Annotated in this window: 104 protein-coding genes and 1 pseudogene (2 of these 105 only partly in view); 58 read left to right on the top strand and 47 right to left on the bottom strand. The window is 61.4% G+C overall.

Annotated features, from left to right (window positions below):
* Positions 1-895, top strand: partial view of a nucleoid-associated protein YejK gene (yejK, locus tag BUE92_RS13660; RefSeq protein WP_003171997.1) — the 3' portion only. Its footprint begins 110 nt before the window's first position; only the last 895 of its 1,005 coding nucleotides appear in the window; its start codon lies beyond the left edge, outside the window; the stop codon is at positions 893-895.
* Positions 895-1,245: a glutaredoxin family protein gene (locus BUE92_RS13655; RefSeq protein ID WP_073524258.1), complete on the top strand. Its 351-nt coding sequence runs from the start codon at positions 895-897 to the stop codon at positions 1,243-1,245. Before yejK ends, BUE92_RS13655 begins: the two co-directional genes overlap by 1 nt.
* A 129-nt stretch (positions 1,246-1,374) precedes the next feature.
* On the opposite strand, the gene BUE92_RS13650 is transcribed toward BUE92_RS13655, so the two are convergent.
* The 6 genes from BUE92_RS13650 to BUE92_RS13625 all read right to left on the bottom strand — a co-directional run bounded on the left by BUE92_RS13650 (position 1,375) and on the right by BUE92_RS13625 (position 7,532).
* Complete coding sequence (locus BUE92_RS13650; RefSeq protein WP_143169979.1) at positions 1,375-3,615, bottom strand: TonB-dependent receptor; 2,241 nt, start codon at positions 3,613-3,615, stop codon at positions 1,375-1,377.
* Between the two features lie 154 nt (positions 3,616-3,769).
* Positions 3,770-4,747, bottom strand: coding sequence for a FecR family protein (locus BUE92_RS13645; RefSeq protein ID WP_073524253.1), 978 nt, complete (start codon positions 4,745-4,747; stop codon positions 3,770-3,772).
* Positions 4,744-5,322 carry an RNA polymerase sigma factor gene (locus BUE92_RS13640; RefSeq protein WP_073524368.1) on the bottom strand — a complete coding sequence of 193 codons (579 nt, stop codon included), beginning with the start codon at positions 5,320-5,322 and terminating at the stop codon, positions 4,744-4,746. Before BUE92_RS13640 ends, BUE92_RS13645 begins: the two co-directional genes overlap by 4 nt.
* A gap of 10 nt (positions 5,323-5,332) precedes the next feature.
* A complete protein-coding gene (locus BUE92_RS13635) occupies positions 5,333-5,659 on the bottom strand; it encodes a DUF3325 domain-containing protein (RefSeq protein ID WP_073524250.1) in 327 nt (108 codons plus the stop codon).
* Positions 5,659-7,233, bottom strand: coding sequence for a PepSY-associated TM helix domain-containing protein (locus BUE92_RS13630; protein ID WP_073524247.1), 1,575 nt, complete (start codon positions 7,231-7,233; stop codon positions 5,659-5,661). The genes BUE92_RS13635 and BUE92_RS13630 overlap by 1 nt, the downstream gene beginning before the upstream one ends.
* Complete coding sequence (locus tag BUE92_RS13625) at positions 7,230-7,532, bottom strand: DUF3649 domain-containing protein (RefSeq protein ID WP_014717062.1); 303 nt, start codon at positions 7,530-7,532, stop codon at positions 7,230-7,232. Before BUE92_RS13625 ends, BUE92_RS13630 begins: the two co-directional genes overlap by 4 nt.
* Before the next feature lie 171 nt (positions 7,533-7,703).
* Between BUE92_RS13625 and BUE92_RS13620 the strand changes: the two genes are divergently transcribed.
* The 3 genes from BUE92_RS13620 (at position 7,704) to fecA (ending at position 11,558) form a co-directional block, all read left to right on the top strand.
* Entirely contained in the window at positions 7,704-8,192 is a 489-nt protein-coding gene (locus BUE92_RS13620) for a sigma-70 family RNA polymerase sigma factor (RefSeq protein WP_073524365.1), read from the top strand.
* Positions 8,189-9,130, top strand: a complete 942-nt coding sequence (locus BUE92_RS13615; RefSeq protein WP_073524245.1) for a FecR domain-containing protein — start codon at positions 8,189-8,191, stop codon at positions 9,128-9,130. The genes BUE92_RS13620 and BUE92_RS13615 overlap by 4 nt, the downstream gene beginning before the upstream one ends.
* A 91-nt stretch (positions 9,131-9,221) precedes the next feature.
* A complete protein-coding gene (fecA, locus tag BUE92_RS13610) occupies positions 9,222-11,558 on the top strand; it encodes a TonB-dependent Fe(3+) dicitrate receptor FecA (RefSeq protein WP_073524242.1) in 2,337 nt (778 codons plus the stop codon).
* Positions 11,559-11,679: 121 nt separating this feature from the next.
* Here fecA and BUE92_RS13605 read toward each other — a convergent pair whose 3' ends face one another.
* A complete protein-coding gene (locus BUE92_RS13605; protein ID WP_073524241.1) occupies positions 11,680-12,552 on the bottom strand; it encodes a LysR family transcriptional regulator in 873 nt (290 codons plus the stop codon).
* Positions 12,553-12,656: 104 nt separating this feature from the next.
* On the opposite strand from BUE92_RS13605, the gene BUE92_RS13600 reads away from it, so the two are divergent.
* Positions 12,657-14,168, top strand: a complete 1,512-nt coding sequence (locus BUE92_RS13600; protein WP_073524239.1) for an MFS transporter — start codon at positions 12,657-12,659, stop codon at positions 14,166-14,168.
* 56 nt (positions 14,169-14,224) lie between these two features.
* On the opposite strand, the gene BUE92_RS13595 is transcribed toward BUE92_RS13600, so the two are convergent.
* Complete coding sequence (locus tag BUE92_RS13595; protein ID WP_017526248.1) at positions 14,225-14,635, bottom strand: HPF/RaiA family ribosome-associated protein; 411 nt, start codon at positions 14,633-14,635, stop codon at positions 14,225-14,227.
* A gap of 214 nt (positions 14,636-14,849) precedes the next feature.
* The gene (locus BUE92_RS13590) at positions 14,850-15,797 is read right to left on the bottom strand and encodes a LysR substrate-binding domain-containing protein (RefSeq protein WP_032893426.1); all 948 of its coding nucleotides are present in this window, start codon (positions 15,795-15,797) and stop codon (positions 14,850-14,852) included.
* A gap of 137 nt (positions 15,798-15,934) precedes the next feature.
* Here BUE92_RS13590 and BUE92_RS13585 point away from each other — a divergent pair, with 137 nt between their 5' ends.
* The 3 genes from BUE92_RS13585 (at position 15,935) to BUE92_RS13575 (ending at position 19,258) form a co-directional block, all read left to right on the top strand.
* On the top strand, positions 15,935-17,311 hold the full coding sequence (locus BUE92_RS13585; protein ID WP_073524237.1) for an L-serine ammonia-lyase: 1,377 nt from the start codon (positions 15,935-15,937) through the stop codon (positions 17,309-17,311).
* 61 nt (positions 17,312-17,372) lie between these two features.
* Positions 17,373-18,662 carry a serine/threonine transporter gene (locus BUE92_RS13580; protein ID WP_073524235.1) on the top strand — a complete coding sequence of 430 codons (1,290 nt, stop codon included), beginning with the start codon at positions 17,373-17,375 and terminating at the stop codon, positions 18,660-18,662.
* Positions 18,663-18,940: 278 nt separating this feature from the next.
* The gene (locus tag BUE92_RS13575) at positions 18,941-19,258 is read left to right on the top strand and encodes a DUF3509 domain-containing protein (RefSeq protein WP_073524233.1); all 318 of its coding nucleotides are present in this window, start codon (positions 18,941-18,943) and stop codon (positions 19,256-19,258) included.
* Here BUE92_RS13575 and BUE92_RS13570 read toward each other — a convergent pair.
* Positions 19,255-19,743 (bottom strand): phosphate-starvation-inducible protein PsiE, encoded by a 489-nt coding sequence (locus BUE92_RS13570; RefSeq protein WP_003188808.1) that lies wholly within the window; start codon positions 19,741-19,743, stop codon positions 19,255-19,257. The two genes, BUE92_RS13575 and BUE92_RS13570, sit on opposite strands and share 4 nt — an antisense overlap.
* 286 nt (positions 19,744-20,029) lie before the next feature.
* On the opposite strand from BUE92_RS13570, the gene BUE92_RS13565 reads away from it, so the two are divergent.
* A complete protein-coding gene (locus tag BUE92_RS13565) occupies positions 20,030-20,290 on the top strand; it encodes a YebG family protein (RefSeq protein WP_073524231.1) in 261 nt (86 codons plus the stop codon).
* A 55-nt stretch (positions 20,291-20,345) separates the two neighbouring features.
* On the opposite strand, the gene BUE92_RS13560 is transcribed toward BUE92_RS13565, so the two are convergent.
* Positions 20,346-21,365, bottom strand: coding sequence for a Glu/Leu/Phe/Val dehydrogenase family protein (locus BUE92_RS13560; protein WP_034128675.1), 1,020 nt, complete (start codon positions 21,363-21,365; stop codon positions 20,346-20,348).
* A 187-nt stretch (positions 21,366-21,552) separates the two neighbouring features.
* Here BUE92_RS13560 and BUE92_RS13555 point away from each other — a divergent pair, with 187 nt between their 5' ends.
* A complete protein-coding gene (locus tag BUE92_RS13555; protein WP_073524229.1) occupies positions 21,553-22,356 on the top strand; it encodes a SirB1 family protein in 804 nt (267 codons plus the stop codon).
* A gap of 100 nt (positions 22,357-22,456) precedes the next feature.
* On the opposite strand, the gene BUE92_RS13550 is transcribed toward BUE92_RS13555, so the two are convergent.
* The 4 genes from BUE92_RS13550 to hmgA form a co-directional block, all read right to left on the bottom strand.
* Entirely contained in the window at positions 22,457-23,821 is a 1,365-nt protein-coding gene (locus BUE92_RS13550; protein ID WP_073524228.1) for an MFS transporter, read from the bottom strand.
* 191 nt (positions 23,822-24,012) lie between these two features.
* Complete coding sequence (maiA, locus tag BUE92_RS13545; RefSeq protein ID WP_073524226.1) at positions 24,013-24,648, bottom strand: maleylacetoacetate isomerase; 636 nt, start codon at positions 24,646-24,648, stop codon at positions 24,013-24,015.
* A gap of 12 nt (positions 24,649-24,660) precedes the next feature.
* On the bottom strand, positions 24,661-25,947 hold the full coding sequence (gene fahA / locus BUE92_RS13540) for a fumarylacetoacetase (protein WP_073524225.1): 1,287 nt from the start codon (positions 25,945-25,947) through the stop codon (positions 24,661-24,663).
* Positions 25,948-25,950: 3 nt separating this feature from the next.
* The gene (gene hmgA, locus BUE92_RS13535; RefSeq protein ID WP_073524223.1) at positions 25,951-27,234 is read right to left on the bottom strand and encodes a homogentisate 1,2-dioxygenase; all 1,284 of its coding nucleotides are present in this window, start codon (positions 27,232-27,234) and stop codon (positions 25,951-25,953) included.
* Positions 27,235-27,354: 120 nt separating this feature from the next.
* Between hmgA and BUE92_RS13530 the strand changes: the two genes are divergently transcribed.
* A complete protein-coding gene (locus tag BUE92_RS13530) occupies positions 27,355-28,134 on the top strand; it encodes an IclR family transcriptional regulator (protein WP_073524221.1) in 780 nt (259 codons plus the stop codon).
* A gap of 1 nt (position 28,135) precedes the next feature.
* On the opposite strand, the gene dacB is transcribed toward BUE92_RS13530, so the two are convergent.
* From dacB to BUE92_RS13490, 7 genes are all read right to left on the bottom strand, one after another.
* Positions 28,136-29,593 (bottom strand): D-alanyl-D-alanine carboxypeptidase/D-alanyl-D-alanine endopeptidase, encoded by a 1,458-nt coding sequence (gene dacB / locus BUE92_RS13525; RefSeq protein WP_073524218.1) that lies wholly within the window; start codon positions 29,591-29,593, stop codon positions 28,136-28,138.
* Positions 29,594-29,780: 187 nt separating this feature from the next.
* Positions 29,781-32,195: a TonB-dependent siderophore receptor gene (locus BUE92_RS13520; protein WP_073524216.1), complete on the bottom strand. Its 2,415-nt coding sequence runs from the start codon at positions 32,193-32,195 to the stop codon at positions 29,781-29,783.
* Between the two features lie 750 nt (positions 32,196-32,945).
* Positions 32,946-33,887, bottom strand: a complete 942-nt coding sequence (locus BUE92_RS13510) for a glutathione S-transferase family protein (RefSeq protein ID WP_073524215.1) — start codon at positions 33,885-33,887, stop codon at positions 32,946-32,948.
* A 75-nt stretch (positions 33,888-33,962) separates the two neighbouring features.
* Positions 33,963-34,235, bottom strand: coding sequence for a GIY-YIG nuclease family protein (locus BUE92_RS13505; protein WP_073524363.1), 273 nt, complete (start codon positions 34,233-34,235; stop codon positions 33,963-33,965).
* Between the two features lie 36 nt (positions 34,236-34,271).
* Complete coding sequence (locus tag BUE92_RS13500; RefSeq protein WP_073524214.1) at positions 34,272-34,742, bottom strand: nuclear transport factor 2 family protein; 471 nt, start codon at positions 34,740-34,742, stop codon at positions 34,272-34,274.
* 90 nt (positions 34,743-34,832) lie between these two features.
* Positions 34,833-35,468 carry a response regulator transcription factor gene (locus BUE92_RS13495; RefSeq protein WP_073524213.1) on the bottom strand — a complete coding sequence of 212 codons (636 nt, stop codon included), beginning with the start codon at positions 35,466-35,468 and terminating at the stop codon, positions 34,833-34,835.
* Positions 35,469-35,666: 198 nt separating this feature from the next.
* The gene (locus BUE92_RS13490; protein WP_073524212.1) at positions 35,667-36,485 is read right to left on the bottom strand and encodes a response regulator; all 819 of its coding nucleotides are present in this window, start codon (positions 36,483-36,485) and stop codon (positions 35,667-35,669) included.
* Between the two features lie 381 nt (positions 36,486-36,866).
* On the opposite strand from BUE92_RS13490, the gene BUE92_RS13485 reads away from it, so the two are divergent.
* The 8 genes from BUE92_RS13485 to BUE92_RS13450 all read left to right on the top strand — a co-directional run bounded on the left by BUE92_RS13485 (position 36,867) and on the right by BUE92_RS13450 (position 44,572).
* The gene (locus BUE92_RS13485) at positions 36,867-37,496 is read left to right on the top strand and encodes a DUF1120 domain-containing protein (RefSeq protein WP_073524211.1); all 630 of its coding nucleotides are present in this window, start codon (positions 36,867-36,869) and stop codon (positions 37,494-37,496) included.
* 28 nt (positions 37,497-37,524) lie between these two features.
* The gene (locus BUE92_RS13480; RefSeq protein ID WP_073524210.1) at positions 37,525-38,145 is read left to right on the top strand and encodes a DUF1120 domain-containing protein; all 621 of its coding nucleotides are present in this window, start codon (positions 37,525-37,527) and stop codon (positions 38,143-38,145) included.
* An 11-nt stretch (positions 38,146-38,156) separates the two neighbouring features.
* Positions 38,157-38,777, top strand: a complete 621-nt coding sequence (locus BUE92_RS13475; RefSeq protein WP_073524208.1) for a DUF1120 domain-containing protein — start codon at positions 38,157-38,159, stop codon at positions 38,775-38,777.
* 3 nt (positions 38,778-38,780) lie between these two features.
* Positions 38,781-39,464, top strand: a complete 684-nt coding sequence (locus tag BUE92_RS13470; protein WP_073524207.1) for a DUF1120 domain-containing protein — start codon at positions 38,781-38,783, stop codon at positions 39,462-39,464.
* A 31-nt stretch (positions 39,465-39,495) separates the two neighbouring features.
* Positions 39,496-40,200 (top strand): fimbria/pilus chaperone family protein, encoded by a 705-nt coding sequence (locus BUE92_RS13465; protein WP_073524206.1) that lies wholly within the window; start codon positions 39,496-39,498, stop codon positions 40,198-40,200.
* A gap of 117 nt (positions 40,201-40,317) precedes the next feature.
* Positions 40,318-42,753, top strand: coding sequence for a fimbria/pilus outer membrane usher protein (locus BUE92_RS13460; protein WP_178380709.1), 2,436 nt, complete (start codon positions 40,318-40,320; stop codon positions 42,751-42,753).
* An 11-nt stretch (positions 42,754-42,764) separates the two neighbouring features.
* On the top strand, positions 42,765-43,904 hold the full coding sequence (locus tag BUE92_RS13455) for a DUF1120 domain-containing protein (protein ID WP_073524204.1): 1,140 nt from the start codon (positions 42,765-42,767) through the stop codon (positions 43,902-43,904).
* A gap of 23 nt (positions 43,905-43,927) precedes the next feature.
* Positions 43,928-44,572 carry a DUF1120 domain-containing protein gene (locus tag BUE92_RS13450; RefSeq protein WP_073524203.1) on the top strand — a complete coding sequence of 215 codons (645 nt, stop codon included), beginning with the start codon at positions 43,928-43,930 and terminating at the stop codon, positions 44,570-44,572.
* Here BUE92_RS13450 and BUE92_RS13445 read toward each other — a convergent pair.
* Positions 44,569-45,834 (bottom strand): CynX/NimT family MFS transporter, encoded by a 1,266-nt coding sequence (locus tag BUE92_RS13445; protein WP_073524201.1) that lies wholly within the window; start codon positions 45,832-45,834, stop codon positions 44,569-44,571. The two genes, BUE92_RS13450 and BUE92_RS13445, sit on opposite strands and share 4 nt — an antisense overlap.
* A complete protein-coding gene (locus BUE92_RS13440) occupies positions 45,824-46,483 on the bottom strand; it encodes a FadR/GntR family transcriptional regulator (protein ID WP_073524200.1) in 660 nt (219 codons plus the stop codon). Before BUE92_RS13440 ends, BUE92_RS13445 begins: the two co-directional genes overlap by 11 nt.
* Before the next feature lie 159 nt (positions 46,484-46,642).
* Here BUE92_RS13440 and BUE92_RS13435 point away from each other — a divergent pair, with 159 nt between their 5' ends.
* Positions 46,643-46,954, top strand: coding sequence for a type II toxin-antitoxin system MqsR family toxin (locus BUE92_RS13435; protein WP_073524198.1), 312 nt, complete (start codon positions 46,643-46,645; stop codon positions 46,952-46,954).
* A complete protein-coding gene (locus tag BUE92_RS13430; protein WP_073524196.1) occupies positions 46,951-47,445 on the top strand; it encodes a type II toxin-antitoxin system MqsA family antitoxin in 495 nt (164 codons plus the stop codon). The genes BUE92_RS13435 and BUE92_RS13430 overlap by 4 nt, the downstream gene beginning before the upstream one ends.
* A 50-nt stretch (positions 47,446-47,495) precedes the next feature.
* Here BUE92_RS13430 and BUE92_RS13425 read toward each other — a convergent pair whose 3' ends face one another.
* The 4 genes from BUE92_RS13425 to BUE92_RS13410 all read right to left on the bottom strand — a co-directional run bounded on the left by BUE92_RS13425 (position 47,496) and on the right by BUE92_RS13410 (position 51,664).
* A complete protein-coding gene (locus BUE92_RS13425; RefSeq protein WP_003188759.1) occupies positions 47,496-48,260 on the bottom strand; it encodes an amino acid ABC transporter ATP-binding protein in 765 nt (254 codons plus the stop codon).
* Positions 48,261-48,270: 10 nt separating this feature from the next.
* Complete coding sequence (locus BUE92_RS13420; protein WP_014717022.1) at positions 48,271-49,368, bottom strand: amino acid ABC transporter permease; 1,098 nt, start codon at positions 49,366-49,368, stop codon at positions 48,271-48,273.
* A 10-nt stretch (positions 49,369-49,378) separates the two neighbouring features.
* Positions 49,379-50,560, bottom strand: coding sequence for an amino acid ABC transporter permease (locus tag BUE92_RS13415; RefSeq protein ID WP_073524195.1), 1,182 nt, complete (start codon positions 50,558-50,560; stop codon positions 49,379-49,381).
* Positions 50,561-50,632: 72 nt separating this feature from the next.
* Positions 50,633-51,664, bottom strand: coding sequence for an amino acid ABC transporter substrate-binding protein (locus BUE92_RS13410; protein ID WP_073524193.1), 1,032 nt, complete (start codon positions 51,662-51,664; stop codon positions 50,633-50,635).
* Positions 51,665-52,010: 346 nt separating this feature from the next.
* Here BUE92_RS13410 and BUE92_RS13405 point away from each other — a divergent pair, with 346 nt between their 5' ends.
* Positions 52,011-52,667, top strand: coding sequence for an alpha/beta hydrolase (locus BUE92_RS13405; RefSeq protein WP_073524190.1), 657 nt, complete (start codon positions 52,011-52,013; stop codon positions 52,665-52,667).
* A 95-nt stretch (positions 52,668-52,762) separates the two neighbouring features.
* Positions 52,763-54,229, top strand: a complete 1,467-nt coding sequence (gene rhlB / locus BUE92_RS13400) for an ATP-dependent RNA helicase RhlB (RefSeq protein WP_073524187.1) — start codon at positions 52,763-52,765, stop codon at positions 54,227-54,229.
* Positions 54,230-54,361: 132 nt separating this feature from the next.
* On the opposite strand, the gene moaE is transcribed toward rhlB, so the two are convergent.
* From moaE to BUE92_RS13375, 5 genes are all read right to left on the bottom strand, one after another.
* The gene (moaE, locus tag BUE92_RS13395; RefSeq protein ID WP_073524185.1) at positions 54,362-54,811 is read right to left on the bottom strand and encodes a molybdopterin synthase catalytic subunit MoaE; all 450 of its coding nucleotides are present in this window, start codon (positions 54,809-54,811) and stop codon (positions 54,362-54,364) included.
* A gap of 2 nt (positions 54,812-54,813) precedes the next feature.
* Positions 54,814-55,056, bottom strand: coding sequence for a molybdopterin converting factor subunit 1 (gene moaD, locus BUE92_RS13390; RefSeq protein WP_073524183.1), 243 nt, complete (start codon positions 55,054-55,056; stop codon positions 54,814-54,816).
* Positions 55,053-55,526: a cyclic pyranopterin monophosphate synthase MoaC gene (gene moaC / locus BUE92_RS13385; RefSeq protein ID WP_073524182.1), complete on the bottom strand. Its 474-nt coding sequence runs from the start codon at positions 55,524-55,526 to the stop codon at positions 55,053-55,055. The genes moaD and moaC overlap by 4 nt, the downstream gene beginning before the upstream one ends.
* 139 nt (positions 55,527-55,665) lie before the next feature.
* The gene (locus BUE92_RS13380) at positions 55,666-57,060 is read right to left on the bottom strand and encodes a PhoH family protein (RefSeq protein WP_005785025.1); all 1,395 of its coding nucleotides are present in this window, start codon (positions 57,058-57,060) and stop codon (positions 55,666-55,668) included.
* 340 nt (positions 57,061-57,400) lie between these two features.
* Positions 57,401-58,525 (bottom strand): polysaccharide deacetylase family protein, encoded by a 1,125-nt coding sequence (locus BUE92_RS13375; RefSeq protein ID WP_073524181.1) that lies wholly within the window; start codon positions 58,523-58,525, stop codon positions 57,401-57,403.
* A gap of 241 nt (positions 58,526-58,766) precedes the next feature.
* Between BUE92_RS13375 and yaaA the strand changes: the two genes are divergently transcribed.
* The 17 genes from yaaA (at position 58,767) to BUE92_RS13285 (ending at position 80,434) form a co-directional block, all read left to right on the top strand.
* A complete protein-coding gene (gene yaaA / locus BUE92_RS13370; protein WP_073524180.1) occupies positions 58,767-59,546 on the top strand; it encodes a peroxide stress protein YaaA in 780 nt (259 codons plus the stop codon).
* Positions 59,547-60,434: 888 nt separating this feature from the next.
* On the top strand, positions 60,435-61,751 hold the full coding sequence (locus tag BUE92_RS13365; RefSeq protein ID WP_073524179.1) for a nucleotide sugar dehydrogenase: 1,317 nt from the start codon (positions 60,435-60,437) through the stop codon (positions 61,749-61,751).
* 83 nt (positions 61,752-61,834) lie between these two features.
* Positions 61,835-63,316 (top strand): mannuronan synthase, encoded by a 1,482-nt coding sequence (gene alg8, locus BUE92_RS13360; RefSeq protein ID WP_178380708.1) that lies wholly within the window; start codon positions 61,835-61,837, stop codon positions 63,314-63,316.
* A gap of 37 nt (positions 63,317-63,353) precedes the next feature.
* Complete coding sequence (locus BUE92_RS13350; RefSeq protein ID WP_073524177.1) at positions 63,354-64,520, top strand: alginate biosynthesis protein Alg44; 1,167 nt, start codon at positions 63,354-63,356, stop codon at positions 64,518-64,520.
* Between the two features lie 89 nt (positions 64,521-64,609).
* Positions 64,610-66,049, top strand: a complete 1,440-nt coding sequence (algK, locus tag BUE92_RS13345; protein WP_073524176.1) for an alginate biosynthesis TPR repeat lipoprotein AlgK — start codon at positions 64,610-64,612, stop codon at positions 66,047-66,049.
* Complete coding sequence (locus BUE92_RS13340; protein ID WP_073524175.1) at positions 66,046-67,536, top strand: alginate export family protein; 1,491 nt, start codon at positions 66,046-66,048, stop codon at positions 67,534-67,536. The genes algK and BUE92_RS13340 overlap by 4 nt, the downstream gene beginning before the upstream one ends.
* The gene (algG, locus tag BUE92_RS13335) at positions 67,536-69,104 is read left to right on the top strand and encodes a mannuronan 5-epimerase AlgG (protein ID WP_073524174.1); all 1,569 of its coding nucleotides are present in this window, start codon (positions 67,536-67,538) and stop codon (positions 69,102-69,104) included. Before BUE92_RS13340 ends, algG begins: the two co-directional genes overlap by 1 nt.
* 11 nt (positions 69,105-69,115) lie before the next feature.
* The gene (locus BUE92_RS13330; RefSeq protein ID WP_073524362.1) at positions 69,116-70,564 is read left to right on the top strand and encodes an alginate O-acetyltransferase; all 1,449 of its coding nucleotides are present in this window, start codon (positions 69,116-69,118) and stop codon (positions 70,562-70,564) included.
* 8 nt (positions 70,565-70,572) lie between these two features.
* Positions 70,573-71,682 (top strand): mannuronate-specific alginate lyase, encoded by a 1,110-nt coding sequence (locus BUE92_RS13325; protein ID WP_073524172.1) that lies wholly within the window; start codon positions 70,573-70,575, stop codon positions 71,680-71,682.
* A 214-nt stretch (positions 71,683-71,896) separates the two neighbouring features.
* Complete coding sequence (locus BUE92_RS13320) at positions 71,897-73,429, top strand: MBOAT family O-acyltransferase (protein WP_073524169.1); 1,533 nt, start codon at positions 71,897-71,899, stop codon at positions 73,427-73,429.
* Positions 73,430-73,440: 11 nt separating this feature from the next.
* Positions 73,441-74,628, top strand: coding sequence for an alginate O-acetyltransferase (locus tag BUE92_RS13315; protein ID WP_073524168.1), 1,188 nt, complete (start codon positions 73,441-73,443; stop codon positions 74,626-74,628).
* Positions 74,629-74,645: 17 nt separating this feature from the next.
* Positions 74,646-75,302, top strand: coding sequence for an alginate O-acetyltransferase AlgF (locus BUE92_RS13310; protein WP_073524167.1), 657 nt, complete (start codon positions 74,646-74,648; stop codon positions 75,300-75,302).
* A gap of 151 nt (positions 75,303-75,453) precedes the next feature.
* Positions 75,454-76,905: a mannose-1-phosphate guanylyltransferase/mannose-6-phosphate isomerase gene (locus tag BUE92_RS13305; protein WP_073524166.1), complete on the top strand. Its 1,452-nt coding sequence runs from the start codon at positions 75,454-75,456 to the stop codon at positions 76,903-76,905.
* 192 nt (positions 76,906-77,097) lie between these two features.
* The gene (locus BUE92_RS13300; protein WP_034126362.1) at positions 77,098-77,562 is read left to right on the top strand and encodes a hypothetical protein; all 465 of its coding nucleotides are present in this window, start codon (positions 77,098-77,100) and stop codon (positions 77,560-77,562) included.
* A gap of 14 nt (positions 77,563-77,576) precedes the next feature.
* On the top strand, positions 77,577-78,389 hold the full coding sequence (locus BUE92_RS13295) for an SDR family oxidoreductase (RefSeq protein ID WP_073524165.1): 813 nt from the start codon (positions 77,577-77,579) through the stop codon (positions 78,387-78,389).
* A 91-nt stretch (positions 78,390-78,480) separates the two neighbouring features.
* Positions 78,481-79,812, top strand: coding sequence for an AAA family ATPase (locus BUE92_RS13290; protein WP_073524162.1), 1,332 nt, complete (start codon positions 78,481-78,483; stop codon positions 79,810-79,812).
* On the top strand, positions 79,805-80,434 hold the full coding sequence (locus BUE92_RS13285) for a retron system putative HNH endonuclease (protein WP_073524160.1): 630 nt from the start codon (positions 79,805-79,807) through the stop codon (positions 80,432-80,434). Before BUE92_RS13290 ends, BUE92_RS13285 begins: the two co-directional genes overlap by 8 nt.
* On the opposite strand, the gene BUE92_RS13280 is transcribed toward BUE92_RS13285, so the two are convergent.
* Positions 80,419-81,294, bottom strand: a complete 876-nt coding sequence (locus BUE92_RS13280) for a LysR family transcriptional regulator (RefSeq protein ID WP_073524159.1) — start codon at positions 81,292-81,294, stop codon at positions 80,419-80,421. The genes BUE92_RS13285 and BUE92_RS13280 overlap by 16 nt on opposite strands.
* A 111-nt stretch (positions 81,295-81,405) precedes the next feature.
* Between BUE92_RS13280 and BUE92_RS13275 the strand changes: the two genes are divergently transcribed.
* From BUE92_RS13275 to BUE92_RS13250, 6 genes are all read left to right on the top strand, one after another.
* Entirely contained in the window at positions 81,406-82,593 is a 1,188-nt protein-coding gene (locus BUE92_RS13275) for an MFS transporter (protein WP_073524158.1), read from the top strand.
* Entirely contained in the window at positions 82,586-82,987 is a 402-nt protein-coding gene (locus BUE92_RS13270; RefSeq protein WP_073524157.1) for a DUF4440 domain-containing protein, read from the top strand. The genes BUE92_RS13275 and BUE92_RS13270 overlap by 8 nt, the downstream gene beginning before the upstream one ends.
* A gap of 141 nt (positions 82,988-83,128) precedes the next feature.
* Entirely contained in the window at positions 83,129-84,481 is a 1,353-nt protein-coding gene (locus tag BUE92_RS13265; RefSeq protein WP_256673961.1) for a TolC family protein, read from the top strand.
* On the top strand, positions 84,481-85,611 hold the full coding sequence (locus BUE92_RS13260; RefSeq protein WP_073524155.1) for an ABC transporter permease: 1,131 nt from the start codon (positions 84,481-84,483) through the stop codon (positions 85,609-85,611). Before BUE92_RS13265 ends, BUE92_RS13260 begins: the two co-directional genes overlap by 1 nt.
* Before the next feature lie 7 nt (positions 85,612-85,618).
* Positions 85,619-86,371 (top strand): ABC transporter ATP-binding protein, encoded by a 753-nt coding sequence (locus BUE92_RS13255; protein WP_073524154.1) that lies wholly within the window; start codon positions 85,619-85,621, stop codon positions 86,369-86,371.
* On the top strand, positions 86,368-87,270 hold the full coding sequence (locus BUE92_RS13250) for an HlyD family secretion protein (protein ID WP_073524153.1): 903 nt from the start codon (positions 86,368-86,370) through the stop codon (positions 87,268-87,270). Before BUE92_RS13255 ends, BUE92_RS13250 begins: the two co-directional genes overlap by 4 nt.
* A gap of 6 nt (positions 87,271-87,276) precedes the next feature.
* On the opposite strand, the gene BUE92_RS13245 is transcribed toward BUE92_RS13250, so the two are convergent.
* From BUE92_RS13245 to BUE92_RS13230, 4 genes are read right to left on the bottom strand one after another with little or no spacing between them, the layout of a single operon-like run.
* Positions 87,277-88,137, bottom strand: a complete 861-nt coding sequence (locus BUE92_RS13245) for an efflux RND transporter periplasmic adaptor subunit (protein WP_073524152.1) — start codon at positions 88,135-88,137, stop codon at positions 87,277-87,279.
* 10 nt (positions 88,138-88,147) lie between these two features.
* Positions 88,148-88,348, bottom strand: a complete 201-nt coding sequence (locus tag BUE92_RS13240) for a DUF1656 domain-containing protein (RefSeq protein WP_005784982.1) — start codon at positions 88,346-88,348, stop codon at positions 88,148-88,150.
* Positions 88,338-90,515 carry an FUSC family protein gene (locus BUE92_RS13235; RefSeq protein WP_073524151.1) on the bottom strand — a complete coding sequence of 726 codons (2,178 nt, stop codon included), beginning with the start codon at positions 90,513-90,515 and terminating at the stop codon, positions 88,338-88,340. The genes BUE92_RS13240 and BUE92_RS13235 overlap by 11 nt, the downstream gene beginning before the upstream one ends.
* A gap of 10 nt (positions 90,516-90,525) precedes the next feature.
* A complete protein-coding gene (locus BUE92_RS13230) occupies positions 90,526-92,037 on the bottom strand; it encodes an efflux transporter outer membrane subunit (protein WP_073524150.1) in 1,512 nt (503 codons plus the stop codon).
* A 181-nt stretch (positions 92,038-92,218) separates the two neighbouring features.
* Between BUE92_RS13230 and BUE92_RS13225 the strand changes: the two genes are divergently transcribed.
* The 5 genes from BUE92_RS13225 (at position 92,219) to BUE92_RS13205 (ending at position 96,663) form a co-directional block, all read left to right on the top strand.
* Positions 92,219-93,187: a LysR family transcriptional regulator gene (locus BUE92_RS13225; RefSeq protein WP_073524149.1), complete on the top strand. Its 969-nt coding sequence runs from the start codon at positions 92,219-92,221 to the stop codon at positions 93,185-93,187.
* Positions 93,188-93,271: 84 nt separating this feature from the next.
* Positions 93,272-94,246: a 2-hydroxyacid dehydrogenase gene (locus tag BUE92_RS13220; protein ID WP_073524148.1), complete on the top strand. Its 975-nt coding sequence runs from the start codon at positions 93,272-93,274 to the stop codon at positions 94,244-94,246.
* Positions 94,247-94,422: 176 nt separating this feature from the next.
* Positions 94,423-95,325 (top strand): chemotaxis protein CheV, encoded by a 903-nt coding sequence (locus tag BUE92_RS13215; protein ID WP_073524147.1) that lies wholly within the window; start codon positions 94,423-94,425, stop codon positions 95,323-95,325.
* 3 nt (positions 95,326-95,328) lie between these two features.
* Entirely contained in the window at positions 95,329-95,811 is a 483-nt protein-coding gene (locus BUE92_RS13210; protein ID WP_073524146.1) for a GNAT family N-acetyltransferase, read from the top strand.
* Between the two features lie 108 nt (positions 95,812-95,919).
* Positions 95,920-96,663 (top strand): YkgJ family cysteine cluster protein, encoded by a 744-nt coding sequence (locus BUE92_RS13205; RefSeq protein ID WP_073524145.1) that lies wholly within the window; start codon positions 95,920-95,922, stop codon positions 96,661-96,663.
* Positions 96,664-96,725: 62 nt separating this feature from the next.
* Here the strand turns inward: BUE92_RS13205 and BUE92_RS13200 are convergent, their stop codons facing one another.
* Together BUE92_RS13200 and BUE92_RS13195 are read right to left on the bottom strand one after the other, a co-directional pair.
* Positions 96,726-97,508 carry a transporter substrate-binding domain-containing protein gene (locus BUE92_RS13200; RefSeq protein WP_073524143.1) on the bottom strand — a complete coding sequence of 261 codons (783 nt, stop codon included), beginning with the start codon at positions 97,506-97,508 and terminating at the stop codon, positions 96,726-96,728.
* A 162-nt stretch (positions 97,509-97,670) separates the two neighbouring features.
* A complete protein-coding gene (locus BUE92_RS13195) occupies positions 97,671-97,904 on the bottom strand; it encodes a hypothetical protein (protein WP_034126350.1) in 234 nt (77 codons plus the stop codon).
* Between the two features lie 214 nt (positions 97,905-98,118).
* Here BUE92_RS13195 and BUE92_RS13190 point away from each other — a divergent pair, with 214 nt between their 5' ends.
* From BUE92_RS13190 to BUE92_RS13165, 6 genes and pseudogenes are all read left to right on the top strand, one after another.
* On the top strand, positions 98,119-99,285 hold the full coding sequence (locus BUE92_RS13190; protein WP_073524142.1) for an efflux RND transporter periplasmic adaptor subunit: 1,167 nt from the start codon (positions 98,119-98,121) through the stop codon (positions 99,283-99,285).
* Positions 99,282-102,376, top strand: a pseudogene (locus tag BUE92_RS13185) (multidrug efflux RND transporter permease subunit). The gene BUE92_RS13190 and the pseudogene BUE92_RS13185 overlap by 4 nt, the downstream one beginning before the upstream one ends.
* A gap of 7 nt (positions 102,377-102,383) precedes the next feature.
* Complete coding sequence (locus BUE92_RS13180; RefSeq protein WP_054919280.1) at positions 102,384-103,076, top strand: heavy metal response regulator transcription factor; 693 nt, start codon at positions 102,384-102,386, stop codon at positions 103,074-103,076.
* A complete protein-coding gene (locus BUE92_RS13175) occupies positions 103,066-104,430 on the top strand; it encodes a heavy metal sensor histidine kinase (RefSeq protein WP_073524139.1) in 1,365 nt (454 codons plus the stop codon). Before BUE92_RS13180 ends, BUE92_RS13175 begins: the two co-directional genes overlap by 11 nt.
* A gap of 381 nt (positions 104,431-104,811) precedes the next feature.
* Positions 104,812-106,134 (top strand): OprD family porin, encoded by a 1,323-nt coding sequence (locus tag BUE92_RS13170; protein ID WP_073524136.1) that lies wholly within the window; start codon positions 104,812-104,814, stop codon positions 106,132-106,134.
* A 159-nt stretch (positions 106,135-106,293) separates the two neighbouring features.
* Positions 106,294-107,790 (top strand): sensor domain-containing diguanylate cyclase, encoded by a 1,497-nt coding sequence (locus BUE92_RS13165; protein ID WP_073524134.1) that lies wholly within the window; start codon positions 106,294-106,296, stop codon positions 107,788-107,790.
* 158 nt (positions 107,791-107,948) lie between these two features.
* On the opposite strand, the gene lpxC is transcribed toward BUE92_RS13165, so the two are convergent.
* The 7 genes from lpxC to murG form a co-directional block, all read right to left on the bottom strand.
* A complete protein-coding gene (lpxC, locus tag BUE92_RS13160; protein ID WP_003171886.1) occupies positions 107,949-108,860 on the bottom strand; it encodes a UDP-3-O-acyl-N-acetylglucosamine deacetylase in 912 nt (303 codons plus the stop codon).
* 112 nt (positions 108,861-108,972) lie between these two features.
* The gene (ftsZ, locus tag BUE92_RS13155; protein WP_003188685.1) at positions 108,973-110,169 is read right to left on the bottom strand and encodes a cell division protein FtsZ; all 1,197 of its coding nucleotides are present in this window, start codon (positions 110,167-110,169) and stop codon (positions 108,973-108,975) included.
* A 75-nt stretch (positions 110,170-110,244) separates the two neighbouring features.
* Complete coding sequence (gene ftsA / locus BUE92_RS13150) at positions 110,245-111,507, bottom strand: cell division protein FtsA (protein ID WP_073524132.1); 1,263 nt, start codon at positions 111,505-111,507, stop codon at positions 110,245-110,247.
* Between the two features lie 15 nt (positions 111,508-111,522).
* Positions 111,523-112,392 carry a cell division protein FtsQ/DivIB gene (locus tag BUE92_RS13145; protein WP_073524130.1) on the bottom strand — a complete coding sequence of 290 codons (870 nt, stop codon included), beginning with the start codon at positions 112,390-112,392 and terminating at the stop codon, positions 111,523-111,525.
* 4 nt (positions 112,393-112,396) lie between these two features.
* Positions 112,397-113,353 carry a D-alanine--D-alanine ligase gene (locus tag BUE92_RS13140; protein WP_073524128.1) on the bottom strand — a complete coding sequence of 319 codons (957 nt, stop codon included), beginning with the start codon at positions 113,351-113,353 and terminating at the stop codon, positions 112,397-112,399.
* Positions 113,350-114,795, bottom strand: coding sequence for a UDP-N-acetylmuramate--L-alanine ligase (gene murC, locus BUE92_RS13135; protein WP_020301253.1), 1,446 nt, complete (start codon positions 114,793-114,795; stop codon positions 113,350-113,352). The genes BUE92_RS13140 and murC overlap by 4 nt, the downstream gene beginning before the upstream one ends.
* Positions 114,788-115,343: the 3' portion of an undecaprenyldiphospho-muramoylpentapeptide beta-N-acetylglucosaminyltransferase gene (gene murG / locus BUE92_RS13130; protein ID WP_073524126.1), read on the bottom strand. It continues 515 nt past the right edge of the window; 556 of the gene's 1,071 nt are visible here — the last part of the coding sequence; the start codon falls outside the window, past its right edge — the gene reads right to left on this strand; the stop codon is at positions 114,788-114,790. Before murG ends, murC begins: the two co-directional genes overlap by 8 nt.

Raw genomic sequence — 115,343 nt, 5'->3', positions numbered from 1 at the left:
CATGCTTGCCGACCTCAACGAGAGCTACAACGCCAAACAAGGCAAGGCCTGGGGTTTCTTCCATGCCGAGTCCGGCGCGCACCCGTTCAGCGGTTGGTTGAAGGAATACTTTGACGGTGGCCAGGACTTCACCACCTTCAGCCGCACGGCGGTAGAGCACCTGCAAAAGCTGATGGAGGAATCCAACCTCTCCACCGGCGGCCATGTGCTGTTTGCCCACTACCAGCAAGGCATGACCGACTACCTGGCCATCGCCCTGCTGCACCACAGCGAAGGCGTGGCGGTGACCGATGAGCTGGACGTGACGCCCTCGCGCCACCTGGACCTGGGCCAGTTGCACCTGGCGGCGCGTATCAACGTCTCGGAATGGCAGAACAACAAGCAGTCCAAGCAGTACATCTCCTTCATCAAAGGCAAGAACGGCAAGAAGGTCTCGGAGTACTTCCGCGACTTTATCGGCTGCCAGGAAGGCGTCGACGGCCCGGGCGAAACCCGCACCCTGCTCAAGGCGTTCAGTGACTTCGTCGAAAGCGAAGACCTGCCCGACGAGTCCGCCCGCGAGAAAACCAAGACCCTGGTGGATTACGCCAGCAGCCAGGCCAAGCTCGGCGAACCCATGGGCCTGGAGGAGCTCTCCGGGCTGATCGATGAAGACCGGCCAAAAGCCTTCTACGACCATATCCGCAACAAGGACTACGGCCTGTCGCCGGAAATTCCGGCCGACAAACGCACCCTCAACCAGTTCCGCCGCTTCACCGGGCGCGCCGAGGGCCTGTCCATCAGCTTTGAAGCGCACCTGCTGGGCGACAAGATCGAGTACGACGAAGCCGCCGGCACCTTGATCATCAAGGGTTTGCCCACCCAACTGACCGACCAGCTCAAGCGTCGAAACTGATGCTGGGCGGGGTGCTCAAGAAAGTCCTGCTGGTATTGCTGGTGGTGGTTGCGATCCAGAACTGGGGCAAGGTGGAGCGGCTGTTCAACCCGTCCCAGGTGGCGCCCGAGCACGTACGTGCCTCTGCGCGGGTGGTGCTCTATGCCACCGAGTGGTGTGGGTACTGCAAACAGATCCGGCGTTTCCTGGACCAGAAGGGTATTCCATACCAGGCCTTCGATATCGAGAAGGATGCCCAGGCCCGCAAGGCGTATGAGGCACTGGGCGGTGGTGGAATTCCGTTTGTGGATGTGAACGGGACCTTGATTCGCGACTACAACCCCGAAGCAATCATGGCCGCCCTGAAGTAACAGGCACGGCACAACCACTGTGGGAGCGGGCTTGCTCGCGAATGCGGTGTATCAGTCGCCAGATGCTTAGACTGAACCACGGCATTCGCGAGCAAGCCCGCTCCCACAAAATCTCATTTCACATTGGGCTTAGAAGTTGGCCTCCAACGACACCATCGCCGTGCGCTCTTCACCCACATTGTAATACGCCGTGCTCGCCCCCAACCCGTTGACCGGGGCCGAGTTGAACGCCACGGTACGCGCCGAGCTCAAGTATTGCTTGTCGAACACGTTGAGCATCGAAAACCGCAGCGCGGCCGACTTGATGACCTTCTTGTCCACCGGCAAATAAATACCCGCGTTCAGGTCAAACACCGTACGGCCTTCGATCTTCTCCTTGTTGGTCAAATCGCCGTAGAAGCTGCCAACGTACTTGCCCGCGATATTCCCGTAGAATCGCGAATCGTCATACCCGAACACCAGGTTGAACATGTTTTCCGGCACGTTGGCCAATTGCTTGCCCGAGGTCGGCAACAGTACGTTCTTGCTGAGCAAATCATCCTTCTGCTCAGACTGGGTGTAGGTATAGGACGCGTAGTAATTGAAGTTGTGCGGCAACAGGCCGCTCCATTCCAACTCCAGGCCTTTGTTATCGACAGTGCCGACGTTGAGCACCATGTAGTCACCGCTGGCGTCGGTGGTCGAGACCTGGCGATCCTTGAAGCTGATGTAGAACAGGGTCGCGCTCAGGGCCATGTCATCTTCGGTGTAGCGCCAGCCCAGTTCCTGGTTCCAGCTCAGCTCGGATTTGAGGCTGACGGAATCGCCCTTGTTGTACAGCACGTAGTTGGGTGGCGTGCGCATGTTGCGGGTGACGTTGTAGAACGCCTGGTTACTGTCGTCGACCTGATACTTGGCGCTGAAGTTGGGCAGGAACTGGTGGTAACGGGTGTTACGTTTTTCCGGTGTGTCGTACAGGCTGCCGAGGTTGTTACCGTCACGCTCGACATACTGGTAGGCCAGGCCAGCGACGAAACTCAGGTCGGGTGTGGCTTGCCAGTTGTCCTGTATCCAGAGCTTCTGCGCCGGAGTAACGGTGTAGTAGTGGCGGCCCTGGACCGTAGCGCCGTTTTTGTCGACCACCTGGCCGCCGCTGTTGTAGTCACCCCACACATCGTCGGGGGCACCTTCGTTGTTAATGCCGATAAAGGGCTGGGTCTGGCGCTGACGTGCGCGTTCGTACCAGTAGCCGTAGTCCAGGCTGTGCTCTTGGTTGATGTCCCACTTCATTTTCGCCGTGAAGCCGGGGCGCCAGGTTTCGGTCCACGAAGGGCGGTAATAATTGGCCGATTGCAGGTTACTCAGGTCGTAGTTGCCAGCCTTGTCGGACCGGGGCCCCAGGTTGGAAGCCGTCTGGCCGCTGAAGCTGCCACCGTTGGCCCAGTAGTAGTACGGCGTGAGCGTCAGCGACAAATTGTTCTGCAGTTGCCAGCGCTGGGTCAGTGTGGCGTTGACGCTTTCGAACGGGTTGCGGTTGAGCTTGTAGGACGCAGACAGCAAACCTGCCTTGTACACCGGGCTTTGCGCGTAATCCTTGCGCCGCCCTTCGGTGTCGAACTGCGCTTTGCTCAGGCTGTTGTAATTGTAGTTTTCCTGCTTGTTGTACTTGATCGTGGCCAGTGTGGAGTTGCCGTTCTCCCCTTCAAACAGGCTGCTCCACTCGATTTTGTCGCTGCGCAGAGTGCCCTTGCCGCGCCACTTGTCACCTTCCAGGTGCGACGCCGACACCCAGGTTTTCAGGCCCCCCACATCACCGGTGTTCGCTCGCACGAAGGTCTTGCGCAGGGCGTTGGCACCGACGATCTGTTTGGCGAAAACCCCGGCGTCCTTGCTCGGCCGAATGGTGATCATGCCAATGTTGCCACCGCTGGACCCGATGTGCGGGCCGTCTGCCTCGGAGGAACCCTGGGTGGCGAACACCTCAGCCAGGTTTTCCGGGTCGCCCAGCTGGTTGGAGTACACGCTGTAGTTGCCCGAGTCGTTGATCGGTACGCCGTCCACCGACACGCCGACCTGGTCGGAACTCATGCCGCGCATGGTGAAGGTGGTGCCGCTGGTGCCGCTGGCGTCATCGCTGGAAACGTTGATGCCCGGCGTGTACTTGAGCTTGTCGATGGCGTTGGCGGTGGCCGACATTTCGTCCATGGCTTGCTTGGTCACCGTCGAGCGCGCCTTGGCACTTTCTTCGAGAATCATGTGGCCGCTGCCAAGGGTTTGCTTGCCGGCGATGTTCACCGAGCCTACATCCTGGGCATCATCGGCCAAAACCAGCGGCGCAAAGCCGCCCAGGCCCGACGCCAGAAGCAGGGCATAAAGAGTGTTGTGGTTCACGTGTAGATCCCTTACTGACATTGTTGTGTTGTATGGGGCAGATGCGAGCTTCCTGACCACTTGTTCAGGAACCAGGGATGATCCACGGCACGTGTAACCGTTTGGTGACAGGTTGTGGTGATTGCGATGAAGGTTCGATGAAGGCGCCGCGGGCCTAGCGCAGCACAATCATGCGGCCCAACAGACTGTGCTGTTCAAAACCCAGCACCGCTTGCAAGGCGTTCAAGACCGCTACAGGGTCCTGGTTCGGAAAGCTGCCGCTGACACGCTTGGCGGCCATGTCCTCGTTAAGCAGAAGAATTCGACCTGGGTAATAACGCCTCAGGTCCTCGACCACATCGGCCAGCGGTGCCTTGTAGTAGTTGAGCCAACCCTCGCGCCAGGCCAGGCGCGATGCGCTGTCGACCCCATGCAAGGGATCAGCGACGCCATGGGCGTAGGCCACTTGCTGGCCCGCCGTCAGCACCTGTTGCTGGCCCTGTTTGGAGGGCGTCACGCCCACCCGGCCGGACAACACGGTGACCTGGGCCCCGTCAGGCTGCAGACGCACTTCAAACTGCGTTCCCAGTACCCGCGTTTCACCGCCGCTCGCTTCCACCACAAAGGGTTGGCCGGTGTGGGTCACGCTGAAAAAACCTGCACCACGGCGCAGTTGGATGTGCCGTTCACCCTGGCTGAAATCCACGGCAATGGCGCTGTCGGCGTCGAGGGTGACCGTGGATTGATCAGCCAGGGTGAAGGTCTTCACCTCCCCCGGCGCCGTCACATAGTCGGCGCCCCACTCATCGACCCAGCGCGACGGCTGCCAACCGGCGCCCATCGACACCATCAACAGCAGGCAGGCGGCGACGGCCAAGGCACCGGACCAACGCGCCGCCCGGGAGCGTTTAGAGGCGTTGATCTTATTGAGGTAGCCCTGCAAAGCCAGCGCGTCTTCATCGGCCAGCGTACGCGCCGGTACTTCGCTTAACTCCCAGAGCACCTGGGCTTGGGAGTAGGCCTCGACGTGTGCGGGATCCGCGCGCAACCAGCGGCTGAACGTGGCCTGGTCGCCGCTGCTGGGCTGGTCATGCAGCAGGCTCAGCCAATCGAGCGCGGCCTGTTCCTGGGCGGGCGTGGGCGTGACGTTCACGGAGCTTTCCCTGGCATGCGTGGAGGCGATGGTTCGCGAAGGCTGGCCTTGCAGGCTTGGAGGGCGCGCATCATATGTTTTTCCACGGCGCTTTGGGACAGGTCCATGGCCTTGGCGATTTCTGCGTACTTGCGCCCGTGGATACGGTTAAGCAGGAAAATCTGGCGGGTGCGTTCGGGCAAGCTGCGCAAGGCGGCTTCGACATGGCGCAGATCATTGCCCGCCTCCAGCGCCGCCTGGGGTTCGCAGCCTTGGTTATCGGATTGTTCGGGGAGCCAGCCTTCGTTGCTGCGTGCCCGCGCGCCTTCGCTGCGCAGGTGATCGATAGCGATGTTGCCGGCGCAGCGCAGCAGGTAGGTGCTCAGCTCTTCGACCTGCACCAGCGGGCGACGCCAGAAGCGCAGGAACAGGTCCTGCACCAGGTCGGCTGCCGTGGCGCGGCAACCGACGCGGCGGCTGACTAACGCCTCCATCTGCGAACGCTGGGATAAAAACACCTGCAGGAAATGTGCGCGTCCACCGGCCGCCTCCGCGTGCGGACTGTCCTGGGGTTGCGGCGGTGGGTTGATCCTCATCATGGCCGGCTCAAGACAGGGCGAACGCCGCAACAGGGCTGGCCAATAGGCCGAGACCCGCGAGCATCAAGGCCAGCCTTGGCCGATACGGCAACAGCAACACCAGCAGCAAGGCGCTGAGCATCAACACCGCGCACCACTCAACCAGGCCCTGACCCCAACCAGCGCCAAGCACGGCCGGCCAGATCGACACGACGAGCAATAACCAGCCACCCACCCGCAGCCCCAGGCGCCGAGTGGGCGTGGGTTTGCTGTGCAGCAATTGGCCATAATGACGGTCGGTGGACAAGCACAGTGCCATGAACCCGGCGTAGCACATCAATAGCGCCAGGAGCATCAGTGGGCCTGCTGCTTGAGCGTCAACCCGCGGGCACGTTCAGCCTTGGGTTGTGGCGCGCTGCGGTGGTGCATCTTCCAGGCTGCCCAGGCGAGAAACATGCCGCAGGTCAGGCACGTCAGGTCGAAGCCGGCCATCGCCCAGTCGCCGCTCGGCACGGAGACACCCAAGTGGTGCGAGGTGGTGATGGCGTTAAGCAGTGGAATGGCGGCAAACAACAGCGCGCCGAGGCTCAGTTGCTCGACCCAGCCCTGGCGACCGCGCCGCAGCAAGGCGTGCAACAGGCTCAGGCCCCAGGCGATAAAGAACGCCTGCACTTCCCAGTCGGAACGCTCGGAGAAGCTCACCGGCAACAGGCGGTTAGCCCAGAAAAACGCCGCAATGGCGATCATCAATCCGGACATGCTGGCGATATTCAGCACCTCCACCAAGCGCAGTTCAAAGGGCATCACCGAAGCCTTGGCGTGTTTGAGCTGGCGTTTGCCCAGCCAGATAACCAAGCCTGTGCCGATCATCGCCGTGCCCGCCAGGCCGCAGATAAAGTACAGCCAGCGCAGCACCGGGCCGGCGAAATGGCCCATGTGCAAACCATAGAAACTGCCACCGATGGCCGTCGCCAATGACGGCTCGGCACTATGTCGCAACAGCTCGCCGGTGGTGCCGTTGAACGACAGGGTACTGCCGGAGGCATGCACCACGCTGTCGGAGCCGGCGCGAGACACATTGACCGAGGCATTGGCATCGCCGGGGTTGTTGACCGCCACACGCCCCACATGCCCGCCCGCCCACTGCTCCCGCGCCTGCTGGTACATCGGCATCAACGGCAGCAGTTTGCCCGGCTGGCCGAGGGCCGGCGCATTGTCAGTAGCGGGGAACAGCTCACTGAAAAACGCCCGGCTGTCGTCGCCATAGGACGCCACGATGGGCGCAGGCATGACCATGCTCATAAAAATCACCAGGCTGCTGTAGGTGATCATCAGGTGAAACGGCAGCACCAGCACACCCACCGCGTTGTGCCCGTCCAGCCAGGAGCGCTGACCTTTGCGTGGGCGGAAGGTGAAGAAATCCTTGAAGATTTTCTTGTGGGTGATGATGCCGGTGATCAGCGCAACAAACATCACCATGGCAGCGATGGTCGACAGCCAGCGGCCCCACGGGTAAGGCATTTGCAGCTGGAAGTGGAAACGATAGAAGAACTCGCCGCCCTTGCTGTCGCGGGCCTGCACCGGTTGGCCGGAGACCGGATCGAGGACTTTCTGGATGAAGGTACCGCGCTTGCCGGGCTCGACCTTGTCTTGCCACATCACCGACAAGCCGGGGTCGCGGTGGGTCGGCAAGGTAATGAACCAGCGCGCCGCGGTGGGCGCCTGCTGTTGCAGGTAGTTTTGCGCCACGGCGAGGCTGCGCCCATCGTCCAGGGGATGGGCCTGCACTTCAGGCTGCATCCAGTGGGTAATTTCATCTTTGAAATAGGCCAGGGTACCGGTCAGGAAAATCGCGAACAGCAGCCAGCCGAAAATCAAGCCTGCCCACGTGTGCAGCCAGGCCATGGCCTGGCGAAAGCCCTCTTTCATGTGCGAGCCATCCAAAAACCGATGCCGGCCAGGGTGGCCAACAGTGCGCTCGGCACCATCACCCCTGCCCAGGCACGCCATGCCGTGCGGCAGGCAAAACACCAGAGCACCGCCAGCAGGTAAAACACAAAGGAACTCATCATGCCGGTGACCACCGCATCGGCACGTGAGGTAGGCAGCCAGAGCGCCAGGCAAATAGCGGCCAGGGAGGCCATCAAATAACCGCCAATCACTGCCGCCAGCACGCGTGAGGTGACGGCAAGGCGGTAGGAAACGGGCAATGAGGTTTTGCTTTTCATGCGGCAGGCGCCTGGTTCATCAGCGCGCAATATTAATGATAAATATTCTCATAAGCAAAAGAGAACGGATGAATCGCCCGCCTTGGCCGATTGCCGAACCTTGTCATGCACCCTACAATGCGAACAATTCTTGTTCTCTAAAGCATATCGAATGCTTGCGGAGTGATCGCGTTGCAGCCGTCCAATCCCGTCGAAGTGTTGTACAACGACCATCACCACTGGCTTACCGTCTGGTTGCGACGCAAGCTCGGCTGCCCGGACAACGCCGCCGACCTGGCGCAAGACACCTTTATCCGCGTGCTCAGTGCCCGGGAATCGGCAACGCTGATCGAGCCGCGCGCCTTCCTCACCACCGTGGCCAAGCGCGTGTTGTTCAACTTCTACCGTCGCCAGGACCTGGAGCGCGCCTACCTTGAGGCCTTGGCGCAGACGCCCGAACACGTGGCGCCGTCGGAAGAAGACCGCGCAATCATCCTGCAGACCCTGCTGGAACTGGACCAACTGCTCGACGGCTTGCCCAAGCAGGTCAAACGCGCCTTCTTGCTGGCCCAACTCGATGGCCTGACCTACGCGCAAATCGGCGCGCAACTGGGCATCTCCATCGCCACCGTCAAACGCCACCTGACCAAAGCGGCCATGCGCTGCTACTTCGCCCTATGAACGTCTCCAGCCAAGTCGCCGAACAAGCCGTGCACTGGTTGCTGGAAATGCAGCAAGGCGCGCTCAACCCACGCCAGCAGGCGGCCTGGCAGCAATGGTTGAATGCCCACAGCGAGCACCAACGCGCCTGGGAGCAGATCCAGCGCGTCAACCAACGCCTGCGCGGCGTGCCCTCGCCCCTGGCCCATGCGGCGTTGAACGCCCCCACCTCCAGCAGCCGGCGTCAGGCGCTTAAATTGCTGTTGATTCTGGGTGCCGGTTCGGCCGCCGCCTGGAGCCTGCGCCAGCAACATATCCTGCCGCCGCTCACGGCTGACTATCGCAGCCCAGTGGGCCAGCGCCGCACGGTGCAATTGGCCGACGGCAGCCAGTTGCAGCTCAACACCGGCAGCGCGGTGGATGTGCATTTCGACGGCCAGCAGCGCCTGGTGCGCCTGCTTGAAGGCGAAATCCTGCTCACCGCCCGTGCAGGCCAGGCGCCCTTGCGCGTGCTGACCGGCCAGGGCCTGCTCAGCAGCCAGGCGGCGCGCTTGAATGTGCGCCAGTTCAACGACCACACCCAACTGGCGGTGCTGGCCGGCCAGGTCGAGGTGATGCCCAACCGCTACAACGGCCTGGCGCTGAGCGTCGATGCCGCGCACCAAGTCAATTTCACTCGCAAAGGCTGGGACTCCCCGCGCCCTACCGACGCCAACAGCGGCGCCTGGGCCGACGGCATGCTGGTGGCGGCACACATGCGCCTGGAAGACTTCCTCAATGAACTGGGACGCTACCGTCGCGGCCAGCTCCATTGCGATCCACAAGTCGCCAACCTGCTGCTGTCCGGCAGTTATCCACTGGATGACAGCGAACGCATCCTCGACCTGCTGGAAATCAGCCTGCCGGTGAAAGTGCGGCGCTTTACGCGTTATTGGGTGACCGTGCAGGCACGCGTCTGAATTTATTTTACTTTTGTGTGAGCCGTTTTCCGCACCTGGCGTGACAGAGAAGGAAAGCCCCCTTGATCCTTCCTTCTCAGGACCGCCCTTCATGCCCCAGCACCCGATGCTTCTCGCCCGTACCCTGCGCCAACTCCTGCTCGGTGCCAGCCTCAGCCTGACCGCACTGCCGGCGGTGATGGCGGCCGACGCCAAGGCTTACCACATTGCGCCGACCACCCTGGAAGCGGCCCTGAATCAATTCGGTCGCGAAGCCGGCGTGCTGGTGTCCTTCGGTTCCGCCGTGACGGCCGGGATGCAAAGCCCTGGATTGTCGGGCAGCTACAGCGCTGCCGAGGGCTTGCAAAAACTACTGGAAGGCACTGGCCTGCAAGCCCGCGCCGAGGGTGACAACGCCTACAGCCTGCAACCGGCTGGCGCCCCCGCTACCCTGGAGCTGCAGACCTCCAACGTGGTCGGCGACTGGCTCGGTGACGCGGCGCAAACCAACGTGTTCGAACACCCCGGTGCCCGTGATGTGATCCGCCGCGAAGAGTTCGAACGCCAGGGCGCCACCCAGGCCCGCGATGTGCTCAACCGCATCCCCGGCGTCAACGCCCCGGATAACAATGGCACCGGTAGCCACGACATGGCGCTGAACTTCGGCATTCGCGGGCTCAACCCGCGCCTGGCGTCGCGCTCCACGGTGCTGATGGATGGCATCCCGGTGCCCTTCGCGCCTTACGGCCAGCCGCAACTCTCCTTCGCGCCGATCAGCATGGGCAATATGGATGCGGTGGATGTGGTACGCGGCGGCGGTGCGGTGCGCTACGGCCCGCAAAACGTCGGTGGCATTGTCAACTTCGTCACCCGTGCCATCCCGGATGCGCCAACGGTCAAGGGTGGTTTACAGACCGAGACCAGCCCCTCCTCCAGCCACGACGGCTTCAAGACCACCGGCAATCTGCTGGCCGGCGGCACCGCCGACAATGGCCTGGGCGGCGCACTTCTGTACTCCGGCACCCGCGGTGGCGACTGGCGCGAAAACAGCAACACGCGTATCGATGACCTGATCCTCAAGGGCAAATACCAACTGGACGACGCCAACAGCTTCAACGCCATGGCGCAGTACTACGAAGGCCAGGCCGACATGCCGGGCGGTTTGAACGTCAAGGACTACAAGGCTGATCCGTACCAGTCCACCCGCCCCTATGACAAGTTCTGGGGCCGCCGCACCATGTTCAATGTGGGCTATCGCTACGAGCAGGACCGCCGCGAATTCACGGTCAACAGTTTCTTCACCAAAACCTTGCGCAGCGGTTATCTGGACCAGGGCAGTTTCCTGTCGCTGTCGCCACGGGAATATTGGGTACGCGGCCTGGAAACGCGCTTCGCCCAGGGCTTCGACCTCGGGCCTACCAGCCATGAAGTGGGTGTGGGTTACCGCTATATCAATGAAGCCGGCCACGAGCTGCGTTACCGCACACCAATTGCCGCCAACCAGCAGATCCCCACCACCAACAGCCGCAACGACCGCGACACGCGCGGCGGCACTGAAGCCAACGCGTTCTTCATCGACGACCGCATTGATATCGGCAAGTGGACCATCACCCCCGGTGTGCGCTACGAGATGATCGAGTCCCAGCAGACCAACAACCTGAGCAACGTCAAATACAAGGGCGACTACAACACCGCACTGCCAGCGCTGAACGTGCTCTACCACCTCACCGATGATTGGAACCTGTACGCCAACACCGAAGGCTCGTTCGGCAGCGTGCAATACAGCCAGATGCCCAACCGCGTGAACAGCGGCGAAGTGAAACCGGAAAAAGCCCGCACCTGGGAACTCGGCACGCGCTATGACAACGGCAACCTGCGTGCGGAAATCGGTGCGTTCCTGATCAACTTCGACAACCAGTACGACAGCAACCAAACCAACGACACCGTGATCGCCCGCGGTGAAACGCGTCACCAGGGCATCGAGTCGAGCATCAACTACGCCCTCGACGGCCTGAGCCCGGCGCTGGCGGGGTTTGATGTGTACGCCACCTACGCCTATGTGGATGCGACCATCCGCGAAGACGGCCCGAACAAAGGCAACCGTGTGCCCTTCTCCTCCAAGCACAAAGGCACCCTCGGCGTGGGTTACACCGAAGGCCCATGGAAGCTGAATGTCGACAGCAGCTACCAGAGCAGCCAGTTCGCCGACAACGCCAACACCCAGGCCGAAAGCGCCGACGGAGCCAATGGCCGCATCCCCGGCTACATGCTGTTCAGCAGCCGCGCAGCCTATGACTTCGGCCCGCAGTTGTCGGATTTGAACGTGGCGGTGGGGGTGAAAAACATCTTCAACAAGCAGTACTACACCCGCTCGTTCGACGACAACAACAAGGGCAAGTACGTGGGTGAACCGCGCACGGTGTATGTGCAAACTTCTATCGCGTTCTGACCGCATTTTGTAGGAGCGAGCTTGCTCGCGAAAAACTCACAGGCGCCGCGTTCATTCAGCAAGCACGCGTTATCGTTGAGGTTTTTCGCGAGCAAGCTCGCTCCTACAGATGATTTTCAGTCTAGCTACCCGCCAGGCAACTCGGGGTGGCCGCCACCAACGCGTCAATGGCACACCGCGTCTTGGCCGGCATATGCGCCGCGGTCGGCCAGATCACATGGATCGGCGCAGGTTGCTCACGGTAGCTGGGCAGCACGGCCTGCAACTGCCCGCGCAGCGCATAGTGGGCAATCAACCAACTCGGCAACCAGGCCAGGCCCACGCCCGCGATGGTGGCATCGGCTACGGCCTGGAGGTCATCCAAGATCAGGGGCGAAGCCAGCCGCGAGCGATGTGCTGTGTTGCTGCGATAGCCGATACCGCGATGGGTGGACAAGTCGTCGATACTGTCGATGCGCGCCGTGCGCTGCAAGTACGCCGGGGACGCCGCCAGGCCCATGACCTGCTGCCCCAGGCGCCGTGCACTCAGGCGGTCGGTGTCCGGCAACGGGCCGATGCGCACGGCCATATCGAAGCCTTCCTGCACCAAGTCGATCATGCGGTCGGAAAAACACATGTCGATTTCCAGTTCCGGATAACGATCCAGCAAGGCCCACAACGCCGGCGCGGCATAGTGATGACCAAACGCCAGGGGCACGCTCACTCGCAAACGCCCGCGAGGTTGCTGGCGGCCGCTTTCCAGCACGGACTCGGCGGCCTCCAGCTCCGCCAAGGCGCGCAGGCAATGCTCGTAGTACGCCTGCCCGTCCTCGGTTAACCGCTGGCGCCGGGTGGAACGCTGTAACAGGCAAGTGCCCAAGCGCGCTTCCAGCCGCGCCAAGCCCTTGCCCACCGCCGAACGCGTGAGGTTCAGGCGTTCGGCGGCTTCGGTGAGATTGCCGCTTTCGACAATCTGCAGAAAGAGTTCGACGCCATCAAAACGTGGGGTAGCCATGCTTAATTGTCGCCCTTTGTTCCCTTATTGATGGAAAAGTTGTCGCCAATAAAGAACCTGATTCCCGAGAGAATAGCCCCTCCCGCTCTCGAAAGGAATGTCGTATGCCACGCGCCGCCGCACTCTCGGCCCTCACTCCCCCGCGTACCGCCAGGAACGGCCTGGCCCTCACCGCCGTCTGCCTGGTGGCCCTGATGTTCGGCCTGGAAATCTCCAGCGTGCCGGTCATCCTGCCGACGCTGGAACAGGAACTGGGCACAGGCTTTCAAGACGCCCAATGGATCATGAATGCCTACACCCTGGCCTGCACCAGCGTGCTGATGGCGGCGGGCACCTTGGCGGACCGCTTCGGTCGTCGGCGTGTGCTGGTGTTGTGTCTGTGGGTGTTCGCCCTGGCCTCGCTGGCCTGTGGCTTGGCCAACGATGCGCCGACACTGATCGCGGCGCGTTTCGTCCAGGGCATTGGCGCCGGGGCCATGATGATTTGCCAATTTGCGATCTTGTCCCATCAGTTCCGCGAACCGGCAGCGCGGGCGCGAGCGTTCGCAATATGGGGCGTGATCGCTGGCGTGGGCCTGGGTTTCGGGCCGATGGTGGGGGCCTTGATCCTGGCCGTGGCGGACTGGCGCTGGGTGTTCCTGGCGCACGTACCGCTGACCCTGTTCACCTTGGCGTTGTTGCATATCAGCGTGCAGGAGTCCCGCGACCCGGCCAGCCATCGCCTCGACATTGCCGGCATGCTGACCATGACACTCACGGTGTTTGCGCTGGTCTATTTCATCACCCAGGGCAGCGAAATCGGCTTTGGCACACCGGCGATGCTCGGCTGGGCCGGCCTTTCAGTCTTCGGGCTGCTGCTGTTTATCTTGATTGAGCGGCGCAGCGCACACCCGATGTTCGACTTCTCGGTGTTCCGCATCCAGCGTTTCAATGGCGCGTTGATGGGCTCGATCGGCATGAACTTCAGCTTCTGGCCGTTCATGATTTACCTGCCGTTGTACTTCCAGGCGGGCCTGGGTTACGACACGCTGACCACCGGCGCCGCCTTGCTCGCCTACACCTTGCCCACTTTGCTGGTGCCGCCGCTGGCCGAACGCCTGGCCCTGCGTTTTGGCGCCGAACGCATCATTCCCCTGGGCCTGGGGGCAATGGGCGCAGGGTTCATGGGGATGGCCGCCGTTAATTACGCCGAACAACCCAGCACGGCGCTGGTGCTGCTCAGTTGCGTGATCGCCGGTATCGGTCTGGCGTTGACCAATTCGCCGACCACCAACACCACCACCGGCTCCGTCTCGAATGACCGCGCAGGTATGGCCTCGGGCATCGACTTCAGCGCGCGACTGATCACCCTGGCGCTCAATATCGCGCTGATGGGCCTGGTGCTGTTGTTGGGGATCAGCCACAACCTGGCCCATGTGTTGCCTGACAGCACGGCACTGGAGTGGGCAAGCCTCAGCCAGCATATTGCCGCCGGCAAGTTGGATGCGCCGGGGCTGACCCTTCTCGATGCGCAAACAGCGCTGCGCAGCGGCGCCGGTTGGGCCATGCTGTTTGCGGGCTTGGGCGCCTGCGGGCTGGCGCTGCTGAGCCGGCATTTCTTCCGGCGCGAACGCTGAACGAAAAACGGGCCTGCATGTGCAGGCCCGTCTTCAGTGGGGGAATGAAAAAACAATCAGCCGTTAATGACAGCGTTTTCGTTTTCCAGGAATTCCTCTTCCAGCGCGTCTTCATTCACTTTGTTGATTGGCTGGTTTTTACCGGCAGCGCGCGGCTTGCCTTGCAGTTTGCCAAACAGATGTTCCAGTGCGTGGTCGAGCTTGGTGGCCGCGCCATCGATCGCTTGTTCCAGCGTATCGGCTTTGTGCAATACCGAAATCGCTTGATGGCCTTTTGGACGGGCTTCCAGACGGCAACTTAAATCGTGGGGGCCGGGCTTGTCGCCGTTCTCGTCCCGCAGGTAGACCTCTACACGGGTCAGGTCTTCTTCATAACGTTCGAGCGTGCTCTCAATGGTAGTACGTACCCACTCCTCCAGTCGGATGCTGCTTTCAATATGGTTATCGCTATTGACTTGGATTTGCATAGTTCTTCCCTTATTTCAGCTAGCTCGCCAGAGGTCACAAACTGCAACACCGGGGGTGGTGAAACCATGACCTCTTGATTACACAATTGAGCACCTGCTGAAACAATTCAAGTCCTTTGCAAAGATAAATCCTACATTACAAATTAACCCTGACGACGAGCAAAAACGCTGTTAGGGTGGGGAGTTAGTTACATCTTCTTACGCCCTGCGAAACTCACAATTGCCCCTCTCCCAACGGGTGCAACCCGCGAAAAATCCCCGCTTCCTCCACCAGCCAGTCATGCACCGCACGCACGCCCGGATGGTTCAACGCCCCCGGCGCATACAGCAGCACGTAGCGTTTATGGTTGGGCACCGCCAGGCCGAACGGCACGATCAAGGTGCCGCGCTCCAGTTCATCATTCAGCAAGGTGCGCCGCGCAATCGCCACGCCCATGCCGGCGATGGCGGCTTCAATGGTCAGGTGGTTGCGGTTGAAGGTGTGCCCGCGCCGTACGTCGGCCCCGTGGTAGCCGATGGCATTGAGGTAAAACTCCCATTCGGCATATTCATAGCTCCCACGCCAGGCCGTGATGTCGTGCAGCAGCGGGAAATGGGCCAGGTCCGCCGGGCCATGCAAGGGTGGGCGGCCACGCAACAGGCTGGGGGCGCACACCGGGAATATCTGTTCGTCCAACAGGGCTGTGGATAACAACCCTGGGTAGCTGCCGTCGTTGAGGTCGATGGCCAGGTCGAAGTCGCCTTCATGCAGGGCGATGCTGCTGTCTTCGGCGACCATGCGTAGTTGAATGTCCGGAAAACGCTGCTGAAAGCGCGGCAGACGCGGGGTCAGCCACTTGCCCAGAAACGAGGGAATCGAACGCAGGCGCAAGGTGCCGCTGATCATCCCGGCGTCCAGACGCTGCAATTCGGCATCAATGCTGCCATAGGCCTCACCCACCACGGCCGCAAGGCGCTGCCCCTCGGCGCTGAGTTCAACTCCTCGCGCACGCCGATGAAACAGCCGAAAGCCCAGGCGCTCCTCCAACTGGCGAATCTGCTGGCTCACCGCTCCCGGCGTGATGTGCAGTTCCTCGGCGCAGCGGGTGAACGACAGATGCCGTGCAGCGCAGGAAAACACATGCAACCAGACATAGGTCTGGCCGTGGAGGGGGCGGGTCATAGCGTTTAGTCCTGCTAAAGGGTGTCTTAGGATAATTCGTTGGTCAGTGCCGAGCCAGAGGCTCAGTATCGCGCCAATTCCGCCTGCTCTACAAAACATGGCAGCGATTTCTACTCCATTGCTTGTAAGGCTTTAGCATGGCTATCAGTGTTTTCGATCTATTCAAGGTGGGCATCGGCCCTTCCAGTTCCCACACCGTCGGCCCGATGCGCGCTGCCGCGACGTTCGCCCAAGCCCTGACCGACCAGCATTTGCTCAGCCAAACCCGTCGCGTCGAAGTGCGCCTGTATGGCTCGCTGTCCGCTACCGGCGTCGGCCATGCCACCGACCGCGCCTGTGTGATGGGCTTGATGGGCGAATGGCCAGACCGCGTCGACCCCACCTCGATCAATGCGCGTATCCAGCAATTGCGCGAGTCCGGCCGGCTGTTGCTGGCCTGCCAACAGGAGATTGCCTTCAACTGGCACACCGACCTGTTGCTGCTGGACGAAAGCCTGCCTTACCACCCCAACGCCATGTCCCTGCATGCCTACGGCGACAGCGGCCTGCTGAGCGAACAAACCTATTACTCGGTGGGCGGTGGTTTCATCATCGAAGCCGCCGAAGCCGCATCAGGCATTGCGCCGACCAGCGACGTGCAACTGCCCTACGACTTTTCCAGCGCCGTAGAACTGCTGGCCTTGTGCAACAAGCACGGCTTGCGGGTATCCGAACTGATGATGGCCAACGAACGGGCGTGGCGCAGCGACGAAGAGATCCGCAGCGGCCTGCTGCATATCTGGTCGGTGATGCGCGAGTGCGTGGAGCAGGGCCTGCGCGATGAAGGCATCCTGCCCGGTGGCCTGGACGTGCCACGTCGCGCAGCGAAGTTGCACCGCTGCCTATTGGAAATCGGCAAGCCCAACGTGATCACCTCGACCTTGTCGGCGATGGAATGGGTCAACCTGTTCGCCCTCGCCGTCAACGAAGAAAACGCCGCCGGCGGGCGCATGGTCACCGCGCCGACCAATGGCGCGGCCGGGATCATCCCCGCCGTGCTGCACTATTACATGAAGTTCAACGCCGACGCGTCTGACGACGATGTGGTCAACTTCTTCCTGGCCGCCGCCGCCGTCGGCATCCTCTGCAAGAAAAACGCCTCTATCTCCGGCGCCGAAGTCGGCTGCCAGGGCGAAGTGGGCTCGGCCTGCGCCATGGCCGCTGCTGGCCTGGCCGATATCCTCGGCGCCACCCCGGAGCAACTGGAAAACGCCGCAGAAATCGGCCTGGAACACAACCTCGGCCTGACCTGCGACCCCGTCGGTGGTCTGGTGCAGGTGCCCTGCATCGAGCGTAATGCCATTGCGGCAGTCAAGGCGATCAACGCCACGCAGATGGCCCTGCGCGGCGACGGCAAACACTTCATCTCCCTCGACCGGGTGATCCGCACCATGCGCGATACCGGCGCCGATATGCATGACAAATACAAAGAAACTTCACGGGGCGGCCTGGCGGTCAGCTGGGTGGAGTGCTGATCGGAGCACTGCTACCCGCCCCAACGTGAGCCCGCGCAAAAATAATAACGAGGCAATACCGATGACTGATGTACGTACACCTGCTGCCGAAAATCCCGATGTCAGAGAAAACACAGTAACCACCGGCTGGACCAAACACGACACCACCTGGATGCTCGGCCTCTACGGCACCGCCATCGGCGCGGGCACCCTGTTCCTGCCGATCAATGCCGGCGTCGGCGGTTTCTGGCCGCTGATCGTGCTGGCACTGCTGGCCTTCCCGATGACCTTCTTCGCCCACCGTGGGCTGACGCGCTTTGTGCTGTCGGGCAAATCCGGCGACATCACCGAAGTGGTCGAGGAACACTTTGGTGTCGGCGCCGGCAAGTTGATCACCTTGCTGTACTTCTTTGCGATTTTCCCGATTCTGCTGGTGTACAGCGTGGCGCTGACCAACACCCTGGGCAGTTTCATGGAGCACCAATTGCACATGGCGCCGCCGCCCCGGGCGATTCTGTCGCTGGTGCTGATCCTCGGCCTGATGGCCATTGTGCGTTGCGGCCAGGGCGTGATCGTCAAGGCCATGAGCGTGCTGGTGTACCCCTTCGTTGCCGCCCTGTTACTGCTGGCGTTCAGCCTGATTCCCAACTGGAACGGCGCGTTCTTCGCCTCCGCCAGCGAGGGCATGCCCCTGCCGCTGTTCTTCAAGACGTTGTGGCTGGCGATCCCGGTGATGGTGTTCTCGTTCAACCATTCGCCGATCATCTCCGCCTTTGCCGTGGACCAGAAACGCGTCTACGGCGCCCAGGCCGAGCGCAAAAGCAGCGGCATCCTGGCCACCGCCCACGGCATGATGGTGCTGACGGTAATGTTCTTCTGCTTCAGCTGCGTGCTGGCACTGTCACCGGCTGACCTGGCCGCTGCCAAGGCGCAGAACATCTCGATCCTGTCGTACCTGGCCAACCACTTCCAGACGCCGGTGATTGCCTACGCCGCACCGTTGATCGCGCTGGTGGCGATCACCAAATCCTTCCTGGGCCACTACATCGGCGCCAGCGAAGGCTTCCAGGGCTTGATCGTCAAATCCCTGCGCGGGCGCAATCGCTCGATGTCGTCCAAATGGCTGGAGCGTTGCACCGCGTTGTTCATGGTGCTCACCTGCTGGGCCGTGGCCACTTTCAACCCGAGCATCCTGGGCATGATCGAAACCATGGGCGGGCCGATCATCGCGTGCCTGCTGTTCCTGATGCCGATGTACGCCATCCGCCGCGTGCCATCTTTGCGCCAGTATTCAGGCCAGCTGTCGAATGCATTTGTGGTGGTCATCGGGCTGGTTGCGCTGTCTGCGATCGTTTTTTCTGTGATGCCCTGAATTAGCTCACTGATCTCCAAAAACAGCACAAAAAAATGTGGGAGCGGGCTTGCTCGCGAATGCGGTGTATCAGCCAACAAATACTTGGCTGAAGGACCGCATTCGCGAGCAAGCCCGCTCCCACAATTGGATCTCTGTGCCGGGTAAATCACTGTACGGCACGGCCCTTGCTGTAGAGCTTTTGAGGAAAACGGAATTTGGCCGGTGGTCAGGCAATGCGAACTAATCCCGACACCGGCCGTCAATGACTGCATGTTCTTATCAGGCGGTAACCCACCATGGACAATCCTTTTCAGATCATCACCGACACGTTCAGCCCCCAGTACCGCGTCAACCTGAGCATCCAACGGCTGGACGGCAGCATCATGCTCACCCTCTCGGACGAGACCGGCGTGGTGGCCAAGCGCATGATCAGCGCCGAACAGCGCAACGACCCGCAACGCCTCAGGCGCCTGGTGCAAAGCATCCAGTTCGGCATCGCCATCGAACAGGGCCACAGCGCCGTGGAAATCCTGGAGCTGATGACGGATGGCGACAGCCACAAACTCCTGCAGCAACCGCCCGCCCGTACCCTGCCCTTCAGCGTGGGGCTTTAAAGCTCGCCCTTCTCGGTCTCCAGGCTCGCCTCGCCCTTGCGACGCGGGCTTTCGACCTTCACCGAAGGGAAGGCCGACGAGGCGTAGCGCACCACCAGGATCGCAAACGCCAACAGCAAAATGCCGCCGCACAGGTAGATGATGCCCACATCCGGCGGGTTGTGATGGGACACGTTGGAGATCAGCAAACGCGTGAGCGCGGTGATCGCCACGTAAATCAGGAAGCGCACCGGCATGTGGTTGGTCTTGAAGTAAATCCCGACCATGGCGCCCAATTCCAGGTAGATGAACAACAGCAAGATGTCATCGATCTTGATGTGCCCGTTCTCCAGCATCCCCAAAAATTCCATCACCGCCGCCCAGGCGGTCACCGCACCAATGGCGAACAGCGCCAGGTAATGGAACGACTCGACAAACAGATTACCCAGTGACTCGGCCAGCCCGTGTACTTGCTGACGCAGCCTTTCGGCCCAATTGATTTTCACGATGATGCTTCCTTAGGTCGGCTCGACCGGATAATGCGGGGTGGACGTGACGGTTGTTCTGCATGCAGAAAAAAGGCCAGCACTGCCATGAGATGATGGCTCGGTGGCATGAGGCACAGAAATCCGAGCCCTTGCCCCAATGAGCGTTTGCGCTGTAGCAAACGCCCATTTCCCAACTACATTAAAAACCTACTATCCAAACCCCGACGTTTGGCTTATCCTTTTCGCTGTATATAAATACAGTAGTCGCAAAAGACAACTATCGTGAAGGCATGTGAGGTGGTGAATGGCCGTCGAAGTGGTATACCGCAGCAGCCGAGATCTGGAGCGTTTGTTCATGGATAAAGCCGAAGCTGACCGTCATGACAAGATGCTTGAACTCGCTGAGTTGCTGGCAGAAGTGTTGCAAAAAGCCGTGCCGTCGTTGAGCGAGCAGCAGGTGGAAGAAGCCGGGATCTACATGGCGAAGAACCGCGATGTATTTGCCAAGGCGTTCAAGAGCCAACCGGATGCGCTGTCCGAGTTGCTGAACTCGGTAGCAGAGTAAAGCCCGAATTGAACAGGCCCTGAATCATGGATTCAGGGCCTTTTTAATGCCTGGCCTATTTGTACAGCAGGCGTTCGGCCAGTTCATCGGCCACCCGTGCGGGGGAGCGTTTTTCGGCTTGGGCGTGGGCAAAGATTTCGGTCAGGCGGCTGCCGATGTTCGACAGGTGCGCGGTGATGCCCGGCAGGTCGGTGCCGGCGTGTTTGAGGGCGACGTAGATCAGCCCGCCAGAGTTGATTACATAGTCCGGTGCGTAGAGGATGCCGCGGCCTTCCAATTGGTCGGCGATGTCCAGGTTGGTCAGTTGTGCGCTGGCCGAACCCGCCACGGCGGCGCAACGCAACTGGCCGACGCTGTTACGGTTGAATACGGCGCCGACGCCGCAGGGTGCGAGGATGTCGCAGGGGGTGCTGAGCAAGGCGTCGTTGGCAATCGGGTGGGCGCCCAATTGCTCCATGGCCAGTTGCACCTTGCCGTGGTCGATGTCGCTGACCAGCAGCTCGGCACCCGCGGCGTGCAGTTGTTCGGCCAAGGCGTAACCGACGTTGCCCAGGCCCTGCACCGCCACGCGCAGGCCCTCGAGGTTGTCGCTGCCCAGGCGCGCCATGGCGGTGGTGCGGATACCGGCGAACACGCCCATGGCGGCATGCGGCGCGGGGTCGCCGGCGGCGGTGGTGCTGGTGACAAAGCGGGTGTTCTGGGCGATGCAGTCCATGTCGGCGACCGAGGTGCCGCTGTCGATCGAGGTGATGAAGCGGCCGTCAAGTTTTTCCACACAACGGCCAAACGCCTCGAACAGCGCCGCACGGCTTTCCACGTGTACGGGGCGGATGATCACCGCCGTGCCACCGCCCACCGGCAGCCCGGCCAGTGCCGCTTTGTAGCTCATGCCTTGCGCCAGGCGCGCGGCATCGGCCACGGCCGTTTCGTCGTTAGGGTAAGCCAAGTAACGACAGCCACCCAACGCTGGGCCCAGGCGACTGTTGTGGATGGCGATGATCGCCTTCAAGCCGGTCACCGGATCAACGCTCAGGTGCAGCGATTCAAGGCGGGTGCTGTGCATGAGCGCAAACATCAATGAGCTCCCGAATCACTTCTGGTAGTGGGCCAAGTATAGGCTTGCGGCAGAAAACTGCTGGATTGCGCTGGAATAAGCCGCGCGTTTTCGTGGGATCTACGACATAAGAGCGTGGGATATCTCTCAAGATGCTGGACGAAAATTCGCAGCAAGGCTAAAACGGGGGCATACGCCGGAGAACTCAATGAATCCCCGCACCGCCTTTTTTGCCTGCCTGGACCGTTCACCCCCCGCGCTGTTTGAAGCCGCGCTGTGGATTGCTGCCGAGCATGACGCCAGCGTGCAGCCGGCGCTGATCCTGCACGACCTTGGCGCGCTACAACAACAGGTCAGCCTGGGCATGCCCCTGCTACCGGCGGATGAACTCGGTCAGCCGCTGCTGCGGCGCATGAATGACCTGGGGTTTGCCCAGGATGATCATACGCCGTTGCGCCCTGCCGCCGCGCTGTTGGACAAAGTGCTGCAACGCAAACGCGGGCAACCCTTGGCCATGGGCCTGATCGCACTGGAGATGGCAAGGCGCCTGGATATCCCCATGGTCGGCGTGAACTTCCCCGGGCACTTCCTGCTGCGGGTACCGGGTGCCGATCATCTGTTGGACCCTTGCGGCGGCCGGCGCCTGTACCCTAACGACTGTCGCGAGTTGCTGGCGCGCCAATACGGGGCGAAGCTGAAATTGCAGGCCGACCACCTGCTGACCGCCGAGCCACGGGCCATCCTGCAACGGCTGTCGCGCAACCTGCGCCAACTCTACCTTGCCAACGACGAGCCACTGGCCGCCCTGGTGGACGCCGAGCGCGTACTGGAACTGGGCAACGCCAGCGCCTCCGACTACCTGGCGCGCGCCAGCCTGTATCAGCGCCTGGACTGCCCGAGCGCCGAACGCTTCGACCTGGAACATGCCCTGCTGCTCAGCGAAGACCCGATCCAACGCCTGCGGCTGACCGAGCGGTTGGGGCACCTGCCACCCAATTCAGTAGTGCACTGACTCCCTGTAGGAGCGAGCTTGCTCGCGAAGAACGTCAACGATAACGCAGGCATCCTGGTTTAACGCGGTGTCCTTGCGTTCTTCGCGAGCAAGCTCGCTCCTACAGTGAAGGTTTGAGGATGTCGCCGGGCAGCGGCTCCTGCGGAGTAGTGGAACCCGGCGCCCGCACTTGAATAATCAGCAGCGCCGCAATCACCGCCGGAATCGCGCAGAAGAAAAAAATCTGCTCGACCGGTATATGCATCGCCAACAACAGGCTGCCAAACAGCGGCCCCAGAATCGATCCGAACCGCCCCACACCCAACGCCCAACCCGTGCCGGTGGCGCGTACGTGCGCCGGGTAGAAGTTGCTCGCGAAGGCATTGAGAGTCAGTTGCCCGCCGATGATGCAGAACCCGGCAGCGAACACGCAGGCCACCAGGTAGCGTGGGTTGTCGTGGTTCAAGCCCAGCAGGATGGTGCACAGCGCTGCCGCCGCCAGCACGCCGGACAGCAGCCGCACTTTGCTTTTCAGACGGTCGGCAAACCAGGCCATGAGGATGGCGCCCAAGGTGCCAGCGAACAGGAACATGGAGGTGACCAGGTTGGCTTCGTTCAACGCCAGGCCGCTTTCGAGCAATAGCGACGGCAACCAACTGATCATGAAATACAGCAGGATCAGACTGACGAAAAAAGTCGCCCAGATCAGCAATGTCGGGCGGGCATAGCCGTTGCGAAACAGCTCCACCACCGTCAGTTTGCTGCCCTGCTCCTTCAAGTTTTCCGCTTCGGTCGCGGGCGGTGGCTGCCAGTCGGGCAGCATCCGCGCCGTGACTTTGCGCAACCGCAGATAGGGCGGCGCATCGCGCAACAGGCGCGGCAAGGATTCGGGCAACAGCCATACCAGGAACGGGAACAGCAGCAACGGCGTCACACCACCCGCCAGGAACACCGCCTGCCAACCAAAACCATCGATAAACCCGGCCGCCACAAAGCCGCCTGCCGCGCCGCCGAACGAGAAGCCGCAGGCCGCCAGGGTCACCATCAAGGTGCGCATCCGCGGCGGTGAGTATTCAGACATCAACGCCATGGCACTGGGCATCGCACCGCCCATGCCGATCCCGCAGATAAACCGCGCCGCCATCAACGTGGTCAGGGAATTGGCGAACACCATCAATACCGTGAGGCTGGCGTAGATCAGCACGCACGCCAGCAGAATACGTCGCACGCCAAACCGATCCGCCAGCGGTGTCACCAGCAGCGAGCCCAGGGTGAGGCCCAGCAGGTTGGCGCTGAACACGGGGCCGAACGCGGCTTTTTCCAGGCCCCAGTCCTGGGCCAGCGCCGGCACTACATAGCCCAGCACCTGGGCGTCATAGCCATCGGTGACCAGTAGCAGTGCCAGCAGCAGGAGAATCAACCATTGGTAGCGCGACACCGGACGGGCGTCGAGTGCCGCGCGAAAGCTGGCAAGCTGATTGTGCATCGCAAGGTACCTTTATTTTTTTATTAGGTTGGCACGATCAAATGTGGGAGGGGAAAGCCCTAATGCCAGTGTAGGAGCGAGCTTGCTCGCGAGAAACTCGTAGGCGCTGCGTTTATTCAGGAAACGCGCGTTATCGTTGACGTTTTTCGCGAGCAAGCTCGCTCCTACAGAGGGCATTCGCACATTTGGAACTATGGCGTGTCAGGTTGACTGGCGGGGTGGGCCTGCATGAAGGCCGGATGTTGGGCCGCCAACGCCGCCACTCGCCCTATGCGCGGGTACGCCGCCAAGGGCACCTTGAAACGCTCGGCCGCGTACAACTGCGGGATCAGAAACGCATCGGCCAAGCCCGGCTGCTCGCCCAGGCAAAACCCTGTGTCGCCAATCAACTGCTCCACCGCGCCCAGGCCCTGGCTGATCCAATGCCCTATCCACTCCAGCAAGTGCGCCTCATCGTGCCCCCACTTGCGCAGCAAGTTCTGGGTGCTGGAGTTATGCAACGGGTGGATATCACAGGCGATGATTGACGCCACCGCCCGCTCATGAGCCCTGGCGACCAAATCCTTGGAGAGCAGCGGCACCTGTGGATAACGCTCTTCCAGGTACTCGATGATCGCCTGTGACTGGACCAACAACGCCCCTTCATCGGTACGCAACGCCGGCACGCGCCCTTGGGGGTTGATTGCCAGGTATTCAGGCTGGCGGTTGGCGCCGCCTGCCGGCACCAGCAGGTTGACCGGCAGCGCAGTGAAATCCAGGCCTTTGAGGGCCAGGGCAATACGTACTCGATACGACGCGGTAGAACGGTAGTAAGTATAGAGTTCCATGGCCCTGCCCTCTCAGCGCGCCGCGACCACGGTACCGCGGCATTCGCCGAAGCCGATGGAGGCAAAGCCCTCGCGGCTGCAACGGGCGCGCAGGATGATTTCGTCGCCATCCTCGAGGAATTTACGCACCTCGCCGCTGGCCAATTCAATCGGCTTTTTACCGCCTTCGGTAATCTCCAACAGGCTGCCGAACTGCCCCGGCTGCGGGCCAGACAACGTGCCCGAACCAAACAGGTCACCGGCCTGCAACTGGCAGCCGTTGACGCTGTGGTGCGCAACCATTTGTGCCACGGTCCAGTACATATGCTCGGTGTTGCTCAGGGTCAGGCGATGGGCGGGCAGGTTTTGCTCACGCATCGAGGCCGTGGTGAGCAGCACTTCCAGCTCGATATCAAAGGCGCCCGCGTTCTGATCACGCTTATCCAACAGGTAAGGCAGCGGTTGCGGATCACCCTCTGGACGTGCCGGCTGGGCCTTGCGGAAAGGTTCCAGGGCTTCGGCGGTGACCACCCACGGCGAGATGCTGGTGATAAAGCTTTTCGACAAAAACGGCCCTAGCGGCTGGTATTCCCAGGCCTGGATATCCCGCGCCGACCAGTCGTTGAGCAGGCAGAAACCGGCGATATGCTCGGCGGCATCGCCAATGGCAATCGCATCGCCCATGGCATTGCCCTGGCCGATCCAGATGCCCAGCTCCAACTCATAGTCCAGGCGCGCACACGGGCCAAAGGTCGGCTCGGTCTGGCCGGCGGGCAAGGTCTGGCCTTTAGGGCGTCGCACCTCTGTACCCGAGGGGCGAATGGTCGATGCACGGCCGTGGTAACCAATCGGCACGTACTTGTAGTTGGGCAACAAGGGGTTATCGGGGCGGAACAATTTACCGACGTTCTGCGCGTGCTCGATGCCGACGTAGAAGTCGGTGTAGTCATTGATCTTCGCCGGCAGGTGCATATGGCAATCGGCGGCACGGTGCAGCACTTGCGTCTCGCGGGTTTGCAGCTTGCTGCCTTCGGCCAGCAGTTCCAGCAGGCGCTGGCGCAGGGCAACGCGGGGGCCACGGCCCAGTTCGAAAAACGCGTTCAACTGCCCGCCCGCAGTGGCTTCGACGGCGCGCCGGGCGTCACCGTCAAACTCATCCAGCGCAGCGTGCAGGTCGAGGATCATGTCGCCAATCGCCACGCCACTGCGCGGTGCCGAGCCGTTGATGCTGAACACGCCCAGGGGCAAGTTCTGCAAGGGGAAATCCGCGTGACCATTGGCCGAGGCCACCCAGCTGCGGGTCTGCGTTGGTTGAGTCATGGGTTATCTCCGGTTCGGGTTGAAGGTGGCGGGCAGCGCGGCCCAGCACGCGTCGTAAGCAGGTTGCAGTTGCGGGCACTCCAGGGCGAACTGGGTCGGGCGCAGCACTTGGCTGGTCTCGAACATGAACGCCATGGTGTTATCGATCTTGTGCGGCGCCAGGTCAGCGTTGATGGCCTTGGTGCAGGTCTCGCCATCCGGGCCGTGGGCGCTCATGCAACTGTGCAGCGATGCGCCGCCGGGCACGAAGCCTTCGGCCTTGGCGTCGTAGGCGCCCTGGATCAGGCCCATGTATTCGTTCATGAGGTTGCGATGGAACCACGGCGGCCGGAAGGTGTTCTCGGCCACCATCCAGCGCGGCGGGAAGATCACGAAGTCGAGGTTGGCCAGGCCATTCACGCTGGTGGGCGAGGTCAGCACGGTGAAGATCGACGGGTCCGGATGATCGAAACTCACCGTGCCAATGGTGTTGAAGCGACGCAGGTCGTATTTGTACGGCACATTGTTGCCGTGCCAGGCGACCACGTTGAGCGGTGAATGGTCCAGCTCGCAGGCCCACAGTTCGCCGAGGAATTTCTGTACCAGCGTGGTCGGTTGCTTGAGGTCTTCGTAGCGGGCCACCGGCGTGAGGAAGTCACGCGGGTTGGCCAGGCCGTTGCTGCCGATGGGCCCCAGGTCGGGCAGGCGCAGCGGGGCGCCGTGGTTCTCGGCGACGTAACCGCGTGCTTGCGCATCCAGCAGCTCGATACGGAACTTGAGGCCACGGGGCAGCACGACGATTTCCAGCGGCTCGACATCCAGCACGCCCAGTTCGGTGGCGATGCGCAGGCGGCCCTGCTCCGGCACGATCAGCAGCTCGCCGTCGGCGTTGAATAACACGCGCTCCATCGAGCGGTTGGCGCGGTAGTTATAGATGCTGATGCCCGCAGGTTTTTCCGACCCCGAGTTGGCAACCATGCCGACCAGCCCATCGATAAAATCCGTGGGCTCACTCGGAATATCCAGCGGGTTCCAGCGCAGGCGATTGGGCGTCACCGCCCCCAGCGGGCCACCGGCCAATTGCCGCACAAGTTTGACGAACGCCGGGTGATTGGCCGACGGCTGGATGCGGTACAGCCAGGTGCGCCGGGCTTCGCTACGCGCCATGGTGAAGGCAGTGCCGGAAAACAGTTCGGTGTAGAGCCCGTAGGGGGCTTTTTGCGGCGAGTTCTGGCCGACCGGCAGCGCGCCAGGCAAGGCTTCGCTGGCGAATTCGTTGCCGAAACCCGACAGGTATTCGAGGTCCATGGATCTTCCTCTGCACAGAAGTTGTTTTTATCGTAATCCAGTTACGCATAACGTAATTTGATCACTGTCGACCGTCAAGCTATAAAGACGCCCATTCATCTCTCGGATTCTCGCCCTTCCATGGAAAAGCCCCGCGACACCGGCAAACAGAAAGTCCGCTCCGCGGAAGTCGGCACCGATATTCTCAAGGCCCTGGCCGAACTGTCCCCGGCCACCTCGCTGTCACGCCTGGCCGAGCATGTGCAGATGCCGGCGAGCAAGGTCCACCGCTATTTGCAGGCGCTGATCGCTTCGGGTTTTGCCGAGCAGAACAGCGCCACCAACCATTACGGCTTGGGCCGCGAAGCGTTGCGCGTGGGGCTGGCGGCGCTGGGCAGCATGGATGTGTTGAAAGTCGGCGCCATGCCCCTGGCCGAACTGCGCGATGAGTTGAATGAAACCTGCTTTCTGGCGGTGTGGGGCAACCAGGGCGCGACCGTGGTGCAGATCGAGCCGGCAGTGCGCGCCGTCACCGTGGTGACGCAGTTGGGCTCGGTGTTGCCGCTGCTCAGCTCGTCCACCGGGCTGGTGTTCAGCGCCTACTTGCCGTCGCGGGAAACCGTGGAGCTGCGCGAACGCGAGGTGCAAGCCGGCACCGCCCACACCTTGGCGGACGATCAGGCCTATGCCAGCGTGTGCGAGCAAATCCGCAGCCGCGGCCTGCACTTTGTACATGGCCTGCTGATGCCTGGCGTGGATGCGTTGTCGGCGCCGGTGTTCAACGCGGTCGGGCACGTGGCGGCGGTGATGACTGTGGTCGGCCCGACCTCACTGTTCCACGCCGATGAAGATGGCCCGGCGGCGCAGCACTTGCTGGCGGCGACCCGGGCCGTGAGTTGGCGCATGGGCTATCAGCCCTGATTCAGTCCTCGCTACGGGAAAGGGCCACGGCGACGCGGTTTTCCACAGCTTTCACCTGCGCGCCAGCGACTACGTAGTTGTTGGTCAGCATCGCGAACACCAGCTTGCGTCCGTGAGCATCGGTGATGTAACCGCTCAAGGACGAGACGCCGGCCATGGAGCCGGTCTTGGCATGCAGGTTATTTTCCGCCGGCGTGCCACGCAGGCGGTAACCCAGGCTGCCGCCTGTCATGCGGTCGGCGTTGCCGGCAACCGGTAGCGCGTTGTACCAGGCGTCGAACCACGGTTGTTTATTGGCCGCCAGCAGCAGGTCGGTGAGGGTTTGCGATGACACCAGGTTACGCCGCGACAGGCCGGAACCGTCCACTTGGCTCAAAGCGCTGGTGTCCAGCCCCTGCCGCTTGAGGAAGCCGGCCACCGCCACGGCGCCCGCCGCCGCTGTGCCGCTGTTGGCCGTCTGGCGGCCCATGGCCTTGAGCAAGGCTTCGGACATGGCATTGTTCGAGAGCTTGAGCAACGGCACGATCAGTTCCTGCAACGGCGCCGATTGGTGTTCGGCCAGCACCGTCACCCCAGCAGGACTCGCCCCGCCCATCACCCTACGTCCCAGCACCCTGATGCCCTGCTGCGCCAAGGCTTGCTCAAACAGGTTGGCCACCAGTTGCGTCGGTTCCCACACGCTGACCAGTTGCTGGCTCTGTCGACCCGGCGCCACCGCGCCGCTGAGCTGCAGCAGGTTGGTGCCATGGCGACGGTTGATCCCATAGCTGTTGCCCGGCCCACTGATGGCGCGGTTACTCAGTTGCAGGAAATCGGTGGGAGGGTAGATATCCACCCCAACCGGCGAGCCGACGCGCAACGGCGCCTTGGCGGTGACCAGCACGCTGCCGGCATCGAAATCGGTATTGGGTGACACGGTCAACGCCGAAATCTGCGCGCCGTAGTAGGTGGTTTCATCATCATGGGACCAGTCCACGCCCAAGCGCTCGGCATCGAACCAGGTGTCATCAAACACCAGATCGCCCTGCACCTGGCGTACGCCCTGGCTGGCCAATTGCGCGGCCAGCGCCTGGTAATCGGCAAACTGAATGCTCGGATCGCCCAGGCCACGCAGATAAAGATTGCCGGTCAGCCGGTCGCCCTGGCGTATGCCATTGCTCAGCAGTTGGGTGGCGAAGCGGTAGTGTGGCCCCAGCACATCCATGGCCGCCGCCGTGGTCAACAGCTTGAGGTTGGACGCGGGCACCAACCGTGTGCGTGGGTTGTGCTGGTACAGCGTGGTGCCCGTGCGGGCGTCACGCACCATCAGCGAGACCGTGGCGCCTTGCAGCGCCGGGTCGCTCAACAGTTTATCCAGGGTTGCCGGAGTGGAGGTTTGGGAGACGCTGGCGCAGCCGCCCAGTAAAAAACTCAAGCCGACCAGCAGGGTGCCGGTGTGTAACCATTTTCCAAAGTGCATCAGTGCGCTGTTCCCGCCAAATCATCAATGACGGCAACGCTAACAGCTCGCTATCAACGTGGCGAGGGCGCTGAATGCGATCCACTTTCCTGTGGGAGCTGGCTTGCCTGCGATGCAGGCAAATCGGTGTATCAGGCAAACCCAGTCGATGCCATCGCAGGCAAGCCAGCTCCCACATATAAATGAATCAGAAGGTCAACGTGCTGGAGACCGACACCTGCCGCGCATCACCAATGGACACGAACTGCGTGTTCACCGAAGAGGTGTAATAGGTGCGGTCGAACAGGTTCTTCACATTGAGCTGGAACTTGACCTTTTGCCCGTCGAGCCGGGTGTCGTAGCTGGCGAATACATCGGCCACGGTATAACTCGGCAACTCGAAGCTGTTGGCCGCATCCCCTGCGCGCTCGCCCACATAACGCGCACCGGCACCGACCCGCAATTGGTCGCCGCCAAGGACACTGCCGAAGTCATACACCGCCGACAGCGAGCCAGTATTTTTCGCCACGTTTTGCAGGCGATTGCCTTTGAGCGTCGGGTCGTCGGTGACCTCGGCGTCGGTGTAGGCATAGCTGCCGATCAGGCTCCACTTGTCAGTCAACTGGCCGCTGGCATCCAGCTCCAGACCGCGTGAGCGCACCTTGCCGGCCACGCTGTACTCCGAGGTCAGCCCCTCGCCCACCTGGACCAGTACATTGCGTTTGTCGATATTGAACAACGCTGCGCTGGCGGTGATACGCCCCGGCAGGTCGAACTTGGTGCCCAGCTCCCACGCCTTGGATTCTTCAGGGTCGAGACTGCCATCCAGCACGGTTTTGTTGGCCAGTGGCGCGATGGTGGAGTTGGGTTTGAACGACTCGGTGTAGCTGCCGTAGAACGACAGTTCATCGGTGTAGCGGTACACCAGCCCGGCCCGTGGTACCCACTTCTGGCCATTGCCATCGGTGTTGGCAGTGAACGGCACGCCTTTGCCGGCGTATTGATCGTACATTTGATAGCGCGCACCACCGACCAGAATCCATTGGTCGTTGAGATGAATCGCATCCTGGAAGAACAGCGAGTCGCTGCGCAGCAGGTCGGTCTGGTTGCTGTCCGGCGCGCTGACGTTGGAGCCGGCGACTTCGTTGCCATACACCGGGTTGTTGTAATCGAAGCTGCCTCGCGGCGCCTGGCGGATCAGGTCGGCGCGGTAGATCTTGCGGTATTCATCGTCCAGGCCGAATACCAGGTCGTGCTGCATACCCGCCACATTCAGCTTGCCTTCCAGGCTGGCGGTGGCGAAGCGGTCGGTGGTCAGCGCGCCCTGGGTGCCGTCCATGCTGCGGGTCAGGGTGCCGTTGGGGTTGACCTTGACCACGCGCACCTGGCTGGCGTCGTAGGTTTCGCGGTTCCAGCTGTAGCCAAAATGAGCTTTCCAGTCGTCGTTCAGGTCGTGGTCGACGGTCAGGCGATACAGGTCGGAGCGCCCTTCCATGTTGTTGAACGGCTCATCCAGACGGCGGGTCGCGGGGATGTTCAACGGGTGGCGGGTCTTGGGATCGATGGCGGTGCCACGGTCGAAAGGCGAGAGAAACTCGCGGTGTTCATAGGCGAACACCACCTGGGTGGCATCGCCGTACCAGGCCAGGGACGGCGCCACCAGCGTCTCGCGGTGGGTACCGTAGTTGCGCCAGTAGTCTTCATCTTCATGGTCAACGATCAAGCGATAGGCCAGGCCGCTGTCACCGATGGGGCCGGTGGTGTCGAGGTTGCCGCCGCTGCCGTTCTTGCCGCTGCCGAAGGTTGAACCGCGCGCGGTCAGCGCGGTGGACTGCACCAGCTCGGGCTTCTTGCTGACGATATTGACCACGCCACCCGGGTCCTGAATGCCGTACAGCAGCGACGACGGCCCCTTGAGCACTTCGACACGCTCGGCGGTGGCGTTCAACGCACGGCCCTGCACCACTGGCATGCCGTCCTTCATAATCGAGCCATTACGGTTGTCACCGAAGCCGCGCAGCATCACCGCATCCTGGGTGCTGCCGAGGGTGTTGGACTGGGTGATGCCGCTGATATTGCCGAGCGCGTCATCCAGGTTACGTGGCTGTTGATCGCGCAATACCTGGGCGGGCACAACGTTGACGGTTTGCGGGGTTTCCAGCAGCAGGCCATGGGAGCGCATCACCGAACTGGTGGGCGGTGGCTGGTAGCTGGTGCTGGCTTGGGTTGGGTCGGTGCCACTGATGGTGGTGGCGCCCAGGTTGACCGCGCCATCGGTGGGCACGGGCTCCAGCGCCAGGGTACGGGCGTCGATCTGGCGGAAGGTGAAGCCGGAACGGCCCAACAGACGTTGCAGGGCCTGGCTCGCGCTCATCTGCCCGCTGACGGCCGGGGCAGTGAGGCCGTAGGGCGCTTCGTCGGTGTAGATCACACTGATCCCGGTGACCCGGCTGAAATCGCTCAACGCCTGAGGCAGCGGCTTGGCCGCCAGGGCAAAATTGAACTGGGCGCTTTGCTGCTCCTGCGCCTGTGCCATGGCAAGCGGCAGCAAGGCCAAGCCCGACACCGTGAATACCGAGGCTCCCAGCCACTGTTTTACCCAACCGCCCGCCGTCGATTTCATGCTGTGAGCACCCGTGTAGAAAACGCTGTTAATGCGAATTGATCGCAGTTTCATGCACTACACGGATGGGCCGGCGATTTACCTCACCTCTGCTGGCAATTATTTTTTTATTTACTGCGTATGGGTGCATACCTGTGTGCCTACAAAATCAGCGTATGGCACAGATCCCCTGTGGGAGCGGGCTTGCCCGCGAATGCGCAGTGTCAGTCAATGAATCTTTAACTGAACCACCGCTATCGCAGCCTAGGTATCTACACAACTTTAATGCGACGCAGGACCTGTGGCGAGGGAGCTTGCTCCCGCGACGGCCTGACAGCCGACGCTGATATAACTGATGCCCCGCGATCCAATGTGGGAGCTGGCTTGTCGGGTCGCCGCATCGCTGCGAAGGCGGCCTGAAAGCCGACCAGGATCTCGGATCAGACCGCGTACATATCCGTTCCTGCGGTAATGGCTGCTATTGGTTCCGCTTTTACAGCGGGTCACTTTCGAAGAGCGCGAAAGTAACCAAAGCGCTCTTGCCCCACCACTCGGCACCTCGCCCAGGCTCGGTGTACCCGTAATCCGCCAGCGTGGTTTAACGGGGCGCCTGAGATCAAAAGCAGATCAAGATCAAGAGCGGCTCGCTTCGCATCGTGGTTACCGTCGGCGGCTACAGGCTACAAAGTTGTGCAGATACCTATGGCTATCGCAGGCAAGCCAGCTCCCACACTGGCCATGTAGTGCCCACAGAGGTGAGTCGTTCGTCCTTCAGGCAGCTATGCCCTGGATGCGAAAACCCCAGCGCGGGAAATGCACATGCACGGTACCGCCGCGTTCATCCGTGCGACGCAGGATCAGCTCTTCGCGCCCGGCGAACAGCAACTCGCCGGCCACCGGATCAACGCCATAGTCGATGGCCGCGATGGTCACCTGCTGACCCGCCTTAAAGCCGTTCAAGTCCTCGAACACCTCATCCGGCAAGGGTGCCGGCGTAGCGTTGCGGGCGATGTCCAAAGCCTGCTCTGCGGTCATTTGGCTAGTGGTTCCATGACCAAAGCCCAGCACGCGCCCCAGCCAGGCCAGCACGGCCGGGTAAGCATCCACCAGCGGCGCGGTGACCGGCGTGGCCTTGAGGAACCACAGCGAGTGGGCCAGGGCAAAGTCGGCAATCGACGGCGCGCCGAACAAAAAGTCGCCGGACTCTCGCTGCAACTGTAGCTCCAACCGCGCCATGATCGCTGGCCATTGATGCTTGGCCAACTCAGCCGGGAGCTTGCTTGCCGTGCCGCCACTGAACAGCGCGGCGCGGTCAGCGATAAAAGCTTTGATGGCCTGCGGCGGTAACTTGCCAAAGCGCACCGCCACCGATTCGGGCTGGAACACCAGGCTGACGGCATGGGCGAACACCACGCTGTCGGCCCAGGTGGCGAAGGTCTGGGTGATCATTTCCTGGCCCGGCGGAAACAAAGCCGGCGAGGACTTTTCCTGCTCCAGGCGGCGAGCGATCAGGGCGGTGTCGCAATAGATATCCGCACCGATTTGCAGCACCGGGGTTTTGCGGTAGCCGCCGGTCAAGGCCGTCAGGTCGGGCTTGGGCATCACCGGCGAAATGTTTACGGAGTGCCAGGACAGGCCTTTGAAGCCCAGCAACAGCCGCGCTTTTTCCGCAAAGGGTGAGGTCGGGTAATGGTGCAGGATGAGCTCAGACATACGGGGTTCCGCTTGGCGAGTGAACGAGCAGATTACCGCGCAAAAGCCCTCGACGGTGTGATGGGAACCTATCAGTCAGCCTGATGAACCACTCGCTGCCAGGCACTCCTTGGCGCTCTTCTTCAACTTTTTGATCAGGCGTTCCTGGCGCAGCGCCTCACCCTTGCTCGCGCATTGCTCGGTGTATACCAGCGCGACTGCGGGGCTGGACAGAAAAAACCGTGCGCCCTTGCCGCTCTGGTGCGAGGCAAACCGGCGCACCGGGTCGTTGCTGATGCCGCAATACAGCGCGCCATTGGCGGCGCGTACCAGGTAGACATACCAGGGCTTGGGTTCAGGCGTATTCACGGACAGGTTCGGCAAGGCAAAGGAGCGCGTAGTTTATCAACGACTGGCCTGGAATGCCTTCAGGCCTTTGTTCGCCTGGGCGCGCACGGCGTTGCGTACCAGCGGCGTCCAGCCCAACAGCAGGCCCTTGGTGCCCAACGCCTGGCGTGCCCAGCGCCACAAGTCGAAGTGATCGTGGTGCTCGCAGATCTTGCCGTCGCGCAACACAAAGCGCGCCTGGATATCGTTGACCACCGTATTGCCAGTCGCGCTGAACAGATAAGTCGCCACCCAATGCGCACTGCCGGTGCGCTCGTCGCTGCGCACCTGGTCGAAGGTCAACGAAAAGTCCTTGGCCCGGGTGGTGAGCATGCGCCACATATCCCCTGCGTCACGGCCTCGCAGTTCGCCAAAGGCCGGGTCGCTGAACACCACGTCATCGCTGTAGCAGGCGACCATGGCCTCGGCATCCAGGCGCTGGAAGGCGCTATAGAATTGGCTGATCAGGGCGTTATGGGCATCACTCATGGGCAGGCTCCGCAGGCGTCAAAAGAGTAGGCGCACGATAAGCCGCCCACGCCGTCATGGCTACTGTCATTCGCCACGCAAATAAGCGCGCTACTGCGCTATCCCAGTACTGCGGGCGTAGGCGAACAAGTCAACGTCGGTGGAAATACTCAAGCGCTGCATCGCCGTGCTTTTCTGCTTGCTGATGGTGGAGATGCTGCGGTTGACCTGGGCTGCAATCTGGCTGACGGTCATGCCGCTGGCCAGCATGCGCACCACTTCGCGCTCCTTGCCGGACAACTGCGGCTCCTGGGACTGATCCCCCGCGCCGGCCTCTACCAGTTGCACTCGCAGGCACTCACTGGCGAAGGTCTGCCCGGCCTGGACCGCCTTGATCGCCAGAGGCAACTCCTTGGCCGAAGCACTTTTGGCGACCACTGCCCTGGCACCGTGGGCAAAGGCTGCGCGTAACGTGGCGACGTTGGCGAACATGGTGACCAGAATCACCGGCAACTGCGGATACTGGCGCTGCAACAGGCCCAACAAGCAGTAGCCATCGGCCTGCTGGCCGCCTGGCATGGCGAAATCCGTGACCAGCACGTCGCACGGCGTGCTACTGAGCACGCCGAGTAACTGATCGGGACCGTCGGCTTCACCGACCACTTTGCACTTGCCACTCGCCTCGATCACGACTTTTTGCCCGACCCGGACAATAGGGTGATCGTCAGCAATAATTACTCGAAGCATAAGCACCCACGAATGATGGCAACTTGAATCCGCGCAAAATACCTCTGCCTGCGATCATCAACAACTGCTAACAAAGAGGCGCTTGCGGCCGAACCCAATGTTCAGTAGTGGCTAATTATTGGACTACAACACAATAGGAAAATACCTACAGCCAAAATTAGATCAACGACGTGGTAAAGCCCTCTGCAACAGCATTCTTCACAGCTCAGACAGATACTCCAGATAAGCGCACAGCCGTGCCTCAAACACTTCCAACTGCGCCTTATGCGTAGCGACACCCTCGGCCTGGACCTGCTCGATCAAGCTCACGGCACTGGTTTCCAACCCCGTGCCGCCCAGGAACACCAGGCTGCCCACCAGCCGATGCAGACGCTCGGCGGTCAATGGCGCGTTCAATGTCGCCAGGGCATGGCGCAACACCCGCTGGTCTCCCCAGGCCTCCATCAACAGGGTTTCCAACAACTGGTCGACGACCAGGTCGCTGCCAAACGTGGCCACAAGCGTGGCACGGGTGGGCCAGTGAGCCAGCGCAGCAGCGGCGTATTGCTCGACATAGTGGCCCTCGCCGCCCGGTAACCAGCGCACCAGCACGGCGTGCAGTTGTTCAAGGGTAAGGGGTTTGAGCAGCCAGGCATCCATGCCGGCCTTGCGGCAACGTTGGGGGCTGTCGTTTTGCAGATTGGCGGTCAAGGCAATGATTGGCGTGCGCTTTAACCCGTGCTCGCGCTCATGCTGGCGAATGGCGCGGGCCATGCTGTAACCGTCCATGAAAGGCATCCGGCAATCACTGATAACCAGGTCGAAGGGCCGACTGGTAACGGCGTCCAACCCCATGAAGCCATCGGTGGCCAACTCGTGTCCAAGCCCCAGTTTTTGCAACAGCCAACCCAGCAACAGGCGATAGGCTGAATGATCCTCCACGACCAGAATATTCAAGTACAGCCAATGAGGCGGGGGAGAAAAAGGCGGTTTGACTGCCCGGCTCGCTCCTGCGGTTGAACATCCTGGCGAACCCATCAGTACCTCTTCGTGGTGATTAATTGGGCAGCAATCTGCGGTACTGATACAGCAATGCCAGGCACACCCTTTTGATGGTTGCCGGCCTTTAACCTATAACCTTTTGAATGACTTCCAGCCGATACAACAACTACGAAAAACGCCGAAAAAAACTACCGAACCGCGCTGCGCTTACCCGCCCAGCCAATGTCGTATTAGTTGTATTTCCCCCTCACAGCCCTCTCGCTAAATTGTGCCCACCCCAAAAGAGAGACGGCTTGCCACTTCCCGGCAACGCCAAAAAACAGTGAGACCGCCGCCAAGCCAACCACTCGCCCATACAGGGCCGAGCGCTGACCTGTACGCGTCTCTATCTGCCAGACTGCAATGGAACAATTGGAAATGAAGACTCCTGCATCCCTGTTGAGTAGCGCCCTGCTGCTCGCCATGTCCACCTCTGCGCTCGCCGCCAGCAGCGTCGACCTGACCGTCAAGGGCCTGATTACACCCAGCGCCTGTGCCCCCGGCCTTTCCAGTGGCGGCCTCGTCGACCACGGCAAAGTCGCGGCCAAGGATTTAAAGCCGGACCACTGGACGTTGCTCGGCAACCACACCCTGCAACTGTCGATCACCTGCGATGCGCCAACCCTGTTGGCCCTCAAGGGCACTGATAACAAGGGTGACGCCGCTGACCCGATGAATACCTACGGCCTGGGCCTGGTCAGTGGCAAAAAATTGGGCGGGTACACCCTGTCGCTAGGCAATCCGGTGGCTGACGGCGCGACAATCGCCGTGATCGAGTCATCCGATAACGGCCTCACCTGGCGGGAAACCGTCCCGGGCGACGCCTGGCCCATTACCTACCACGCCTCGTTCGGCGATCGTTCCTCCGGCAGTTGGGCACCCTCCCCGGTCCAACAGGTCACGGCAGATCTTCTGGTGCAAACCCTCATCGCCCCCACAGCCGGCATGGACCTGAGCGCAGAGGTGCCGATCAACGGCTCCGCCACCCTTGAAGTGAAATACCTGTAACCGCCCACCCACCCACAGGACGTGACCCATGGTTAGCCCCCTCACTACCCTCACCGCGGCATTGTTGCTGATCGGCGCCGGCCCGGTATGGGCCGCCAGCAGCCAGGACCTGACGGTCAGAGGGGTCATCACCCCCAGTGCCTGTGCCCCCGTGGTCTCCGGCGGTGGCACCGTCGACTTCGGCAAGGTGTCGGTCAAAGACCTCAATGCCGACACCTACACCGACCTGCCCAGGGAAACCCTGCTGCTGAGTGTGCGTTGCGAAGGGCCGACCCTTTTTACCCTGAACACCATCGACAACCGTGCGGGCACTGCCGCCAGCCACTTCAGTTGGCATGGCCTGGGCATGACGCCCAGTGACGAAAAAGTCGGCGATGCCGGGCTTGGCCTGTATAGCCCGGTGGCCGATGGCGTCCCGGTACGCACCATCACCTCCCGGGATGGCGGCGTAACCTGGATCCCCTCGGTGATGCTCAGCCATACCTTGTTGACGGCCGTCGCCGACAGCGACGGCCTTGCACCGATCGCGATCCAGGCATTGGACGCAGAAATCCGCCTGATCACCCACATCGCCCCCGCCAGCAACCTGACGCTGACCGACGAAGTACCCATCGACGGCCACGCCACCGTGCAAGTCAATTACCTCTAAGGAGCCTCCCGATGAAAACCCGATTGACCACCCTGGCCGCCAGCGCCCTGCTGCTCCACTCGGCTGCCACCTTCGCCGCGTCCAGCGTGGACCTGACCGTCAAGGGCCTGATCGTGCCCAGCGCCTGCACACCGAGCCTGTCCGGTGGTGGCGTGATCGACCATGGCAAGATCTCCGCCAAGGACCTGAACCCGGACGGGGCAACGGCGATTGGCGTGCATACCCTGTCGATGACCGTCAATTGCGATGCGCCGATCCAGTTTGCCCTGCACCCCATCGATAACCGGGCAGGTTCAGGCCTTTCGACCGACTTCGGTCTGGGCTTCATTAACGAGACCCAGAAACTCGGCCACTTTTCCCTCACTTGGCGCAAAGCACTGGCCGACGGCGGCGTCGAAGTGCAACCCATCGCATCGATGGACCAGGGTAACTCCTGGTATGCCGAGAAATTCTGGGAGCCTGGCATGTACATGGCGGCAGCCTCGATAGACGACGATACGCAGCCGCTGCCGATCAAGGATTTGAGCGTCGATCTGGAAGTACTCACCATCATCAACCGCGCCGACGGCCTGGACCTCAGCAACGAAGTCACCATCGACGGCTCCGCCACCCTTGAAGTGAAGTACCTCTGACCCATGGCCGCCCATCCCTTGAACACCGGCAGGCATGGGCAGCGTCTGGCGTTGCCTGTGCTGATGGCATGGGGGCGAAACCTTGCCATCGTGCTGGGCCTGGCCACGATGACCGATGCCCGTGCAGCGCCGACTGTCGACCTCACAGTTACCGGCCGTGTCACCCCGGACGCCTGCCATATTGAGCTGACCAATGACGGCACCGTCGATCACGGCAAGATCCCTTCCCGCAGCCTCAACGCCGACGAGTTCACCGTACTGCCCATCCAAGTGCTTGATCTGCGTGTGCAGTGCGCCAGGCCCATGCTGTTTGCACTGGTGGGCATCGATAATCGCGCCGACTCCTCGTCGGCCCCCGATTATTTCTACGGGCTGGGCAGGAACATCCACGCCCCCGAAGAGCGCCTGGGCTCCGTGGCGTTGGCCTATCGCAACGCGGTGGGCGATGCGCAGCCCATGCTGGTGTTGGCCTCTACCGACAACGGTGAAACCTGGTCACAGGACCCCAATGCCTACCCGCACTCCTACATGGCTTTTGCACCCGTCGGGGACCGCCAACCGGACTTCATAGGCCAGTTGACCGTCCAGGTTCAAGTGAGCACCGCCATCAACTTTTCGCAGTACCTGACCCTGGATCAGGAAGTCCCGCTCGACGGCGCTATCGTCCTGGACCTGCGCTACCTCTGATCGCCCCTTTATTGGCTAATGGAAACCCGTCATGACGACGACACTCTCAAACACCGCTGTCGGCCTGATTGCCTTGCTCTTGATGCTCGGCGATCAGGTAAAAGCCGACGGTATGGTCCCGGACACCTCCGTGGTGATCGTGCACGAGGCCGAAGGCGAAGCGTCCGTGTCGGTGACCAACACCGACAGCCAGCTCGCCCTGCTGCATGTGACCTTGCAGGACATTCCGGAAGACACCGAACCGCTGTTGGTGGTGACACCGCCGCTGTCACGGGTGGAAGCGTCCAAATCCCAGCTGGTGCGTTTCATTCTGCAGAACCAGCAGCCGTTACTGACCCAGCGACTTAAACGCGCGGTGTTCGAAGGCATGCCCCAGGGCCGCGCCGCCACAGCCACCGGGCATGCCCGCGTGGGCGTGACCGTGCGCCAGAACCTGCCGGTGATCGTGCACCCCAAGGGCCTGGCGCCCAACCGCACGCCCTGGACCGACCTGACCTGGACACTGCGCGAAGGCCAGTTACAGGTGCGCAACGACACGCCGTACGTGGTGCGTCTGGCTCAAGAACTGCTACTGCTGCCAGGCGACGGCAAGGCCATGCTGCCGCGTACGTATGTGCTGCCCGGCGAAGCCTTGAGCGTGCCGGCCAGCAGCAGCCAGGCCAAGACGGTCAGGCTGCAGCCGGCCACGGTGTACGGGTTCGCGGTCAAGGCTTACGACGCACCGATCAGCTTCTGACGGAACACCCCAGGCGGCGGACCACCTGCGCCGCCTGAGTAACGAAGTGACGGCTTATTGATCGTCACCAGAACGCCGGCCCACAAGGCCTGCGCGTTCACTATTCGAGTACCTTGCGTGAAAACAGTATTGAGTTACCGTGACGGCGAAGCCGTGCCCGATCCCTTTGCCAGCCCTGCCCTGGCGCGGGTGTTGCTGCTGTGCGCGCTCATCCCGGCCGAGGTGTGCGCCGAAGATTCCAGCCCGTCCGGCTTCGATGCCCAGACCTTGCAACAACGCGGTATCGACCCACAGCTGGCCAGCCTGTTGCTGGCCGCACCGCGTTACGCGGCCGGGCAACATACCGTCAACCTGCGTGTCAACGGTCAGCGCCGTGGCCGGTTGGCGGTGAACTTCGATCAGCAGGGCTATCTGTGCTTCGACCGCGCCTTGCTGGACGCCGCCAATCTGGTGCCGCCCAATGACACGACAGGCTGCCAGGATTTCCTCGCACAGTACCCGCAAACCCTGGTGGAGCCGGACCCGGCGACACTGACAGTGTCGCTGGTGGTGCCCACCGACGCCTTGCGCCCCGTGCAGCAGGACATCTCCGGCTACGAAACCGGCGGGTTTGCCGGGCTGCTCAACTACGACCTCAGCGGCTTCTACAACCGCTTCGGGGATGACGCCAGCCGCTTTGGCTCGGCCAATACCGAGGTGGGGTTCAATGCCGGCGACTGGATCGTGCGCAGCCGCCAGGTGCAGACCTGGCAGGATGGCCTGTCACGCAGCACCCACTTGCAAGCCTATGCCCAACGCACCTTCGCCAGTCACCAGGCGGTGCTGCAGGCCGGGCAAATCAACCTGTACAACCCGGTGCTGTCCGGCGCGCAGATCACCGGTGTACAGGTGCTCACCGAGCACGCCCTTCAAGAGCAAGGCCAGGGCGCGCTGATCCAAGGCATCGCCAACAGCCCGGCCCAGGTGGAGGTTCGCCAGAACAACGCGTTGATTCATTCCACCGTAGTGCCCGCCGGCCCCTTTACCCTGACCGATGTACGTCGCTTGAACACGCGTTCGGACGTTGAAGTCACGGTCAAGGAGAGCGTCGGCGGTGAGCGTCGCTTCACCGTGCCCGCCGCCATGCTCGGGCTCGGGCTGCCAGCGCCGGGTTACTCCGTGGCGGCGGGCCGGGTGCGCAATGTGGGCGATGCCAAAGGCGAGGATCCGTGGGTAGTCAGTGGCGGCTGGACCGGCGCCCTGCACCCACAATTGACCCTCGGCACGGGCGCGCTGGCGGCCAGTGAATACCGTTCGGTGGGCGCGAGCCTGGGCTGGTTGCCGTGGGTGGACAGCCAGATCCAACTGTCCACGCAGCTGTCCAATAGCCAGGCACGGGAAAAGGTGTCTGGGGTACAGACCGATCTGTCCTGGTCCCAGCGCCTGGGCGAACAATGGTCGATCAGCGCGGCCAATTCCTGGCGCAGCATCGGTTACCGCGAACTCGAAGAAAGCACTTACGCGCGCGACGACAACAACCGTGATTCGCGCTACCGCGACCAGCAAAGCCTCAACCTCGGCTGGTCGCACCCCCAACTGGGTGCATTCAGTGCCGGGGTTTCACGCTCGGCCAATTTTGCCGGCGACAGCAGCAGCCGTGGGCTGGCCTCCTGGGGCACGAGCATCGGCGCGGTGTCGTTGTCGGCCAGCGCCGAATGGCAAATGGGCGGTAGCCAGCAGCAGGACAACGCGGTGTACCTCAATATCAGCGTACCGCTGGGCGAGAGTCGCCGGCTGCGCAGTTGGGTACGCAACTCCGGTGGCGAGAACCGTACCGGCCTGGGCATCACCGAACAGATCGACGACCAATTCAGCTATCGCGTGAGCGCCGAACACGACAGCAGCGACCAGCAAGTGGAAACCACCCTGGGCGTGTCGGCCCTGCCGCGCTACAGCCAGCTGGATGTCAGCTACAGCCGCTCCGATGCCGAGCGTTCCAGCTATCAAGGCGGTGCGCGCGGCGGTGTGGTACTGCACGGCGACGGCGTGACCTTTTCCCCCTACCCGGTACGCGACACCTTCGCCCTGGTGTCGGTCGGCGACATGAGCGGCATCAAGCTCAGCACCCCCAGCGGCCCGGTGTGGACCGACTGGCAAGGCCAGGCCGTGGTGCCGCAAGTCGCCGCCTACGGGCGCAGCCCGGTGCAAGTGCAGACCCGTTCACTGCCGCGCAATGCCGATATCCACAACGGCCTGGCCATGATTTCGGCCGGCCGCGGCGCCGTGGACCGCGTCGAGTTCGGCGTCGGCCTGACCCGCCGCCTGCTGCTCACCGTCAGCACCGACCAGGGCGCGCCGTTGCCGGCGGGTGCCTCGGTCAGCAGTGCCGAGGGTGAGTTCATCACCCTGGTACAGGAAGGCAGCCAGGTGTTTCTACCCAATGTGCTGGGCCAATCGACGCTGTGGATAACCACGCCCCAAGGGAGCCGTTGCCAGTTGCGTTACTCGCTGCCGGAAAAAGCCGACCCCTCGGTGTACTTCGAAACGGCCCCCGCACGCTGTCACGCACCTTGAGGACTCCCGCCATGCCCCTTGCAACCTGTCTGCGTCAACTGTGCCTGTGGCTGTTGATCGGCGTCGCCGGTACTGCCCAGGCTTTTGAAGAATGCCAACTGAACGTCAGTGAACCATTGCTGGATCTCGGCCTGATGAGCCGCCTGACCCAAAGCGACAGCGCACCGCAGCGCCTGCTCGGCGAGCGTCGCTTGAGTGTGACCGTCAGTTGCCCCCAGGCCGAAGACCTCAGCCTGTTCTACCGTGCGCAAGCCGCCAGCCCGCAGCGCTGGCAGTTTACCGAGCACGGCAGCTATGCCATTGAAGCCGGTAATGCCCTGCTCGACGGCCGCGCTGTGGAGCTGGGCTTGCTGCCCGCCGTGGGGCAGGCGCCCGTCGCCACCGGCAGCGTCATGGAATGGCGACCCGGCCATGGCATCGCACCCGTCGAACGAGGCACGGTACTCAGCGGAAAAACCCTGGCGCTGCAATTGACCCTGCGCGCCTGGGCCGACCCTGCCGCCACCCAAGTGCGCGATGCGACCACCTGGGAAGTCTCCGCCATGTTGTACGGCGCGCATCACGGGCGCTACCGGGAACTGACACTGCGCGCGCACTTCGCGCCTATCGCCTGCCTGCCGAGCTTGTCCGACCAAGGCGTGGTGAACTACGGCACCCTGTACGCCAAAGACCTCAACGCCAGCACTGAAACGCCGCTGCCCACCCGTACCTTGCGCCTGAGCGTGACCTGCGACGCGCCCATCCGCTTCGCCCTGCGCATGAAGGACAACCGCGACGGCTCTGCCACGGGCGGCACCGATGAAACGGCTTATGGGCTGGACCTGGACGCCAGCCGCAACGAGATCGGGCGTTTTTACCTGACCATCGACCCGGCCGAATTCAGCGCCGATGCCTTCCCCAGCTTGTACCGCACCGATTCCACCAGCAATGGCGTGGCGTGGAGCAGTTCCACCGCGCGGCAAATCCCCATGGCCGCCAACAGCATCATGGGTTTTACCGACAAAACCGGCGTTACCACCGGGCCGGTCGCCGTGCAGGCGCTGACCGGCACGATGCGCATCAAGACTTACCTGGCGCCGATGCAAACCCTGGACTTGCGTGACGTGGTGCACATCAACGGTTCCGGCACGCTCGAAATCGTCTACCCCTGAGCCAACTGTGAGGAATCCGTCCCATGCAAACCCGCATCCTTTCCAGCCTGTTGTTACTGGCCTGCGCCCCCTCGGTGCTGGCCGCCTCGACGGTGGACCTGAGCGTCCACGGCCTGATTATTCCTGCCGCCTGCTCACCGCAGCTTTCTAGCGGCGGCCTGATCGACTACGGCAAGATTGCCCAACAAGACCTGAACCTGGAGACCGCCACCCGCCTGCCCCTGAAGACGCTGCATATCGGCATCACCTGCAATGGCCCGGTTCGCTACGCCCTGCGTATGCGCGACAACCGTGACGGTTCGGCCATGGTCAATAGCGAGATTTACTACGGGCTGGGGTTCGATAGCAGCGGCAACCGCCTGGGGGTCTACTCGCTGACCTTCGACCCACGCCAAACCCAGGCCAGCAACACCGCGCAGGTATACGGCACCGAGTCCACCACCGGTGGCCTGGCGTGGCGCACCTCCAATCTCAACCCCATCGATATTGGCTCGCGAAGCTACCTGGGCTTTACCGACGCGGAGGGCAGCGTCAGCGGTCCCACGGCCATCGGTACCCTGGGGGGCAACGTCACGGTGCAGACGGTGATCAATGCTCGCCAGAATCTGGATTTGAGTGTGCAAACCCCGCTCGATGGCTCGGCCACGCTGGAAGTGGTGTATCTCTAAACCTTCTCGCTGGTGACCTGTACATAGCGCGCACGCCCGGCGCCAAGCCCGGCAATGATGGCCCCCAGGCCGATCACCGCGAAGATCCAGCCAATGGCAGCCCAGCCGCCGGTCCAGTCATGCACCAGGCCAACCGCGAACGGGCCCATGGATGCCAGGGTGTAGCCGATGCCCTGGGCCATGCTCGACAGGTTGGCTGCCACATGGGAATCGCGCGAGCGCAACACGATCAGGGTCAGCGCCAGGCTGAAGGTGCCACCCTGCCCCAGGCCCAGCAAAATCGCCCACCCCCACAGGCCCTCCAGCGGTGCATACAGGCAACCGAACAGCCCGCCGAGAGTCAGCAGCATCACCACCACGATCGCCAGGCGCTGGTCCTTGCCCCGCGTCGCCAGCCACGGTGCGGCCAGGGAGCTGAGCAGTTGCACGATGATCGAGCCCGACAGCGCCAACCCGGCTTCAGTCGCGCTCAGGCCGCGGCCGATCAGGATCGAAGGCAACCAGCCGAACACGATATAAGCCAGGGACGATTGCAACCCCATGTACAAGGTGACCTGCCAGGCCAGCGGATCGCGCAATAAACCCTTCACACGATAGGCCACACGATGGGCTCCGTGCCTATGCCCAACCTGGGGCAACCAGACCAGGGCCGCCACCAGGGCCGGCAGGATCCAGAAGCCCAGGCCGATCTTCCAACTGTCGCCAAAGGCATGGCTCAGTGGCACGGAGGCACCGGCCGCCATGGCGGCGCCCAAGCACAACGCCATGGTGTAGACACCGGTCATGGCGCCAGCCTGCCTGGCGAAATCGCGCTTGACGATACCCGGCAGCAACACGCCGATGATGCCAATACTCGCCCCTGCAACCAGGCTACCGAGGAACAACCCCACCTCACCGAACGAACTGCGCAAGATGATCCCGGCGGCCAAGCTAAGCAGGATACCGAGCACCACGCGCTCGGCGCCGAAACGCCGTGCCAGTATCGGCGCAGTGGGTGCAAACAGGCCCAGGCACAGCACCGGCAAGGTGGTCAGTAAACCGGCCTTGGCGGCGGACAACCCCAAACTGTTCGAAACCTCTGCCAGCAACGGCGACAGGCTCGACAAGGCCGGGCGAAGGTTCAAGGCCACCAAAACCAGGCCCAGCAACAGCAGCCATGGCCGAACCACGCTCGGCTGCGCCTGCTGCACGCTGTCGTCGTCAGCTTCGGCGTCGATCAACAGTTCTTCGAGTTCGGTCTTGCGTGGGGCTTCAGGGTTCATTGATCAACTGCCGGCAGAGGGATTTGGCGCGGTCCGGGTCTTGTTGTTCCACCGCATCGAGCAGCGCTCCATGCAGGTCGAACACCGCCTGGCGTCGCGGTGAGCGGTTCAGGGTCTGGCGCAATTGCGCGCCGACGATGGCGGAGAAGTAGTGGTACAGCTCGCTCAAGGCCGGGTTGTGCGCCGCATCCACCAAGTGCTGGTGGAACACCAGATCGGCGCTGATATAGGCCTCCAGGTCACCCTGATACCGCTCGGCGCTGAGGGCGAGCGCCTTGCGCAAGGCCTCAAGGTCCGCTTCGGTACGACGCAATGCGGCAAGGCCGATGGCCTCTACTTCCAGAATCTGGCGCGTCTCCTGCGCCTGCTCCAGCGTGCAATGGGACAGCGCCCGCATCGTACCCAGCGGGTCGGTCATCGAGCGCAGGTAACTGCCATCGCCCTGGCGGATTTCGATCAAGCCAGAGAAGGCCAATACGCGCATGGCTTCACGCACGGTGTTACGGCTGATACCCAGCTCGGCGGACAACTCGGGCTCGGTGGGCAGGCGCTCGCCGATGGCCCATACGCCCTGGGAGATGCGCAGGCGCAGTTGCTCCAGCGCCTGATCGACCAGGGAGCGTTTGAACAGCGGGGCGATGTCTGTCATGGGATTTGCGCTTTCGTCCAATCATAGGATGAATTTTCCTACAGGCTATTCGGAGTTGCCTACAAAGGCAACGCACTAGGGTTCTTAGGCAGGAAAAGGAGCAGTATTTTCGATTGGTAAAATTACCCTTAGAGGGTAATTATTGGACGCAGGTGTCTTATGGAAAAATACACACCTCATTACGATTTGGCGCTGATAAAGACGGATGTCAGGCGACTTGGGAGGAAGGCATTTACTCGGACGGCAGAGGAATGCGGCGTTAGTCTCGGTCTTAGTCTCGCGCAAATGCAGGCGGTCATTTACGCGTTACAACACTGCATGTTGTACAAGTCGATGACCACTTATGGCGACCATCGGGTCTGGCAGGACGTTTACCATACGAGTTCAAAAGGTACGGAGATTTACATCAAGGTCACATACCGCGCAGATGGTAGGCCTCCGGTAATCTCCTTCAAGGAGAAGAACCCATGAAAAAAAGAGAGCTGTGCTACATGTGCGGCGCCCCTGATGCATTGAGTTATTTCGAGGGCCGCAGCGAAACCATCCGCATCAAAGGCATGGAGCGCCGGGTCGACAACCTTTCCGGCTGGGAATGCATGGTTTGCGGCGACGGATTCTGGGATCCTGACAACGACAGCGCAGACCGCTACGGCGAGGCGAAAGATGAATTGGTGCTTGCCGTCCGGCAAATGATCGGCGCCGAGATGAAACGCACCCGCCGCAAATTGCACCTTACCCAAAAAGAAGCCGTGGAGTTACTGTCCGGTGGCGGCCACAACGCCTTCTCGCGTTACGAGCGCGGCGAGCTTCTTGCCCCTAAACCCTTGGTGCTGCTGATGCGGCTATTGGATCGGCACCCTCACTTGCTTGCCGATGCGAAGGTCTTGGCCGAAGGCGCTGATATGCGCGGTGCATTCAGCTACACAGTAAGTGACACACCGGAAACGTTCAAAGCGTCCTGACCCCAAAAAACAAACCCGGCACCAGGCCGGGTTTGTTTTTTAACCCATCATCAATGCAGTATCTGGCTCAAGAACAACCGGGTCCGCTCATTCTGCGGGTTATCAAAGAAGTCATTCGGCGCCGCCTGCTCAACGATCTCGCCCTTGTCCATGAAGATCACGCGGTTGGCCACGGTGCGGGCAAAACCCATCTCGTGGGTCACGCACAACATGGTCATGCCGTCTTCGGCCAGGCCGATCATGGTGTCCAGTACCTCTTTCACCATCTCCGGGTCCAGCGCCGATGTCGGCTCATCAAACAGCATGATTTTCGGCTTCATGCACAGCGCACGGGCAATCGCCACGCGCTGTTGCTGGCCACCTGAAAGCTGCCCCGGAAACTTGTGGGCCTGCTCCGGAATACGCACACGCTCCAGGTAATGCATGGCGATTTCCTCGGCCTTGCGCTTGGGCATCTTGCGCACCCACATCGGCGCCAGCGTGCAGTTTTGCAGGATGGTCAAATGCGGGAACAGGTTGAAGTGCTGGAACACCATGCCCACTTCACGGCGGATCGCTTCGATCTGCTTGAGGTCATTGGTCAGCTCCACCCCATCGACCACGATGCGGCCTTGCTGGTGTTCTTCCAGGCGATTGAGGCAGCGGATGGTGGTGGACTTGCCCGAGCCCGACGGGCCGCACAGCACGATGCGCTCGCCCTGCTTGACGTTGAGGTTGATGTCTTTCAACACGTGGAACTGGCCGTACCACTTGTTGACGCCCTGCATCTGGATAATGCCTTCAGGGCTCACAGGCTGTTTGATTGCTTCGCTCATCAAAAAACTCCTAACGCTTGTGGCCAGTGTCGAGCTTGCGTTCCAGATGCATGGAATAGCGCGACATACCAAAACAGAAAATCCAGAACACCAGGGCGGCGAACACGTAGCCTTCAGTGGCCATGCCCAGCCATTTGGGGTCGGCGGCGGCTTGCTTGACGCTGTTGAGCAGGTCGAACAGGCCGATAATGATCACCAGGCTAGTGTCCTTGAACAGGGCGATGAAGGTGTTGACGATCCCAGGGATCACCATCTTCAAGGCTTGCGGCAAGATCACCAGGCCCATGCTGCGCCAGTAGCCCAGCCCCATCGCTGCGGCCGCTTCGTATTGGCCCTTGGGAATCGCCTGCAAGCCACCGCGCACCACCTCGGCCACATAGGCAGACTGGAACAGAATCACACCGATCAGCGCCCGCAGCAGCTTGTCGAAGTTCATGCCCTCGGGCAGGAACAGCGGCAGCATCACCGACGACATGAACAGCACCGTGATCAACGGCACGCCGCGCCAGAACTCGATGAAGGTCACGCAGACCACCCGAATGGCCGGCATGTTCGAACGCCGTCCCAGCGCCAGCACAATGCCCAGCGGCAAGGCGCCGGCGATGCCCACGGTGGCGATCACCAGGGTCAGCATCAGGCCGCCCCATTGGCTGGTCGCCACATTGCTCAGGCCGAACACGCCGCCGTGCAGCAAGCAGTAGGCGATAATCGGGTACAGCACCAGAAAGCCCAGGCCGTAGATCGCCTTGCGAGGGAAACGCGAGATAAACAACGGCGCCACGCCCACGATGGCCAGCCATACCGTCATGTCCACGCGCCAGCGCAGGTCGACGGGGTAATAGCCATACATGAACTGGCCGAAGCGCTGTTGGATAAACACCCAGCAGGCGCCCTCCTTGGTGCAGTCGGCGCGAGTGGTGCCCACCCAGTTGGCATCGAGGATGGCCCAGTGCAGGATCGGTGGCACCACCAGGTACACCAGGTAGATCGCCAGCAAGGTCAGCAGTGTATTGAGCCAGCTCGAGAACAAGTTGGCGCGCATCCAGGCCACCGGCCCGAAGACTTTGCTCGGCGGTGGCATGTCAGGTTTGAACGTATGCGTAGTCATGGGTGTGTCCTCACCGCTCGATCAGCGCAATGCGCTTGTTGTACCAGTTCATCAGCAGGGAAATGCTGATGCTGATCGCCAGGTACACGCTCATGGTGATGGCAATGACTTCAATGGCCTGGCCGGTCTGGTTGAGCACCGTGCCGGCAAACAGCGAAACCATTTCCGGATAACCGATACCGGCGGCCAACGACGAGTTTTTCGCCAGGTTCAGGTATTGGCTGGTCAGCGGCGGAATGATCACGCGCAACGCTTGCGGGATGATGACCTTGCGCAGCGTCGGCCCCGGGCGCAGGCCCAGTGAACGTGCCGCTTCGGTCTGGCCATGGCTGACGGACTTGATGCCCGAGCGCACGATCTCGGCAATAAACGCCGCCGTGTACACCGTCAGCGCCAAGGTCAACGCCAGCAGTTCCGGGATCAGCACCCAGCCACCCACAAAGTTGAAGCCCGCAAGCTTGGGCATTTCCCAATGCAATGGCGTACCGAAGATCGACACGCACAACGCCGGGATCACCAGCAGCAGCGCCAGGCCCGCCCAGAATTTATGGAAAGGAACCCCCGTCGCTTCAAAGCGCTTGTTGGCCCAGCGGGTCATCAGCACGATGGCAACGATAGCGACCACCAGGCTGGCCACAAACGGCCAGAACCCGTCGGACGCCAGCGCTGCCGGCATGTTCAGGCCACGGCTGCTGACAAAGAAGGTGTCACCGAAGTTATGGCTGTTGCGCGGCCCTGGCATGGTCAGGAACACCGCGAAGTACCAGAACAGGATTTGCAACAGCGGCGGAATGTTGCGGAATACCTCCACGTACACCGTCGCCAGCTTGTTGATCATCCAGTTGGGCGACAAACGTGCCACGCCGATGATGAAGCCCAGCAGGGTTGCCAGCACCACACCGATGACGGTCACCAGCAAAGTGTTGAGCAGGCCGATGACAAACACCCGGGCATAGCTGTCCGATTCGGTGTAGTCGATCAAGTGCTGCGCGATGCCGAAGCCGGCACTGCGCTCAAGAAAGTCGAAACCCGAGGTGATGCCCCGGTGTTGCAGGTTGGTCTGGGTGTTATGGAACAGGTACCAGCCCAGCGAGACCACCGCCACGATCGTGATGATCTGGAACAGCCACGCACGCACTTTGGGGTCGCTGAAGCTGAGCTTCTGCTTGGGTGCGCCGATTTGATTTTGCATGAAGTGCCCCGAAAATAATGGAACAGAACATCACCCGGCAGTTGGCCTACCGGGTGACAGAACCATCAGCGATCAGCGCACAGGGGGTGCGTATTGAATGCCGCCGTTGTTCCACAGGGCGTTCAGGCCACGGTCGATTTCCAGCGGCGTGCTCTTGCCCAGGTTGCGCTCGAACATCTCGCCGTAGTTACCCACTTGCTTGACGATCTGTACCACCCAGTCCTTCTTCACTTTCAGGTCTTTGCCGTATTCGCCGTCGGCACCGAGCAGACGTGCAACGTCCGGGTTCTTGGTGGCCTTGGCCTCGGCTTCGACGTTCTTGGAGGTCACACCGGCCTCTTCAGCATTGAGCATGGCGTAACCCACCCAGCGCACGATGGCCAGCCACTCGTCGTCACCGTTGCGCACGACCGGGCCCAGGGGCTCCTTGGAAATGGTTTCCGGCAGCACCACGTAGTCTTTCGGTGCGGCCAGCTTGCTGCGCTGGGCGAACAGCTGGGATTTGTCGGACGTCAGCACGTCGCAACGCCCGGACTCCAGCGACTTGGCGCTTTCATCGGAAGTGTCGAAGGTGATCGGGGTGTATTTGAGGTTGTTGGCGCGGAAGTAGTCGGAAACGTTCAGCTCGGTGGTGGTACCGGCCTGGATGCAGATGGTTGCACCGTCCAGTTCCTTGGCGCTCTTGACGCCCAGCTTGTTGTTCACCAGAAAGCCGATGCCGTCGTAATAGGTAATGAAGCCCGGGAATTTCAGGCCCATGCCCGCGTCGCGAGAGCTGGTCATGGTGGTGTTGCGCGACAAGATGTCGACTTCGCCTGACTGAAGCGCGGTGAAACGCTCCTTGGCGTTCAACTGGCTGAACTTGACCTTGGTGGCATCGCCAAATACGGCAGCTGCCACAGCGCGGCAATAGTCAGCGTCGATCCCGAGGATCTTGCCGCTGGCATCCGGCACCGAGAAACCCGGCAGGCCGTCACTTACACCGCACTGCACGAAGCCTTTCTTCTGCACGCCGTCGAGGGTGGCGCCCGCCTGGGCAAAACCACTGACACCCAGTACAGCCGCCGCAGTGACGATGGCCAGGGTGGATTTCAATACCTTCATTACAAACCTCCAATTGCTCTTGTTGTGTCGGAGCTCCAACCTCAGCGCACCCTTATGAGGCGATATCGACCCGTGTTGGTTTTTTTTGGGGCCAAGCAGCATGAGGTTTTTGCGGTAATTCCAGTTGCTTTCCCACAAGCGGCAGTCACTGATAGTGTTACCGCCGTAGGAGAGTTCTGACATCGAGCTACACATAGCAAGGCGCGTACCAGAGTCTTGGCCGAGTGGCCGCAACTGGGGTTCAATGGCAAAAGATTCAACCTTGCGACATTCTCTTAACAGATCAACCTGTCGCGCACCGTTCCGACGCACCTCATCGGAGCGCCCCCACATCTATGGAGCAAACATGACCGAACCCTTGATTCTTCAGCCTGCCAAGCCCGCAGACGCCTGCGTTATCTGGCTGCATGGCCTGGGCGCCGATCGCTACGACTTCCTGCCGGTAGCCGAAGCACTGCAGGAAAGCTTGCTGACCACCCGCTTCGTTTTGCCCCAGGCGCCCACGCGTCCGGTGACCATTAATGGTGGCTACGAGATGCCGAGCTGGTACGACATCAAGGCCATGAACCCGGCTCGTTCGATCAGCCTGGAAGAACTGGAAGCGTCGGCAAAAATGGTCACCGACCTGATCGAGGCGCAACAGAGAACCGGAATAGACACTTCGCGAATTTTCCTCGCCGGTTTTTCTCAAGGTGGCGCGGTGGTTTTCCACACTGCGTTCAAGAAATGGGAGGGGCCCTTGGGCGGTGTGATCGCCCTCTCCACTTACGCGCCAACCTTCGATAATGAACTGGAATTATCCGCCAGCCAGCAACGCATCCCCACGCTGTGCCTGCATGGCCAGTACGATGAAGTGGTGCAGAACGCCATGGGCCGCAGCGCCTACGAGCATTTGAAGGGCCGTGGTGTCACCGTGATATGGCAGGAATACCCAATGGGCCACGAAGTGTTACCCCAAGAGATACACGATATAGGCACCTGGCTGACTGAACGCCTGCGCTGAATCCCGTGTTTATGTAGCCGTATGACAGACGCACTACGCCGCGCCCGATTCTTGCATTACACTGGCCGGCGTACATTCCTTAATCAATTAATGAGATGACCGTGCTCAAAGCACTCAAGAAGATGTTCGGCAAAAGCGAGGCTGAGCCGCTCGCGCCTGTTCCCAGTGCACCTGCCCCCAAGCCCGGCAACCGCAATGACGGTCAACAGCCTGGCCGGAACGCACCCGCCGCCTCACCGAACAAAACCACGGTGACGCCGCCTGAACAGGTAAAGCCTGCCGCACCCGCCCCGGCGCCTGTGGCCAAGCCCCGTCGAGAACGTGCGCCCACGCCGCCCGTGTCCCCATGGAAACTCGAAGACTTCGTCGTCGAGCCCCAGGAAGGCAAGACCCGCTTCCACGATTTCAAACTGGCCCCGGAACTGATGCACGCCATCCAGGACCTGGGTTTCCCGTACTGCACGCCCATCCAGGCGCAAGTGCTGGGCTTCACCCTCGCGGGCAAAGACGCCATCGGCCGCGCCCAGACCGGCACCGGCAAGACCGCCGCGTTCCTGATCTCGATCATCACCCAGTTGCTGCAAACGCCGCCGCCCAAAGAGCGCTACATGGGTGAACCGCGTGCGCTGATCATCGCCCCGACCCGGGAGCTGGTGGTGCAGATCGCCAAGGACGCCGCCGACCTGACCAAGTACACCGGCCTCAACGTCATGACGTTCGTGGGCGGCATGGACTTCGACAAGCAGCTCAAGCACCTTGAAGCCCGTCACTGCGACATCCTCGTCGCCACCCCGGGCCGCCTGCTCGACTTTAACCAGCGTGGCGACGTGCACCTGGACATGGTCGAAGTGATGGTGCTGGACGAAGCCGACCGCATGCTCGACATGGGCTTTATCCCGCAAGTACGCCAGATCATTCGTCAGACACCGCCGAAAGCCGAGCGCCAGACCCTGCTGTTCTCCGCGACCTTCACCGAAGACGTGATGAACCTCGCCAAGCAGTGGACCACCGACCCGTCCATCGTCGAGATCGAAGCACTCAACGTTGCCAGCGAAAACGTCGAGCAACACATCTACGCGGTGGCCGGTGCCGACAAGTACAAGCTGCTCTACAACCTGGTCAACGATAACGGCTGGGAACGCGTGATGGTATTCGCCAACCGCAAGGACGAAGTGCGGCGCATCGAAGAACGCCTGGTGCGCGACGGTGTCAATGCCGCGCAACTGTCGGGCGACGTGCCACAGCACAAACGCATCAAGACCCTGGAAGGCTTCCGCGAAGGCAAGATCCGCGTGCTGGTAGCCACCGACGTGGCCGGTCGCGGCATTCATATCGACGGCATCAGCCACGTGATCAACTTCACCCTGCCGGAAGTACCGGACGACTACGTGCACCGCATCGGCCGTACCGGGCGTGCTGGGGCTGCGGGTGTGTCGATCAGCTTTGCCGGCGAGGATGACTCGTACCAGTTGCCGTCCATCGAGGCGTTGCTGGGGCGCAAGATCAGCTGTGAGACGCCGCCGACGCACTTGCTGCGGGCGGTGGAGCGCAAGCGCCCCTAACTTGAAATGCAGTAAAAATGTGGGAGCGGGCTTGCTCGCGAAAGCGGTGAATCAGTCAGTACATCTTTAACTGACAGACTGCTTTCGCGAGCAAGCCCGCTCCCACATGTGGATCTCCAGTAACCTCAGGCCCTATTTCCAGCGATCCGCTGCGGCGTGGTCACTGCTGCGCCCTTCTACCCAACGCGGCCCCTCGCTGGTGTTTTCCTTTTTCCAGAACGGCGCCCGCGTCTTCAAGTAATCCATCACAAATGCACAGGCATCAAACGCGGCCTGCCGATGCGCACTGGCCGTGCCGACAAACACAATCGGCTCGCCCGGTTCCAGCGCGCCGATACGGTGTAGCACCTCCAGCTTGAGCAACGGCCAGCGCTGCTCGGCTTCCACGGCGATCTTGGCCAGGGCCTTTTCGGTCATGCCGGGGTAGTGTTCCAGGAACATCCCCGATACCTCGCGACCGTCATTGAAGTCGCGTACATAGCCGACAAAACTCACCACCGCGCCCACGCCCACATTGGCCGCGTGCATGGCGTTGACTTCGGCACCGGGATCAAAGGCTTCGACCTGCACACGAATGGCCATGGTCAGCCTCCGGTGACGGGGGGGAAGAAGGCGACTTCATCGCCGGCTTGCACCGGCTCGTCCAGGCTGCACAACTCCTCGTTGCGCGCACACATCAGGCTCGCTTCGTTGAGCACGGCGAATTCCGGGTCAGAAGCCAGCGCGAGGCGCACGGCATCAACGCTGGCAAACTCACCTTCCATCTCCAGCGAATCAAAACCCACCGCTTCGGCGTAGCGCGCAAAAAACAGTACGTTGATACTCATTGTTCATCCGCCTTGAAATGCCCGCTCTTACCGCCCAGTTTTTCCAGCAGGCGAATACTCTCAATGGTCATGCCGCGATCCACCGCCTTGCACATGTCGTAGATCGTCAGTGCCGCGACGCTGGCGGCGGTCAGGGCTTCCATCTCAACGCCGGTCTGGCCGGAGAGCTTGCAGCGCGCGAGGATATGCACAGCGTCCACGCCGTCGGCACGCAGCTCCACCTTGACGCCGGTGAGCATCAACGGGTGGCAAAGGGGGATCAAGTCGCTGGTTTTTTTCGCCGCCTGGATCCCGGCAATGCGGGCCACGGCAAACACGTCGCCCTTGGGGTGGGCGCCGTCGACAATCATTTGCAGAGTGGCGGGCAACATGCGCACCCGCGCTTCGGCCACCGCCTCACGGAACGTCACGGCTTTGTCGGTGACGTCGACCATATGGGCGCGACCTTGGGAATCGAGATGAGTCAGCACAGCGATACTCCTGATCAGGAGCAACGATTGTAAACCCTGTAGGAGCGAGCTTGCTCGCGAAAAACTCAAGGCCACCGCGTGCATGCTGATTAAGCGCGATGTTCTCAGGTTCTTCGCGAGCAAGCTCGCTCCTACACGTTTACAGGTGAGACTCTGCGTATTCAGCCAGAATCGAACGAGGCACGCCCTGCAGCGCGATATGCACGCCGTTCGGGAAGTCCTTGAAGCGTTCCGTCAGGTAAGTCAGCCCGGAGCTGGTCGCGGACAGGTAAGGGGTGTCGATCTGCGCCAGGTTGCCCAAGCACACCACTTTGGAACCGGCGCCGGCACGGGTGATGATGGTTTTCATCTGGTGCGGCGTAAGGTTCTGGCATTCATCAATCAGAATCAGGCTTTGCTGGAAGCTGCGACCTCGGATGTAGTTGAGGGATTTGAACTGCAACGGCACTTTGCTGAGGATGTAGTCGACGCTGCCATGGGTGTTTTCGTCATCCATGTGCAAGGCTTCGAGGTTGTCGGTAATCGCCCCCAGCCACGGCTCCATTTTTTCCGCCTCGGTACCGGGCAGGAAACCGATTTCCTGGTCCAGGCCCTGCACGCTGCGGGTGGCGATGATGCGGCGATAGCGTTTGGTGACCATGGTCTGTTCGATGGCGGCGGCCAGGGCCAGGATGGTTTTGCCCGAACCTGCGGCGCCGGTCAGGTTGACCAGGTGGATGTCCGGGTCGAGCAGCGCGTAGAGCGCCAGGCTCTGGTAGATATCACGCGGTTTCAGGCCCCAGGCTTCCTGGTGCAACAGGGGTTCCTGATGCAGGTCGAGGATCAGCAGCTTGTCGACCTGGATCTCTTTGATCCAGCCCACGAAGCCCTGTTCATCGACAATGAACTCATTGATATGCACGGCCGGCAGGTTGTCGATCAGCTGTACCTGGTGCCAGGTGCGGCCGTGGTCCTGACGGGTTTCGACCTTGCTGACACGGTCCCAGAACGAGCCGGTCATCATGTGATAACCCCGCGAGAGCATCGACACATCGTCGACCAGTTGGTCGGTGCTGTAGTCCTCGGCAGCGATCCCACACGCTCGTGCCTTGAGGCGCATATTGATGTCTTTGGTCACCAGCACCACGCGCAGGTCCTTGTCGCGGGCGTGCAGGTCGATCAATTGGTTGATGATTTTGTTGTCGTTCAGGTTTTCCGGCAGCAGGCTGTTGGGCTCGCTGCGCTTGCTCATCAGGATCGACAGCAAACCCTTGGGCCCGCTCTTGCCACGCTGGATGGGCACGCCGACCTCGACATCCTCGGGCGAAGCTTCACCCAGGGTCTTGTCGATCAAGCGGATGGCCTGGCGGCATTCGGCAGCAACGCTGTGGTGGCCGCTTTTGAGTTTGTCGAGCTCCTCAAGCACGATCATCGGGATGGCGACGTGGTGTTCTTCGAAGTTCAGCAGTGCGTTTGGATCGTGGATCAATACGTTGGTATCAAGCACATAAAGGATTGGCTGGTCGGAAGAAGGGTTACGTCCATGATCATCCATACTCGGTCACCTTTGTGGGAGCCATTCGACGCAATACCTGGGCGGTGCTGCGCCTCGATTCGACCACCGATTGCACCTTGAACAAGGTCAAGTGCAGTGCCCACATGAGGAGTCTTGGAAGACGCCACCTGTGCTGCAGGTTTCGGCGATCTGACTTCGTAATACCGCAAAACCCATGACAGGAAAAAGCACTTTGACGCTTTTTTGAAGTTTATTTTTCAGGATGACGAATAGCACTAGCCGAGTGCCATGTACCCCGTTAAAGTCGGAAGTCCGCCTGCATCGAAATGTCGCAGCAAATCGCCCCGAAAACACCCCATCCCCAGCAAAGCCGGGCACTTCATCGAAATGCCTCGCGACACTCCTGCCAACCCAAGCCACTCTGCGCCGTAGCCTGCAACACCATCGGCAATACCACCCGCGCCTTGTCCTGGGTGTCGTGAAACACGATCACGCCTTTGCGCCACAGCAGCATCAGCGTCAGCACCCGTTGCGCCGACTCATCGGCCTTGAGCTTGCCCGGCTCGTCTTGGGAATCGATGTCCCATAACGCAACTTGCAGGCCCTGTTGCTGGAAGAAGCCTTGGCTGTCCGCACGGCGTTGCCCATAAGGTGGGCGGAACAGCGGCACATAGTTTTCCGGCAGCAAATGCTGCACCAGCGAAGCGCTGCGGGTGATGGAACTTTGCCACTCGACCCAATGGCTATGGGAGCGATACTGCCAACCCTGGGTGCCCACGCATTGGCCCTGGTAGAGCGCCTGCACATCCGCGCCAGAACTGCGCTCCACGCGGGTTTGCAGGCTGCTGCCAAGGACGAAGAACGTGGCGTTCATCTTCTGTTTGCGCAGGTAATCGGTGAGCCAGTCGGTATTGCCGCTGACAGGTGCAGGGCCACCGTCGAAGGTCAGCAGGAACATCCGATCATTGAGTTCATCACCGTTGCGTTCATGATCGCCAAAGCGCGCCACTTCACTGCTGATCTGCGGGAACAGCGCAGCCTTGCGCAGCAGCTCGTCCAGATAGCGTTCGTGAAAGTGCCGGCTGGGGGCGGCCCAGCCTATATAGAAAGAGTTTTCACTGACCTCGAACTTGCCGGCCTGCTCGCGAAGGTCGTCCATGTTTTCCACCAGGTAGCAGAACGAGGCGTCTTCTTCGCAGCTCTGCTGGGCGAATGTGTAGTTCTCCAACAGCCGTTGCCAGAGCTGGCGACGCAGGGCGTCGATGGCGGCCAGGTTGATGATCTTCAGCCCCAGGCGTTGCTTGAGCGCAGCGTCGTCCAAGGCTTCGCTGGCGAGCAGGCCGTGGGCGAACATCAGGATCTCCGCACGCGAAGCCACATCGAACAGCGCCGGGCTGGCGAGTTTTTCCGGCCAGGTACCACGGTCCAGGCTGGCGACATCCACCGGCGCGGCCTGGGCATTCAGGCATAGCAGGCAAGCGGACAATAAAAGCGCTAATCGCACACGGGGTCTCCCTCTACAGAGTTACCGCCCATCATAGCGGACTGGTTCGCCCTTTTTGTGTAGGAGCGAGCTCGCTCGCGAAAAACGTCTGGGCACCGCGTCTATTCAGTCTGCCAGCATTCTCGTTGACGACTTTCGCGAGCAAGCTCGCTCCTACAAAAACCGGGGCCTATCGGCTTGATAGGTGGAGTCGAACGCTCCAACCCCCTAGAATCCCCACACGATTCCAGGAGCCAACTTCATGCTGACGGTGATTTCCCCCGCCAAAACCCTCGACTTCGAGTCCAAGCCGGTCACTGCGCGCTTCACCCAGCCGCAGTACCTGGACCACTCCCAGGAGCTGATCGAGCAACTGCGCGAACTGAGCCCGGCGCAAATCAGTGAGCTGATGCACGTCTCCGACAAGATCGGTGGCCTCAACGCCGCGCGTTTCGGCAGCTGGACGCCGGCCTTCACTCCGGCCAACGCCAAGCAGGCGCTGCTGGCGTTCAAGGGCGACGTGTATACCGGCCTGAATGCCGAGACCTTCAGCGATGCCGACTTCAGCTACGCCCAAGACCACCTGCGCATGCTCTCGGGCCTCTACGGCCTGCTGCGCCCGCTGGACCTGATGATGCCGTACCGCCTGGAGATGGGCACCAAGCTGGCCAATGCCCGTGGCAAGGACCTCTATGCCTTCTGGGGCACGCGCATCAGCGAGTGGTTGAATGAAGCACTGGCCGAGCAAGGCGACGATCTGCTGCTCAACCTGGCGTCCAATGAGTATTTTTCGGCGGTCAAGCGCACGGCCTTGAACGCGCGCGTCATCAACACCGAGTTCAAGGACCTGAAGAACGGCCAATACAAGATCATCAGCTTCTACGCGAAAAAAGCCCGGGGCATGATGAGCCGGTTTGTGATTGAAGAACGCATCAACGACCCGGCGCAGCTCAAGCAGTTCGATGTGCAGGGTTACCGCTTCAATGCGGAGCAGTCCAAGCCGGATAACCTGGTGTTTTTGCGCGATCACGCACCGGAATAAGGCCTTGCCCCCCTCTTTCAGACAATGAGATCCAAATGTGGGAGCGGGCTTGCTCGCGAAAGCAGAGTGTCAGTTGATACATGTATGACTGAAACACCGCATTCGCGAGCAAGCCCGCTCCCACATTTTTGATCATATTCCACCTCACGAACGCCATTTATTTGACGCCAAAAAATAATCCGACACAACCCTAACAATTCTTTCATTCGACATTCGTCGTTTTTTTTCGTAGTGGCACCACTTTTTTTAAACAGTAGTGGCACAAAACTATCCCCTCGCTTCAACTCCCTACAACTACTGGGCTAAATAGCAAGTGCTATCAATATAGTACCAGTGCCATCTTTTCTAATATTTCAAGAAATTTCAGAAAACAGGATGAGCGGCTAGGAACTTCATCTCGAAGCACCGCTCATACCACCGGTAACGAAATTCTCTGTTTCCGTAAGAGATGACTTACACAACGACCCCCAGGAAGTAGCAAAGTTGTCATATAGCACTTTGTTCATGGGTCATATCATTCAACTGATTGAGTTGAGGGCGGCAATAAGGATGAGTTGCTATCCCCTAAAGGCCAAGGCAGTGCTGACCTAAATGTGCCGGCGACACAACCCATGGCATTGATATTAAAAGGCTTTCAGCCTTAATCAAGAGCCTGCGGCACCGGCGCCGGAGTCTTCCTCCAAGGAAGCCCGGCTGCATTTCAGGGCAAGCCCCAATAACAAGGCCATGTTGCGCACAACTTGAGTGCAATAGTTAGTCACTCGCTATTTAACATGCCTGCACGCGGTAAGTCGGCGTCTATTCGCCTAACTTTCGCGGCATCAGTGACGCTTGCAAACATGAACTCCGGCCATCTAATGGCATGATTTAAACATAGAGGTAATTGCGATGCGCATCAGCATATTTGGTTTGGGTTACGTTGGCGCCGTGTGTGCCGGTTGCCTGTCTGCCCGTGGCCATGAAGTGGTCGGCGTAGACATCTCCAAGGACAAGATCGACCTGATCAATGCGGGTAAATCCCCCATCGTTGAACCGGGTCTGGGCGAACTGTTGAGCCAAGGCATCGCAACCGGTCGACTGCGCGGTACCACCAACTTCGCCGACGCCATCCGCGACACCGACCTGTCGATGATCTGCGTCGGTACGCCGAGCAAGAAAAACGGCGACCTGGAACTCAACTACATCGAATCGGTATGCCGTGAGATCGGTTTTGTACTGCGTGACAAGACCACCCGCCACACCATCGTGGTGCGCAGCACCGTACTGCCGGGCACCGTCGCCAACGTGGTAATCCCGATCCTCGAAGACTGCTCCGGCAAGAAAGCCGGCGTCGACTTCGGCGTTGCGGTCAACCCGGAATTCCTGCGTGAATCCACTGCCATTGCCGATTACGACCTGCCACCGATGACCGTTATCGGCGAGTTCGATAAGGCCTCCGGTGATGTCCTGCAATCGCTGTACGAAGAACTCGACGCGCCGATCATCCGCAAGGACATCGCGGTTGCCGAGATGATCAAGTACACCTGCAACGTATGGCACGCCACTAAAGTCACCTTCGCCAACGAGATCGGCAACATCGCCAAGGCCGTCGGCGTTGACGGTCGTGAAGTGATGGAAGTGGTCTGCCAGGACAAGACCCTCAACCTGTCCCAGTACTACATGCGCCCAGGCTTCGCTTTCGGCGGTTCGTGCCTGCCAAAAGACGTGCGTGCCCTGACCTACCGCGCAGGCTCCCTGGACGTGGAAGCACCGTTGCTCAACTCGCTGATGCGCAGCAACGAATCCCAGGTGCAGAACGCCTTCGACATCGTCTCCAGCCACGACAAGCGCAAAGTCGCCCTGCTGGGCCTGAGCTTCAAGGCCGGTACCGATGACCTGCGTGAAAGCCCATTGGTAGAACTGGCGGAAATGCTGATCGGCAAGGGCTACGACCTGAGCATCTACGACAGCAACGTCGAGTACGCCCGTGTGCACGGCGCGAACAAGGATTACATCGAGGGCAAGATCCCTCACGTGTCGTCCCTGCTCAACTCGGACTTCGACGAAGTGATCAACAACTCCGACGTGATCATCCTCGGTAACCGTGACGAGAAGTTCCGCGCCCTGGCGCACGAAGCCCCGCACGGCAAGCAAGTGGTCGACCTGGTGGGCTTCATGTCCAAGGCCACCAGCGTAAGCGGCCGTACCGAAGGTATTTGCTGGTAACAGCAACGGCAAGTTTCAGGCTGCAAGTGTCTTTATCCCCAGCGCTTGCAGCCTGAAACCTCCTCCCCTTGCGGATGACGCTTATGTCCAAGTTAAAACATGTATTTCTGCAATCGGCCGGCTGGCTGTTCTTTCTCAGCCTGTTGATGGGTCTCGCCCTGCTGTTGCCGGCGAGCACCTTCGATTCGCAATCGAAGAATTTTATTTTCCTGATTGGTGCCGTGGGTATCTGGCGCTACTCGATGGGCGCGACGCATTTCTTTCGCGGCATGCTGTTCCTGTACGTGGTGTACCCGCACCTGCGCCGCAAAGTGCGCAAGCTGGGCAAGGCCGCCGACCCGTCCCACGTGTTCCTGATGGTCACCAGTTTTCGTATCGACGCGCTGACCACCGCCCAGGTCTACAGCTCGGTGATTCGCGAAGCCATCGACTGTGGCTTCCCTACCACCGTGGTCTGCTCGCTGGTGGAAATGTCCGATGAGCTGCTGGTCAAGAGCCTCTGGGAAAAGCTCAACCCGCCGGCTCACGTCAAGCTCGACTTCGTGCGTATCGCCGGTACCGGCAAGCGTGACGGCCTGGCGTTTGGTTTCCGCGCTATTTCCCGTCACCTGCCGGACGACCGCGCCGTGGTTGCCGTGATCGATGGCGATACCGTGCTGGCCGAAGGCGTAGTGCGCAAGACCGTGCCGTGGTTCCAGTTGTTCGGCAATGTCGGTGGCCTGACCACCAACGAATTCTGTGAAGTGCGCGGCGGCTACATCATGAGCGAATGGCACAAACTGCGCTTTGCCCAACGCCACATCAACATGTGCTCCATGGCCCTGTCCAAGCGCGTGCTGACCATGACCGGGCGCATGTCGGTGTTCCGCGCCAGCGTGGTGACAGACCCAGGCTTTATCGCCGACGTGGAAAGCGACTCGCTGCAACACTGGCGCCTGGGCCGCTTCAAGTTCCTCACCGGGGATGACAAGTCCAGCTGGTTCAGCCTGATGCGCCTGGGCTATGACACCTTCTACGTGCCGGATGCCGCGATCAACACCGTGGAACACCCGCCCGAAAAGAGCTTCATCAAGGCCAGCCGCAAGTTGATGTTCCGCTGGTACGGCAACAACCTGCGCCAGAACTCCCGCGCGCTCGGCCTGGGCATGCGTCGCCTCGGCCTGTTCACCAGCGTGGTGCTGTTCGACCAGCGCGTGTCGATGTGGACCTCCCTGCTCGGCCTGACCGTGGCCATGATCGCCACCTTCAAGTACGGCGGTGCGTTCATCCTGGTTTACCTGCTGTGGATCGGCATCACCCGCCTGATCCTCACCCTGCTGTTGTCGTGCTCCGGCCACAAGATCGGCCCGGCCTACCCGCTGATTCTTTATTACAACCAGATCATGGGCGCGCTGGTGAAGATCTACGTGTTCTTCCGCCTTGATCAACAGTCCTGGACCCGCCAGGACACCAAACTGACCCGCGATTTGGCCAGCTTTCAACGTTGGTTCAACACCTGGTCGTCTCGGACCATGACCTTCTCCGCCGGCAGCATCTTCGTTGCCGTGTTGCTGATGATGGTCTGACCCTGCCAAGCCTGAATTAACTAGGAACTAGAACATTATGAACAGCCAAGTAAACGCCAACGTTGTCCACGAATCCGAAGCCCAGCGCCAACACGCCCGGGTCAAAATCCCGGCCAAGCTGCGCTTCTTCAACAACGACCGCACGCCGACCGAAGCAAAGGTTATCGACCTGTCCGCCGGCGGCCTGGCTTTCACCGCCACCCAGCCGCTCACCATCGGCCAAGTGCACAAGGGCCGCCTGCAGTTCGTGATCGATAACCTCGGCCTGGCCATGGACGTGGAGCTGCAGATTCGCTCCTACGACCGCCAGACCGGCCGCACCGGCTGCCAGTTCCAGAACCTCGATGCCCAGGACATTTCCACCCTGCGCCACCTGATCACTTCGCACCTGTCCGGCGATATCGTGACCATGGGCGACGTGCTGGCAACCCTGCAACGCGACAACTTCACCAAGGCACGCAAGGTCAAGGACGGCGGCAGCGGCATGACCGCGTTCGGTCGTCTGCGTGCCGTGACCTTCAGCCTGGCGATCTTTTTGGTGGGCCTGGCGGCCTTCGGTTTTGTGGTCAAGTCGCTCTACGGCATGTACTTCGTCAGCCACGCCCAGGCCGGCCTCGTCAGCGTACCGGGCATGAACGTGACCATGCCCCGTGACGGCACCGTGCAAAGCCTGCTCAAGGGTGATTCGGTAGCAGCCAAGGGCGCGCCGCTGGCGACGTTCAGCACCAGCATGCTCGATGTGCTCAAGGGCCACCTGGACGAAGACCAGTTGCAACCGGCCAAGGTCGAAGAACTGTTCGGCAAGCAAATGACCGGTACCCTGACCTCACCCTGCGATTGCGTCGTAGCCCAGCAATTGGTCGCCGACGGCCAGTATGCCAGCAAGGGTGATGTGATCTTCCAACTGGTGCCACGTGGCAGCGAGGCCAATGTGGAAGCGCGCTTCAGCTATCGCCAGTTCGGTGATGTGCGCCCAGGTACGCAGGTGAGCTTCCAGGTCGCCGACGAAGAACAGGTGCGCACCGGCACCATCGTCAGCAGCACCAGCCTGAACAGCGCCGACCTGTCCTCCGACATCCGCGTGCAGATCAAGCCTGACGCACCGCTGGACAGCACCTACGCCGGCCGCCCGGTGGAAGTCACCAGCGACCGTGGCCCAACCCTGAACTGGCTGATCGACAAAGCCATGGCTCACGGTCTGTAAGCGAGGACATGCCTGTGATGACTCTCTCAAAAACACCACAATCCCTGTGGGAGCGGGCTTGCTCGCGAAAGCAGTGTGTCAGCCAACACATGCATCAACTGACAGGGCCTCTTCGCGAGCAAGTCGAAGCGTCGAACCGCCGCTCCCACATTGGTTCTGTGTGCACATTGGCACTGGCAATCTCGTTGGCCGGGTGCGCCGGCCTGCCCGACCAGCGCCTGGCCAACGAAGCCCTCAAGCGTGGCGACACCGTCACCGCGCAGCAGAATTACCAGCAACTGGCGCAACTGGGCTACAGCGAGGCCCAGGTGGGCCTGGCCGATATCCAGGTGGGCACCCGCGACCCAGCGCAAATCAAGCAGGCCGAAGCCACCTACCGTGCGGCGGCAGACACCTCGCCGCGTGCCCAGGCACGCCTGGGTCGCCTGTTGGCGGCCAAGCCCGGCGCCACCGAGGCCGAACACCATGAAGCCGAAAGCCTGCTGAAAAAAGCCTTTGCCAATGGCGAAGGCAATACCTTGATCCCGCTGGCGATGCTGTACCTGCAATACCCACACAGCTTTCCCAACGTGAGCGCCCAACAGCAGATCAGCCAATGGCAGGCGGCGGGTTACCCGGAAGCGGGGCTGGCCCAGGTGCTGCTGTATCGCACCCAGAACACGTACGACCAGCATCTGGATGATGTCGAGCGCATCTGCAAAGCCGCGCTGAATACCACCGATATCTGCTACGTCGAGCTGGCCACGGTCTATCAGAAACAAGCCGCGCCGGAAAAGCAGGCCGAACTGCTCAAGCAAATGGAAGCCGGCTACAGTCGCGGCACCGTCACCGCCCAGCGCGTCGACAGCGTGGCCCGCGTACTCGGCGATGCCAGCCTTGGTACTCCGGACGAGAAAACCGCCCAGGCGTTGCTGGAAAAAATCGCCCCCGGCTACCCGGCCTCCTGGGTCAGCCTGGCGCAACTGCTCTACGACTTCCCGGAGCTGGGTGACGTCGACCAGATGATGAAGTACCTCGACAACGGCCGCGCCGCCGACCAGCCACGCGCCGAATTGCTGCTGGGCAAACTCTATTACGAAGGCAAGTGGGTGCCCGCCGACGCCAAGGCCGCCGAGGCGCATTTCGAGAAAGCCGTGGGTCGTGAAGTGGCCGCCGATTACTACCTCGGCCAGATCTACCGCCGTGGCTACCTGGGCAAGGTCTACCCGCAAAAAGCCCTGGACCACCTGCTGACCGCTGCGCGCAACGGCCAGAACAGCGCCGACTTCGCCATTGCCCAACTGTTTTCCCAAGGCAAGGGCACCAAGCCCGACCCGTTGAACGCCTATGTCTTCAGCCAGTTGGCCAAGGCCCAGAACACGCCAGAAGCCAATGACTTGGCCACTCAGCTCGAAGCGCCGCTGACGCCTGCGCAACGCGCCGAAGGCCAACGCCTGGTGCAACAGGAACTGGCCGCCCGCGGCACCCTGGTCCAAAGCACGCTGCAACTGCACGCCCTGCAAGAAGAAGACGGCGAGGAATCCCTATGAAGCTCAACCCATTCGTGAAGGCCGGCATCGGCCTGTCCTTCGCCCTGCTGTGGTCGTGCCCGACCCTGGCCGCGCTCACCGAAGCCAAGAACTTCGGCCTGGAAGTCAAAGCCACCGCGCAGTCCGAAGACGACCGCGACCTCGGTACCCAGAAAGGCGGCGACGTCAACGGCATCGGCCTCGACCTGCGCCCCTGGATCTACGGCGAAAGCGGCGCGTGGAGCGCCTACGCCATGGGCCAGGCAGTGGTGTCCAGCGACATCATCGAGACCGACACCCTGCAACAGTCGGCCGATGACACCACCGAGCAGCAGTCGAGCAACGACGACCGCAAGGCCAAGAAAAACTACCTGGCCCTGCGTGAGTTCTGGGTCGGCTACAGCGGCTTCACGCCCTACCCCGGCGAGATCCTCAAGTTCGGCCGCCAGCGCCTGCGCAATGACGACGGCCAGTGGCGCGACACCAACATCGAAGCGCTGAACTGGACCTTCGACACCACCCTGCTCAAGGCCAATGTCGGCGCTGCCGAACGTTTCAGCGAATACCGCACCGACCTCAAGGAACTGTCGCCGGTCGACAAGGACCGCCAGCACTTCTACGCCGACGCCGCCTACCAGTGGACGCCGGGCCAGTGGATCGGCCTGCGCGGCCACCACACCCATGACGACGGCAAGCTCGACTACGCCGAACCAGGTGTCGCCAGCGACCCGTTGGACAAGCGCGAAAACGGCGACCTGACCTGGCTGGGCATCGAAGCCAACAGCGACGCCTACAACTGGCGCAACACCAACACGGTCAACTACTGGGCCAGCATCACCGGCATGCGCGGCGACCGCGACAAGGTCAACGCCCTGAACGCCGACGGCACTCGCCCCACCAACGCCAAGCGCAGCGATGATCTTAGCGGCTGGGCCACCGACATCGGTGTGCGCCTGCGCCTGGACCCGCAGTGGCAAGTGGGCGCGGCCTATTCGCGTGCCAGTGCCGAGTACGAGCAGAACGGCCTGCAAAGCAACCGTTCGAACTGGACCGGCACCCAGTCGCGCGTGCATCGCTTCGGTGAAGCGTTTCGCGGCGAGATGAACAACATGCAGTCCATGAGCCTGTTCGGTTCCTGGCAGCTGCGCGAGGACTACGACGCCAGCCTGGTGTACCACAAGTTCTGGCGCGTGGACGGCAACAAGCCGGTGGGCAGCAACGGCATCGACGCGGTGCAGAACAACACCGACGACGTCACCGGCGCGATCCTCTCCAGCACCTCCCTGCCCCTTGAAGACGGCAAGAAAGACCTCGGCCAAGAGATGGACCTGGTGGTCACCAAGTACTTCAAGAAAGGCCTGCTGCCTGCGGCGCTGAGCCAGTCGATCGACGAACCGTCAGCCCTGGTGCGTTTGCGTGCCGGCGTGTTCAAGCCCGGCGATGCCTATGGCAGCCAGGTCGACTCCTACATGCACCGCGCGTTTGTCGACGTGGTCTGGAAATTCTGATGGGAGCCTGCGCCATGAATGCTCAAAGCCTACTCGTCGCGGCAATGCTGATGGCCAGCGCCACAGCGTTTGCCGATACGGCGGCCAAGGCGCCGACCATCGCCAAGGAACTGCAACAGGCCAAGACCTACACCATCTCCAGCCCGCCCACCGCCCCGCTGGAAATGGCCAAGCCGGCGCTGCCCGACCTGTCGGGCTACACCGCCGCGGCCATGGAAAAGAAAATCGTCAAGACCAAAGCCGGCAAAGTCAGCATCCGCCGCATGATGCAGGAAGACGCGCTCAAGGACTTTATCGGCGGCGATAACAAGATGGCCGAATGGGTGGTGCGCCAGCATGGCATTCCCCAGGCGATCTTCGTCGACGACGGCTACATGAATCTCAAGGACCTGCTGGGCAAGGTGCCCAAGCAATACTTCAGCGAAACGTCACCGGGCGTGTTCCTGGCCAAGTTGCCGATTGTGGTGGGCCGTAAAGGCATCCTCGATATCGACAAGAACACCCAGGAACTGCGCCTGTCCCAACAAGCCGGCTCGTTTTTGATCAACGACGGCCAACTGTTCGTGCGTGACACCAAGGTCACCGGCTGGGATGAAAAAACCAACGGCCCGGCGCTGTTCAAGTCGGCCAAGGAATTCCGCCCGTTCCTGCTGGCCTGGGGCGGCACCGAGACCTATATCTCCAAGACCAAGATGGCCAGCTTCGGCTACGCCAACAGTAAGTCGTACGGGGTGAGTATTTCCCAATACACGCCGAACATGGCCAAGGTGCTCAAGCGCTCGGAACCGACCGGCTGGATCATCGACTCCGAGTTTTCGGACATGTGGTACGGCTTCTACTGCTACGAGACCACGGGCTTCGTGATCAAAGGCAATACCTACAAAGACAACATCGTCTACGGCATTGACCCCCATGACCGTTCCCACGGTTTGATCATCGCCGACAACACCGTCTACGGCACCAAGAAGAAGCACGGCATCATCATTTCCCGGGAAGTGAACGACAGCTTCATCTTCAACAACCGCAGCTACGACAACAAGCTTTCAGGCCTGGTGATCGACCGTAACAGCGTCAACAACCTGATCGCCGACAACGAGATCTACCGCAACCACACCGACGGCATCACCCTCTATGAGAGCGGTGACAACCTGCTGTGGGGCAACAAGGTCGTGGCCAACCGTCGTCACGGTATCCGCGTGCGCAACAGCGTGAACATCAAGCTTTACGAGAACGTCGCCATGGCCAACGGGCTGACCGGCGTGTACGGCCACATCAAGGACTTGACCGACACCGACCGCGACATCGCCCTCGACCCGTTCGATGCCAAGGTGTCGCTGATCGTGGTCGGCGGTGAACTGGCGGGTAACGGCAGCGGGCCGCTGTCCATCGATTCGCCGTTGAGTATCGAGCTGTATCGCGTGTCGATGCTGGCGCCGACCAAATCCAGCGGCATCAGCTTCAACGGCATTCTTGGCGAGCGCCAGGGAGAAATTCTCGACCTGCTGGTACGCCAGCAGAAAGCCGTGCTGATCGACCCCGTCGAACGCCAGACCGAAATGCAGGACTGAGGATGACCCTTATGCACCCACACATGATCAAACTGCTGAGCCTTTCGGGTCTGACCCTCGGCCTGCTAGCGGCCAGCCAGGGCGTGCGCGCCGATGAAGTGAAAGCACCCACCTTCACTGCCGAACCCTGCTGCAGCCTGTGCCCGGCCGCCCATGACGCGAAGAACTACACCACGCGCTATCAGCAGAACTTCACTACCCTGGTGCAAGCCCAGGGCGACTGGCTGTTCCGTACCCAGGAAGACCTGCGCACCGAGTTCGACACCACCCCGGCCGGCTACAAGCGCATGCAGCAGTTGCACGATGCGTTCAAGAGCAAGGGCGTGGAACTGGTGGTGGTGTACCAGCCAACCCGTGGCCTGGTAAACCGCAACAAGCTCAACCCCGAGGAGAAGGCCAGGTACGATTTCGACAAGGCCCTGACCAACTACAAGAGCATGCTCGGTCGTTTCGCCAAGATGGGCTACGTGGTGCCAGACCTGTCGCCGCTGACCAACGAGCAACTGCCGGATGAGTTGCCGGCCCACGATTTCTACTTCCGTGGCGACCAGCACTGGACCCCATACGGCGCCCAGCGCACCGCAAAAATCGTCGCCGCCAAGGTCAAGCAAATGCCGGAATATGCCGAGATTCCCAAGCGTGAATTCGAGACCAAGCGCTCGGGCCGCATGGGCAAGACCGGCACCCTGCACAACATGGCCGGGCAACTGTGCGGCACCAGCTACGCGATCCAGTACATGGACCAGTTCACCACCGAGCCCAAGGGCGAAGCCGGTGACGGCGACCTGTTCAGCGATTCGGGCAACCCGCAGATCACCCTGGTGGGCACCAGCCACAGTGGCAAGAACTACAACTTCGCTGGCTTCCTGGAAGAGGAGATCGGCGCCGACATCCTCAACGTTGCCTTCCCCGGCGGTGGCCTGGAAGGTTCGATGCTGCAGTACCTGGGCAGCGATGAATTCCAGAAGAGCCCACCGAAGATCCTGATCTGGGAGTTCTCGCCGCTGTACCGCCTCGACCAGGAAACCATCTACCGCCAGATGATGGCGCTGCTCGACAACGGCTGCGAAGGCAAGACCGCGCAGATGTCGGCCAGCACCACGCTCAAACCGGGCAAAAACGAACTGATGGTCAACAGCGCGAACAGAGACCTGCGCAACGCCAACCACCAGGTGGATATCCGCTTCGCCGATCCGTCGGTGAAAACCTTGCAAGCCACCCTCTGGTACATGAACGGGCGCCACGAGGACATCAAGATCGAGAAACCCGAAACATCCGATACAGACGGGCGTTTCGCCTTTGAACTGCGCACCGATGAAGACTGGGCCTCGCAGAACTTGCTGGCCGTGGAAGTGCAGGGCCCTGAAGCGGGCGCTGCGGCGCAGAAGGTTGAAGCGAAAATTTGCACACGCAACGTATTCCCAAGCGGTGGTCAGCAGACCGCCCAACTCGGGAAGTGAGGTTACTTATGCAAAAGTTATTGCTCCCTGGCCTGCTGGGCCTGGCCATGTTCGCAGGTTCCGTCAATGCAGCGGCGCCACTGCGTCCACCCCAGGGATATTTCGCACCGATCGAAGCGTTCAAGACCGGCGACTTCAAGAATGATTGCGACAGCATGCCAACGCCCTACACCGGGCCGTTGCAGTTTCGCAGCAAATACGAAGGCTCCGACAAGGCCCGTTCGACTCTGAATGTGCAGTCGGAAAAAGCCTTTCGCGACAGCACCGCCGACATCACCAAGCTGGAAAAAGACACCAGCAAGCGCGTGATGCAGTTCATGCGTGACGGTCGCCCGGAGCAGCTCGAATGCACGCTCAACTGGCTGGTGTCGTGGGCAAAGGCGGATGCGTTGATGTCCAAGGACTTCAACCACACCGGCAAATCCATGCGCAAATGGGCATTGGGCAGCATGGCCTCGGCCTATGTGCGCTTGAAGTTCTCCGAGTCGCAGCCGCTGGCCAAGCACCCGCAGGAAGCCCAGCAAATCGAAGCCTGGTTCAACAAGCTGGCCGACCAGGTGGTGAGCGACTGGGACAACCTGCCCCTGGAAAAAACCAACAACCACTCCTACTGGGCCGCCTGGTCGGTGATGGCAACGTCCATCGCCACCAACCGCCGCGACCTGTTTGACTGGGCGGTGAAGGAATACAAGGTCGGCGTGAACCAGGTCGATGATCAGGGTTTCCTGCCGAACGAATTGAAGCGCCAGCAGCGCGCCCTGTCGTACCACAACTACGCGCTGCCGCCGCTGTCGATGATCGCCAGTTTTGCTCTGGTCAACGGCGTGGACCTGCGCCAGGAAAACAACAGCGCGCTCAAGCGCCTGGGTGACAAGGTGCTGGCGGGGGTGAAAGATCCGGACATCTTCGAACAGAAGAACGGCAAAGAGCAGGACATGAAGGACCTCAAGGAAGACATGAAATTTGCCTGGCTTGAGCCCTTCTGCACCCTCTACACCTGCGCCCCGGAGGTGATCGAACGCAAGCATGGCATGCAACCGTTCAAGACCTTCCGCCTGGGCGGTGACCTGACCAAGGTCTACGACCCGGCGCATGAAAAAGGCAACAAAGGCTCCTGACAAAACACTACCTGAACTGTAGGAGCGAGCTTGCTCGCGAAGAACCCACAGGCACCGAGATTTTTCAGGTGCCCCGCGTCATCGTTAACGACCTTCGCGAGCAAGCTCGCTCCTACAGGGGTCGGGTGTGAATGCAATACAACCTCCCCCGAAATCGTGGGGGGTTTGGGGGGGCTCTGGCCCTTGACTGTTGGTTAAACATGGAGAGATCGGGATGGTTTTCTCGTCCAATGTGTTCCTGTTTCTGTTCTTGCCGATCTTTCTCGGCTTGTACTATTTGAGCGGGCAACGCTATCGCAACCTGCTGCTGCTGATTGCCAGCTACGTGTTCTACGCCTGGTGGCGAGTGGACTTCCTGGCGCTGTTCGCGGCCGTCACGCTGTGGAACTACTGGATCGGCCTCAAAGTCGGCGCCGCCGGTGTACGCACCAAGCCGGCCCAGCGCTGGTTGTTGCTCGGCGTGGCGGTCGACCTGTGCATCCTCGGCTACTTCAAGTACGCCAACTTCGGCGTCGACAGCATCAACCTGATGATGAAGTCGGCGGGCCTGGAGCCGTTCATCCTCACCCACGTGCTGTTGCCGATCGGTATCTCGTTCTACATCTTCGAGTCCATCAGCTACATCATCGACGTGTACCGTGGCGACACCCCGGCGACCCGCAACCTGATCGACTTCGCGGCGTTCGTGGCGATCTTCCCGCACCTGATCGCAGGTCCCGTGCTGCGCTTTCGCGACCTGGCCGACCAGTTCAACAACCGTACCCACACCCTGGACAAATTCTCCGAGGGCTGCACGCGGTTCATGCAGGGTTTCATCAAGAAGGTCTTTATTGCCGACACCCTGGCGGTGGTGGCCGACCATTGCTTCGCCCTGCAAAACCCCACCACGGGTGACGCCTGGCTTGGCGCGCTGGCCTACACCGCGCAGCTGTACTTCGACTTCTCCGGCTACAGCGACATGGCCATCGGCCTGGGCTTGATGATGGGTTTCCGATTCATGGAAAACTTCAAGCAGCCCTACATCAGCCAGTCGATCACCGAGTTCTGGCGGCGCTGGCACATCAGCCTGTCCACCTGGCTGCGTGACTACCTGTACATCACCCTGGGCGGCAACCGCAAAGGCACCCTGACCACTTACCGCAACCTGTTCCTGACCATGCTGCTCGGTGGCCTGTGGCACGGCGCGAACATCACCTACATCGTGTGGGGCGCCTGGCACGGCATGTGGCTGGCGATTGAAAAAGCCATCGGCCTGAACACCGCGCCGCGCAGTTTCAACGTATTGCGCTGGGCCTTTACCTTCCTGTTGGTAGTGATGGGCTGGGTGATCTTCCGCGCCGAAAACCTGCACGTCGCCGGCCGCATGTACGGTGCGATGTTCAGCTTCAGCGAATGGTCGCTGTCGGAGCTCAACCGCGCCAACCTTACCGGCCTGCAAGTGGCAACGTTGGTGGTGGCCTACGCAACCCTGGCGTTCTTCGGCCTGCGCGACTTCTACACCAACCGCCCTGCCGACAAGACCAAGCCAGCCGACCCGAGCCTGATCAAGGCCGTACCGGGCGACAACCCTGGCAGCATCCACGAGCCCGGTTTCAGCGTGGGCCGTGACGCTGCCGTGCAGCCGGCCTACTGGACCGCTGACTGGCCACGCTACGCCATGCGCGGCGCGGTGCTGCTGCTTTTCGTGGCGTCGATTCTCAAACTATCGGCGCAAAGTTTCTCGCCGTTCCTTTACTTCCAATTCTGAGGGAGCCGACCATGACCCGTTCATTACGCGTCCTCTACATAAGCCTGTTCATGGTGCTGTTGCTGGCACTTGGCGCCTGGTCGCTGCGCAGTTTCCTGGGCTTCAGCACCAACGCCGATGCGACCGTGCTCAACGGTCGCTGGACCAAAGCCGTCGAGACCCATTACGACGACGAGTTCCCGATCAAGCGCCTGGGTACCAACCTCTGGGCAGCGCTGGACTACAAGCTATTCAATGAAGGCCGCCCTGGCGTGGTGCTGGGCCGTGATCACTGGTTGTACAGCGACGAGGAATTCAACCCCGCCGTCAACGAAGACCAGAACCTGCAAGGCAACTACGCGCTGGTCGAAGGCGTACGCCAGAAGCTCAAGGCCCAGGGTATCCAACTGGTGATGGCGATCGTGCCGGCCAAGGTGCGCCTGTATCCGGAGCATCTGGGTGAAGTGAAACCGGCCAGCGTGCACGCCAACCTGTACCAGGACTTCCATGCCCGAGTGGCGGCGGACAACATCCCGGCCCCGGACCTGCTTGGCCCGCTGCAACAGGCCAAGCTCGCCGGCAAGCAAGTGTTCCTGCGCACCGACACCCACTGGACCCCAGACGGTGCCGAAGTCGCCGCCAAGCAATTGGCCAAGGCGATTGCCGACAAGACCCCACTGAGTGGCGAGCCGCAGCGTTTTGTCACCGAGGCCGAGAAAACCGAGCCGCATAAAGGCGACTTGCGTTTGTTCCTGCCCCTGGACCCGCTGTTCGAAAACCTGATGCCACCTAAAGAGCCGCTGGAAAAACGCGTTACGCACCTGGCCGAAGAGAAAGGCGATGACGCGCTGTTCAGCGACAGCGAAACCCCGGTGGCACTGGTCGGCACGAGCTACAGCGCCAACCCCAACTGGAACTTCGTCGGTGCGCTCAAGCAAGCCTTGCACAGCGACGTGGTCAGCTACGCCGAAGACGGCCACGGCCCGATCCTGCCGATGCTCAGCTACCTCAAAAGTGATGACTTCAAGAACAGCCCGCCCCAGGTGCTGATCTGGGAGTTTCCTGAACGCTATCTGCCCGTCAACAACGAAATCGGTGATGCCGACCCAGCCTGGGTTGCGCAGCTTAAACAAGCCGGTTCGCGCCAACAGAACATGGCAATCAACACATCTGCTTTTAAAAATCAGAAACCCGAGACGCCCGACCGGGCGCAAAACTGAAAGAGAGGTAACTCACAATGACTTTCACTACTACTCCTCGTCGTCTCGCTAAAACCCTGGCTATCGCAGCGGGCCTGAGCTTCGTATCCCTGTCGGCCTTCGCTGCCGGTGACGCCGCCCTGTACGGCCCGACCGCGCCAAAGGGCTCGAGCTTCGTGCGCATCTACAACGCCAGCAATCAGGAAGTCAGCGCCACCGTCGGCAGCACCAACCTCAGCGAGGTTGCGCCACTGGCCAGCAGTGATTTCAGCTTCATGCCGGGCGGAGACTACAGCGCCAAGGTCGGCAGCCAGACGGTGCCGGTCAAACTCGCCGCCGATCACTACTACACCCTGGTCAACAGCGGCAGCGGCCAGCCGCAATTGATCGAAGAACCGCCGTTCAAGAACAAGCAGAAATCCCTGGTGCGCGTGCAGAACCTCAGCGACAAGGCCCTGACCCTGAAAACCGCCGACGGCAAGACCGACGTGGTCAAGTCGGTGGCCGCCAAGGGCCGTGGCGAACGTGAAATCAACCCGGTGAAAGTGAGCCTGGCGCTGTATGACGGTGACAAGAAAGTCGGCGATGTGAAGCCGGTTGCGTTGGAACGCGGTGAAGCGGCGGTGCTGTATGTCACCGGCTCGGGCTCGAGCCTGTCGCCAGTCTGGGTGAAACGCCCGGTATCGACCCGCTGATTAGCTTTTGAAATTGACGCTCATCCCTTGTGGGAGCGGGCTTGCTCGCGAATGCGGTGGCTCAGTTGCAGATGTGCCGACTGACACCCCGCTTTCGGGAGCAAGCCCCCTCCCACAGGCTCTGACCCATATCGATTCAAGGAGAAACACCATGATCCCAGTAATCCTTTCCGGTGGTAGCGGCTCACGTCTTTGGCCGCTTTCGCGTAAACAGTTCCCCAAGCAGTTCCTGGCCCTGACCGGCGAACACACCTTGTTCCAGCAAACCCTGGAGCGCCTGGTGTTCGAAGGTATGGACTCCCCGATTGTGGTCTGCAACAAAGACCACCGTTTCATCGTCAACGAGCAACTGAGCGCACGCAAGCTCGAGTGCCAGCGCATCCTGATGGAACCTTTCGGCCGCAACACTGCGCCGGCCGTGGCCCTGACCGCGATGATGCTGGTCAACGAAGGCCGTGACGAGCTGATGCTGGTACTGCCCGCCGACCACGTGATCGACGATCAGAAAGCCCTGCAACGTGCACTGGCCCTGGCCACCGTGGCCGCCGAGCGTGGCGAGATGGTGCTGTTCGGCGTGCCGGCCACCCGCCCGGAAACCGGCTATGGCTACATCAAGTCCACCAACGACTCGCTGCTGCCCGAAGGCGTGAGCCGCGTGCAGCAGTTCGTGGAGAAACCCGATGAAAAACGTGCGGTCGAGTTCGTCAAAAGCGGTGGCTACTTCTGGAACAGCGGCATGTTCCTGTTCCGCGCCAGCCGCTTCCTGGAAGAGCTGAAAAAGCATGATCCGGACATCTACGACACCTGCGTACTGACCCTGGAACGCAGCGAGCAGACCGCCGACACCGTGACTTTCGACGACGCCACCTTCGCCTGCTGCCCGGACAACTCCATCGACTACGCCGTGATGGAAAAAACACAGCGCGCCTGCGTGGTGCCCTTGAGTGCCGGCTGGAGCGACGTGGGTTGCTGGGCCTCGTTGTGGGCGGTCAACGAGAAAGACGCAAACGGCAACGTGAGCAAAGGCGACGTGGTGATCCAGGACAGCCGCAACTGCATGGTGCATGGCAACGGCAAACTGGTGTCGGTGATCGGCCTGGACAACATCGTGGTGGTGGAAACCAAAGACGCGATGATGATTGCCCACAAGGACAAGGTCCAGGGCGTCAAGCAAATGGTCAACACCCTCAACGAGCAAGGCCGCAGCGAGACCCAGAACCACTGCGAAGTCTATCGCCCGTGGGGCTCCTACGATTCGGTGGACATGGGCGGCCGCTTCCAGGTCAAGCACATCTCGGTCAAGCCAGGTGCGTGCCTGTCGCTGCAGATGCACCATCACCGCGCCGAACACTGGATCGTGGTCAGCGGCACCGCCGAAGTCACCTGTGACGAGAACGTGTTCCTGCTCTGCGAAAACCAGTCCACCTACATCCCAATCGCCTCGGTGCACCGCCTGCGCAACCCGGGCAAGATCCCGCTGGAGATCATCGAAGTGCAATCGGGCAGCTATCTGGGCGAAGACGATATCGAGCGCTTCGAAGATATCTACGGGCGCTCGACACCGGTTGAGCGAGGTGTTTCGGTGAAAACTATCGCGCAGTAAAACAGTCGTACAAGAAGCCCTCGCCCAGCCCATTGCGTCCCCTATCCGCAGTGGGTTGGGTGGGGGCTTTTTATTTGGGATTTGTAGTGACGGTGCCTGCGATGGCGTTCGTGCGGCCAACACAATGCTCAAGCCAACCAATCCCGCCTACGCTTAAGTTAGGATGCTCGCTCCCTATTCGAGGTGGCCCCCATGTTCTTCGGCGTTCTCCTGATCATCACCTGGCTGATCCTGCTGCTGCGCTACCCGGCCAAGGCGCTGCCGGTATCGTTGGCCGCTGCCGTTGGCCTGGGCTTCGTCGCGGTTTGGGTCGTATGGCTGGATAACCGCGAAGCGTCGCAACTGGCGCGCCTTGAGCTGCGCATCACCTACGCGCCGCAAGACTGCCCCGCCGACCGACCGCTCAAACTGACCCTCAACAACGGCAACGATGTACCACTCACCGAACTGCGTTGGCGCGTGGCAGCCTATGCACCGGGCGATACGGTCAACCTGGCCGACAACGTCTACGCCGCTCCACGCTATCGCGGCCCCGGCGAGCTGCAGGCCGGCGCCACCTGGGATGACTGCCTGCCCACCCCGCCACTGCGCCCCGGCTATCGCCCACAAACCCTGGAATTTCGCGCCGAGCACCTGCAAGGTAGTTTTTCGGACTGACAAAGGATGGACCCATGCCCAACGTACTGATCACCGGTTGCTCCAGCGGCATCGGCCGCGCACTCGCCGATGCGTTCAAAGCCGCAGGCTTCGAGGTATGGGCCAGCGCCCGCCAACCCGATGACGTCGCCGCGCTTACCGCCGCAGGCTTTAATGCCCTACAACTGGATGTCAACGACAGCGCTGCCCTACAACGCTTGTCGGAGCAGTGGGGCGAGCTGGATGTACTGATCAACAACGCCGGCTACGGCGCCATGGGCCCATTGCTGGACGGCGGAACCGAAGCGATGCAGCGCCAATTCGAAACCAATGTGTTTTCCATCGTCGGCGTGACCCAGGCGTTGTTTCCCGCCCTGCGCCGCAACAAGGGCTTGGTGGTGAATATCGGCAGTGTTTCCGGTGTGCTGGTCACGCCGTTCGCCGGCGCCTACTGTGCGTCCAAAGCCGCCGTGCACGCCTTGAGTGATGCACTGCGCATGGAGTTGGCGCCGTTTGGCGTGCGGGTGATGGAGGTCCAACCCGGCGCCATCAATACGAGTTTTGCCAAGAATGCCGGTGCCCAGGCCGAGCTGCTGATTAACGAACAATCGCCGTGGTGGCCGTTGCGCGAGGGCATTCGTGCACGTAGCCAAGCGTCCCAGAACAAGCCAACCCCAGCCAATGAATTTGCTGCAGACGTGCTCAAGGCGGTGCAGCAAGCGCAGCCGCCGCGCCTGTTGCGCTCCGGCAACGGCAGCCGGGCGCTGCCGTTGATGGCGGCGCTGTTGCCCAAGGGGTTGTTGGAGAAGGTGTTGAGGAAGCGCTTTGGGTTGGGTGGTGTGTTGTAAGCAAGCGTGAAGCCTACCTGTCAAAACTCCGGATGAATGCCATAATCGCCGCCTGCCTCTAGAAACTGACTGGCCCCACAAGGGTAATGCGATGCAAATCAGAAAAATTCGACTGAAAAACGTCGGTCGTTTTACCGACTTGGAAGTCGCCTTTGCGCCTACCGAAAAGCGTGCGTCGAAGGTGACGGTGTTTGTGGGGAACAATGGGGCGGGAAAAACAACAATTCTCAGGTCACTGGCCACCTCCCTTAGCTGGTTGGTTGCAAGAATTCGATCAGAAAGCGGCAGCGGCAGCCCGATAGAAGAAAGCGCCTTACATAACGGTTCAAACGTTGCGTCAATCTCTATTGAGGCTGAAGAGCTGTTTGTCGACTTCCATTGGTCATTGGCAAAGTCCAGGCGGGGGCGGAAAACAAAGGTCGCTAGCGAACTCGCCGATACATCGGCCCTGGCTAATGTTTATAGGGACAATTTAACGCATGACGAAAACGCGTCTGTTCCCCTCATTGCTTACTATCCAGTCGAACGTTCAGTACTCGAAATTCCCCTAAAAATAAAAACCCGGCACAGCTTTAACCAACTGGACGGCTACGACAACTCATTAAATCGGGGTGTCGACTTTCGCCGCTTCTTCGAATGGTTCCGGGAGCGAGAGGATAGCGAAAACGAAACCGGCATTTCGGCCAGTGCATTAGCAGAAGTGCAAAAAATTATTGGCACACCAGAAAGTCAACTATGGAAATTCCTGGAACAAGCACACGCCTCATCTCGTGATCGACAGTTAACAGCCGTCCGTTCCGCCATAGGAGCGTTCATGCCAGGTTTCACTAACCTGCGCGTTCAGCGTCGGCCACATTTGCACATGGCAATCGATAAATGCGGCCAAACGTTGGATGTTTCACAATTATCACAAGGCGAAAAGTCCATGATGGCCTTGGTTGGCGATATAGCTCGTCGTCTTGCCATGATGAATCCCTCCCTGAAAAACCCGCTACATGGCTACGGCGTCGTACTCGTCGACGAAGTAGATCTACACCTGCACCCCAAGTGGCAACGCCGCCTGATCCACCAACTCACCGAAACCTTCCCCAACTGCCAATTCATCCTGACGACCCACTCCCCATTGGTGATCAGCGATACCAAGGACGTCCTGTGCTACGTCCTCGACGATGGCGAACTTGAGGAGCGAACCGGCCTATACGGCCTTGATGCCAATCAGGTACTGCTCAGCGTCATGGACACAGATATACGCAACAGTGAAGTTCAGTCTCGACTGGATCGCTTGCTGGAGTTACTGCAAGACAAAAAGCTGAAAGACGCCAAGGCACTGTTCGAAGAGCTGTCCACTGACCTGCCCCCTGGCCATATCGAACTGACCAAAGCCGCCCTTCTGATTCGCAAGCTGGAGTTGCGCAGTGCGTAAAATCACCAAAGGAAATGAACCGGCAGAATTGACAAAATGGATACGCGACAATCCGAAAGGTCGTTACTCCGATCTAACCCACGAAGAAAGAAACAGTATTCGCCAGGGCTGTATCGAAGAGCAGCATGGTTTGTGCGCGTATTGTTGCCATGCAATTACCCAAGAGACCGCCCATAACGAACACGTTGCGGCGCGGGAGACCCATCCCCATCGGACGCTCGATTATTCAAATATCGTCGCCAGCTGCAACCGCAGCAAACAGTGCGGCAAAGCTCATACACATCAGGCATTGCCACTGACATCCTTGATGGACGAATGCGAAACCGAACTGAAGTTTTATCTATCAGGCCGTGTGGAGGGCTTGAGCCCCAGGGCAATCACGTCCATCCAAGTGCTGAACCTTGGCGACCGCCGTGAAAACAATCGCACGCTGTTCAGCGCCAGAAAATCCATTCTTGATACGCTGCTCTTCGACTATGGAATGGAAGGCAATGAACTTGAAGCCGAAGACGGAGAGCTTATGAAGATGCTACTGGAAGACTTAAGGTTGCCCGATGCGAAAAATCGACTGAAGCCTTTTGCCCCTGTCCTCGTAAATGTCATCCGTCAACTAACCAACTGATACTCCCCCTTCATAAAATCAATAAACGCCCGCACCTTCAGCGGCAGGTGCCGGGTATCCGGATACATCGCGTAAACCCCTTGGGGCGCGAAGTGATGGTCCGCCAACACGCGTACCAGCCGTCCGGCCTTCAGGTCTTCCTGCACCAGCCACTGCGGCAAAACCGCCACACCGTGGCCCCGCACCGCAAACGCCTGGAGAACCGCCGCGCTGTCGGCCACCAAGGCTGACGGGCCGGCTCGATAGGGGTGTTCGAGACCTGCCGGGTCGGTGACGCTCAGTTCGCTCAAGCGGCCATGGCCCAGCCTGGGCAGCTGCTCCAACTCAGCCAGGGTTTGAACTGCGGCAAACTGCGGCGCCGCGACGGCGAACACGTCGAATGTGGACAACTGCACGGCGCGGTGATTGGAGTCCAGCAAGCGCCCCAGCCGAATCGCCACGTCAAAACGCTCGGATATCAAGTCGGCGTGGGTGGAGGAGGTGGAGAGGTGGACGTTCAGGTCCGGGTGCAGTCGCCGAAAGGCCTCGACCGCCGGAGCGACCACGGCCAGTGCATATTCGACGGTGGTGGTGATGCGCAGAGTGCCTTTGAGCTGTGCATGTTCAGAGCGAGCCTCTTCCACCGCCAATCGCGCCTCTTCGAGCATGCGCGTACAGCGCAGGTAGAAGCGCTCCCCCGCGTCGGTGAGTGCCAATTGGCGGGTGTTGCGGGTCAGCAGGGTGACGCCGAGCTCCGCCTCCAGGCGCTTGAGGTTGAAGCTGACCACAGCGCGAGTCTGGCCCAGCAGGTCCGCGGCAGCGGTGAGCGAGCCGGCCTCGACCACGGCCTTGAAGGTATCGAATCGGTCCAGGCTGACCATTGGGCCACACCTCCTTTGTCAAAATATTTTTGACAAACTAGCAGGCAAACCGGCGTATCCCAAACCCAGCGTGCGGCCTACCCTGCCAGCTTCATTCGCAGGATCGCGTTCATGACCTACCGCTCGAAAGTCGCTTGGATCTTTTTATTGGGCTTTGCCCTGGATCTGGTGAACATGTTTGTCGCCACCGTCGCCTACCCGGATATCGCCCGCGAGCTGCACGCCTCGGTCACGCAATTGGCGTGGGTCAGCAACGCCTACATGCTCGGTCTGACCCTGATCATTCCCTTGAGTGTCTGGCTGGCAGCGATCTTGGGCGAACGCACGCTGATCGCCACCAGTCTGCTGCTGTTCGCGGGCGCCTCGGTGATGGTGGGCCAGGCGGGTTCCATAGAGGCGCTGATTGGCTGGCGCACATTGCAAGGGCTGGGCGGCGGCTTGCTGATTCCCGTGGGGCAAGCCATGGCTTACCGGCACTTTCCCGCCGCCGAGCGCAGCCACCTGACGGCGCGGGTGATGTCGGTGGCGTTGCTGGTGCCCGCGTTGTCTCCTGCATTGGGTGGGGTGATCGTCGACCACCTGTCCTGGCGCTGGATTTTCTACGCCAACCTGCCCCTGGCGTTGATCACCCTGCTGCTGGCGCTGCTGTGGATAAAACCCGACGCGCCCACCCGCGTGCGCCCACCTCTGGACCTGAGCAGTATTTTCCAGCAGGTTGCCAGCCCGATGCTGCGCGTGGCGATGCTGGTCTACCTGTGCATTCCCGGGGTATTTATCGGCACCAGCCTGATTGCCATCCTCTACGTGCGCGGCCTGGGCTATGACGCCACCCAGACCGGCGCGCTGATGTTGCCCTGGGCGCTGGCCTCGGCAGTGGCTATCTACCTGAGCAAGAAACTCTTCAATCGCTGCGGCCCCAAACCCTTGCTGCTGGCGGGCATGGCGCTGCAATGCACTGGCATCCTGTTGCTCAACGAGCCCGCCCTTATGATTGCGGCCTACGCGCTGATGGGCCTGGGCGGCAGCCTGTGCAGCAGCACCGCACAAACCCTGGCCTTTCTCGACATCCCCGCCGCACGCATGGGCCATGCCAGTGCCCTGTGGAATATCAACCGCCAAGTGAGCTTCTGCGTCGGCGCCGCCGTGCTCAGTGCAGTGCTGTCGGCCTTGGATTCCTTTGCCATTACCTTCACGATGGCGGCAGCCTTGACGCTGTTGCCACTTTTCGCCGTGCTGCGCCTGGACCCCTCCAGGGTATTCGCACTGCTTCACCCCTCCAGCGAGCCTGACCATGATTGACTACAGCGATTTTTTTGAAGAAGTGATCCAGACCCACGTCGAGATCGAGCAATGGTTTGCCGGGGTCGCGCCGCCCGGGACGTTGGAGAGTTTGCTCGCACGCTTCTCACCCGAGTTCAGCATGATCGCCCCGGCCACCGGCACGCGGGTAAATACAGCGGGGGTAATTGCGCTGTTCACACGCCTGGGCGGAATGCGTCCGGGACTGAAAATCACCCTGAGTGAAATGACCGGCATCGACCGCCATGCACGCGGCGCCACGGTCACGTATCGCGAGCACCAGATTGACGACAGCGGCACCCAGACCGACCGCCGCGCTACCGTGGTGTTCGAAAAACAGGCCAGTGGTGCGTTGTTGTGGCGGCACTTGCACGAGACTTACTGTCAGGCTTGATACCTCACCGCTATACAATTTCCCAACAGAACTGAACGGACGCTATGAGTAGAGTCGCGCCGTTCAGATATCTCTTGGGTGACACCTATCAAGCCTCTTAGCAGATCGCGCTCCGGTCGGACGTTGTGCACGTTGTCCCTGGTGTTAATCGCCGGTTGTTCGGTAGCGCCCTTGCCGGCGTTGACACCGTCCACGCCGCAGGCCTGGCGCAACACGCCTTCCGGCCTGGCGCAACACAGCCCCGACTTGCATCAATGGTGGCGGGCCTTCAATGACCCCGAACTGGATGGGTTGGTGGACCGCGCACTGCGCAACAACCTGGACGTCGGCGCTGCCATTGAGCGGCTGCGGGCCACCCGTGTGCTCAGTCAGAGCGCACAAGCGCCTTACCTGCCTGCGCTGGGCGTGAAGACTCACGATGCGATCAGCCCTGATACCCGCACCTCGTATTTTCTGATCGGCTTCGACGCGCAATGGGAGCTGCCCTTGTTCGGCGCCCGGCAAAGTACCGATCGGCTGGCACAGGGTCACCAGTGGCGGGTGCAGGCCGATTTGCGCAGCGTACAGGTGTCGCTGGCCGCCGAGGTCACGCGACAGTGGCTGGCGCTGCGCGAGGCGCAACAGGCAGAACGTGGCCTGGCCCGCCAGCGTGACCTGCTGCAGGAAAAACTCGCGCTGTTGCGGGTGCGTGAACACCTGGCCCTGGCCTCGCCCGCTGACGTCGCCGCCGCCCAGGCCGAACTGGCGCAGGCCGAGATGCGCCTGAGCACGCCGCGCCAACTGATCAACCGCCACGCGCAGCAGTTGGCGTTGCTGTCGGGGCAAGCCGAGCCGGATGCGCGCTGGCTGCTACCGCAACCGCTCCCCACGCTGGGCCCATGGCAACTGAACCAGGTGCCAGCAGACTTGCTGCGCACGCGCCCGGAAATCGCCAGCGCCGAGGCCGAGGTGCTGGTGGCCGCCGGGGAACTGGGCATCAGCCGCGCCGATATGTACCCGCGCCTCAGCCTGGGCACTTCGGTGCAGTGGTCCGTGAACATTGCCAGCAATCGCAAGCGCACCCCCAGCGGCGACGCGATTTTCTCAGCCGGGCCGGGGATCAGCATTCCGTTGTTCGACTGGGGCCAGCGCGCCGCCACCGCACGCGCCAAGCATCACCAATTGAAGGCCGCCGTGCTCGATTACCGCAACGCGGTGCTGCAAGGCGTGACACAGGTCGAAATAGCGCTGGGTGACCTGGAGCAAGCGCGATTGCGCGAGCAAGCCGCACGCCAGGTGAGCACCGCAACGCAAGCGCACCTGCACGCCTTGCAACAGCGCGCGAACCTGGGACTGATGAGCACGCTGGACCTGACGAGCGCCGAGCTCGAGGCACAGCAGGCCCTGCAACAGGCCGACAGCGCCAGCACTGAACGCGGGGTCGCCTACATCGCACTGTACAAGGCGCTCGGTGGCGCGCCGTTGCCGACAGGCACCTTGAGGGAGGCTGACTGATGGTCGCACTCGCCCGTCTGACCTTGCTGCATGAATGGCGCCGATTCCTGCCGGCGATGATCGCCGTAGGCTTCGCCGGCTTGCTGCAACTGTTGCAGGCAGCCCTGGTGCTGGGCATCTTCGGCAGCGCCAGTGTGTACATCACCGGCTCCACGGCCGACCTGTGGGTCGGTTACCCCGGTACCCAAAGCGTCAATCTCGGCCGGCCGATCAACGCCGGGGTGGAGATGCGTTTGCGCATGGACGCCGATGTCCTGCGAGTGGAACCGTTCCGCTGGGTCGATGCAGATTGGCGCGGCGCACGGGACACCGGCGGCGTCTCGGTGTTTGTGTCGGGTATCGATGCGGGGCCACAGGGCCTGATGTTCGAACGCGCACTGCCGACCGCACTGCGTGCACGCCTGGATGAGCCCGGAGCGGTGATCGTCGACCGCGCCGACCTGGACAGCCTGGGCGTTAACCTGGGGGACACCGCGACCATCAACGGTCATCGCGTGCGCGTGGTCGGCGTGACCAGCGGCCTGCGCGCCTTGGGCGGGGTGAATGTACTGGCGTCGCTGGCCACCGCCCGGCAACTGGATACCAGCGCTACGCCAGACCGCATCACCTACCTGGTGGCGAAAGTGCGCGACCCCGCCCAGGCCGAAGCGGTGGCCGCACGCCTGGGCGACGGTGCCGCGTTCGGCAGCTACGCGGTCTGGACCGCACAACAGTTCGCCCAGCGCTCGCAGCTGTATTGGATGTTCGACACGGGCGCCGGTGCCGGCGTGCTGTTCCTCGCAGCGATCGTATTTCTGGTAGGCGCGGTGATCACCAGCCAGACGCTGGTGGCGGCGGTGGTCGGCTCGATCCGCGAATACGCGACCCTGAACGCCCTGGGCGTCGGTGTCACGGCCCTGCGCCAAGTGGTGATGGAGCAGGCGTTCTGGGTCGGGGCCCTGGGACTGCTGGGCAGTTCGGTGCTCGCTGGCCTGCTCTTTGCGCTCGCCGGCTACTACAACGTGCCGGTGCAACTCTCCCCCGTCGCAGCCCTGGCGTGCCTGCTGCTGAGCATGACCCTGGCCCTCGTGTCAGGCCTGGCGGCCATCCGCACCTTGCGCCACGCCGACCCGGCCAGCCTTCTGAGATAACTCACCCATGCGCCTCCTCAATTCGGCAATGCCCGTCACCCTTCACGCCAGCGGAATCGGCAAATCCTTTACTTCAGGCAGCATCGTCACGCCCGTGCTGCATGACATCAGCCTGGCGATACACCCTGGCGAGCTGACCCTGATCTCAGGGCCATCGGGCTGTGGAAAAAGCACCCTGCTCGCGATTCTCAGCGGCTTGCAGCGCCCCGACCGAGGCAGCGCAACCGCGCTGGGGCAAGACCTGGCCCAGCTCGACAGGCGCGCCCTGGAGCAATTTCGCCTGCGCCACACCGGGTTTGTGTTCCAGGGCTTCAACCTGTTCCCGGCGTTGACCGCACAGCAGCAGGTGGAACTGCCCTTGAGCTACCTCGGGCTGCCTGCCAAGGACATACGGCAGCGCGCCATCGAGGCGCTGGAAGAAGTCGGCCTGGGCGCACGCCTGAAACTGCGCCCGGCGCAGTTGTCTGGCGGCGAAAAACAGCGCGTGGCTATCGCTCGCGCTGTGGCCAAGGCGCCCGAGTTGCTGTTCGCCGACGAACCAACCAGTGCCCTGGACGCCACCAACGGTCACATCGTGATCGACATCCTCCATCGCATTGCCCGCACCCGTGGCACCACGGTGCTCTGCGTCAGTCACGACCCCCGCTTGATCAGCAACGCCGACCGGGTGCTGGCCATCGAGGACGGCCGCATTCTCAACGACACCTCCCCTGCCCTCCAACCGGCGCTGAGCGTCTGTCCCCAGGAACACTCTGTATGAACCCGCGTCTGTTTCGCCCCTGGTTAGCCTTGGGTAGCGCCCTGCTGTTGCTGAGCGCCTGCTCCCGTGAAGATGTTCCCGCCAAGCCCAGCGCCTCGGCCCCGGCGTACCTCGCAGTAGCGCGCGGGCGCATCGATGTGGAAGGTGGCCTGCTCAAACTCGGCGCCACCCGCGACGGCGTGGTTGCCGAGGTCAAGGTCAATGAAGGCCAGTCGGTGAAAAAGGGCCAGTTGCTCGCCACACTGGACAGTGAACCGATGCAACTGGCGGTGGCGACCGCGCTGGCAGAACAGCAACAGGTGGAGGTGCAGGCCAGGCAACTGGCACGCCAACTCAAGTTTGCCGAGCAGCGCGCCACGCGCCTGGCCACAGCCGCTGCCGCAGGTGCGGGCGATAATCAGAGCGCGGATGAGGCCCACGAGAACGCCGAACGCTTGCGCGATGCGCTTGAACAGAACCAGAGCGACGCCCAGGCCGCAGCAAGAAAGCTCACTGCGGCACGCTACGAATTGGCCTTGCGCAGCCTGCGTGCGCCCATAGACGCCGAAGTCGTGCGTCGTCTGGTTCAACCTGGCGCCGCCGTAACCGCGCACGCCGGGGCCGCATTTATCTTGCTGCCCGACCAGCCACGCATCGTGCGCGCCGAGCTGAACGAGTCATTCACCGGCGCGGTGGTTGTGGGCATGAAGGCCGAAGTCACGGACGACAGCGGCAACGGTGAATCGCCGCTGACTGCCCACGTGGTGCGCATCAGTGCGGTGCTGGGCAACAGCACTCTGGAGGACGACCCGCAAGTCAGGGCCAATATGCGCACGGTCGAATGCATATTGGCCTTCGATCAACCGCCGCCGGATTCACTGCGGGTGGGGCAGCGCATGCTGGTGCGGTTCGGGCCCTAGTCCGCTTCAAGGCTGTGAAGGGTTGACGATCACGGTGCAGGTAATCCCGGCCGCCAACAACACGCCCTCCGGCACGTCATCAATGTGAATCCGCACCGGCACACGCTGGGCCAGCCTCACCCAGTTGAACGTCGGGTTCACATCGGCGATCAGTTCACGGCTCTCGGGGTTGTCGCGGTCGTAGATGCCGCGCGAGATGCTTTCCACATGGCCCTTCAAGGTCTCGCCGCTCATCAATTGCATATCGGCGTTGTCGCCCACCTTCACATGGGGCAGTTTGGTTTCTTCGAAGAAGCCATACACCCAGAACGAGTTCATATCCACCACGGCCATTTTGGCTTCGCCGATGCGCGCATAGTCGCCGCGATGCACGTTGAGGTTAGTGACATAACCGTCCACCGCCGCCAGCACTCGCGTGCGCTTCAAGTTGAGTTCGGCGGCCTCCAGTTGCGCCAGGGCGTGCTGATAATCGGCCAGGGCCGAGTCGGCGATGTTGCTGGCGTCGTCGCGGTTTTCCCTGGAGATCACCAGGGCGTCGAGGTCGGCGCGGCGGTGCGCGTTGACCTTGCGCATTTCCCAGGTGGCCTTGCGTGAGGCCACCAGCGATTGCGCTTGCTTGACGGCAATGCGGTAGTGCTCGGGGTCGACCTGCATCAGCAGGTCGCCTTTTTTCACCAACTGGTTATCGCGTACCGGCACGTCCACCACTTCGCCGGTGACGTCAGCCGCCACATTGATAATGTCGGCGCGCACCCGACCATCGCGGGTCCATGGCGTTTGCATGTAGTGCACCCACAACGTGCGGCCAATCCAGATCGCCAACGCCAGAACCAGCAAGGTGGCGAGCAGGCTGAAAAACTTTTTCATCGGGGCATTCTCAACGGTAGACGCTCAGCGCCAGGGCGCCGAACAGGCAAGCGAACAGGCTCAGGCGCAGCAGCGCCGGGTGCCAGAAGAAACGGTACAAGTCGAACCCGGCCAGGAAGCGGTCAATCGCCCAGGCCAGCCCCGCTGCGATCAAAAACATCAGGGTCATGGTCGGCATATAGATGCCGTGAAATGCAATTTCACGAGGCATTCGGGGCTCCTTTGAGGGCCGCCAGTGGCGATTGTGGGTCGAGCAACGAGGTGCGAATAAAGTGTAGGTAGCTCTTCACCCGGCGCAGGGCCGAGGTGTCGAAGTGCGGGGCGAAGGGTTCGTCGGTGGCCTGCACGCGGCTGATCGCATGGTCGACGGCAATCAACCCGCGCTCCAGGTTGCTGGCGCTGGGTTGCAGGAACAAGCGCACCAACGAGCGCCCCATCACACGGATCGCCTGGCGCCACGGCTGGGACTCGGCATAGGCCGGATGCACCGGCAAAATCGCCTGCTCCTTGCGCAACTCGATGATTGCGTGGCCGACCTCCAACACCACGAACATCCAGCGCAGCAAATCGCGCTGCACCTGCGGCTGGCCGACCGCAAGGCCATAGGCCTGGTGCAGCAGGTCGCGGGTGCGGCTTTCAAAACTTGACGCCAGGCCCTTGAGCTTGCCGCTGATGGCATACACCACCTGCTCACGCAGGTCTTGCTCCAGGCGGCGCCACAGCCAGCGGCTATTGGGCGGCAAAATAATCGCCCCCGCCGCCGCGCACACCAGCATGCCGATGACCATGGCGATGTAGTCGTTGATAAAGGTGTAAGGGTTGTAGACCGTGAGGTTATCCGGCACCGAGCCGGTGCTGAAGAAGATCAGCAGGCCCACACCCACACCGGCGTATTGCGGGCGTGAAGACAGGAAGGCACCGAAGATGATCACCGGCGCGAGCATCACGCACAGCAGCGGAAAACCGTCGATCCAGGGGAACACGAAGAACATTTCGACAAAGCCGACCAAGGCGCCGATCAAGGTGCCGCAGGCCATCTGGAACGCCATGCGCTTGGGGTTGGGCGTGGCAGCAGACAGGCCCACCGTGGCCGCCGCGATCAGGGTCATGGTGGCGCCGCTGGGCCAGGCCGTGGCGACCCAGTAACTGCCCAGCACAACCAGGATAAACGAGGCGCGCACACCGGCAGCGGCACAGGCCAACCAGTTGGTCTTTGGCGTGTAGGCTTCGTGCCAATCCTCCCGCGCATGGCGATGCTCGGCCAGGGACGCGTGGGTTTGCGCGTAGTTGTGCAGGTCGTCGACGAAGCGGTACAGCAGCTCGTAGGCGGTGTGGAAATCCAACTGCTCGGCGTCCGTCGGGTTGTCCTCCTGGAAGCTCGCCCGCAGGCTGCGCACCTTGGCGGGCAGGCCGTCCTTGTAGGCGCTCAGTTGGTTGACCAGGCGCGCGGCATCGGGGCTGGTGAGGGCGCGGCCAGAGAAGCTGTCGAGCACTTCGGCCAGGTCTTGCAGGCCGGGCTTGATCGCTGCCACCACATGGTCGGCCTCATCGGCGCGCAAGCGTTCAAGCAATTGGTGCAAGGCGTTGAAGCGTGTGGTGATGCTCATGAATTCGCTGTTGAGGCGACTGAGCCGCCCGTTGCGCCGACGCATGTGCGGGTCCTCGAACACGGTGACGCTACGCAAGCCTTCCAGGCCCACGGCTTCGGCAATAAAGCGCACGTTACTGGCCTCGAACCCTTCGCGTTGGCTGCGCCCGCGCAGGCCGTCGGTCACGAACAGCGCGAACACACCGAAGCGCTGGTACAGCGCGTTGCGCATGGCGGCGCTGGAGGTCTGCGGCAGGATGGCGGCGCTGACCAGTGTCGAGCACAGTATCCCCAGGGAAATTTCCAGCACCCGCCACACCGCAGCCATGAAGGCGCCGTCCGGCTGGGCCAGGGCCGGCAGGCCGACCATCGCCGCGGTGTAGCCGGCGAGCACGAACCCATAGGCGCGAAAGTTGCGGTTGCGCGTGGCACCGGCGGTGCAAATGCCCACCCAGATCGCCAGCGCACCGAGGAACAGTTCGGTGTTCTGCGCAAACAAGGCGATCAGCAGCACCATCACCGCCGAGCCTGCCAGGGTACCGAGGAAACGGTAGAAACTCTTGGCGAACACCTGGCCGCTCTGGGGCTGCATCACGATAAATACGGTGATCATCGCCGTGCGCGGTTGCGGCAGTTCCAGGCGCATGGCCAGCCATAGCGTCAGGAACGCGGCGACCAGCACCTTGAAGATATACACCCAGGTCACGCCATCGCTGCGTGCCCAGTCGAAGAAACCACGGCGCCACTCAAGGGAATGCAGCCAGCGCAGCGGTGCAGGCAAGGGAGTCATCAAGGCCTACTCAGTGATCAAACACGGCGAGCGCCGCCGGAGTCTTGCTTGGGAGTGTCTTGGCAGCCGTGGGCACATCGTCGCCAGCACCGAGGCCGCCGCCCAGGGCGGTCACCAGCTCGGCATGGGCACTGAGGCGTGCCGCCTGCACCTGTTGTTCGATCTGCTGCTGGCGAAACAACAAGGTTTGGGCGTTGAGCACGTTGAGGTAGTCAGTGAGGCCACGCTGATAGGCGATCATGGCGATGTCGTAGGTTTTCTGCGCCGAGGCCACCGACTGCGCGGCGAACGTCGATTGCTTGTCCATGGACTCGCGGCGGATCAACTGGTCGCTGATGCCCTTGAGCGCATTGACCAGGGTCTGGTTGTACTGGGCCACCGCGATGTCGTAGCCGGCACTGGCTTCACCCAATTGCGCACGCAGGCGGCCGCCGTCGAAGATCGGCAAGGTGATCGCCGGGCCGACGTTGTAGTTGAATTTCTTGCCGGCCAGGAATTCCAGCATGCCGCCGCCAGTGGCCATGTAGCCAAGGCTGCCGACCAGGTCGACGTTGGGATAGAAGCCTGCATGAGCCACATCGATACCCCGTGCCTGGGCTGCTACCTGCCAGCGGCTGGCGACCACGTCCGGGCGTTGGCCGAGCAACTGCGCGGGCAGGCTGGAGGGCAATTTCAACGGCGCGGCGAGGGCCAGGGTCGGGCGCTGCAATTGCGCGCCCTCCCCCGGGCCTTTGCCGGCCAACGCCGCCAGTTGGTTACGGCTCAGGGCGATTTCCTCGTCCAAGGCATCCAGTTGGCGATGGGTTTCCGGCAGCGGGGTTTCGGCCTGGCTGACGTCAAAGTGAGTGCCGATCCCGGCGGCCAGGCGTTTGTTGGCCAGGTCCAGGATCTGCTGTTGCTGGGCCAGGGTGGCGGCCGCGATGTCACGGTTGGCGTACTGCAACGACAGCTGGATATAGGCGCGCACCACGTTGTTTTGCAGTTCGAGCTGGGCCAGGCGCGCTTCGGCGGCGCTCATGTGCGCCAGGTCGACGGCGCGTTCGGTGCTGTTGCTTTCCCGGCCCCACAGGTCCAGGGCGTAGCTCAGGCCCAGGGACGAATTGTTGTCCCAGGTGTTGGCGCCGCTCAATTGGCCGGGGCCGTAGAACTGATCCTTGGGCCAGTTGTGGCGCTTGAGGGTGGTGTCGCTGTTGATCTGCAGCGACTCGGCCGACTCGGCCACTCCGGCCAGCGCTCGGGCTTGCCGCACACGGGCGGCGGCCACGGCCAGGCTGGGGCTGTTGTGGGTGGCGAGTTCGACCCAACGGTTGAGCTGCGGGTCGCCGTAGGCCTGCCACCATTGGGCGGTGGGCCAGTGGGCGTCGCGGGCGGCGCTCTGGATCGCGGCGTCGGTGGCCAGGGTATTGGCGTTGATCGCCTGGCCTTGCGGGGCGATTCCTCCGGTTCCGATGCAACCGCTGATGACTGACGTTAAAGCCCAAACACTGAGAGTCTTCAGCTCTCTGCTGATGCGACGCGGCACGGCAAGCGAATTCCTGAGAGGGTGTTGCGGGAGAGGTGGCGCAATTCTAGGCGGCGCCATGGAGGACGATAAGCTGGCATTCCTGTGAATCTTTGTTACCGTTCAGGCGATAATCCGTTGGTAGGGATCACTGAAAGCGTAACTTTCTGTCACAATTTGCTATCTCCCTTGAGAACACTCCATGGACACTTTGCAAAACATGCGCGCCTTCAGTTGTGTGGCCGAAGCCGGCAGCTTCACCGCCGCCGCCGTGCAACTGGACACCACCACGGCCAACGTCTCGCGCGCGGTCTCCAACCTTGAGGCCCACCTGCAAACCCGCTTGCTCAACCGCACTACCCGGCGCATCGCCCTGACCGAAGCCGGCAAACGCTACTTGCTGCGCTGCGAGCAGATCCTCGCCTACGTCGAGGAAGCCGAGGCCGAAGCCAGCGACGCCCATGCGCGCCCCGCCGGGCAGTTGAAAGTGCACACCATGACCGGCATCGGCCAGCATTTCGTCATCGACGCGATTGCCCGCTACCGCCGCACCCATCCCGACGTGACCTTCGACCTGACCCTGGCCAACCGCGTGCCGGACCTGCTCGACGAGGGCTACGACGTGTCCATCGTGCTGGCCAGCGAACTGCCGGACTCAGGTTTCGTGTCCCAGCGCCTGGGCATCACCTACAGCATCGCCTGCGCCTCACCGGAATACGTCAAGGCCAAGGGCTGCGCCCAACGGCCCCAGGACTTGCTCAACCATGCGTGCCTGCGCCTGGTCAGCCCGGTGATCCAGCTGGACAAATGGACCTTCAATGGCCCTGAAGGCCAGGAAAGCGTGGCAATCAACACGTCGCCGTTCCTGGTGAACTCGGCCGACGCGATGAAAACCGCGATCACCAGCGGCATGGGCGTCGGCCTGCTGCCGGTGTACGCCGCCATCGAAGGGCTGCGCAATGGCACGCTGGTACGAGTGATGCCGACCTACCGTTCCCAGGAGCTGAACCTGTACGCCATCTACCCCTCGCGCCAATACCTGGATGCAAAGATCAAGACCTGGGTGGAATACCTGCGCGGTTCGTTGCCGGAGATTCTGGCGGCGCACCAGGCGGAATTGGTGGCGTATGAGTTGAGCGGCGGTGTGGGTGGTGTGCGGATGGCGACCTGATTTTGGCACGCTGCTTCCCCACCCCCTATAAATTCATTGTGGGAGCAGGCAAGCCAGCTCCCACATGTTGAGTGGAGTTCTGCAATGAAAAAGACTGTCCTGGCCTTCAGCCGTATCACCCCGCCCATGATCGAACGCCTGCAACAGGATTTCGAGGTGATCGTGCCCAACCCCAAGCTGGGTGACATCAATGCTCAGTTCAACGAAGCCCTGCCCCATGCTCATGGCTTGATCGGCGTGGGCCGCAAGCTGGGCCGCGAGCAGCTTGAAAGCGCGAGCAAGCTGCAAGTGGTGTCCAGCGTATCGGTAGGCTACGACAACTACGACGTGCCGTACTTCAACGAGCGCGGGATCCTGCTCACCAACACCCCCGATGTGCTCACCGAGAGCACTGCCGACCTGGCCTTTGCGTTGCTGATGAGCAGCGCCCGCCGCGTGGCCGAATTGGACGCCTGGACCAAGGCAGGCCAATGGAAAGCCAGCGTGGGCGCGCCTTTGTTTGGTTGCGATGTGCACGGCAAGACCCTGGGCATCGTCGGCATGGGCAATATCGGCGCAGCCGTGGCCCGGCGTGGGCGCCTGGGCTTCAATATGCCGATCCTTTACAGCGGCAATAGCCGCAAGACCGCGCTGGAGCAGGAACTGGGCGCGCAGTTTCGCAGCCTGGAGCAGTTGCTGGCCGAGGCGGATTTCGTCTGCCTGGTGGTGCCGTTGAGCGACAAGACCCGTCACCTGATCAGCACCCGGGAGCTGGGGTTGATGAAGTCCAGCGCGATCCTGATCAATATTTCCCGTGGGCCGGTGGTGGATGAGCCGGCGCTGGTCGAAGCCCTGCAAACCCAGCGCATTCGTGGTGCCGGGCTGGATGTGTATGAAAAGGAACCGCTGGCTGAATCGCCGTTGTTCCAACTGAGCAATGCGGTGACCCTGCCGCATATTGGTTCGGCCACCGGTGAAACCCGCGAAGCCATGGCCAACCGCGCCGTGGACAACCTGCGCAGCGCCCTGCTGGGCCAGCGCCCGCAGGATCTGGTGAACCCCCAAGCCTGGAAGGGCTGACACCCCACCCCACTGTAGGAGCGAGCTTGCTCGCGAAAAACGTCAACGATAACGCGCAAAATCTGTTTTAACGCGGCGCTTTCAAGTTCTTCGCGAGCAAGCTCGCTCCTACAGTTTTCGGGGCAAGGGTCGATAACGGTGTATAGATCGTCATCCCTGATCCACAGAAGGTTTTTATGTCCACCACCAAAGCCCGCGCAGACTCACTCTCGCTTCTGCTCTTTACCTTGCGCAGCGGCAAGCTGATGGCCATCAACCTGTTGAAAGTCAGCGAGATCATCCCCTGCCCGCCGTTGACCAAGCTGCCGGAGTCCCACCCGCACGTCAAAGGCATCGCCACCTTGCGCGGCGCTTCACTCTCGGTGATCGACCTGAGCCGCGCCCTGGGTGAAATGCCCTTGCAAGACCCGGACGGCGGCTGCCTGATCGTCACCGATGTCAGCCGTTCCAAGCAGGGCCTGCACGTGCAGGCGGTGAGCAAGATCGTGCATTGCCTGACCACCGATATCCGCCCGCCGCCCTACGGCTCCGGCGGCAATCGGGCGTTTATCACCGGGGTGACCCAGGTGGAAGGTGGCCTGGTGCAGGTGCTGGATATCGAGAAAGTCATCCATGGCATCGCCCCGGCACCGGTTGAAGCAGCGCCGACCGACCTGACCATGGAAGAAGCCGAAGTGCTGGGCAATGCCCGCATCCTGGTGGTGGACGACAGCCAAGTGGCTTTGCAGCAATCGGTCCACACCCTGCGCAACCTCGGCCTGACCTGCCACACCGCCCGCAGCGCCAAGGAAGCCATCGACGTGCTGCTGGAGCTGCAAGGCACGGTTGAACAGATCAACGTGGTGGTGTCGGACATCGAGATGTCTGAAATGGACGGCTACGCCCTCACCCGCACCCTGCGCGAAACCCCGGATTTCAAGGACCTCTACGTGCTGTTGCACACCTCCCTGGACAGTGCGATGAACAGCGAAAAAGCACGCCTGGCCGGTGCCGACTCGGTACTCACCAAATTCTCATCCCCAGAATTGACCAAATGCCTGGTCGTCGCCGCACAAACCGTGGCGCAAAAGGGCCTGTAAACCTTGGGCGAGTATTACCAGCTGCTGCGTCGCGACCTCACCGGCAGCCTGCCCGCCCCGCAGTGGCCAGCGGATACCCGGCTGGATCATTATCGCGATGAACTGGCCCCGGCGATCCATGCCGTGCTGCGCATGACCCAGGACCAGGGCGGCGGCCGTGTCGGCCACCTGGATGAGTGGCGCCGGCAGTTTGTCACCGATGCCGAGTACGACCCGACGCTGTGCCTGGTGGCCAGTAACCGCGACGGTGTTCTCGCGGTGGCGCAATGCTGGACCAGCGCCTTTATCAAGAACCTTGCCGTACACCCCTGTTCCCAAGGCCAAGGGCTGGGCCGCGCCTTGCTGCTGCACAGCTTCCAGGTGTTCAAGCAGCGCGGCGAACCCTATGTGGACCTCAAGGTGCTGGAGAGCAACCTGCGCGCCCGGCAACTGTATGAAAGTGCGGGCATGCGGTTTGTGCTGCGCGACATCGTATCCAAGGGCTGATCCTCACTGGCGCATAATTTGCTTCCAGAGCCCCTGAGCGGTAGATAGAGGTAAAAACCCGTCACCCCTCAAGCGTGCCCTCTGACCTTGCCTGGTGACAGATCCGCCATGAACACACACTTTTCCTGCGTCGGTTGCGGTAAATGCTGCAGCGACCATCACGTGCCCCTGACCCTCGAAGAAGCCCGCAGCTGGGCCGCGGACGGCGGTAACGTCATCGTTCTGGTGGAGGGCTTTCTGGGTAACGGCCTGGGCCTGCCCCTGCAACAACGGGAACATGCCGAGCGCCGTTCAGTGATCGTGCCCAGCGGCAATACCGAGGCGTTTGTGGCAATTACCTTTGCCGCCTACAACGCCGGACGCTGCCGGAATCTTGACGAAGACAACCGCTGCCGCATCTACGAACGGCGCCCGCTGGTGTGCCGTATCTACCCGATGGAGATCAACCCGCATATCCCACTAAACCCAAGCGCCAAGGACTGCCCGGCGGAATCCTGGGAGCAAGGCCCTGCGCTGATCGTCGGTGGTGAGTTGATGGATGCGCAACTGGCCGAACTGATCAGGCGTTCACGCCAGGCCGACCGAGATGACGTGCAGACCAAGGAAGCGGTATGCGCGTTGCTTGGCATTCGCACGACCGCGCTCAAGGGCGACGGGTTTACCGCGTACTTGCCGAACATGCAGGCGTTTGCCCAGGCCATTGAACAGGCGGTTGAACAGCCGGCAGTGGCCAATGAATGGGTGTTTCATGTGTCCGGGATAGACATCGCTGAAATGGTGCTGGATGCCGGGGCGCACATTGCCACCGAGGTGCCGGCCAATTATGCGTTTATCTCGTTGAGGGCGGCTTAGGCCGCTGCGGCCTCATTGCGGTATAGGTATCTACTCAACTTCGGCTGCACACACATTAGCGATCATGGACGGGAGGGCAATACATCGAGGCGATAGGGCTGGAGGACGCGCTGGTATTCGCCATTCTGTATCAGTTGTTCAAGCGCGTGGTTTAGCTCATTGCGCAACGCAGTATCGGTTTTTCGCACCGCAATCGCCACGCTATTACCCAGCAGGCCAGACGACACAGGCGGCCCCATGAAATTGAAGTCCAGGCCCTGGGGCGTGTCTAGCAGGGCCTCACGAATCTCCACGGCACCTTGAAGGGACGCGTCAATATCGCCCGAAACCAGGCTCTGCACCAGTTGGTCGTTGAGCCAGAAACTCCTGATGATTACCCCTGCCGGCGCCCACTGCGACAGGGCAAAGGCTTCCCGATTACTGCGCACCAGCACCCCGACACGCTTGCCCCTGAGGGACCGTCGATCAGGGCGCAGGCCCGAGGTTTTACGCGCCACCAGCCGAGTGGTGATCGGGTAGAGATCATGGGTAAAACTCACCCGTCGCCGCCGACTGCAGGTGGGCGCCATGCCCATGATCGCGTCGAACTGCCTGGCTTCAAGGGCCGGGAAATTTTCCATGACGACTTGGTCAACCCAGGTACAGCGCACGTTGAGTTGCTCGCACAGGGCATTGCCCAGTTCGATATTCAGCCCCACCAATTGCCCTTGGGAATTGCGGCTTTGAAAAGGCGGGAAATGCGCGGCGACGGCGAATCGGATTTCACGCCGCGGTTGAACGTCGGCGGCAACGACACTTGTCGAGAGCAAGAAGGCAAGCACCGCACAAAGATGTATCAGGGCCACGGGAATGTCCTTTTCCGGAAAACTGACTCACCACGCCCCGATGAGCGTCATCGGGACGAAGCAAACGCTGTGCAAGCTTTCAAGAATCGGTCGCGGACCTACAAGCAGAAATGTCCACGGGCGATGTAGGCAACTGCCTATAACGCACGCAACGCTTTAATCTTAGCGTTTACCCATGGAGCGGCGAGTGCCCGGAGGCGCCATGCCTGGCGTCTTGGTATGGCCGTTCTTGGCGCCGCCTTTGTACCAGGGCTGGCTGGCATTCTTGGCGCCGGCCAGCTCACCCGGTTTGAAGGGGAACTTGAACGCCGGGATCTCGGCTTTTTCAACGCCGTCGGCGGTGGCCGAATCGACGAGGTCAGCCGCGTCGACAGGGGGTTGGGTTGGGGAAGTCATAGGGGCTCCGGCGCAGCTATAGGTGTAAAAGCGCGAGTATACGGGGCCGGAGCCGCAAGCGGTGAGCTTCAAGCTGCAAGTAAAAAGCGCTAGCTGTCGCGGCTGTCAGTTTGGCGTCACCGTGCTGACCGTATTACCGGGCTATAAAGCAGCTACCCAACCTTCAACCTGCAGCTTGCAGCTTAAAACTTGCAACTGCGCCCCGGCGCCTCCCATGCAGATAAAACAAAACACGGCCCTGATGGTGGGCATCCTCTTGGTATTGGCGGTGGCCGCCTGGGCAGTAACACGGCCTGCCAAGCCCCGCCTGGCAGCGCCCACGGCGATCCCGGTACGGGTGGTGAGCGTCGCCCAACAGGACGTTCCCAGGTTTGTCAGCGGCATAGGCTCAGTGCTGTCGTTGCACAGCGTGGTGATTCGCCCGCAGATCGACGGCATCCTCACCCAACTGCTGGTCAAGGAAGGCCAATCGGTGAAAGCTGGTGATCTGCTGGCCACCATCGACGACCGCTCGATCCGCGCCAGCCTCGACCAGGCCAAGGCACAATTGGGGGAAAGCCAGGCACAGTTGCAAGTGGCGTTGATCAACCTCAAGCGTTACAAGGCACTGAGCATCGACGATGGCGTGTCGAAGCAGACCTATGATCAGCAACAGGCGCTGGTCAACCAGCTCAAGGCCACGGCGCAGGGCAACCAGGCGGCCATTGATGCGGCTCAAGTACAACTTTCCTATACCCAGATTCGCTCCCCGGTCAGCGGCCGCGTGGGCATCCGCAACGTGGACGAAGGCAACTTCCTGCGCATGAGCGACACCCAGGGGCTGTTTACCGTCACCCAACTCGACCCGATTGCCATTGAGTTCTCGCTGCCACAGCAGATGCTGCCAACCTTGCAGGGCCTGATCGCCGCCCCCACCCGGGCCACCGTCGACGCCTACCTGGGCGCCGACACCGACGGCCAGACCGGCGACCTGCTCGGCGAAGGCCACCTGAGCCTGATCGACAACCAGATCAGTTCCACCACCGGCACCCTGCGGGCCAAGGCCGAGTTCAGCAACCCGGCGCATAAGCTATGGCCGGGGCAACTGGTGACCATCAAAATCCAGACGGCCCTCGACAAGAACGCCCTGGTGGTACCGCCGACCGTGGTGCAGCGTGGGCTGGACTCACATTTCGTGTACCGCGTAAGCGCTGACAAAGTCGAGGTGGTGCCGGTGCAGGTCGCCTACCAGAACAGCGACATCAATATCATCAAAGGCGTGCAGGCCGGCGATGTGCTGGTCAGCGATGGGCAATCGCGACTCAAGGCCGGCGCCCAGGTGGAGGTGCTCAAGGAGCCGCCGCAAGTGATCCACACCGCCAACGCCCAGGTGCAGCCATGAGCGCAAGCCGTTCGCCCTCGGCCTGGTGCGTTGATCACCCGGTCGCCACCCTGCTGTTGACCTTCGCGTTGGTGCTGCTGGGGATCATTGCCTTCCCGAACCTGGCCGTCGCGCCATTGCCGGAAGCGGAATTCCCGACCATCCAGGTTACTGCGCAACTGCCCGGCGCCAGCCCGGACACCATGGCCTCGTCGGTGGCAACGCCTCTTGAGGTGCAGTTCAGCGCCATCCCCGGCATGACCCAGATGACCTCCAGCAGCGCCTTGGGCTCCAGCCTCTTGACCCTGCAATTTACCCTGGAAAAAAGCATCGATACCGCCGCCCAGGAAGTCCAGGCCGCGATCAACACCGCGTCCGGCAAGCTGCCCAGCGACATGCCGAGTTTGCCTACCTGGAGGAAGGTCAACCCGGCGGACAGCCCGGTGCTGATCCTCAGCGTCAGTTCCAGCAGCATGCCCAGCACCGAGCTGAGCGACTACGTGGAGACCCTGCTGGCGCGCCAGATCAGCCAGATCGACGGCGTCGGCCAGATCAACATCACCGGCCAGCAACGCCCGGCGATTCGCGTGCAGGCGTCCCCTGACAAGCTCGCGGCCATTGGCCTGACCCTCGCTGACATACGCCTGGCCATCCAGCAGTCGAGCCTCAACCTGGCCAAGGGCGCGATCTATGGCGAAAACAGCGTGTCCACCCTGTCGACCAACGACCAGCTGTTTCACCCGGAGGAATACGGCCAACTGATCGTTTCCTACAAGGATGGTGCGCCGGTTCAACTGCGCGATATCGCCAAGGTCATCAACGGCTCGGAAAACGCCTACGTACAAGCCTGGTCCGGCGATACCCCAGGGGTGAACCTGGTGATTTCGCGCCAGCCCGGCGCCAACATCGTCGACACCGTCGACCGCATTCAAGCCGAGTTGCCGCGCCTGCAAGGCATGTTGCCGGCCTCGGTGCAGGTCAGCGTGTTGACGGACCGCACCAAGACCATCCGCGCTTCACTGCATGAGGTGGAAATGACCCTGCTGATCGCCATCCTGCTGGTGGTGGCGGTGATGGCGTTGTTCCTGCGTCAACTGTCGGCGACGCTGATTGTGTCTGCGGTGTTGGGTGTCTCGCTGGTGGCCAGTTTCGCCCTGATGTATGTGATGGGGTTCAGCCTGAACAACCTGACCCTGGTGGCCATCGTGATCGCCGTGGGCTTTGTGGTGGACGATGCGATTGTGGTGGTGGAGAACATCCATCGGCACCTGGAGGCTGGCCTGGGCAAGCGCGAAGCAGCGATCAAGGGCTCGGGTGAAATTGGCTTTACCGTGGTGTCCATCAGCTTCTCGCTGGTGGCGGCGTTTATTCCGCTGCTGTTCATGGGCGGCGTGGTCGGTCGGTTGTTCAAGGAATTTGCGTTGACGGCCACCGCGACCATTCTGATTTCAGTGGTGGTTTCGCTGACATTGGCACCGACGCTGGCCGCCTTGTTCATGCGTGCCCCTACCCACCCTGCCCACGCCAAACCCAGCTTCAGCGAACGCCTGCTGGCCGGCTATGCGCGCAACCTGCGCCGAGCCCTGGCGCACCAACGCAGCATGGCCGCGATTTTCGTGGTAACCCTCGCCCTGGCGGTGGTCGGCTATGTGTTCATTCCCAAGGGATTCTTCCCGGTGCAGGACACCGGTTTCGTGCTCGGCACCAGCGAAGCGGCGGCCGACGTGTCGTACAAGGACATGGTCGCCAAGCACAAGGCCCTGGCCGAGATCGTCAAGGCCGACCCGGCGGTGCAGGCGTTTTCCCATTCAGTCGGCGTCACCGGCAGCAACCAGACCATCGCCAACGGCCGCTTCTGGATCGCCTTGAAAGACCGCAGTGAGCGCGATGTGTCCGCCAGCCAGTTCATCGACCGCATCCGCCCGCAGCTGGCGAAGGTGCCGGGCATCGTGCTGTACCTGCGCGCCGGCCAGGACATCAACCTGAGCTCCGGCCCCAGCCGCGCCCAGTATCAATACGTGCTCAAGAGCAACGACGGCCCGACGCTGAACACCTGGACCCAGCGCCTCACCGAAAAACTGCGCGCCAACCCGGCGTTTCGCGACCTGTCCAACGACCTGCAACTGGGCGGCAGCATCACCCATATCAGCATCGACCGCCAGGCCGCCGCGCGCTTCGGGCTGACCGCCACCGATGTCGACCAGGCGTTGTACGACGCCTTCGGCCAGCGCCAGATCAACGAGTTCCAGACCGAGATCAACCAATACCAAGTGATACTTGAACTGGACAGCCAACAGCGCGGCAAGGCCGAAAGCCTCGACTATTTTTACCTGCGCTCTCCACTGACCAATGAAATGGTGCCGCTGTCGGCCTTGGCCAAAGTCGACCCGCCCACAGTCGGGCCGTTGTCCATCAGCCATGACGGCATGTTCCCCGCCGCCAACCTGTCGTTCAACCTGGCGCCCGGCGTGGCCCTGGGCGATGCGGTGTTTATGCTCGACCAGGCCAAGAACGAAATCGGAATGCCGAGCACAATTATCGGCAACTTCCAGGGTGCGGCCCAGGCGTTCCAGAGCTCGCTGGCCAGCCAGCCGTGGCTGATCCTCGCGGCGCTGGTGGCGGTCTACATTATCCTGGGTGTGCTGTATGAGAGTTTTGTGCACCCGCTGACGATCATTTCCACCTTGCCCTCGGCGGGCCTCGGTGCACTGGTCATGCTGTGGCTGCTGGGCCAGGACTTTTCGATCATGGCCTTGATCGGCCTGGTGCTGCTGATCGGCATCGTGAAGAAAAACGGTATCTTGATGATCGACTTCGCCCTGGAGGCGCAGCGGGTACGCGGGCTGCCACCCGAAGATGCGATTTATGAAGCCTGCGTCACGCGGTTCCGGCCGATCATCATGACCACCCTTGCCGCGTTGCTCGGCGCGGTGCCGTTGATGCTCGGCGCAGGCCCGGGGGCAGAGCTGCGCCAGCCGCTGGGCATCGCGGTGGTCGGTGGCTTGCTGGTGAGCCAGGCGCTGACGCTGTTCACCACGCCGGTCATATACTTGTACCTTGAACGTTTTTCCACAGGCCCAAACCAGCGCTGACGCTGGCGACCACACACTGAGGCGGTCATGCGCGTCCTGATTATTGAAGATGAAGAAAAAACCGCAGACTACCTGCACCGCGGCCTGACAGAACAAGGCTACACCGTCGATGTGGCGCGCGAAGGCGTCGAGGGCCTGCACCTGGCGCTGGAGAATGAGTATGCGGTGATTGTGCTCGACGTGATGCTGCCCGGCCTGGATGGCTTCGGTGTGTTGCGTGCCCTGCGCGCCCGCAAGCAGACGCCGGTGATCATGCTCACCGCTCGCGAGCGCGTGGAAGACCGCATCCGCGGCCTGCGCGAAGGCGCCGATGATTACCTGGGCAAGCCGTTTTCGTTCCTGGAGCTGGTGGCACGCCTGCAAGCCCTGACCCGCCGCAGCGGCGGCCATGAACCGGTGCAGGTCACCGTCGCAGACCTGTGGATCGACCTGATCAGCCGCAAGGCCAGCCGCAACGGCCTGCGCCTGGACCTGACCGCCAAGGAATTCTCGCTGCTCAGCGTATTGGCGCGGCGCCAGGGCGAGATCCTGTCCAAGACCGCGATTGCCGAGATGGTCTGGGACATCAATTTCGACAGCGATGCCAACGTCGTGGAGGTGGCGATCAAGCGCCTGCGCGCCAAGCTCGATGGGCCGTTCGAACACAAGCTGCTGCACACCATTCGCGGCATGGGCTATGTGCTGGAGAACCGCATGCAGGAAAACCACAGTGGTCGCTAACTCCATCGCCCTGCGCCTGAGTGGCATGTTCACCCTGGTGGCGCTGCTGATCTTCCTGTTGATCGGCGGCGCGCTGTACCAGCAGGTGGACCGTGGCCTGGGGTTGCTGCCAGGGGCCGAGCTGGATGCGCGCTACAGCGTGCTGGAGTCGTCGATCAATCGCTTCGGCACCCCGGACCATTGGGCCAAGATCAAGTCCAAGCTCAAGCTGTTGGGGGAAGAAGACAAGCGCATCCGTTTCTGGGTGGTCAGCAGCGACCCGAGCTACGAATACGGTGAGCCGGATGCACAGATTCGTGCCTTTGCCGAGGGCGCCACGGGCAAGCGCGACCTGCGCCTGCCGGGTCACGATTATCCCTTCAAGGTGCTGGTCAGCCAGTTTGCAGCCAAGGACCAGCGCCCGGCGCTGCGCTTCATGATTGCCATCGACACGGAGAACTTCCGCGCCACCCAGCATCACTTGCTGGTGGCATTGGTCAGCCTGGCGCTGGTTGGTGTAGTACTGGCGGCACTGTTGGGGTTCTGGGTCGCCCGTATCGGCCTCAAGCCCCTGAGCAAACTCTCGGATGAGGCGCAAAAGCTTGCGCCGCCGAAACTCTCCGGGCGCCTGCACCTGTCGCCGCTGCCGCCGGAATTGAGCCAGTTCGTCAATTCGTTCAACGCCACCCTCGACCGTGTCGAGCAGGCGTATTCGCGCCTGGAATCGTTCAACGCCGACGTCGCCCACGAACTGCGTTCGCCGCTCACCAACCTGATTGGCCAGACCCAGGTGGCCCTCACTCGCGGTCGGTCGGCGGAGCAATATTTCGAGGTGCTGCAATCGAACCTGGAAGAGCTGGAACGGCTGCGCTCGATCATCAATGACATGCTGTTCCTCGCCAGCGCCGACCAGGGCAGCAAGGCCACCAAGCTGATCGAAAGCGCCCTGGCCGATGAGGTAGCCACCACCCTCGACTACCTGGACTTCATCCTCGAAGACGCCCAGGTCAAAGTGCGCGTGCACGGCGATGCCGTGGTGCAGATCGAAAAGGCCCATCTGCGTCGCGCACTGATCAATCTACTGAGCAATGCCGTGCAACACACCGCACCTGGGCAAGTCATCGACGTGCACATTGAAGTGCAGGCACACCAGGTGACGATTGGCGTGACCAACCCCGGCGAGGTCATTGCCAGCGAACACTTGCCACGCCTGTTCGAACGTTTCTATCGGGTGGATGCCTCGCGCAGCAACAGCGGGGCCAATCACGGGCTGGGGCTGGCGATCGTCAAGGCGATTGCGTTGATGCATGGGGGGGATGTGTTTGTGCGTAGTGAAGGCGGTGGCAATACGTTTGGTATCACCCTGCCGGTCTAAACAACTCGGTCAAAATATGGGAGCTGGCTTGCCTGCGATAGCATCACCTCGGTGCGCCTGACATACCGAAGTGTCTGCATCGCAGGCAAGCCAGCTCCCACAGGAGATCCCATCGCTCGCACTGTTGCGGTTTGGGCAATAGTTATTATCTTGTTACACTCTGTATCGCACTGCTCGCCTGCGTTACTTTGACGCACCGATGAGCGCGACGGCAAAGGCAGCTGACCACTCACCCGAATTTCCCTCGACTTATTTCCAGGGCTCTACACTGGGAATCTGTCTTAAAGCCGCTGACTTCAGCGGCTTTTTTTTGCCGTGAAAAAAGGCCGGGCACACCCCTACGACACTGGCCGTTCATGATTGACCAAAGGAGCTCCACCGGTGAAGAACTCGCTGACGTTCACCCCGTTATTCCTCGCAATTGCAGCAACGATCACTCCCCTCGCCCAGGCGGCAGACACTACCCCCAACGACGGTTTCGTCGAAGGCTCCCACCTCACGATCAACACCCGCAACTACTACATGAACCGCGACCGACGCGATATTCATACCGATGACAGCAAGGAATGGGGCCAGGGCTTTATCGGCACCTTCGAATCCGGCTACACCCAGGGCACCGTCGGCTTCGGCCTGGACGTCAATGCCATGCTCGGCCTCAAGCTCGACGGCGGTGGTGGTACGGATGGTTCCAGCATCCTTCCGTATGGCAGCGGTAACGGCAAGGCACCGGGTTCGTTCTCGACGGCTGGCGGCACCTTGAAGCTGCGCGCCTTCGACACCGAACTGAAAGCCGGCGACCTGTTCCTCAACAACCCGGTGATCGCCGGCGGCATGACGCGCATGTTGCCGCAGACTTTCCGTGGCGTGAGCCTGACCAACCACAGCTTTGACGGCTGGATGATCGAAGGTGGCCAGGCCAGTTTCACCAAGCTCTACAACCAGAGCGGCCATCGGCGCATCGGCACCAGCTACGGCACGCTGCCCGCCAACACCGACAGCCAGCACCTGGATTGGGCTGGCGTGTCGTTCAGCGGTATTACGGGGCTGACCAGCAACCTGTACGCCTCCGAACTCAAGGATGTCTGGCACCAGTATTACTACGACCTCGAATACACCTACGCCTTGAACGACCTGGTCAGCCTGACCCCCGGCCTGCACTACTACCATACCCAGGACACCGGCCAATCGCTGCTGGGAGATATCGACAACAACACCTACAGCCTGCATTTCACCGTGGGCGTGGGCAACCACAGCGTCACGGCGACTTATCAGCGGGTCAATGGCAATACGCCGTTCGACTACATCACCCAGGGCGACAGCGTGTACCTGGACAACTCCCAGCAGTACTCGGACTTCAACGGGCCCAACGAGCGCTCCTGGAAGCTCAAGTACGCCTACGACTTCGCCGGCCTCGGCGTGCCCGGCCTGACGTCTGCCGTGTCCTACATCAGCGGCAAGACCGACCTGACCAAGGTCGACCCCAACAGTCGCGGCTACAGCAACTGGTACAGCGCCGATGGCAAGGACGCCAAGCACTGGGAGCGAGATATCGACGTGAAATATGTGGTGCAGGGCGGCAAGGCCAAGGACTTGGCCGTGCGCCTGCAGTGGGCGACCAATCGGGGAAGCAATGGCTACTCGGCAGTGGACCGGGATGTGGATGAGTACCGTGTGATCGTGGATTACCCGATCAACGTGTTCTGACATGTAGGAGCGAGCTTGCTCGCGAAAAACGTTAACGATAACGCGTGCTTCCTGAATAAACGCGGCGTCTGTGAGTTTTTCGCGAGCAAGCTCGCTCCTACAGCCATATTTAAGAGTTGCTACTACGCTAAGGGCATCCTCAACGCAGAAGTGTGCCCGATGAGTTCAAGCCCTACCCGCCCCAACCGCCGCCCGGAGCGCTTGCTGATCCTGGGCAGCACGCTCACGGTGTTGCTGATCGTGGGGGTCGTCACTGCGCTGCTGATTCGTGAACATGCCAACACCCTGCAGACGGCCAAGCGCACCGCCAATACCATCACTCAATTGATCGACGCTGACGTGCTGCGCAATGTCGAACTCTATGACATGGCCCTCAAAGGCTTGATCACCGCTACCGAGCGCACTGACCTGCAGGACGTTTCAGAGAGCATCCGTCATTTGGTACTGTTCGATCGTTCCGCAGCGGCGCCATACAAGGGCGATATCCTGCTGTTGGACCCGGCCGGCGAGGTGATTGCCGATTCGTCCCTGCTCACGCCCAAGCTGGGTAACTTTGCCGACCGGGACTATTTTAAGGCGCATCGCAACAACCCCGACCTGGGCTTGTATATCAGCCGCCCGTTCATGGCGCGCTGCCAGTGTGCCGATCCTTGGCGCATCGCTTTCAGCCGTCGCGTTTCGTCACCGAGCGGGCGCTTTCTGGGGGTGGCTGCCGCATCCATGCGCCTGTCGTACTTTCATCAGTTGTTCAGCAGCTTGAACATCGGCAGCAACAGCACCATCAACCTGCTCAACCACCAAGGCATCCTGCTGGCGCAAGAGCCTCTGCTGGAAGTAGATATCGTCGACAAGGACCTGAGCCAGCGCCCGAATGTGGCGCGCATGCTGCGCGAACGGGACGGCAGCTTCCAAAGTATCTCCAGTGTCGATCGCCAGGCACGGCTCTACAGTTTTTCTAATGTGGGCAACTTGCCGCTGATCGTGGCAGTGGCCTTGTCCAGCGATGAAATGTTCGCACCCTGGCGACGTGCGGCGTGGCTGGTCAGCATCGCGACCGGAGTGTTGTGCGTGGGCCTGCTGTGGCTGACCTGGGCGCTGTGCATGGAGCTGCGCCGTCGCCATCGCGCCGAACAGGTGCTGTCAGAACTGGCAGCCACCGACGCCCTTACCGGACTGGCCAACCGTCGCACGCTGGACGAACGCTTGCGGCTGGAATGGGACCGGGCACAACGCTCAACCGAGTCGTTGAGCGTACTGATGATCGATGTGGACCACTTCAAGGCCTTCAACGACCGCCACGGTCACCAGGGCGGCGATGAGGCGTTGCGTGCAGTCGCGCATGTAATCGCCAGCCATATCCGCCGCCCTGCCGACCTGGCGGCGCGTTATGGCGGTGAAGAGTTCGCGGTGGTGCTGCCCAATACCGACGCCAAGGGGGCGTGGGTGATCGCCGAGCATATCCGCAAGGGGGTCCAGCACTTGCCGCGAGTGGATGGGGACGAGCAACCGATCACTGTGAGCATCGGCCTGAGTACCTGGCAGAAGCACAGCCGTATCTCCCTTGAAGACCTGCTGCTCAAGGCTGATCAGGCGTTGTATCAGGCCAAGCACAACGGCCGTAACCGGACAATGGATGCCGCAACCCGACCGCTGTAGGAGCGAGCTTGCTCGCGAAGAACCTGAGAGCATCCTGTTCATTCAGGAAGCCCTCGTTATCGTTGACGTTTTTCGCGAGCAAGCTCGTTCCTACGGTCAGGCATAAAAAAAGGCCACCCGAAGGCAGCCTTTCAAAACTAAAGAAAGAGAGTTGTTACTTACACCGCCGCAACGGGACGCATGTAAGAGATCGGTGCGGTGCTGGCATCTTCGAAGGTCACGACTTCCCAAGCGTCTGTCTGCTCAATCAACTTGCGCAGCAGCTGGTTGTTAAGGGCGTGGCCCGACTTGAAGCCTTTGAACTCGCCTATCAGGCTATTGCCCAGCAGGTAGAGGTCACCGATTGCATCGAGGATCTTGTGCTTCACGAATTCGTCTTCGTAGCGAAGGCCGTCTTCGTTCAGTACACCATCCGCGTCGACCACAATGGCGTTTTCAACGCTGCCGCCGAGTGCGAGGTTGTGCTTGCGCAGGTACTCGATGTCACTCATGAAACCAAAGGTACGGGCACGGCTGACTTCTTTTACGAACGAAGTACTGGAAAAATCCACGCTTGCACTTTGGGTGCGGTCACGAAATACCGGGTGATCGAAATCGATCTCAAAGCTCACTTTAAAGCCTTCGAACGGGACGAAGGTGGCGCGCTTGTCGCCGTCTTCTACTGTCACTTCCCGCAGAATGCGAATGAACTTCTTGGCTGCGTCCTGTTCTTCCAGGCCGGCAGATTGAATCAAGAATACGAAGGGGCCAGCGCTGCCATCCATGATCGGGACTTCGGACGCGGAGAGCTCGACGTAGGCGTTATCGATGCCCAGGCCAGCCATGGCCGAGAGCAAGTGCTCCACCGTGTCCACTTTGACGTCACCGTTGACCAGTGTGGTCGACATCGTGGTTTCGCCAACGTTTTCCGCGCGAGCAGGAATCTGCACCACAGGGTCCAGGTCGGCACGAACAAACACGATGCCGGTGTCGACAGGTGCGGGCTTGAGGGTCAGGTATACCTTCTCCCCGGAGTGCAGACCTACACCTGTGGCACGGATAATATTCTTCAGGGTGCGTTGTTTAATCATGGCTTGGACCGCTTCAGCGCAAATTGCGAACTGGTATCAACAAAGGCTGGCGATAATAACAGACCAGACCTTTGCTGAACACCAATCACCTTCATAGCCCTGATACATTCCATTAATCGGCCTGACGACGCAGGAATGCCGGGATGTCCAGGTAGTCCAGGTCATCTTGCGGATTCGGGCTACGGGACGCCGCAGCACCGGCCTGAGCCTGGTTGCGCATCACGGTCGGACGGTCCAGGTCACGGTAGTTGACCGACGGCAGTTCCTGACGAGCAGGGGCTGGAGCGGCAGCTGCCTGGCTGGCCTGGCTGGTGTGCAGGGTGTTGTCGATGACCTTCACAGGCTTCTCGATTTTGGCACCCAGGCCGGTAGCAACCACTGTTACATGCAGCTCATCGCGCATGTCCGGATCGATAACGGTACCGACTTTGACCATAGCGTGCTCGGACGCGAAGGCTTCGATGATGCTACCCACGTCGGAGTACTCACCCAAGGACAGGTCGGGACCTGCGGTGATGTTCACCAGGATGCCGCGTGCGCCTTGCAGGTTCACGTCTTCGAGCAACGGGTTGCGGATGGCCGCTTCGGTGGCTTCGCGTGCACGGTTCGGACCGCTGGCGCAGCCAGTGCCCATCATCGCCATGCCCATTTCGCTCATGACCGTACGTACGTCGGCAAAGTCGACGTTGATCATGCCTGGGCGCTTGATGATGTCGGAGATACCGCGAACGGCACCGGCCAGTACATCGTCAGCCTTGGCGAAGGCGGACAGCAGGCTGGCATCCTTGCCCAGGATGGTCAGCAGTTTCTCGTTGGGGATGGTGATCAACGAGTCGACGCTTTCAGACAGCAGACGGATACCTTCGTCGGCGATCTGCATGCGCTTGCGGCCTTCGAACGGGAACGGACGCGTCACGACAGCAACGGTCAGAATCCCCATTTCCTTGGCCACTTCGGCAATGATCGGTGCAGCACCGGTACCGGTACCACCGCCCATGCCCGTGGTGATGAACACCATGTTGGTGCCTTGCAGCACTTCGGCAATACGCTCGCGGTCTTCCAGGGCGGCTTGACGGCCGACTTCCGGATTGGCGCCAGCGCCGAGGCCCTTGGTCACCGCGGTGCCCAATTGCAGGATGGTCCGCGCGCCGATGCTTTTCAGCGCCTGGGCATCAGTGTTGGCGCAGATGAACTCAACGCCTTCAATGTTGCTCTTGACCATGTGGTTGACAGCGTTGCCGCCGCCACCGCCGACACCGATTACTTTGATAACCGGGCTAGCGGGGATGTTGTCTACGAGTTCGAACATGTTCCCTCTCCTTTCATTTTCTCTAGTTTTTTCGCCTACTGCTTATTGCGGGTGTTGCGGTGTCGCGGTAAATCTTTAGAAATTGCCTTTTACCCAAGCCTGCAGCCGCTCGAACAACGGCGCTTTCGCCTCGTCGTCGCTGCGGTAGCTGTCACGGATGCTCGGACCCGACAGGGAAATGCCGTCGGTCTGCTTTTGCAGCCCATACAACAGCAAGCCCACACCGGTGGAATAAATCGGGTTGCGCACCACGTCTCCCAGGCCTTTCACGCCATGGGGCAGGCCCAGGCGCACCGGCATGTGGAAGATTTCTTCGGCCAACTCGACCGCGCCTTCCATCTTCGAGGTGCCACCGGTCAGCACGATGCCGGCCGGGATCAAATCTTCGTAGCCGCTGCGGCGCAGTTCAGCCTGGATCAGGGTGAACAGCTCGTCGTAGCGTGGCTCGACCACTTCGGCCAGGGCTTGGCGCGACAGCTCGCGAGGTGGACGATCACCCACGCTTGGCACCTTGATGGTCTCGCCGGCACCAGCCAGCTTGGCCAGGGCGCAGGCGTAGCGGATCTTGATTTCTTCGGCGTACTGGGTCGGTGTGCGCAGCGCCATGGCGATGTCGTTGGTGACCTGGTCGCCGGCAATCGGAATCACGGCGGTGTGACGGATCGCACCTTCGGTGAAGATCGCGATGTCGGTGGTGCCGCCGCCGATGTCCACCAGGCACACACCCAGCTCTTTTTCGTCGTCGGTCAGTACCGAGTAGGCCGAGGCCAACTGTTCCAGAATGATGTCGTCGATTTCCAGGCCGCAGCGACGCACGCATTTTTCGATGTTTTGTGCGGCGTTGACGGCGCAGGTCACCACGTGGACCTTGGCTTCCAGACGCACGCCCGACATGCCCAGGGGCTCGCGCACGCCTTCCTGGTTGTCGATCACGTAGTCCTGCGGCAGGGTGTGCAGCACGCGCTGGTCCGCCGGGATCGCCACGGCCTGGGCGGCGTCGAGGACGCGCTCAAGGTCGGCCGAGCTGACTTCACGGTCGCGGATCGCCACGATGCCGTGGGAGTTCAGGCTGCGGATGTGGTTGCCGGCCACGCCGACGAACGCCGAGTGAATCCGGCAACCGGCCATCAGCTGCGCTTCTTCGATAGCGCGCTGGATCGACTGCACGGTGGACTCGATGTTCACCACCACGCCCTTCTTCAGGCCCCGGGACGGATGCGTGCCAATACCGACGATTTCGATCGCGCCGTCTTCCCCGACCTCGCCCACCAGCGCCACCACCTTGGAGGTGCCGATATCGAGACCGACGATCATTTTGCCGCTTTGCACGTTTGCCATGGGTCCTGCCTCTTCTTAATTCTTCGCGACAGCGGGTTGTGCTGCCGTGGGCGCAGCCGGTGTACGCCAGCCGACGGCCAGGCCGTTGGCGTAACGCAGGTCGACGCTCGCAATGTTCGTAATCTGTTCTTTCAAGGTTTTTTCATAGATGGCAATAAAGCGGCGCATCTTTTCCACCAAGCGGTCGCGTCCCAGCAACAACTCGATGCCCGGGCCGGAACTGCCTGCCCCGGTCGTCAAAAACCAGCTGCCCCGCTCACGCAATTCCAGGCGTGCAATGGAGAAGCCCAGTGGCCGCAGCATCTGGCTCAAGGCCTGGTACTGCTGCATCACTTGCTGCTGCGCCCGCTGCGGCCCGAACAGCTGCGGCAGGTGCTCATAGTTGGCCAGCTCACGCGGGGTGAACGCCTGGCCCTGGTTGTTCAACAGCGCTTCATCGCCCCAGCGGGCCACGGGCAGTTGTTCTTCCAGGCGGATCGTGACCTGGTCCGGCCATACCCGGCGAACTTCGGCGTGGGCGATCCATGGCATCTGTTCCAGCTCCGAGCGCATGCCAGCCAGGTCGATGGTAAAGAAGCTCGCCGCCAGAAACGGGCCGATGCGCTGCTGTACCGCTTGCTGGCTGATGTAGCTCAAGTCGCCCTGCACGCTGATCTTGGTGATCGGCCGGTCGGCATACGGCAACAGACGCTGCGCGCCTTCGTACGTACCAAAGCCCAACACCACCAGCAGCACCGGCCAGAACAGCGCCTTGATAAAACCAAAGTTGGCTTTGGGCAGGCGCGCCGACATCGGCTCTTTAGCCACCATTCGGCTTGCACCCCGTGGCACCGGCTTGCGGCTCGGTGCTTGTGGGGGCTGATGACGAAGCGATGCGCCGTTCATGTGTTTAGCCTCTTGGCCCAATGCTGTCGGCCAGGATCGCCAGCACTAACTGCTGGAAATCCAGACCCGCGGCACGGGCTGCCATGGGAACCAGGCTGTGGTCGGTCATGCCCGGTGCGGTGTTGACTTCAAGGAACCAGAAGTTCCCTTGGTCATCCTGCATCACGTCTGCCCGCGCCCAACCGGCGATACCCAGCGCCTCACAGGCTTTCGCCGTGAGGTCCATCAATTGCTGTTCCTTGGTTGCTTCGAGGCCACACGGGATCCGGTACTGAGTATCGGAAGCCAGGTACTTGGCGTCGTAATCATAAAAAGTGTGGGGTGTGCCCAAAGCGATGGGCGGCAATACCTGGCCACGCAGGGTGGCGATGGTGTACTCGGGACCGGAAATCCACTGTTCCACCAACACTTGCGAATCGTAGGTACTTGCCGCTTTCCATGCGTCGATCAATTCGGCGGCCGAGTTCACTTTGGCCATGCCGATACTGGAGCCTTCATGGGCTGGTTTGACGATCAAAGGCAGGCCCAGTTCCTTGGCCGCAGAAATACAATCGTCTTCGCTGCACAGTACGGCGTGACGCGGGGTGGGAATGCCCAGGCTGTGCCACACCTGCTTGGTGCGCAACTTGTCCATCGCCAAGGCCGACGCGAGGATGCCGCTGCCGGTGTAAGGGATGCCGGCGCATTCGAGCAGGCCCTGCATGCTGCCGTCTTCACCGCCGCGGCCGTGAAGAATGAGAAAGGCACGGTCGATCTTTTCGGCCTGCAGGCGGGAGAGGAAATCATCGCCCACATCGATACCGAACGCGTTCACGCCAGCACTTTGCAGCGCTTCAAGCACCGCATTGCCGGACTTGAGCGACACTTCGCGCTCGGCGCTCTTGCCGCCGAACAGCACGGCCACGCGACCGAAGTCGGCAGGCGCAAGGGTGGAAAACAGGGAGCCGTAATCAGTGGTCATTTCGACTTCCCCTTGGCGGCTGCAAACAGCGGGCTCGCCAGCAACTTGGGCGCAAGACCACCGATATCACCGGCGCCCTGGCACAGCAGGATGTCACCGGCACGCAGCAGCGGCTTGACGATAGGCGCCAGGTCCACGCCACGCTCGATGTAGATCGGGTCCAACTGGCCGCGCTGGCGGATGCTGTTGCACAGCTTGCGGCTGTCAGCGCCCGGGATCGGTTCTTCACCGGCCGGGTAGACTTCCATCAACAGCAGCACGTTGGCATCGGCCAGTACATTGACAAAATCGTCGTACAGGTCGCGGGTGCGGCTGTAGCGGTGCGGCTGGTACACCATCACCAGCCGGCGCTCCGGCCAGCCACCGCGCACGGCCTTGATCACGGCCGCAACTTCGGTCGGGTGGTGGCCGTAGTCGTCCACCAGCATCACGTCACCGCCTTCAACCGGCAGTTGGCCGTAGACCTGGAAGCGACGGCCTACACCGGCAAAGCGCGACAGGCCCTCGACGATGGCTTCATCGCTGACGCCTTCATCGGTAGCAATGCAGATGGTCGCCAGAGAGTTCAGCACGTTGTGGTTGCCCGGCATGTTCACCGACACGTCCAGCGGCTCGCGATCGGGGCGCAGCACGGTGAAGAAGGTTTGCATGCCTTCCTGGCGCACATTGATTGCGCGCACGTCGGCGTCTTCGCTGAAGCCGTAGGTCACTGTAGGGCGTTTGACCTGGGGCAGGATTTCACGCACCACCGGGTCGTCCAGGCACACCACCGCCAACCCATAGAACGGCAGGTTGTGCAGGAAGTCGACGAAGGTTTTCTTCAATTTGTTGAAGTCGCCGTCGTAGGTCGCCATGTGGTCTTCGTCGATGTTGGTGACGACGGCGACCAGCGGTTGCAGGTGCAGGAAGCTCGCGTCACTTTCATCGGCTTCGGCAATCAGGTAGCGGCTGGTGCCGAGCTGGGCATTGGTGCCAGCTGCATTCAGGCGGCCACCGATGACGAAGGTCGGGTCCAGGCCTCCGGCGGCGAACACCGAAGCGATCAGGCTGGTGGTGGTGGTCTTGCCATGGGTACCGGCGACGGCGATGCCGTGGCGATAGCGCATCAGCTCGGCGAGCATCTCGGCACGCGGCACCACAGGGATACGGCGCTCAAGGGCGGTGGCCACTTCCGGGTTGGACGTGTTCACGGCGCTGGACACCACCAGCACGTCAGCCTCGGCGGCGTTCTCGGCACGGTGGCCGATGAAGATCTGTGCGCCAAAGGACTTCAGGCGCTCGGTGACCGGCGACTCTTTCAAGTCCGAGCCGGACACCTGATAGCCCAGGTTCAGCAACACTTCGGCAATCCCGCACATGCCCACGCCACCGATACCGACGAAGTGAATACGACGGATGCGGCGCATCTCGGGTTGCGGCATGGCTTTCTGATTCTCAACCATGGGCCACCTCCAGGCAGATATCGACCACGGTGCGGGTTGCGTCAGGTTTGGCCAGGCGGCTTGCGGTGCTCGCCATGCTGTTGAGTCGTTCCGGTTGCATCAAAACCTCGGTCAGGCGTGCGGCCAAATCGGCGGCGCCAGTCGTTCTTTGCGGCAGCAGGAAGGCAGCGCCCTCCCCGGCCAAATATTCGGCATTGCGGGTCTGGTGATCGTCGATGGCGTGGGGCAAAGGCACCAGCAAGGACGGCAGACCGGCGGCCGCCAGTTCACTGACGGTCAGCGCACCAGCGCGGCAGACCACCAGGTCGGCCCAGCCATAGGCTTGGGCCATGTCTTTGATGAAGGGCTGTACATTGGCCTCTACACCGGCCTCGCGATAACGCGCGGCGGTGACTTCATCGTGGTTCTTGCCGGCCTGATGGAAGATCTCCGGGCGCACGTCCTCAGGAAGTTGCGCGACGGCTTCAGGCAGCAATTTGTTCAGTGGCTCGGCGCCCAGGCTTCCGCCCAGGATCAGCAGGTGTGCCTTGCGCCCCGCCAGCGCGTCA

Source organism: Pseudomonas fluorescens (genome assembly GCF_001902145.1).
GTDB classification, from domain to species: domain Bacteria; phylum Pseudomonadota; class Gammaproteobacteria; order Pseudomonadales; family Pseudomonadaceae; genus Aquipseudomonas; species Aquipseudomonas fluorescens_BV.
This window is presented reverse-complemented; position numbering and strand designations above follow the sequence as displayed.

Bases quoted from the DNA above. Each gene is read 5' to 3' on its own strand.
- BUE92_RS13415 (WP_073524195.1), bottom strand. From the start codon at position 50,560: ATGCAAAATCAAATCGGCGCACCCAAGCAGAAGCTCAGCTTCAGCGAC.
- maiA (WP_073524226.1), bottom strand. From the start codon at position 24,648: ATGGAACTCTATACTTACTACCGTTCTACCGCGTCGTATCGAGTACGT.
- BUE92_RS13405 (WP_073524190.1), top strand. From the start codon at position 52,011: ATGACCGAACCCTTGATTCTTCAGCCTGCCAAGCCCGCAGACGCCTGC.
- yaaA (WP_073524180.1), top strand. From the start codon at position 58,767: ATGCTGACGGTGATTTCCCCCGCCAAAACCCTCGACTTCGAGTCCAAG.
- BUE92_RS13140 (WP_073524128.1), bottom strand. From the start codon at position 113,353: ATGACCACTGATTACGGCTCCCTGTTTTCCACCCTTGCGCCTGCCGAC.
- BUE92_RS13350 (WP_073524177.1), top strand. From the start codon at position 63,354: ATGAACAGCCAAGTAAACGCCAACGTTGTCCACGAATCCGAAGCCCAG.
- BUE92_RS13595 (WP_017526248.1), bottom strand. From the start codon at position 14,635: ATGCAAATCCAAGTCAATAGCGATAACCATATTGAAAGCAGCATCCGA.
- BUE92_RS13580 (WP_073524235.1), top strand. From the start codon at position 17,373: ATGACTGATGTACGTACACCTGCTGCCGAAAATCCCGATGTCAGAGAA.
- BUE92_RS13310 (WP_073524167.1), top strand. From the start codon at position 74,646: ATGACTTTCACTACTACTCCTCGTCGTCTCGCTAAAACCCTGGCTATC.
- BUE92_RS13410 (WP_073524193.1), bottom strand. From the start codon at position 51,664: ATGAAGGTATTGAAATCCACCCTGGCCATCGTCACTGCGGCGGCTGTA.
- BUE92_RS13630 (WP_073524247.1), bottom strand. From the start codon at position 7,233: ATGAAAGAGGGCTTTCGCCAGGCCATGGCCTGGCTGCACACGTGGGCA.
- BUE92_RS13625 (WP_014717062.1), bottom strand. From the start codon at position 7,532: ATGAAAAGCAAAACCTCATTGCCCGTTTCCTACCGCCTTGCCGTCACC.
- BUE92_RS13480 (WP_073524210.1), top strand. From the start codon at position 37,525: ATGGTTAGCCCCCTCACTACCCTCACCGCGGCATTGTTGCTGATCGGC.
- BUE92_RS13255 (WP_073524154.1), top strand. From the start codon at position 85,619: ATGCGCCTCCTCAATTCGGCAATGCCCGTCACCCTTCACGCCAGCGGA.
- hmgA (WP_073524223.1), bottom strand. From the start codon at position 27,234: ATGGACCTCGAATACCTGTCGGGTTTCGGCAACGAATTCGCCAGCGAA.
- BUE92_RS13215 (WP_073524147.1), top strand. From the start codon at position 94,423: ATGTCCACCACCAAAGCCCGCGCAGACTCACTCTCGCTTCTGCTCTTT.
- BUE92_RS13655 (WP_073524258.1), top strand. From the start codon at position 895: ATGCTGGGCGGGGTGCTCAAGAAAGTCCTGCTGGTATTGCTGGTGGTG.
- BUE92_RS13495 (WP_073524213.1), bottom strand. From the start codon at position 35,468: ATGCTTCGAGTAATTATTGCTGACGATCACCCTATTGTCCGGGTCGGG.
- BUE92_RS13585 (WP_073524237.1), top strand. From the start codon at position 15,935: ATGGCTATCAGTGTTTTCGATCTATTCAAGGTGGGCATCGGCCCTTCC.
- BUE92_RS13195 (WP_034126350.1), bottom strand. From the start codon at position 97,904: ATGACTTCCCCAACCCAACCCCCTGTCGACGCGGCTGACCTCGTCGAT.
- BUE92_RS13520 (WP_073524216.1), bottom strand. From the start codon at position 32,195: ATGAAATCGACGGCGGGCGGTTGGGTAAAACAGTGGCTGGGAGCCTCG.
- BUE92_RS13235 (WP_073524151.1), bottom strand. From the start codon at position 90,515: ATGACTCCCTTGCCTGCACCGCTGCGCTGGCTGCATTCCCTTGAGTGG.
- BUE92_RS13180 (WP_054919280.1), top strand. From the start codon at position 102,384: ATGCGCGTCCTGATTATTGAAGATGAAGAAAAAACCGCAGACTACCTG.
- BUE92_RS13490 (WP_073524212.1), bottom strand. From the start codon at position 36,485: ATGGGTTCGCCAGGATGTTCAACCGCAGGAGCGAGCCGGGCAGTCAAA.
- BUE92_RS13220 (WP_073524148.1), top strand. From the start codon at position 93,272: ATGAAAAAGACTGTCCTGGCCTTCAGCCGTATCACCCCGCCCATGATC.
- BUE92_RS13145 (WP_073524130.1), bottom strand. From the start codon at position 112,392: ATGAACGGCGCATCGCTTCGTCATCAGCCCCCACAAGCACCGAGCCGC.
- BUE92_RS13640 (WP_073524368.1), bottom strand. From the start codon at position 5,322: ATGAGGATCAACCCACCGCCGCAACCCCAGGACAGTCCGCACGCGGAG.
- BUE92_RS13240 (WP_005784982.1), bottom strand. From the start codon at position 88,348: ATGCCTCGTGAAATTGCATTTCACGGCATCTATATGCCGACCATGACC.
- BUE92_RS13270 (WP_073524157.1), top strand. From the start codon at position 82,586: ATGATTGACTACAGCGATTTTTTTGAAGAAGTGATCCAGACCCACGTC.
- BUE92_RS13325 (WP_073524172.1), top strand. From the start codon at position 70,573: ATGCAAAAGTTATTGCTCCCTGGCCTGCTGGGCCTGGCCATGTTCGCA.
- lpxC (WP_003171886.1), bottom strand. From the start codon at position 108,860: ATGATTAAACAACGCACCCTGAAGAATATTATCCGTGCCACAGGTGTA.
- BUE92_RS13450 (WP_073524203.1), top strand. From the start codon at position 43,928: ATGCAAACCCGCATCCTTTCCAGCCTGTTGTTACTGGCCTGCGCCCCC.
- murC (WP_020301253.1), bottom strand. From the start codon at position 114,795: ATGGTTGAGAATCAGAAAGCCATGCCGCAACCCGAGATGCGCCGCATC.
- rhlB (WP_073524187.1), top strand. From the start codon at position 52,763: ATGACCGTGCTCAAAGCACTCAAGAAGATGTTCGGCAAAAGCGAGGCT.
- BUE92_RS13440 (WP_073524200.1), bottom strand. From the start codon at position 46,483: ATGACAGACATCGCCCCGCTGTTCAAACGCTCCCTGGTCGATCAGGCG.
- BUE92_RS13560 (WP_034128675.1), bottom strand. From the start codon at position 21,365: ATGTTTGCGCTCATGCACAGCACCCGCCTTGAATCGCTGCACCTGAGC.
- BUE92_RS13435 (WP_073524198.1), top strand. From the start codon at position 46,643: ATGGAAAAATACACACCTCATTACGATTTGGCGCTGATAAAGACGGAT.
- BUE92_RS13485 (WP_073524211.1), top strand. From the start codon at position 36,867: ATGAAGACTCCTGCATCCCTGTTGAGTAGCGCCCTGCTGCTCGCCATG.
- BUE92_RS13280 (WP_073524159.1), bottom strand. From the start codon at position 81,294: ATGGTCAGCCTGGACCGATTCGATACCTTCAAGGCCGTGGTCGAGGCC.
- fecA (WP_073524242.1), top strand. From the start codon at position 9,222: ATGCCCCAGCACCCGATGCTTCTCGCCCGTACCCTGCGCCAACTCCTG.
- BUE92_RS13420 (WP_014717022.1), bottom strand. From the start codon at position 49,368: ATGACTACGCATACGTTCAAACCTGACATGCCACCGCCGAGCAAAGTC.
- BUE92_RS13425 (WP_003188759.1), bottom strand. From the start codon at position 48,260: ATGAGCGAAGCAATCAAACAGCCTGTGAGCCCTGAAGGCATTATCCAG.
- BUE92_RS13445 (WP_073524201.1), bottom strand. From the start codon at position 45,834: ATGAACCCTGAAGCCCCACGCAAGACCGAACTCGAAGAACTGTTGATC.
- BUE92_RS13330 (WP_073524362.1), top strand. From the start codon at position 69,116: ATGCACCCACACATGATCAAACTGCTGAGCCTTTCGGGTCTGACCCTC.
- alg8 (WP_178380708.1), top strand. From the start codon at position 61,835: ATGTCCAAGTTAAAACATGTATTTCTGCAATCGGCCGGCTGGCTGTTC.
- BUE92_RS13290 (WP_073524162.1), top strand. From the start codon at position 78,481: ATGCAAATCAGAAAAATTCGACTGAAAAACGTCGGTCGTTTTACCGAC.
- BUE92_RS13550 (WP_073524228.1), bottom strand. From the start codon at position 23,821: ATGCACAATCAGCTTGCCAGCTTTCGCGCGGCACTCGACGCCCGTCCG.
- BUE92_RS13365 (WP_073524179.1), top strand. From the start codon at position 60,435: ATGCGCATCAGCATATTTGGTTTGGGTTACGTTGGCGCCGTGTGTGCC.
- BUE92_RS13300 (WP_034126362.1), top strand. From the start codon at position 77,098: ATGTTCTTCGGCGTTCTCCTGATCATCACCTGGCTGATCCTGCTGCTG.
- BUE92_RS13600 (WP_073524239.1), top strand. From the start codon at position 12,657: ATGCCACGCGCCGCCGCACTCTCGGCCCTCACTCCCCCGCGTACCGCC.
- algK (WP_073524176.1), top strand. From the start codon at position 64,610: ATGCATCAACTGACAGGGCCTCTTCGCGAGCAAGTCGAAGCGTCGAAC.
- BUE92_RS13500 (WP_073524214.1), bottom strand. From the start codon at position 34,742: ATGAGTGATGCCCATAACGCCCTGATCAGCCAATTCTATAGCGCCTTC.
- fahA (WP_073524225.1), bottom strand. From the start codon at position 25,947: ATGACTCAACCAACGCAGACCCGCAGCTGGGTGGCCTCGGCCAATGGT.
- BUE92_RS13305 (WP_073524166.1), top strand. From the start codon at position 75,454: ATGATCCCAGTAATCCTTTCCGGTGGTAGCGGCTCACGTCTTTGGCCG.
- BUE92_RS13380 (WP_005785025.1), bottom strand. From the start codon at position 57,060: ATGGATGATCATGGACGTAACCCTTCTTCCGACCAGCCAATCCTTTAT.
- BUE92_RS13190 (WP_073524142.1), top strand. From the start codon at position 98,119: ATGCAGATAAAACAAAACACGGCCCTGATGGTGGGCATCCTCTTGGTA.
- BUE92_RS13555 (WP_073524229.1), top strand. From the start codon at position 21,553: ATGAATCCCCGCACCGCCTTTTTTGCCTGCCTGGACCGTTCACCCCCC.
- BUE92_RS13430 (WP_073524196.1), top strand. From the start codon at position 46,951: ATGAAAAAAAGAGAGCTGTGCTACATGTGCGGCGCCCCTGATGCATTG.
- BUE92_RS13275 (WP_073524158.1), top strand. From the start codon at position 81,406: ATGACCTACCGCTCGAAAGTCGCTTGGATCTTTTTATTGGGCTTTGCC.
- BUE92_RS13565 (WP_073524231.1), top strand. From the start codon at position 20,030: ATGGCCGTCGAAGTGGTATACCGCAGCAGCCGAGATCTGGAGCGTTTG.
- BUE92_RS13320 (WP_073524169.1), top strand. From the start codon at position 71,897: ATGGTTTTCTCGTCCAATGTGTTCCTGTTTCTGTTCTTGCCGATCTTT.
- BUE92_RS13510 (WP_073524215.1), bottom strand. From the start codon at position 33,887: ATGTCTGAGCTCATCCTGCACCATTACCCGACCTCACCCTTTGCGGAA.
- BUE92_RS13465 (WP_073524206.1), top strand. From the start codon at position 39,496: ATGACGACGACACTCTCAAACACCGCTGTCGGCCTGATTGCCTTGCTC.
- BUE92_RS13615 (WP_073524245.1), top strand. From the start codon at position 8,189: ATGAACGTCTCCAGCCAAGTCGCCGAACAAGCCGTGCACTGGTTGCTG.
- BUE92_RS13205 (WP_073524145.1), top strand. From the start codon at position 95,920: ATGAACACACACTTTTCCTGCGTCGGTTGCGGTAAATGCTGCAGCGAC.
- BUE92_RS13225 (WP_073524149.1), top strand. From the start codon at position 92,219: ATGGACACTTTGCAAAACATGCGCGCCTTCAGTTGTGTGGCCGAAGCC.
- BUE92_RS13295 (WP_073524165.1), top strand. From the start codon at position 77,577: ATGCCCAACGTACTGATCACCGGTTGCTCCAGCGGCATCGGCCGCGCA.
- ftsA (WP_073524132.1), bottom strand. From the start codon at position 111,507: ATGGCAAACGTGCAAAGCGGCAAAATGATCGTCGGTCTCGATATCGGC.
- BUE92_RS13530 (WP_073524221.1), top strand. From the start codon at position 27,355: ATGGAAAAGCCCCGCGACACCGGCAAACAGAAAGTCCGCTCCGCGGAA.
- BUE92_RS13470 (WP_073524207.1), top strand. From the start codon at position 38,781: ATGGCCGCCCATCCCTTGAACACCGGCAGGCATGGGCAGCGTCTGGCG.
- BUE92_RS13245 (WP_073524152.1), bottom strand. From the start codon at position 88,137: ATGAAAAAGTTTTTCAGCCTGCTCGCCACCTTGCTGGTTCTGGCGTTG.
- BUE92_RS13590 (WP_032893426.1), bottom strand. From the start codon at position 15,797: ATGACCCGCCCCCTCCACGGCCAGACCTATGTCTGGTTGCATGTGTTT.
- BUE92_RS13315 (WP_073524168.1), top strand. From the start codon at position 73,441: ATGACCCGTTCATTACGCGTCCTCTACATAAGCCTGTTCATGGTGCTG.
- BUE92_RS13605 (WP_073524241.1), bottom strand. From the start codon at position 12,552: ATGGCTACCCCACGTTTTGATGGCGTCGAACTCTTTCTGCAGATTGTC.
- moaD (WP_073524183.1), bottom strand. From the start codon at position 55,056: ATGAGTATCAACGTACTGTTTTTTGCGCGCTACGCCGAAGCGGTGGGT.
- dacB (WP_073524218.1), bottom strand. From the start codon at position 29,593: ATGCACTTTGGAAAATGGTTACACACCGGCACCCTGCTGGTCGGCTTG.
- ftsZ (WP_003188685.1), bottom strand. From the start codon at position 110,169: ATGTTCGAACTCGTAGACAACATCCCCGCTAGCCCGGTTATCAAAGTA.
- algG (WP_073524174.1), top strand. From the start codon at position 67,536: ATGGGAGCCTGCGCCATGAATGCTCAAAGCCTACTCGTCGCGGCAATG.
- BUE92_RS13340 (WP_073524175.1), top strand. From the start codon at position 66,046: ATGAAGCTCAACCCATTCGTGAAGGCCGGCATCGGCCTGTCCTTCGCC.
- moaE (WP_073524185.1), bottom strand. From the start codon at position 54,811: ATGGCCATTCGTGTGCAGGTCGAAGCCTTTGATCCCGGTGCCGAAGTC.
- BUE92_RS13260 (WP_073524155.1), top strand. From the start codon at position 84,481: ATGGTCGCACTCGCCCGTCTGACCTTGCTGCATGAATGGCGCCGATTC.
- BUE92_RS13250 (WP_073524153.1), top strand. From the start codon at position 86,368: ATGAACCCGCGTCTGTTTCGCCCCTGGTTAGCCTTGGGTAGCGCCCTG.
- BUE92_RS13455 (WP_073524204.1), top strand. From the start codon at position 42,765: ATGCCCCTTGCAACCTGTCTGCGTCAACTGTGCCTGTGGCTGTTGATC.
- BUE92_RS13575 (WP_073524233.1), top strand. From the start codon at position 18,941: ATGGACAATCCTTTTCAGATCATCACCGACACGTTCAGCCCCCAGTAC.
- BUE92_RS13635 (WP_073524250.1), bottom strand. From the start codon at position 5,659: ATGCTCCTGGCGCTATTGATGTGCTACGCCGGGTTCATGGCACTGTGC.
- BUE92_RS13475 (WP_073524208.1), top strand. From the start codon at position 38,157: ATGAAAACCCGATTGACCACCCTGGCCGCCAGCGCCCTGCTGCTCCAC.
- BUE92_RS13165 (WP_073524134.1), top strand. From the start codon at position 106,294: ATGAGTTCAAGCCCTACCCGCCCCAACCGCCGCCCGGAGCGCTTGCTG.